Source organism: Enterovibrio gelatinilyticus (genome assembly GCF_028683095.1).
Classification (GTDB): Bacteria; Pseudomonadota; Gammaproteobacteria; order Enterobacterales; family Vibrionaceae; genus Enterovibrio; species Enterovibrio gelatinilyticus.
Genome location: NZ_JAJUBC010000019.1, coordinates 1 through 111,726 on the forward strand (window position 1 = coordinate 1; position 111,726 = coordinate 111,726).

Below are 111,726 nucleotides of genomic sequence, written 5' to 3' on the forward strand. Positions count from 1 at the left end.
CCAATTTTTTCCGTGTTGTATCAGGTGTCGCGTTCAACGTTCTAACAATTCCGCCGCCTGCAGAGAACAGCCCATCGGACACGGCAAGGTAGGAAGAGTCGTGAGAGCCGACGTAGCGAGGAATAAAGGTGATCCCTTGGTTCTTTAAAACGGCTTGTGTTAGCAGCGTGGCGGCAAAAGCGGCGGGAGCGGGAAACGCAACTTCCTTACCTTCCAAATCCTCTAGCGTACTGATGCCATCGCTTTTGCTAACCACCAAAATGCCTTTAATGCGCTTGTCTTTTGCATGCGCAATGGCCTTGTAGCCGGGGGATTGATTAAACACGGTAAAGTGGTAAGGGTTCATATAAGCCAGATCGTAGTCGCCAGCAGCCAATCGTTTTTCAAATTCAGGAATGTTGGGTGCTGTGGCAAAGCGGATTTTTAACCCCGTGAGTTCACTGACTTTCGCCATGACAGGGCTCCAAGTGCGAATGAGCTTAGATGATGACTGTTGAGGAACAATGCCAAAGACGATCGTATCCGAATTCTTTTGGTGATCGTCAGCGTACGTGGGAACCGTTATGGCTGCCCAAATAAGTAGCGCTGATAGAATTCTTCGAGATAGGCTAATTAATGAGGCACTATGACGGTTACTGTTTGATCTCATTGCAAATATCCACAAAAGAAATAATGTCTTAACTATAGTACAGTGTTCTTGTTATGCGATGTGTCAGCCACAGTTATCTTGTATATTTTGATTGCACTGTGAGCACTGAGATGATTATGGCTAACGTCGCCTCGATCCTTTACGTCCACAATATGGATGGTGTCGGGATTGGACGCTGCAAATTTCACTATTCTCATGTACTCTTTGTGGCTTGTTTTTTGAGTGCTGAGACCGTCAATTTGACGACGGACGGGTTTGAAAGGGAGATTTCATGTCATCAGAGAAACTGAACACAAAATTGGTGTCGGTAGGGCGCAATAAGAAATACTGCCAAGGCAGTGTGAATAGCGTGATTCAGCGAGCGTCATCGATTGTTTTTGATTCTGTTCAGCAAAAAAAGCATGCGACGAAACATCGCGGAGAGCGCGAACTATTTTATGGTCGTCGTGGCACGCTCACTCACTTCGCTTTTCAGGATGCGATGGCAGAACTTGAAGGTGGAAAAGGTTGTGTGTTGTATCCGTGCGGCTCGGCAGCCATTGCAAACAGTATTTTGTCGTTTGTTAAAACCGGTGACAATGTCTTAATGACTGGCGGTGCCTACGAGCCAACTCAGGCTTTTTGCAATACGATTCTGGCCGATATGGGTGTTTCGACAACCTATTATGACCCGATGCAAGGCGCAGAAGTTGCCAAGCTAATGACTTCGGACACTGCGGTTGTGTTTCTTGAAACACCGAATTCAATCACCATGGAAGTGCCGGACATTCCAAGTATTGTCAGTGCAGTGCGAGCGGTTAAATCCGATGTGGTGATTATCATTGATAATACATGGACTGCCGGTGTTTTGTTTCATGCGCTGGAGCATGACATTGATATTTCCGTGCAAGCAGGTACCAAATATATTGTTGGTCATTCTGATGCGATGATCGGTACTGCTGTTGCGAATGAACGTTGTTGGGAACGCTTACGCGAACGCTCATATTTGATGGGGCAAATGGTCGACGCGGATACGGCGTATGTGGCTTCTCGTGGCCTTCGTACTTTGGGTGTGCGATTGAAACAACATCACGAAAGCAGTATTGCTGTCGCACAGTGGTTAAGTGCCCGTCCGGAAGTGGCGCGAGTGAATCATCCAGCATTGCCAGAATCCATCGGGCATGAGAATTATCAACGTGATTTTTCTGGAAGTTGCGGACTTTTTTCATTCATATTGAATGAGAAGTTAACTGACGAACAAATTGCGAATTACTTAGATAATTTCACACACTTCAGCATGGCGTATTCTTGGGGCGGCTACGAATCATTGGTATTGGCGAATCAACCCGAGGAGCTCAATGCCATTCGTCCAGTTGGCCCTGTGGATTTTGAAGGTACGTTGGTGAGGGTACACATTGGTTTGGAAGACGTTGACGATCTTATTGCTGATTTAGAAGCAGGCTTTGATCGCATCAAGTAGCCCTTTACGTGTGCGATGAGAGAAAAGAAAACGGCGCGTCGGCGCCGTTTTTTTCGTTTAGAGACTCATGTTCTCAGTTGCATGTTTTCAAGCTAGGCACGGGCTCATAGTGCTCGACTGTGGGAAATGGGTCATAAAAATGATGTAGGAGCGCTTTCCATTCCAAATACCCTTCCGACTGGCGGAACCCTTCAGTGTGATCTTCCAGTGTTTCCCAGTTCACCAACAACACATATCGGCTAGCGTTTTCCATGCAACGGCGTACTTCATGGCTAACATAACCACGTTGTGCCGCGATGATTTTCTGAGCGCAGGAAAATGCAGACTCAAAGTCGGCTTCTTGGCCTGGAACCACGTTCAATATCGCCACTTCTAATATCATTTTCACTCCTTGAAAATAGTTAACTCAGAATCCGCTATTTTGCGTGTTTTTACTTGTCTTTGTTCATCAGCATTTTGAGGGTTACTGCTAGCTCATCGGCACTGTTATGAGCACTGGTATTCACCACATATTTGCCGTTGACAAGGAATGTGGGTACAGACACGATGCCAGATTCTGTGGTTATTTGGTCTGCACGCTCAATGGCTGCAAATAACTTGGCTTGTTGAGCTTCACTTAGCGCGTAAGGACTGGTGAGTCCAAATTGTTCAAATATTTGACTAAGAATGACTTTATTCTGTTCAGCGTCATCGGTTTGTTGTTCTTGAACATATTTGAATAACGCCTCCACCAATGCTTTTGAAGGTTTACCATCGGATTGAGAGATCGCCGCATAGTAAATTAACGCAGAGAAAGTCGCGCTTTCGTTGAAGGTGACATGAGCCTTGCCGATGTTAACCCCCGCGGCAGCTTCAATAGCTGGAATAGCGTCTTCCATTGAGCGGCAGTGACCGCATGATAGGCTAAACACTTCAGTAACCACCGGCAGGTTCTCAATTTGAACAGGGGTCTCAAGTGTCGTGTACTTGTCTGAATTCGATGGTGCATTTTCGCTGCATGCAGTAAGCGCCAATGCGGCAAAAAGGGGTAAAAGCAGTCGTGTCAGTTTCATGTGTTGGTCTTCACTTTCGCTTGGTCTTTAGCAAGCTGATTAAATTTCATGAGCAGAAGATTATACCTGAGTCTGGTAATTATGCATGCGTGAGACATACGAAAAAAAGCCAGTCAGAGGGACTGACTGGCAAACGTGTAGCGCTAGGCTCTTATTATTATCGGTGTAACTAGTCGACGATCATTTTGCTTTGCATAATCATTGCATCGATCACTGAAGAGCTAATTTGTTCTGATGACATACCGACAATATCAACACTGTAGGCGTCTGCCATGTCTTCCACACTCATGTTGTCAAATACCACTTGTTGGTCGACGTTGCCGTCGCCATTTGAGGAAATGTTAAGCATTGCATGACCTTCACCATCGTCAATTAATGATAGGAAGCTATCTAGGGACTCTGATGGTTCTGCTTGCATTAGGTCGGACAAGTTAATGGCATCTTGTGAGGTGTCAAAGTCAGCAATATGATCGACAGTGGGAGCGTTTGCGGTGCCTTGGTCACCGTTAAGGAACGCAAATGTGTCAGAACCTGCGCCACCCGCCATAATATCGTTGCCTTGCCCACCAAAGATAAGGTCGTCACCGAGGCCGCCGTCAATGATGTCATTCCCCAAATTTCCGTGAATGATGTCATTACCATTGTTCCCCAATATAAGGTCATCACCGACTCCTCCTGCAACACGGTCGTTGCCATCACTACCAGAGAAGGTGACATCATCGAGTGAAATGACATCCGCAAGAGATTCGCTAACACCATTTAGTGAGGCGTGTGATATTGCATTTTCAGAACCTCCTATGGTCACACTCACATCGGTTTGAGCACCGTTGGTTGCGGTGAGCGTGATGACTTCTGTAACGGTATCATTGTCGCCCAATGATGGTGTAGAACGTGGGTCAAGTGTGTAAGTCCAGTTGCCATCGACCAATTCCAATGAACCGTACTGTCCCGTAACCGTCGTATTCGCAAAAGATGCTTGGACATCATTGGTGTCTGGGTCAAGAATCGAAAGCGAACCCTGCGCTGCCAGAGAGGCGGTAGCACCGTCAGCAAAGTCGGCATAAGACATGGAGCTTGGCTGATTGGGCGTATCACGAATGTAATCCATGGACGTGCCTGGAGCGATAGTGGGGCCATCAATCTGGATGATTATTTTGCCTTGCTCGTTGGTGTCGTCCATGAAGTTGCTATTGTTGTTGAGATCAACATCCAACACGGCAAAAGAGTAAACGTTACCGCCACTATCTTGGTAATCTAGCTGGTAGTCATAAGTGGCAGTATAAAGAACGCCATTGATCTCCACTTTCTGAGATGAATCGTATACATACTCATTTGAATAGATGTCACCATGCATTTGGCTGTCTGTGTCGAAGATACGGATGGTTGAACCCGAATCATTGAACGTTAGTGTCGGTTCGTTTCCGTAGTACTGCATGTCACCACCGGAAAAGTTATAGCCATCTCCGAGGATAAAGGCGTTGTTGATGTCGACATAATCCTGCGTAGCAGAATCGGGTGCGACAATCGCAGCGCTATTTGTGCCAACGACAAATGGGTTATCATCGGTACCCGAAATGGAAATGTTGATGTTTTGCACCGTACCGTCGGTTGCGGTGAGTGCGATGGTATCGTTGACACTGTCAGTGCTTGATAAGACCTCCGCTTTCACGTCATCCAATTCGTACGTCCAAACGCCATCCACCAATGTTAGAGTGCCGTAGCTACCTTCCACGGTGGTATCGAGAAACTCTGGTGCGTCTTCTGCGTCTACGTCGCTAATGGCAATGCTGCCACTGACTTTGATTTCGTCTCCAAAATCTCCTTCCGTCACTGCACCTGTGAATGCCCCTGTGACTGTAGGGGCGTCATCTGTGCCCTGAATGGTGATGACTACTTCGTGTTGACCGCCTTCAGAATCAGTGATGGTTATGGTGTCTAGTGTTTCATCATCAATCTGATCGGATTTACTCTCATCAAAGGTGTATGTCCAGTTACCATCGGTCAGTACCAAGGTACCGAACTCGCCTTGTACCGTCGTATTGGGCAAGATAGGGTTATCACCAGCATCAACATCGGAAATGGTGAGTGAACCGCTGGTGGTGATGCTTTGCTCGACGCTTTGACTTGCATTGACCGTAAAGGTCACATCATTGAAGTCGCGATCTCCTCCCCCGACGATGTCTTCCCACGAAGAACTACTGCCAGAGTTGGATTCGTAGTCGAAGCCGTTACCATTTTTCGATGACTCCGAGACCAAGGTCGTGCCTGATGCGGAACCCTGATATGCCGTGACGCCGTTGCTGCCGAAGCTCAGTGTGACTTCGCCAGCATCAAAGCCTCTCGTATCACCATCAGGGATAATAAACAGGCCAACTTTCTCTCCGCCTTGGGTGTTGATATCTGCTGTTGCACTGGTGACGCCATGTGCGTTATCAAAGATGACTTCCGCTCTGAGTACATTGCCTTCCGCATCAAGCACGTAGTAACCGACGGCGTTGTCATAAGTTGCGCTGGTTGCTACGTGACTAAAGTCCAGCGTCATTGAATCACCACCGTTGGTTTCCCACATCCCCTCGCTTCCGCGAGTGACAGATGTCTCGACGGTTGTTTGATCAACAATAGAAATGTTGCCTGTCGTGTCACCGCTCACCACCGCGGTTTCGTCAACACCCGACACTGTGATTTCAATGTTTTGTGTGGTGCCATCGGTAGCGGTCAGTGTGATGGTATCTGTCGCAGTTTGATCTTCTCCTAAAGACTGTGCTTTCTCGGTATCGACGGTATATGTCCATTCACCGTCAATCAGTGTCAGGGATCCATATTCGCCTTCAATGGTTGTGTTTTCGAAGGCTGGCGCTTCTGCCGCATCCACATCAGAGATATTCAGCGTACCGGAGACCGTTGCAGCTTCCTCAATGTCTGAATACTCGAGACTGCTAATGTTCTGGTATGAATCAGGCACCAGGCTCAATGACGTTTCCGGTGTGATTTCAGGTCCATCCAATTGAATCAACACTTTTCCGCTTTCTGCACCACTAACGGCATTGCTGCCATCACCGTTCATGTCGACATCGACGACTGCAAAGGTGTAAGTGTTACCCGCTCCATCTTCATAGGTGAGAGAGTAATCTACGTTTACGCTGTAATCTTCACCGTCCAAAATAATGGACTGCGTTTTGTCTTCGCTCGTTTCGTTCTGGCTGTCATCACTGTTGAGTTGACCATCGTTATCAACAATTTGAACGGAGACACCGCTATCACTGAAGTTAAGCTCCGGCGGGAAACTCCATGTGACGAAAGAGCCACTTTCATAATCGACATTTTGATCCGTGACAAACGCATTGCCAATCGTGTGACTCTGCGTGCTGTTGGCTGTGACTGATGCCGAGGTATCACCAGTGACAACAGCAGCATCGTCAGTACCCGTTAGACTAATTTCAATGTCTTGTGAGGTGCCGTCAGACGCCGTGACTGTGATGGTGTCAGTGGCGGCTTCGCCTTCAGCGAGCGACTGAACGGTGTCAGCGTCTACGGTGTAGGTCCACTCGCCATCGACCATGGTCAGTGAGCCGTATTCACCGGCGATGGTTTCGTTTGTGAAGGTTGGCGTTTCGTTCGTGTCTGGGTCAACAATGTTGAGTGAGCCAGAGACGCTTTGTGCGCCCACATCTTCAGTGATGCTACCTGTGGTATCGCCCGTGATTTCAGAGGCATCGTTTGAGCCCGTGACTGAGATAACGATGTCTTGGGTTGTGCCATCAGTCGCTGTCAGTGTGATGGTGTCGGTTTCGACCTGGTCTTCCCCGATAGATTGCGATTTCGCTTCATCTACCGTGTAAGTCCATACACCATCGGTGAGGGTAAGTGTTCCGTATTCTCCTTCGACAGTGGTGTTTTCAAAGGATGGCGAATCATCGCTGTCTGCATCGGAAATACTGAGTGTGCCAGACACCGTAATGTCTGAGTCGTTGCCAAAGTCGAGTTTGACCGTTGTTGATTGACCATCGCCATCGACAAGGTAGTAACTTCCATCGGATGTTTGAACAATAACCGGTGGTGTCTTGTCATTTTCAATGCCAGTGATTGTGGTCTGAAGCACCAAATCGCCCGAGTCATTGATGGTATAGAGATCAACCCCTTCCGTTGCGTTTGGCATCACAAAGACAGGTTCGCCATCGACGTATCCTGCAGATGACATATACGCACCACCACCAGAGACGGTGTCAGTCAGCGTCATTGAACCGTTCGCTCCAACTTCAAATATGGAGGCGTTATCGCTGCCATCGCTTGATGCAATAGCGTATGTCGTGCCATCACCTGTTTGATAGAAGTTAACGGAATTCCCATCGCTTAGATCAAGAGACTGGCTGTCGACGAGCGTCAAGTTCCCTGTGGCACTGTCAACGGAATAGATATTGATGCCGTCATTACTGCTAGAAGCAAGGAAGGTCTGGCCATCAACAGTAATAATATCGACCCCTGACACGATGTCACCAGCCGCGATCGAATTGCCTGTTTCAGCGAATTCGCCCGTTTCAGGGTTATAGGTAAGCGTGTCGACTGAGTCCCCTTGAGGGCGAGCGACGAAGACATACTCTGTGCCATCATCCGCTTCAAAGGTCACGTTTTCACGGACAATGCCTGTCTGTGAGTTACCGAAGGTGAGGCCACCATTGAGTGACAATGTGCCATCACTAGAGATTTCCCATGCTGAGAGAGAGCCGCTGTTCTGTGATGTCAGGAACAATGTGTCTTGGCCATCAATGTTAGACACATTCGATTGTGTCAATCCGTTCCCCATTGCGCCCACAGAAACACCCGCATTTTCAATCACATCTGTGATATCACCACTTGATGTGGATGTGACTGTGCCTGCAGAACTGTCGTAGGAAATACGGTCTGTTTCTGTCAATGAACCATCATCTTCGACACGTGAAATGATGGTGGTGCCGTCGTACCCAAACGACGTCGAGATGACGTAAGGTACACCATCGATGGTGGTTGTGGTTGTCGTCCAAGCGCCATTGCTATCGCCGGTTGCTGCATCACCAGCCTGAATGTTTCCACTTTCAGACGCATTCAAACTGAAGCCATCAGTATCGACACTTGCAGTAAATGTGCCTGATACTTCAGCGGCATCGTTTGTGCCGGTGACGGTGATCGTGATGTCTTGAGTCGAACCATCTGACGCTGTAACAGTAATAGTATCCGTCACTTGTTGGTCTTGGTTGAGTGATTGGGCTGCTTCTTGATCGAGTGTGTATGTCCACGCACCATCTACTAACGACAAGCTACCGTATTCGCCGCTGACATTCGCATCAGGGAAATTCACGGGGTTGCCATCAGGATCGACAATGCTGATTTCGCCCGTGGCGGTGGCAACATCACCGATATCCCCTTCAGTGACAGTCCCTGTCGTTGTGCCGGAAATTTCCGCGGCGTCATCCGAGCCTGTTAGCGTGATGGTTATGTCGTGGGTTGAGCCGTCTGACGCGGTAATAGTGATGACGTCAGTTTCTGTTTCATCCGCCCCGATGGACTTCGCCTTTTCTTGATCCAGGGTATACGTCCACTCGCCGTCGACCAGTGTTAAGGAACCGTATTCACCTTCAACAGTGGTGTTTGGCAAGGTTGGATTGTCGGCTGAGTCAGCATCACTGATTGTGATGGTGCCAGAGGTAGTGACAGGAGCGACCGTAGGCAAATCATCGTAAGACATGTTGCCGTCACGGACTATAGAGTCTGGAACGTAATCCAACTGTGTACCTGGTTGAATTTCAGGGCCTGAAAGCTGAACAATAATATTGCCTTGCTCTTGGCTATCAGACCCATGTCCGCCGTCGCCATCCAAATCAATATCGATAATGGCGAAGGAATACACATTACCGCTGCTGTCTGTGTATTCCATGGTGTAGTCGAAGTTGGCGATATACTGTTGGCCATTCAACTCAATGTATTGGTTTGTGTCATCAGGTGTTTCGTTGACGATGTCATCACCGTGCATGGTGGCATCATCATCAAAGAACTTCACCGTGGTGGCAGATTGTTGGAAATCGAGCGTCGGCGGATGCGCACCAAGATATTGCATGTCACCACTGGTAAAGGAGTAACCTTCATCCATGACGAACACGCCTGACACTGTGTAAAATTCTGGTTCAACATTTTGGGGAGCTACAATCTCACCTGTTGTCGTACCACTCACCTCGGCGGCATCATTAGTACCTGTCACCGCAATGACGATGTCTTGCGTTGTGCCATCCGATGCTGTCACCGTAATGGTGTCACTCACTTCTTGGTCTTGATTGAGCGATTGTGCTGCTTCTTGATCGAGTGTGTATGTCCATGCGCCATCCACTAACGACAAGCTACCGTATTCGCCGTTAACATTTGCATCAGGGAAGTTCACTGGCTCACCATCAGGGTCGACAATATTCAGTTCGCCGGTTGCCGTTGCGACATCACCGATATCCCCTTCAGTGACAGTCCCTGTCGTTGTACCCGAAATTTCCGCCGCATCGTCGGTACCTGTAATGGTGATGACGATGTCTTGCGTTGTGCCATCCGACGCTGTCACCGTGATGGTGTCAGTCGCGGTATCACCGTCAGCCAGCGATTGGATCGACGCGCTGTCAGCGGTGTATGTCCACGCGCCATCGACAAGCGTTAACGACCCGTATTCGCCCGGCAAGGTGCCATTAGGAATAGTTGGTGTTTCACCCGTGTCCGCATCGGTGATGGTGATGGTGCCTGAGGCAGTTTGTGCGCCGGAGTCTTCAGTTATTGCACCTGATGTTTCACCGGAAATGACCGCCGCATCGTCAGTACCAGTGATGGTGATGACAATATCTTGGGTGGTGCCATCCGACGCTGTCACCGTGATGGTGTCGGTTGCGGTATCGCCGTCTGCCAGCGATTGAATGGATGCGCTGTCAGCGGTGTACGTCCATGCGCCATCGACGAGAGTCAACGAGCCGTACTCTCCCGCCAAGGTGCCATTCGGAATGGTCGGTGTTTCACCTGAATCAGCATCGGTAATGGTGATGGTGCCTGAGGCCGTTTGTGCGCCTGAATCTTCAGTGATCGCCCCTGACGTATTGCCTTCAATGACCGCTGCATCGTCAGTACCCGTGATAGTAATTACGATGTCTTGCGTGGTGCCGTCCGACGCTGTCACCGTGATGGTGTCGGTTGCGGTATCGCCATCTGCCAGCGATTGGATCGACGCGCTGTCAGCGGTGTACGTCCATGCGCCATCAATCAAGGATAACGAGCCGTACTCTCCCACTAAGGTGCCATTCGGAATGGTCGGTGTTTCACCCGTGTCCGCATCGGTGATCGTGATGGTGCCCGTCGCGGTTTGTGCGCCCGAATCTTCAGTGATCGTCCCTGACGTATTGCCTTCAATGACAGCGGCATCATTTGTGCCTGTGATAGTAATCACGATGTCTTGGGTGGTGCCGTCTGATGCGGTGACCGTGATGGTGTCCGTCGCGGTATCACCGTCAGCGAGCGATTGGATCGATGCGCTGTCAGCGGTGTATGTCCACGCTCCATCGACAAGCGTTAACGACCCGTATTCACCTGCCAAGGTGCCATTTGGAATGGTTGGCGTGTCGCCAGTGTCTGCATCGGTTATCGTGATGGTGCCAGAGGCTGTTTGTGCGCCCGTATCTTCAGTGATGCTCGCGGTGAAATTACCAGAGACCACTGCCGCATCGTCGGTGCCTGTCACATCCACCGTAATTTGCTGCACCGTGCCGTCCGACGCCGTCAGTGTGAAGGTTTCTTGCTCGGTTTGATTGTCATTCAGTGCATCGGCTTTGGACGGATCGACCGTGTAGGTCCAGTTACCGTCAGTCAGCGTGAAGGTACCGTAATCGCCGTCGAGAGAGACATTGTCGAAGTTTGGTGTGTCGCCGTCATCGACATCAGTGATAGAGAGCGTGCCAGAGACACTGGTTTCTGGCGTGTCTGCGCCTAAATCAATACCGCCCGTTGTTACGCCAGTGACCACAGAGGCATCATCGCTGCCCGTCACCGTGATGGTGATTTGGTACTCAGAGCCGTCAGAAGCCGTCACTGTAATGGTGTCGGTGGCGGAATCGCCGTCACCGAGAGACTGTGCATTGTCAGGGTTAACCGTGTAGGTCCATTCACCGTCCGTCAGTGTCAGGCTGCCGTATTCGCCTTCCACCGTGCCGTTTTCAAGGGTAGGTTGCACTGCCGCATCAGGGTCGCTGATGTTGATTGAGCCAGAAACTGAGGCATCGCCGCCTTCTGCCACACTGGCGCTGAGGTCGCCAGTGACGACCGCTGCATCATCGGTGCCTTCAACGGTTAACGTGATTTGATGAGTTGACCCATCAGATGCTGTGAGGGTGAAGGTGTCGTTTGCTGATTCGCCGTCCGGTAAGGTTTGTGCGTTTTCGGGGTTAACCGTGTACGTCCACTCGCCGTCAGTTAGCGTGAGGCTACCGTATTCGCCTTCAATCGTGGTATTACTGATGGTTGGGTTTTCACCGTTATCCACATCACTGATGCTGATAGAGCCCGACACAGACGTGCCTTGGTCCGTGGTGTTGCCAGCCGTGTCGCCTGTGACGACAGCGGCATCATCCGTACCCGTAATAGTAATCACGATGTCTTGGGTGGTGCCGTCTGATGCGGTGACCGTGATGGTGTCGGTTGCGGTATCACCGTCAGCGAGCGATTGGATCGATGCGCTGTCAGCGGTGTATGTCCAAGCTCCATCGACAAGCGTTAACGACCCGTATTCACCTGCCAAGGTGCCATTTGGAATGGTGGGCGTGTCACCGGTATCAACATCGGTAATGGTGATGGTGCCAGAGGCTGTTTGCGCACCAGTATCTTCAGTGATGCTCGCGGTGAAATTACCAGAGACCACTGCCGCATCGTCGGTGCCTGTCACATCCACTGTGATTTGTTGCACCGTGCCATCCGACGCCGTCAGTGTGAAGGTTTCTTGCTCGGTCTGGTTGTCGTTCAGTGTATCCGCTTTAGACGGATCAACCGTGTAGGTCCAGTTGCCGTCAGTCAGCATGAAGGTACCGTAATCGCCTTCGATCGATACATTGTCAAAGCTTGGTGTGTCGCCGTCATCCACGTCAGTGATAGAGAGCGTGCCAGAGACACTGGTTTGAGGCGTGTCTGCGCCTAAATCAATGCCACCCGAGGTCACACCCGTGACCACAGAGGCATCATCGCTGCCTGTTACCGTGACCGATATCTGATGCTCAGAGCCGTCAGAAGCTGTCACCGTGATGGTGTCTGTGGCTGAATCGCCGTCACCGAGAGACTGTGCATTGTCAGGGTTAACCGTGTAGGTCCATTCACCGTCAGTCAGTGTGAGGCTACCGTATTCACCTTCCACCGTGCCGTTTTCAAGGGTCGGTTGTACTGCCGCATCTGGGTCGCTGATGTTGATTGATCCGGAGACAGACGCATCGCCGCCTTCAGCAACAGACGCGCTCAAGTCGCCCGTGACGACAGCGGCATCGTCGGTGCCTTCCACGGTCACCGTGATCTGATGGGTTGAGCCATCAGATGCTGTGAGGGTGAAGGTGTCGTTTGCCGATTCCCCGTCTGGCAGGGTCTGTGCGTTTTCGGCGTTAACCGTGTACGTCCACTCGCCGTCAGTGAGTGTAAGGCTACCGTATTCCCCTTCGATGGTGATGTTATCGATGGTTGGGTTTTCACCGTTATCCACGTCACTGATGCTGATAGAGCCAGATACCGAGGTGCCTTGATCCGTGGTGTTGCCTGTCGTATCGCCTGTCACCACAGCAGCATCGTCAGTACCCGTGATGGTAATGACGATGTCTTGCGTGGTGCCATCTGATGCAGTCACCGTGATGGTGTCCGTCGCGGTATCGCCGTCAGCCAGTGATTGAATGGATGCGCTGTCAGCGGTGTACGTCCAAGCGCCATCGACGAGCGTTAACGACCCGTATTCACCCGCCAAGGTGCCATTCGGAATAGTGGGCGTGTCACCCGTGTCTGCATCGGTGATCGTAATGGTGCCAGAGGCTGTTTGTGCGCCGGCATCTTCAGTGATGCTCGCGGTGCTATCACCCGTGATAACCGCTGCATCATCTGCACCTGTTACATCCACTGTGATTTGTTGCACCGTGCCATCCGAGGCGGTCAGGGTGAACACTTCTTGCTCGGTCTGGTTGTCGTTCAGTGCGTCGGCTTTAGACGGATCAACCGTGTAGGTCCAGTTACCGTCAGTCAGCGTGAAGGTACCGTAATCGCCGTCGATAGAGACATTGTCAAAGCTTGGTGTGTCGCCGTCATCCACGTCAGTGATAGAGAGCGTGCCAGAGACACTGGTTTCTGGCGTGTCTGCGCCTAAATCAATGCCGCCCGTGGTCACGCCAGTGACCACAGAGGCATCATCGCTGCCTGTCACCGTGACCGATATCTGATGCTCAGATCCGTCAGAGGCCGTCACTGTAATGGTGTCGGTGGCGGCATCGCCGTCACCGAGAGATTGTGCATTGTCAGGGTTGACCGTGTAGGTCCACTCGCCGTCCGTCAGTGTTAGGCTGCCGTATTCACCTTCGACCGTGCCATTTTCAAGGGTGGGTTGCACGGATGCATCAGGGTCACTGATGTTGATAGAGCCGGAGACAGACGCATCGCCGCCTTCAGCAACAGACGCGCTCAAGTCGCCCGTGACGACTGCTGCATCGTCGGTGCCTTCGACTGAAATGGTAATTTGAGCTTGTGTGTTATCCGACGCGGTTAGCGTGAAGTTTTCATTGACGGTTTCGCCGCCTGGAATGCCTTGTGCTTTGCTCGGATCAAGTGTGTAAGTCCATTCGCCATCGACCAAGCTTAATGAACCGTACTCGCCTTCGATGGTTGTATTCGCAAATTCAGGTGAATCGTTAGCATCGGCATCCGAAATAGAAACGGTGCCTGTTGCTGTGATGGCGCCAGTGACATCCAAGTAATTGATGGCATTGACTTCGGAATACGAGTTTTCAACGAGGTTAAGCTCTGTGCCGGGCAGAATGTCTGGGCCGTCGATTTGAACAAGAACAGTTGTGTTACTTCCGTCACCGTTATCGATGGACAACACACCCATCGTGAATACATTGTCATAGGCATCGGTGTATTCAACGGTTGCGGTGACAGACAGCGGATAGGATTGACCATCAATATCAATGGTTTGGTTGGCGGAGTTATTTAGTATTCCATCGCTGTCTGTGACGGTGGCGCTAAAGCCTGCTGAGTCAAAGTGCATGCTATCCGGCTGTGAACCTTGATTGAAGTCCTCGCCATCCACGTCGATATCGTCACCGAGTACAAACACGTTGTTGATCGTGATATCAGAATCAATGGTTGTTGTAACGCTGCCGCTAAAGTCACCACTGACGACAGGCGCATCATCAGTGCCTTCAATCGTGATCACAATACTATGCTCTGTGCCTTTGGAATCAGTGAGCGTAATGGTGTCGGTTGTGCTTTCGTTTTCGCCAAGAGATTGAGCTGCACCCGGATTCAGGGTGTACGTCCATTCGCCGTCTGCCAGCGTAAGCGACCCAAACTGTCCTGACACTGTCGTGTTTTCAATTTCAGTATTGTCGCCCGTATCGGGGTCAACCAATGACACCGTACCTGATGTCGAAATATCAGTGCCTTCAGTCAGTGAACCTGTTGTATCGCCGGTGAGTTCAGCGGCATCATCGGTTCCCGTGACATTTATCAAAAGCTCATGTGTGCCGCCCATCGAATCTGTAATTGTGATGGTGTCGGTGACTTGAACGCCAGCGCCAATTTCTTCTGCGAGCTCAGGGTCGAGGGTATAAGTCCAGTTGCCATCCACCATGCTGAATGAACCGTACTGACCTTGTGTATTGGCATCAGGAAGCGTAGGGGTGTCGTTGGTATCAGGGTCATTAATGGAGAGGCTACCACTTGCTGATAGCGAGCCTGATTCGTCCGTCACATTACCACTCACATTGCCGCTAAGTTCTGCGGCATCTTCGCTTCCCGTAATCGTGATAACGATGTCATGTACTGTGCCGTCTGAAGCAGTGATACTAATGGTGTCAGTGGTGGTTTGCCCTTCATCGAGGTATTGCGCAAGGTCAGGGTCAAGCGTGTATGTCCAGCTACCTTCAATAAGCGTGAGTGAACCGTATTGCCCATCCGTTGTGCCATTAGGCAGCGTTGGGTTTTCGCCAGTGTCGACGTCGACTAAGTCAACCGTTCCCGTCGCAGTGAGCGAGCCATTGCCTTCTGTGATAGCGCCACTTGTGCTGCCAGTGAGCACGGGTTCTTGGTCCGTGCCCGTGATAGTTATTGTGATGTCGTGCGTAGAGCCGTCTGATGCGGTGACGGTGATAGTGTCAGTTGTTGTTCCGCCTTCAGGCAAAGAAGCAACACTGTCGGGATCGAGTGTGTAAGTCCATTCTCCATCGACGAGCTCCAATGAACCGTAACTGCCATCGACGGTGCCATTTTGTAATGTTGGCGAGTCACCAGTATCTGGGTCGATAATTTGGATCGTCCCCGTAGCGGTCAGACCCTCGCCATCGTTCACTGCACCAATGGTATCGCCTTGAAGAACAGGATCTTGGTCAGTGCCTGTAATGCTAATAACAATGTTTTGTTGGGTACCATCGCTGGCGGTGAGCGTGATAACGTCAGTGTCGACTTCGCCAGTGTTGAGAGCACTGGCTGCTTCTTGGTTAAGTGTGTACGTCCAGCTTCCATCTGTGAGAACCAGTTCGCCATAATCGCCTTCGATGCGTGTGTTCTCGAACGTCGGCGTGTCTTCGGCATCGATATCTGAAATGCTGATCGTACCGTCGACCGTAAGCGCTTCTTCAGTGTCGGTTTCGGTTAACGAACCGCTAAACTCTCCACTTACAACGGGTAGGTCATCGGTTCCTATGATGGTGATGGTGATATCTAATGGCGTACCATCTTGCGAATAGACGGTAATAACGTCAGGCATCAGATCGCCTGTATCTAGCGCATCAATGGCGTCATTGTGGGCTGTGTCAGTGGTGTAAGTCCAATTCCCTGCGGTGTCTATGGTGAGGGTGCCAAACTCTCCAGCAATGGTGTCAGCTTGGAACGTCCCTTCGTCTGCATCCACATCGGTGACGTTAACACTGCCTGAAGTCGATAATTGCCCATCTCCCTCGTTGATAGACACGTCTGTCATTGCACCAAAAGTTGGAACATCATTGGTGCCTTCAATGGTGATCGTGAGGCTTTGCACTGTGCCATCTTCTGCGCGGATATTGATGGTATCGGTGAGTTGGTCACCTTGGCCCAGTCGGTCAATTGCGCGCACATCACCAGACGTCGAGTAGGTCCAACTTCCGTCGGCATTGATGGTGACTTCACCCCAGCGCCCTTCGATAGTTTGCGGTGTGAACGTATTGTCATTGCCATCGATATCGGTTGACGTTAATTGACCTGAGGTAGACATTGCACCATCGGCCTCAACCACTGTGCCGACAACGTCTCCCGCAATTTGAGCGGGATCATTAGTGCCGATGATAGTGACGAGAATGTCAGTTTCCGTGCCGTCTAACGATCTCACGGTGATCGTATCGACTCGCTGTTCGCCGCCTTTTAGTGTGTCTAGTGCAGCGCTTTGTGATGGGTCAGAGGTGTAGGTCCAATTACCAGCACGATCAATGCTGACCGAGCCCAAGTCACCCAAGTACGTGCCCGCCAACATGAATGCTTCTTGATAATCAGCGTCGGAGATGTTTATTGACCCATTGACGCTAACGACGTCATTGGTTTCATAAACGTCTTGCGTGGTGGTTGCCGAGAACACGGGGGAATTGTTAATGCCTTCGATGGTGATAACAAGCTGCTGTGAAGTGCCATCTTCAGCACGAACGGTAACAACTTCCGTTAAGGTTTCGCCGTCAGGTAGGCGCTGGATAGCGCCGGTGGGGTCCGTGCTGGTATAGGTCCAATTACCACCTTCATCAATCGTGAGTTGCCCACGTGTTGTGGCAATCGTCTCTGCAATGAAGGTATTGTCGTTACCATCGACATCGGACGAGGTTAGGCTGCCAGACGTGGAAATGGTGCCGCCGTTATCGGAAACTGTCGACGTAATATCACCAGCGATGAGCGCATCATCATTGACACCGTTAATTGTCAGCGTGATTTGTGTTTCGGTGCCATCGACAGAATAGACAGTAATCGTGTCGGTGATTTTTTCGCCGTCAGTCAATCCATTAATCGACGATTGATGGGTATTATCCACTTCATATGACCAGTTACCCGCTCTATCAATGGAGAGTGTCCCCCAATCACCTTCAAACTCTCCTGGTTGCATGAAGGATTCGCCCCAATCTGGGTCAGAGACATTGAGGGAGCCTCGCGCCGTCATGGTGTCATCACTTTCTCGGATGTCAGCGCTGGTCATTGCTGAGAAAACTGCGCTGTCATCTTTGCCTTCAAAGGTGATCGCGATCCGTTGCTCTGTGCCATCTGCAGCACGCACAGTAGCGTATTCCGTTAGCGTATCGCCTTCGTGTAGCCCTTTGATGGCACCAGTGGGATCTGTGCTGGTGTAGTTCCATGTTCCATCACTATCAATGGTAAGTTCACCACGTCTTGTTTGAACCGTTTCCGCGATAAACAGGTTGTCTTGGCCATCAGCATCCGATGAGGTCAGGGTGCCTGACGCTTGCAACACATCGCCATCTTCAATGTTAACGGCTAAATCGCCCGAGATCTCAGCCGCGATGTTAGCGTCACTGTCTGTTTGATCGCTGTTAGGATTACTGTCGTTTTTAGAGGAGCGATCAAGCAAACTGGCGTAACGCGCTGAGGTCAGTTCTTCTGCCTGTGCCGATGTGAGACCAGACTCAACAAGCCCCTTTGTATCAAACATTTCAATGCTGCTGATGCTACCGCGAGAGCTATTTGCTTCAATGATTACTTGAGGGCCAGAAGTTGAACTGCTGAGCTCTTCGCCCGCCGCCGTTTCAGTGCCGTCGATTTGTGTTGGGTCATCGCCTTTTTCTAACGCTTCAATAATGGCATTCACATCAGATGGCAATTCTAAGCTATTGAAACCTTCATCATTTAATAGAAGAGCATCGTCGAGCACATCAACTTGTTCACCATCATCAGTCACCAGCCAAGCATTCTTACCGTTTGGTACAGAAATCACATCGCCACTGTTTATCTGCACACCACGCGCCGCAGGTGTCATCTCACCGCTTGGTTTAACCACAAAAGCTTGCCCAACGACCTGACTGAGAACCAAAGTGATAGCCATTGAAATCTCCCATTAACAGTTAGGTTCAAAATTGAACCATAAGAATCAAAATTGCTTTGCTGGTTAAATTTAGTACACAAACATCGTTGGTGATAAGTCCATGCAAGGAAGAAATTCGGGTTTTCAATAAATTGTGTTTCATATATGAGACGTTTGAATGTAAAGAGTTTTTATAAAAAACGATGGCGAGGAGGAGTGAAAAAAAAATTGGTGCCGTTAAGGCTTGTCTGTCATGAACTTTAGAATCCTGTAGACATCATTTTGGTGTGGTGTCTTGTTGAAGATTGGCAGTTGTATAAAAAAGACACTAGTTTTAAAAGGAAAAAACAAGCCCCTTAGTGAGGCGAAAAAGAGCAACTTTATACGCCTAGTGAAGGTGATAGTTGTCTCTTTTTGATCTGTTGGCATGCGAAATTCGCTGCTTTGACTGAAAGACCGCCATGTGACCTCTAACGACTGAAATGACGAATGTTTCAGTGGTTAGGCGCTGATGTAAACCAATTCTAAAGGAACGGTGTAATGAAAGGTTTGGTGAAAAACGAGCCAATAATAGTACTCGCCGATGAAGATCTCTCGCATGTTGATTTTCACCAGCAGATATTGAGTGAAAATGGTTACTGGCTGCGCTCCGTAGCGACACCTCAAAAACTGACCACTATTCTCGAACAGCACCCCGTCAATATTCTTGTCATCAGCATGGACTTCGCTTTTGAAAGCGGAGAGTCGATTGATGTTGAGATCAAGAAGATCCGTGCTCTGAGCACATGTAAAAACACGCGGATTATTATGACGGCTAACACGTATTGCGGTGATCAGAAGCAGTTGGCTTTCCGTTCGGGAGCCAGTGATTATATGGTTTATCCCATCGCGGCAGACGAGCTTTATTTAAAAATGGGCACACACCTGGTGGCGGGCGCACACAGAGGGGTGACGAGCGCGTTGAGTCGAAGTGCTAATCTATTGACTGAAGTCAATATGACACTATCTCCTCTCATTGCGACATCAGTGAGCTGTGCTCAAATGCTCAACCAAACATCGCTGAGCAACAAACAGTCTGTTTACGTGGACAGTGTGAATAATGCGATGAAACGAGCGTCTGTGATTGGTGACAATCTGCGAGATTTCGAGGAGATGTCGACGAATACTATTTCTCTCGACAACACGCCGTTTGACCTCGGACAGTTACTTGAAAGCTTGAGAGATTATTTAGTCGGTGAAGCGGAGAACCGGTGCGTAGAGTTGTTGTTCAATGTGCCGCTTGATGTGCCACGTTCACTTGTTGGCGACCCAGACCGTTTAAGACGTATTCTACTCAACCTGATCAGCGAAGCATTTATCGTTGGCGGTGGCTGCCCCATTATTTTGAGTATTCAAGCAGGAAAATTGTCTGATTCAAGTGTGGTATTGGAGTTTTCAGTGCACCGGAAAATCACTGATGACGAGCAAGACTCAGACGATTTGGATGAGCTGGCAGAACGAGCGGCTATGGCAATGTCAGAGCTTGATGAATCCTTGAATTTGGTGGTGGCCTGTTGTCTCGTCGAACTGATGGGGGGCGCGTTTCATGAAGAGTCAATCGATAAAGATTCAGGGATTTACTTCAATCTTGAATTACAGGTCGCGAAGGTTAATGCGGATAAGAGCTTTGCCGTCCCCGTTGATCTAAGAGGGTTAAGGGTACTGGTGGTGGACGACAATCCCTCTTCGATCGCGGTGCATTCAGCCATTATTTCGTCTCTGGGTTTCTACTGTGAATCCGCGAGTGATGTTGATAGCGCATTTCATGCAATCGAAGAAGGACATTTAGATCTTGAAGGAGAACCCTTTGATCTTGTATTGCTTGATTGGTCTATGCCCGGCAAAAAAGGCTTTCATTTACTTGAAAAACTCCAAACTGATATGACACCAGAACAACGGCCATTGGTGATAGTGATCAGTGCGTTTGATCGTGCTGTTATTGAAAAAGAACGCAGCAAAGGCCAGGTGGATGGATACCTTCATAAGCCAATTTCTGCGTCCGTTATGTTTGACACCATGATGGAAGTGCTGGGTAAAAATCTACCAAAAACGCACCAACGCATTATTGCAGCGCAAGTGCATTCAAATGGCATCACAATTAATGGTAGCGGCAAGCGCATCCTCGTTGTTGACGATATGCCGATAAACCAGCAGATCGTACAAGAAGTACTAATCAGCAATGACTTTCAAGTTGAGTTGGCGGATTCAGGGCGCAGTGCGGTGGTCAAAGTGTGTCCTGCGCCAGAGCTATATGATGCCGTCTTGATGGATCTAGAAATGCCGGAAATGAATGGCCTCGAAGCAACACGTATTATTCGGGAAACTGCCGATAGAGAGAGTTTGCCGATTTTTGCATTAACGGCCCACACCATGGAACGAGACCGTCAACGGTGTGCGGATGCTGGAATGAACGATCATGTAGCAAAGCCACTTGATGCCGATATTTTGCTGAAAAAACTTGCGAGCCACTTAGGTTTAGCGGTCAATGCAACAGATATTCGTGATGTAAATAAATCGGTTGAAGTCGAAGAGTATGAATACGTCGATGTCGATGACGGTATTAAGCGAGTAATGGGTAATGAGAAGCTGTATTTCAAACTGCTGAGTGATTTTGCCCACCAGGCTCGGGCACAAGAGAGCCAAGTGTGCGTTTTGATTGAATCGGGCAAGTTAACGGAAGCAGCTGAAAGCGCCCATAATATTGCAGGTAGTGCTGGGAATCTTTCGGTTGTTGCACTAAGAAAATCAGCCAAGCAACTCCAAAATGCGTTAATGACATTGGAGGACTATCAATTGTCACTCAGCCAATTTCGGCGCGATATGGATAATGCCATTAAAGAAATCGGCGACATTTTGCTTAAGCGGCATAATGTTACTTCTCTTCATAAAACGACTGAAAACGACGCATCTACAGCGCTGCCCAAAAGTCATTCAGTCAACCAGATGGATAAGGCCTTCATCGACCGCATATTTGTACTGGAATCGCAGATCATGGCGCAAGATATGATGGCCATAGACAACTATTATCAGATGTTGGTCGATTTCTGTGATTTGGCGATTAAGCTCAAACCGGTTGGTGACAAGTTGATTGAACTTGATTACCCCCAAGCTTTAACGGCGTTAAAGCAATTCATTTCTGACAACGGATTCAGCAAAGAACAAACGGAGCAGGGAGGTCAGTCATATGTTGGTTAACCACAGCGCAGCCGATAAAGACACCCTATTAATCATTGACTCTTCACCTAATAGTGTTCGCATATTAAATGCGATATTAGGCGAAGAGTATCGCGTCATTTTCTCTACGACGGGAACAACCGCGAGTGTTCTGATAAAAACTGAGCAGCCGAAACTTGTATTGCTGGATGTTGATCTGCCCGATATGGATGGATTTTCTCTCTGTCAGGCCTTCAAAAATGACGTGGCAACAAAAGATATTCCCATCATTTTGATCAGTGAGAAGCAAGAAGATGAGAGCCGTGAAATGGGGCTGCGTATCGGTTGCGCAGATTACATCAACAAGCCTGTTTCTCCTGCAGAAGTGAAACTTAGAATATACAATCAATTGCGAATTCGTCGTAACGAAGACCTGATTATGCAGCGAGCGCTTTATGATTCACTGACGGGACTGGCGAACCGAAATCTAACATTAGACCGTCTTCGTTATGCGATTACCCATGATCTGAGGCGTGGGCTGCTCACGGGCTTAATGTTGGTGGATATCGATAATTTTAAATTGATTAATGACACTCTTAGCCATGATGTTGGGGATCAAGTCTTAGTAGAGTTGTCTAAGCGCATTCTCCAAGTCGTGCGTGAGGTCGACACGGTAGGTCGAGTGAGTGGCGATGAATTTTTGATTGTGCTTCCGGGTCTGCATCAAACAGAAAATGCATGTCAGATAGCGAGCAAATTACGCAAAGCCATCAACAAGCCTATTTCTGTTTCCAGCGGGGGTGAGGTGCATATCACTGCCAGTATAGGTGTTTCACTGTCACCGCTGGATACAGAAGATTTCAAGCGGTTATTTGCCAATGCTGACGTTGCGAAAGACCAAGCTAAATGCGGCGGAAAAGATTCTTATCGTATGTTCACGTCTGAAATGAATGACAATGTTCACCGCCGTGTTCGAATTGAATACAACCTTGTTCGAGCCCTTTCTCTCGATGAATTTTCGCTTGTTTACCAGCCGTTTATTGACCTGAAGACCAATGAAGTTGTGGGGGCTGAAGCATTGCTACGGTGGAACAATAGTGAGCTTGGAAGCGTACCTCCAGATGAATTTATACCGATCGCTGAACAAACCAATTTGATATATGAAATCGGAAAGTTTGTATTGAAAACGGCTGTGTATGATTTTCTTAGGCTTAGGAATTTTCAAGGTCGACTTCTCAATGTGGCGATCAATATATCACCGCAACAAATTCGTAAATCGGGTTTTGTCGAGGATGTGAAAGCCACTATCGACGAGGCAGGGTTTGATGCAAATCGCCTAGAGTTGGAAGTGACGGAAGGAGTACTTTTGAGTCAACAAATGTATGTGAAAGACGTGATAGAAGAACTCCACAGCATGGGGGCAGTACTATCGATGGATGATTTTGGTTCTGGCTATTCTTCTTTGAGCTATTTGCTGCGTTTTCCATTTGATGCGTTGAAAATCGACCGTGAATTTGTAGATGGTATTACCGACGTTGAAATTAACGAAACGTTGGCAACCGCCGTGATATCCATGGCGCGTGGGCTCAAGATGAGAACAATCGCCGAAGGCGTTGAGACACAAGAGCAATTGGAGATGCTGACGTCGAAAGGCTGTGATCTGGCACAGGGTTATTATCTCGGTCGTCCAATTAGCATTGATGCGTTCCGAGAGTTCTTGGGTTTGTCTAGTCACGAGACAGAGCCTCAAGACAATGATGGTGTGATGGCTCAAAAATAGCGTCGACCAGACTAACCTACAATCTCTAGATTGCGAGTGTACATCGAGTTCTGAGAACCGGGCACTTTTCAGTGGCTTTTGAAGTTGAACGAAAGTCTTACTCATCATGCGCTAGGCTACTATTACTAGCGAGTAAGGACTTAAGGAGATGAAAAATGAAACTAATTACGTTGTTGTTAGTGGTTTTATTTGTGTCGACAGGGTGTCGTTTAACGAGCGTTGAAGGTGAAACCAATGACGTTGAAATTAAAGTAAAGTCAAAAGATCATAACGACGATGACAAGGATTATTCTGGGGATAAATCTGACGGTAAATTTTGTCCGCCTGGACAAGCAAAGAAAGGGCGCTGTTGAGAATTTTATTTCATGTCTCAGCATGCGTTTATAATGTCACCTCCTACAAATTCTTTGCTTCTCTTGCCGTAAAGAGTGAGATTGATATTTATAGATCGAGGTAGAGCCTCAACATATCTTTATGTTGAACACCATTTTCCCAAATGGGTTCATCGTAGTTTTCCAGAAAATGGTTAGTTACCACTTCGGATACGCGAAAACCCATTCGTTGATAAAAAGCCAGTTGGTAGCCGAATGTTCCTGTCCCTATTTCCAACCGTTTGATTTTCTTCTTACGCGTAAATTGTATTGCGTACTTGAGAAGGCCTGTTCCCCATCCATTGCCCTGAAACTCGGGTGATACGGCAATATTAAACACCTCAGCGACGCCAGAGTCTGTTTTTTTGATGACACATGCCGCGATGATTTGTTTGTTTTTCAAAGCGACAAAGCACCAGGAATCAAGTAGATAAGAAGCAATGCTGGTTGCGGAAGGATCTGCTTCTAAAAGTAAAGATGGGGGGACAGCGATAGGGGCGACCTCAGCAAAAGTAACGATATCTTTAATAGAAGCGGTTTCGCCATTTACCATCTGATGGGCCTTCTTAATGAAACGAGATTCTTTTTATACGCTGACGTTGTCGTTCCAGTTTAATGGTACCGAGAGCGCGATTAATTTAGCGTCATAAGGTTGCCAGAGAACGGAAAGAAACGATGGCATCAATGTCACGCATTGCCTAATAAGTTGGCGTTTTTTTATTCACTTAAGGAGAATTATCACTATTGCGTCATTCGGGATGCGATGGCGAATGAGGTTTGGGTGAGAGCAATTTGTCTCTTTTCAACCGATACTTATACAACGCCTCGCATACATACCAGCTGACAAGGCTTATTGTCAGGCTGAAACTTGCGATCTTTAAACAATAGATAGGAAAGGAAAGAAAGAACTGTTCGACGTCATTACCATTGGTAGAGAAGTAAGCCGAGCCAACGAGTCCCATCAATGTGCCAATGGTGAAAACCAAAAATAACGTGATGACATAATTTAACTTACCGTGGCGACGGGTTTGCTTCCAAACATGGAGCGGATGCTCGAGATCCATAGTGACGTCAATATACTGTGTAAAGTGAGGCGGTTAGGATAATTCAACGCGTTGTTTTAGGGGGCAGTTGTTGGTTGTTCTGCGAGCGAATTAGAACTATACCCAAACAACCTGAAGATGCTGGATTCAGCGAGGTTTACCAACGTTATGATCAAGGCGTCCCTTTGCCGAACGATTGTAAAACCGAGGCGCATCTTTTCGAGGGAGGTGTATCAGATTGAGATTCGCCTGAATGGCAGTGTTGACGGCCAATGACGTTGGCGTGCCGAGTGTGATCAATGTCCCGACACCTGCGGTCACCGCTTTTTGTACTAATTCTATACTGCATCGACTTGTCATCAATAGGGCATACGTTGGAGAGAGTGAGCGGTGACGTAGCCCCGCACCAAGGACTTTGTCGAGGGCGTTGTGCCGCCCAATATCTTCTTTACACGTCAGTATCTGTCCGTTGTCATCGACGAGCAGTGCAGCATGAATCGCGCCGCTGATGTGCCCCAATGATTGCCATTCTCGCAGCGTGTCACGCAGTTTGAGAATGCTGGCGTTGCTGATAGGTTCGATGTAATCCAGTGCACTTAAGCTTGGAATAGCATGTGCCAGCGATTCAGCACCACAAATACCACACCCCGTTCGGCCTGCTAAATGACGCTTGGTCAGTGACATTCTTGCGAGTGCTCTATTGGCTAAGGTGACATGGGCGAGTAAAGCGTCGTTTTCTGTCTCTACGACGATGTCATGGATTTCACCACTGTTTCGAATAATTCGTTCACTGAATGAAAATCCATAGATGAAGTCATCTATATCTTGAGGTGTCACCATCATGACTGCGTGACTGACCCCGTTGTAGGAAATCGCAAGAGGTGTTTCCGTGGGTAGCGTCGAAAAACACGTCACGTCATTTTCTTCGTCCATGTAATGGTGAAGAGAATGAGGAGGAAGGGGATGGTCTTCCTTTGACTGGGCGGGTTTGGATTTGGGTTTCGTCATGGATGACTCATCGCTACACAATATTACTCAATATTACTCAATAGACGCAGACATATTCATGCTGCTGTCGCCCTATAAGCTACCGCAGATCTTTGACGCTTAATCGATAGGACAGCGGAGCGCTTCTAGAGGATAGGATAGTGCTATTACGTCTGCTGTGCGTTAAACGAGGGCGAAAAAGTGACGTAACGCATTGTCATTGATCAATGGAGAAAAATGCCCTAATTGTGTTGTCGCAAACACATTGAGGGCAGGCGCAATTGCGCACTCTGAGGTAGCAGAGCAACCTTACCATGGTCGAGATTGCGTGGTAGCTTCGCGACCAACGGCGATGAAATGACTACACTTTTGGTGCAACCTGCCTCCCTTGTAATTGGGGGATCAGAATTTTCCTCGGCACAGGACAAAGGAATGACAAATTACTCAGGATTCGGCCTGTTTAAACACGCCCTGACTTTCCATGAAAACTGGCAGCGTGTTTGGCGCAACCCCACCCCTAAACCCTATTACGACGTGATCATTGTTGGCGGTGGTGGTCATGGGTTGGCAACCGCGTATTACCTTGCTAAAGAGTGTGGGGTGAAAAACGTTGCGGTGATCGAAAAGGGCTGGCTAGGCGGTGGTAACACAGCGCGAAATACCACCATTGTTCGTTCCAATTACCTGTGGGATGAAGCGGCTCACCTCTATGAACACTCATTGAAACTATGGGAAGGCTTGTCTCAGGAGCTAAATTTCAATTTGATGTTCAGTCAACGTGGGGTGCTCAATTTGGGGCATACCCTTCAAGACATGCGAGATATTGAACGACGAGTGAGTGCCAATAGGCTCAATGGTATTGACTGTGAAGTGCTAGATACCCGAGGCGTTCAAGACCTTGTTCCCTTGCTAGATTGTTCGGAAAATACACGTTATCCGGTCATGGGCGCCAGTTGGCAACCAAGAGGCGGTGTGGCGCGTCACGATGCTGTCGCGTGGGGTTTTGCACGGGCGGCTGACCAACTTGGTGTGGATCTGATTCAGCAAACGGAAGTGACAGATTTGCGTATCGAAGAAGGCAAAATCAAAGGTGTAGAAACCTCAAAAGGATTTATCGGCGCTGAGAAAGTCGGTTGCGTTGTTGCAGGTAACTCTGGCGAGCTTGCACGCATGGCAAACATGACACTGCCCATTGAGTCTCATCCATTGCAAGCCATGGTGTCAGAGCCGCTCAAACCTTGTATTGATACAGTGATCATGTCTAACCAAGTTCATGGTTATATCAGCCAATCTGATAAGGGGGACTTGGTGATCGGTGCTGGGATTGATGCGTATAACGGCTTTGGTCAACGTGGCTCTTTTCCGGTTATTGAGCATACCATTGCGGCCATCATTGAAATGTTCCCTTTCCTCAGCCGGGTGCGTATGAACCGCCATTGGGGCGGTATTGTCGACACTTGCCCTGATGCATGCCCGATCATCAGTAAAACTGACATTCAAGGGTTGTACTTCAATTGTGGTTGGGGGACGGGTGGTTTCAAAGCAACACCGGGTTCTGGCCACGTGTTTGCCCATACCCTTGCGAATGACTCGCCGCACCCGTTAGCGGCGCCCTTTAATATCGACCGTTTTGTGTCTGGCTATTTGATTGATGAGCACGGCGCTGCCGGCGTTGCGCATTAACCTCACGCAGTATTGGAAAAGGAACTGACATGCTACGTATTTACTGTCCTTACTGTGAAGAACACAGAGACGAAGACGAATATGCCTATGGTGGCGAGGCGCATATTGTTCGCCCAGAAGACCCTGATGCGCTGAGTGACAAAGAGTGGGGACACTATTTGTTTCATCGTAAAAACATCAAAGGTAGCCATCGAGAAATGTGGTATCACGCTGCGGGGTGTCGAAAATTCTTCAATGTGCAGCGCAATACGGTGACCTATGACATTGAGGCGGTGTACAAGATTGGTGCGTCAGCAGAGGCGGATAAGTCTCATGGCCAATCAAACGGGGAGGCGAATGCATGAGCCAAAAAAATCGTTTGCCGGAAGGCGGTCGCATTGATCGAAACTCTTCATTCACGTTTTCGTTCAACGGTCAGGTTTACCAAGGACATAAAGGGGACACGTTAGCGTCAGCCTTGATTGCTAACGGCGTGAAAGTCGTAGGACGTAGCTTCAAATATCACCGCCCTCGCGGCATCGTCGGTGCGGGAGCGGAAGAGCCGAATGCGATCTTGCAATTAGGTTCTCAACCTTCAACCTCCACCCCCAATCAACGCGCAACGCAAACTGAGCTTTATGATGGCTTGGATGCGCGTGTCGTGAACGCATGGCCGAGCCTAGAGACAGATGCGTTAGCTATGGTCGGCAAAATTGGCGGCGCCATGATGCCGGCAGGCTTCTACTACAAAACCTTCATGTATCCGGAATCATTGTGGCCCACTTACGAAAAACACATTCGTAACGCGGCGGGGCTTGGGGAAATCCCTCGCGCAAATGATCCTGACAAATACGACAAAATGCATCATCACTGTGATGTGTTGATTGTCGGGGCTGGCGCAGCAGGATTAATGGCTGCGAGAACCTTGGTTGGGAAAGGGCTTCGCGTGATGCTTGTGGACGAACAAGCTGAAATGGGAGGCAGTTTGCTGCATTGCCGAGAGGCGATCAACGGTCAACCCGCGGATCGCTGGGTGGCAGAGACACTTGATGTTCTAGCTAAAGACCGCGATTGCACGCTATTGCCACGTAGCACGGCGTTTGGCTACTACGACCATAATTTCGTGGGAGTGGTAGAGAGAAAAACGGATCACCTCGGTGATGAGGTGCATGGCATTCGACAACGTATGCACCATATTCGAGCGGAGCGGGTTTTGCTGGCAACGGGCGCCATTGAACGGCCTTTGGTGTTTGGTAACAACGATTTGCCCGGCAGTATGTTGGCCTCCGCCGTTTCTATCTATCTTCGTCGGTATGGCGTTGCTGCGGGCGAAAAGCTGGTGCTGATGACCACCAATGATGAAGCCTATGACGCGGCGATTGATTGGCATCAAAGCGGAAGAACGGTTGCGGCGATTGTTGATACGCGTCCGTTTTCTGATGGCGATCGGGTCCAGAAGGCGAAAGATCTGGGGATCACGGTTTACCAAGGTCATGCCGTGATGAACCTGAAAGGAAGCCACGAAGTGACGGGTGCTGAAGTGGTGGCTATTGATAAAACGGGCAGCAGTGTCACCGGCACAACATCGGTTATTGCGTGCGACACGGTTGCCAGCAGTGGAGGGTGGAGTCCTGCCTTGCATCTGAGTTGTCATACGGGCGGACGCCCACTCTGGCGTGATGATATTGCCGCGTTTGTTCCATCAAACAGCGTGAAAGGGATGGACTATGCTGGTGCGGTGGCGGGTGTTGGCGAGTTGGCTGACGTGATCAATGAAGGGGCAGAAGCTGCAATGCGCTTGGCGCAGGCACTAGGCGTTTCTGTTGATAAGCCTGATATGCCAGATGTTGATACTCTGACATCAACACCTGCAATGGCATTGTACCTTGCACCGCATCGCCTTCCTAACAGCCGTGCACCTAAGCAGTTTGTCGATTTCCAAAACGATGTAACAGCGGCGGGTATTGAGCTGGCTGTGCGTGAAGGGTACGAATCCATTGAGCACATCAAGCGTTACACAGCGATGGGATTTGGCACCGATCAAGGCAAAACTGGCAACATCAATGGCATGGCGATAGCCGCCAATGCAATGGGAAAAACCATCCCCGAAACGGGCACGACGATTTTCCGCCCTATGTACACGCCTGTTACCTTTGGTGCGTTGGCAGGACGTGATGTGGGGAAAACGTTTGACCCTGCACGCTACACGGCGATGCATGCATGGCATGTTCAACATGGCGCCAAGTTTGAAAATGTGGGGCAATGGAAGCGACCTTGGTATTACCCGAAAGGGAATGAAACCATGGCGCAAGCTTTGGGTCGAGAATGTCGCGCAACACGAGAAAGCGTTGGAATATTGGATGCCTCGACCTTAGGGAAAATCGATATTCAAGGCAAAGATGTCCGAGAATTTCTCAATCGCATCTACACCAACGGGTGGGACAAACTCGCTCCGGGGCGTTGCCGTTATGGTTTGATGTGTCACGAAGACGGCATGGTGTTTGATGATGGCGTGACTTCTTGCATCTCAGATGACCATTTCTTGATGACAACCACTTCTGGTGGAGCCGCAGGTGTATTGCGTTGGTTAGAAGCGTGGCACCAAACAGAATGGCCTGAACTTGACCTTTACTTTACCAGTGTGACCGATCATTGGGCGACCATGACGATTTCTGGGCCTAACTGCCGTAATGTTTTGCAGCAACTGGTCGGTGATGAAGATATCTCAGAAGAAGCAATGCCTTTTATGAGCTGGAAACCGATGACAGTGGCTGGCGTGGAAGGGCGAGTATTTCGCATCAGTTTCACGGGCGAATTGTCTTTTGAAATCAATGTAAATGCCAATGCAGGAATGTATGTGTGGGAACAAGTGATGAAAGCGGGGGCACCGTATAACATCACGCCGTATGGCACAGAAACCATGCACATTTTGCGTGCTGAAAAGGGCTTTATTATTGTTGGTCAAGACACCGATGGTTCGGTCACGCCACAAGATTTGAATATGGGTTGGATAACCGGAAAGCAGAAAACCTTCAGTTTTCTGGGGCGTCGCTCATGGACGCGTGAAGATACCATTCGTACGGACAGAAAACAGCTGGTGGGCCTGAAATGCACTGAACCTAACAAGGTTATTCCGGAAGGTGCGCAAGCGGTGGATAATCCAGAGCAACCGATTCCAATGACCATGGTGGGGCACGTCACTTCTTCGTACTTCAGTGACGTTCTAGGTGAGTCCATTGCTTTTGGGCTAATCAAAAACGGCCTGAACCGAATGGGTGATCATGTCTACTTCCCATTGGCAGACGGTAACGTATTGAAAGCTCAGATATGCAGTTCAGTGTTTTATGACACCAAAAACGAGAAGCCTGCGCAATCAAAAGATGAAGACGTATCACCGCTTGAAGAGGCTTATACTGTTCAGAATGCGCTGCCTTTACATCATTTAGGTCAATCTCAAACCGCGTCTGCGGGTGTGCACTTGCATGAAACGAAGAACATGAGCCAAGTTGTTCTGCGTGGAGCGCCTACCGCGGAGTTTGTTACGAATATCGAGCAAGCACTGGGGATGTCGTTGCCAACCAAGTCGTGTTCATCATCCGAGTCTGATGATTATCAAATTTGGTGGCAATCGCCGGATGAATGGCTCGTGTTGAGTACTGCAAAATCAGCCCAAGAGATTGAAACATCTCTGCGTGCTGTGTTGAGTGGACATTATCAAGTGGTGGATGTGTCGGGTGGTCAGTCGTTGGTGACCTTATCCGGCTCTCACGCGCTAGATGTGCTGAAAAAATCTGTCTCTTACGACGTTGATTCACGCCACTTTGGCGTCGGTAAATGCGTCGGTACGACATTTGCCAAAGCGCAAGTGTTTATGCGCCACCGTAGCGAAAACTGTTACGATCTCGTGGTGAGACGCAGCTTTGCAGACTACATCGCGCTGTGGATCCAAGATGCGGCTGAGGAATATGGCCTGACACTAGATTGCTAAACGATAGCTCACGCCATTGGATGGTTGGCGTGAAAATTCAACGTCTATTAGCCCGCACTTTGTGCGGGCTTCTTATTACTTGGAAAACATGGTTGCCAAGCTGTTTCAATGCCACTCTGTTTGTATGCGGATATCACTTTAGGCACGTTATTCCCGCCAATCAAAGGAGATAAATCGCTATGATCGACATAAACCGATTCAATTGAGAATGCGTACTTGCCAGTCATCACTGACCCTTATTTCTATCTTCTATCCGTTCCCGCGGTGCTGATTTATGGCATTGGTAAAGGGGGGCTGGGTGGCGCGTTGGGGATCATAGCAGTGCCCTTGATGGCCTTTGCCATTGCACCCACGCAAGCTGCGGCGATATTGCTTCCTATCTTACTGGCGATGGATTTCTTCGCAGTACGCTATCACTATAAAAGCGCAGACTACGTCGTAATAAAGCGCATGCTGCCGGGGGCATTGCTCGGTGTTGCTCTTGCTGGCTTTTATATTCATGCCGTACCCCAAGCTGGGCTGAAGTTGACCATTGGTTTTCTTTCGCTGTGGTTTTGTATTCACTATGTTTTGTCTGAATTCGGTCTTATGAAAGCGGCGAAAAAGCAAAAGGGGAAAATGGCAGCCATGATTTGGGGTGGTGTTAGTGGTTTTTCTAGCACAACGATACATGCAGGCGGCGGGCCAGCAAGCATATACCTTTTGCCACAAAAGCTTGAGAAAGTGACGCTGGTAGCCACCATGGCGGTTTTTTTCGCTCTGTTGAATGTGGTGAAGGTGATCCCTTATGCGGCGATTGGCGAATTTGATCAAACGAACTTGTTGACCGCACTGATCTTGATTCCGCTGGCACCGCTTGGCGTAAAAATGGGAGTTTGGATGCTGCATCGTGTCAGCCAAAAACGTATCTATCAACTGTGCTATTTGTTTCTGTTTCTTTCAGGTATCAAGCTGTCTGCGGATGGGATCATCAGCTTGATATAACACGGCATCACAATCTTAGCTGTTAACCTTACTGTCGGCTCAAACGAAACGCGAGCGACACTGCCAAAGACTGCGCCAAGCATAAGGTAGCGGTTTGTGAACGAAATGACTCCACGGCGGCTTCTTTTATCACAAAGCACACATCACTGTTCGCGGCTAAAGGGCTTACTTGACTGTCTGTGAAGACGATCTTTTTCGCTTTAGATTGGGTGGCGTGATCACAAAGCTCAATGGTCTCAGGTGAATATGGCGAAAAACTCGCACCAATCACCACATCCTTTTCACCGACTAGCGCCAACTGCTCCGAAGCCATGCAACCAAAGCCATCTACCAAAACCACTCGTCGTTCAAGATGACGAAGAGCATAAGAAAGGTAAGACGCGATACTAAATGCGCGGCGCATGGCGACCACGTAGATAGTGTCCGCATGTTCGAGTAGGTCTACCGCGGCATCAAGCTGCTCAGGACTGACGGAACTGGTCAGTTCCTGCAAGGCGACGGTATTCGCCAGTGTAAACTGTTGAAGAATGTCGCTAGGTGTCTCTAGTGAAGCATCTGATTGGTTATTTTTGAGGAGCTTAGCGCGCTCAGTGTAACTGCTCGTTTCTTCGACTAAATTCTTGCGAAAAAGCTGCTTCATTTCATTGAAGCCACTAAAGTCGAACGCGTTGGCAAAGCGAATTAGGGTAGAAGGTGGCACATTGGCGTGCGTGGCGATCACGGCGACCGTATCAAAGGCAATACTGTTTGGGTTGTCGAGAACATAGTGGGCGACTTGTTGCAATCGCTTACTCAAGTCGTGATAGCGTTGTCGGATTTGTTGCTGTAATTCAGCGAGGTGAGTTGCCGTAGCCATAGAGTGCTCGATTCAGTTCCATCTATGGCAAGTGTAATGTTTCGAAATGAAATTTAAAATGGAATTTTTATTTCACTATCAATTTATCTGCTTGATGATCGCTCCGCTTACTTCAGGCCAAAGCTGAATTGCTTAAAATGCGGGTTGTCGACCAACACCTCTAATGAAGCAACATCATCGAGCACCACAAGTTCTGTGGCACGCTGTTGGTTGCGGTCTGTATCTAGTGAAATACATTCCTCACGGTCAGCGTTTCGCGTCGTGTCTTTAGCAATGCCCTCTATGGTTTCACCCGAGCGTAAAACGAGTTTGATGGGGTAGCGAAACAAGCAGACAATTTCCACGCAATCATAGTCATCGCATTTGATCATTGAACAATCTCCCTCAATTTATGCTTTTGTACTCAAGCCACCTCAACAACGGCGAGATAACTTGAGAACATGACAAGGCTAAGTGTCGCCTAGGATGCGATTACTTGCTAGTGGTGCCATTAGGGATGATCAATGAACGTACTTCTACTCGACGGTTCTGCGCTTTTCCTGCTGCGGTTGTATTGTTAGCAATAGGGGCGGTTTCACCACGGGAAAGCGTTTTAAGTGCAGCCGTGTTGCCCGCTGATGTGGTGAGGTAGCCTTTCACAGAATCAGCACGTTGAAGCCCAAGCTTCAGGTTGTAGGCGTGGCTACCAACACTGTCGGTGTGCCCTTCAATGGATAACGCGGTTTGGCTGCGTTTGATTGTATCGACCACACTTGCAAGGATTTTTTTGCCAGTTGATGTGAGAGATGACTTATCAAAACCAAAGTGCACCATGGCAACAAGTTGATTGTGATGTGATGAAACACGGGGTGTCTCGCGAACTAAAAGCTCAGCACATTCTTTGTTGAGGCCGGCGTTCACCAAGGCGTCAATGAACAACGGGGTGGTGGGATGTGTTGTCATCGGTGCTTCTAATTGAACATACTGTGATTTATGAAAAAACACTTCAGTGGATTGGCCCACATCAATGCGAAAGGCGACCTCTGTGTTTTTATCCGAACAGATATCTTCAAATACAGTTGTTGAAATATTTTCAGCAAAAGAAATAGAACTAACAGCACTCAAGGTAATTGCCAGTGCTGTTATTGAAAATGCTGACTTCATAATGTCTCCATAAGCGTTCTTAACTGCCAACGTACAAGCGCCCAACTTCTTCACTGATAAGCTCAAGAACCGTTTCATAGATATCCTTGTATGAGCTCGCTGATTGAATGTTTTCAGCACCAGCACAAGTCTGCAATCCTGGGTTTAGCGAAATGTCGTAGTCAAAACCAATCACAAATATTCGAGCTTCGACAGCCCGACCATTGATTTGCCTTTGTTCTAACTTCGTTATGATGTTGTCGCATAGCCCAGCGTTATAGAGTCGTAGTGCGGCATAGCTGGGAAAGCGATTGTCATGGGCGTAGTCGGGGTGCCAATCTGCGCCATCAGAGAGAACAATGATGAGTTTTCGAACGTTTTCTCCGCCGTTAATAATCTTCGCTGCCTCGAGAATACCTTCGAAAGAAGCGGTCCCATGGCTGGGGATAAAATGATCGATCGTTGTTCTGAAATTAGCAAAATTATCAGTTAACCCCAGCGTCCTGAAGGACGAACTATCATTAGGATCTCTGCCGATGATGGATGTTCTCGGTGTTGTGAGAGGGGCTGCGACGGTAGCTGCATAGTTGATATTGGGAATGTTATTCCACCACTGGTATGATCTAGAACCATTGCCGTAGTACTGAACATTGCTGTAGTAGGAACCGAGATCATGGGGATACATGTTGTATCCAATAAACGCCGCACGGTTTGCGAGTTGCTCGTCGCCAATCTCTTGCTCAGTGGAATCATTGTATGACTCCAGCCTTTCAGTAATGCGTTTTATGACCTCAACAACTCCCTCATATTTTGAGTTGATATGACTGAATTCATCGTCGTCGTCATTATTGTTATCGTTTTCTTCCCATGCGCTCGCCATTGATCCAGAGAAATCCGCGACGAAGGCGACATCAATGGTAAAGCCCTGATATTTACGTGCCGTTGCTTCTCCGCCCATGGTGATCTTTTCTTCATACCCTTGATGATAATCGCTCTTCGGATACCAACTGGTGAAATCTGATTCGACGCTGACTCGATACTGGGTAAAAATTAAGCCATCACGGTCATAAACCCCCGCTTTCCCGCATTGTTCTCCATAGATCTCATCGCAACTCGTTCTTTGGACATTGATGTCAGAAGCGTTGATGTCGCCGTCTGGTGCGTAATTGTCGACAAAGCCTTTGGCCAATATTTGATTTTCATGGACGACGGTTGAAGCATTAGCAGCGACGGCAAGAGAGGCCATTTCAACGCCATCATTGACCCGAGCATGGGTTTGTAAATAGCGCGTCGATTCAATGGCGAGAACAAATACGCTGAACAATAGTGGAAAAGCGATAATGTAGAAGATGGTCGCTACGCCACGTTGTTTTGAAGAACTTGATTTCATCGCACTCAATCCTATCGACCTACTGATATTGAGGTTGAGCGAGCCAACTCCCAAGTTTCGCCCATGAGTTTTCCGAACATATTGTCCGTTTTATAACAAAGAGTGATTTGATACAGCGTTAGTCGATTACCGAAGTTGGTCACTGGCGCGAGTTCTGACTTTAAGCTGAGCCTTTTAACAGGCGCGCATCCATAATCACCAACATCAAAGATATTAACCCCAGTCTGAGCGGAAATAGGTTGTTGCTCACTGTTGAATCGCTGTTGTTCGATCACCATGCCGAGACGACTCGGTTCGAAGCCGTTCATTGTTGCATCTAAGGATGTCGACACTAAACGAAACAATGTGGATGTTTGCGCAATTGTCATTTTGTCTTCTCCATCAAAGAGTTGAGTCCGCTCTTTAACTAGGCTTACCGTTGAATAGGAAAGACGATCCAGCTTTCCGACAACGGCTTGTTTTGAAACAACATCCATAGTGAAAACACAAATAAAACTGAATGCGATCAGAATGACGACAAGTTCAATGGTGAATGTGCCACGTTGTTTATTGGCTAAATTGGTCACGTTCAAATTCCTGAATAGCAATGACTTCACGAGATAAATTCAATGTCTCTGCATCATACAAATACGAGAACATGGGTTCGTATTCGTAGCTCACTTGGTAAAGGGCAATGGGTTTGTCCGAGCCCAATACGGTGCCAGCCCTTGACGCCGCGCTGTCTAATGAGTCATAAAATTCAACAGAGATACTGAATTTGGTAGGGTCAACAACCTTTGTCCAAAAGTCATTACTGTTGCTGATCGCCGTTCGGAATATGGACTCATAATTCGCATTTGCAGAGGATCTAGCAGTGCGAGAAGATTCTGAAATGGCGTAATCAACCACTGACGATAAATAGCCAATGACACATATTTCGACCCAAAACATGAGAAAGAAAAACAGGAGCGGAAAGCCGATGGCAAACTCGAGGGTAATAACACCTGATTGTTGGTTCTTTCTTCGTGTGTGTTTTCGCCTTAACGATCTCATGTCAAGAATCCCAACGAATGGTTAGAGTGTTTCCTTCAACTTTGATATCGGGTTTTTCCTGGGTTTTTTCGTGCATTTCAAGCACGATACGAACAAAGCTCTCATGCTCTCCCAGTTCAATGGCCTTCGCAGGGCCTTCTTTCAAATAGCGCTTACGCTTGGTGGTGAAATTCTTAGCGCCTTCAATATCAAATACCCATTTTCTGCGTTTCTCGAGATACTGAGAGTGGATCTTTCCCAATTCAAAATCTGAAGTTGCGACGTATTCGCTTACGCCGTTAGCCTGCAAAAAAGTAATGTCCGTAACTAAATAGCGAGAGCGTTTCTTTTTCGTCTTTTTGACGAGAGACGGTGTTTGTTTTGCCTCTTTTCTAGCAGGTTTTAGTGTCTTCTCTTGTTGAGCTTTTTCTGCTTTGGCTTTGTTGGCTTCTGCTACTCGTTGACGTGCAAGTTCTAGCGGTCCCACTTTTTCTTTTTTAGGTGGGCTGATGTCGGGCTTTGTTGTTGGGGCGACGGAGGCTTTTGATGTTAAGGCGACGGCAGCAGATACCGTCGACGGAGCGCTGATTGCACGGTGCGTTTTTTTGGTAGAAGTGTTCTTTGCCGTTGAAACCGCGTCATCTTTGGTTTCGTCTTTCGCTTTAGCTACGGCTCCAATGTTATCAATCGGAGCATTCTGAGCGAGTACTAATTTAGGTTTGTCTCTTTGTTTGTTGGTCGCCAAAATGGAGTCAATTTTTTTTATGCTATCCGTCGCTGAAGCCGGTGTTGTCAATGGTGCACTAACGCTGGCTTGAGCATTTTTTTGAGCGCTAGTTTGCGAGTTGGTTTGAGAGAAGCGACTCAATGCCTCAACATTATTGAAGCTGGTATATCTTTCATTGATGGTTTCTCTGCTTTCTTGGCTTGCTAGGAGTTGACTGAATTCGCGGGAACGGCCAGATTTAGCAAGTGCAAGCAATAGGTTAGCCTCAACGATACTGTCTGAACGACCATTTTTCACTAGCGGTAACAAAATGTCGGCTGCCCAGTTAAAATCACCTTTTAACATGGCGACCATCGCGAGGTTGTTCTTCACAATGTCATCATCGAAGCCATAAAGGCGCGCTCGATCAAACGCCTGTTTGGCTTTATTGAGTTCACCACGTTGGGCGAGGAGCAGTCCCTTTAGGTTGTACGCTTCTGCATTGTTATCATAGATACGTAATGCCGTGTTTACGTGTTGCTCGGCGGCATTGAGTCTATCGAGGTCATAGAGCACGTTTGCTCTGAGCATTTCTAGCTCTGTATCCTTAATGGCATCATAGGGGATCAGCGCTAACTGAAACTGTGCGGCTTCTGGATCGCCTGACAAATAGAGTGCGTTCGCCAATTTATATCGCAGTGTTGGTGACGGGCTTTTCTTCAGTTGCTCTTGGTAGCGTTTAACCAAGGAGGTGTAGTTACCGGTTTGGAGTAAAAGCTGATCTCCTTTCTCCCCGGCATACTCTTCGAGCACATTAGAGGAACTACACGCAGAAAGCGCAAGAATGATGGTGGCAATGAGTAACGGTTTCATAGTTTCTCCAACATTCTCATCACACCAGGACTGACAATCAGCACAACGACGGGCATCATGACAAAAATGATCATTGGAATGGACATTTTGGAAGAGAGCTTTCCGGCTTTTTCTTCGAGAGAAAGAAGCTGAATCTTTCGAATATCGTTGGAAAGCGTGGTTAGGATTTCGTAAACCGACGTACCGTGCTGCATGCTCTGGGTGAGAGTCATAACGAAGCTGTGCATTTCTGGAGACGGAACCCGTTCGTAAAGATCTTGGAGCGATTTGTCTAGACCAACGGTTCTAGCTCTGTCACTGAGGCGTTTCAACATGTAAGCGATATCGCGGTCGAATGATGCCATTTCAGACGTTAGGTAGAATAGGGTCGACTCGATAGTCATACCCGTTTGAACGCAAGTGGCCATCAAATCTAATAAGAAAGGCAGTTTTCGGGTGATTTTTAGTGCGAGTGCGCGACGGCGCATTTCTAGGTATAAGTCAGGCCCAATAACCACAACTAGGGTTAATCCTGCTAACCATGTGATTTTATCTGCGATTCCTTCATAGATGGGCGCATCGCCAGTCAAAATGACAATAGCGGAAGCAACCCCGAAAACCGTGTACTTAATAAGGAAAAAGTAAGGTGCCAGCGCGGTGTTATAGATACCAGCACCAATAAATTTCTCAGTGATTTCGTTGTTACTGGCAGCGAAAAATGACGAAATCAATCGAGATGCATTCGCGAGCGAAGAGACTTTGTCCATCTGATTAATATCTAATGCTTGTTCAATGCTGCTCTTGCGTTTTACGTTGCCGAGCAGAATCGTCAGGGCTGTCGCTGCGCCAAGCGCTATCAATACAATGAAAATGAGCGTGTAGAAATTGTTCATTACTTCACACTCTTCATCAACCAAGTGATGATACCAATGCCAATCGATTCACTGACTAGGGTGTAATAAAGCAGAAACCTTCCGCTTGGGTCATGCATCACATAGTCATAGTTTTCAGGTGACAAAAAACGCAGAACAACAAACAGGAAGAAAAAAGGAATAGCGCAGATGATGTATGAAGACATACGTGCTTCTGCCGTTAATGCCTTTTTCTTCATATCCACACTTTTGGCATCGAAAAGCACACGGTTGAGGTTGGTAATCACACGGCGTAGTTGACCACCGCGATTTACGTTCACCCTCATGGCGATTACAAAGAACTGGAACGTGGGTGTTGGGAATCGTTGACATGCTCGAGCAAAAACAGATTCGGTTGTCTCACCTAAATTTAATCGCTCACCCATCGTCTTAAATTCGCGTCCAACAATATTGTCGAGTGACTTTCCGACGTATTGAATTGCGTGGAGCAAACTTTCACCAGCGGAAACCGAACTGGCGATCATATTGAGCGCATCTGGGAAGTTATCTTCGAACTCTTTTTGTGTTCGAAACTCTAAATACCGAATGCCTAGATAGGTGAAAATAGGGTAAGAAAGTAAAAGCGATACTTGAGTTGTGAATCCAAATACGGTTACAAAAACAAACTCACCAACAAAGGTGGCGGCGACGTAATACCCCAACACCTTAATAATGGCGTACTCGCCAATGTCGTAATAGATGTTTCTAAGAGATCGAGATAGACGTTGAGAAAATGTGGTGTTGGACAGTGCTTCCATATCAACAGCGCGGTTTTCGAGCAGCTTGGTTTCAGGTAGCGTGTTGTTTTCACGAAGCATACTTTCTCGGCGTTCACTGAGCTGAGCCTGTTTCCTCATAATGTAGAGGCCAACCCCAATTAAGCCGATGAAAAACAGATTCGCAATCATGCTTGCATCTCACTGAAGATACTTTTGAGTTCTTTGTCTAAGCCGAAGTAACGCGCTTTTTCATAGAGCGCCGAGCGCTCCATCAGTCCAGACGTAATGAACCGGCCTAGAATTCGTCCTTGGCTTGAGAAGCCTTGGTGTTCAAAACGGAATATCTCTTCCATCACCACACCGTCGCCTTCCATACCGACGACCTCGCAGATACTCATGACCTTGCGGCTACCATCGTGAAGGCGACTAATCTGAATGATAATGTCGACTGCGCTTACGATAGTGCGTCGGATGGCCTCCAGAGGCAAAGAAGCCGTCGCCATCATGACCATACTCTCGATACGAGAAATGGCGTCTCGAGGACTATTGGCGTGGAGGGTAGTCATTGAACCATCGTGGCCTGTATTCATCGCTTGAAGCATCTCAAACGTTTCAGCTCCGCGGCACTCACCAATAATGATCCTATCAGGGCGCATACGGAGCGCATTGATAACCAATTGGCGCTGGTTGATCTCGCCATTACCTTCAATACCTGCGGTACGTGTTTCCAGACGTACCACATGAGGTTGTTGCAAACGAAGTTCAGCTGCATCTTCAATTGTCACAATACGTTCACTCTCAGAGATATACTGCGAGAGTGCATTCATCATTGTGGTTTTGCCAGAGCCTGTACCGCCAGAGATCACCACATTGAGACGACAGCGTGATGTGATGATCATGAGCTTGGCGACCTCCGGACTGACAGCGCCAAATTCAATCAAATCACCGAAACTGATGCTTTGCTTTTTAAACTTACGGATAGATACGGATGCCCCATCAATGGCAATGGGCGGGAGAACTATGTTCACGCGGCTTCCGTCTTCAAGTCGAGCATCACACAGCGGTGTGGAGTCATCAACGCGTCGACCGACTCTTGAGGCTATGCGTTTGGCGACGTTTGTAAGCTGTGTGTTATCCATGAAGGTGATTCGAGATTTTTCAACAAGTCCCTGCCTTTCAATAAAGACGTTGTCAGGGCCATTGATCATGATGTCCGAAATGGAATCATCCTCCATCAATGCCTGAATAGGGCCAAGCCCTCGAAGTTCGTCGTAAAGCATGGTGACGAATTCATTGCGAAGCGTGGTAGATACTGGTGACTTATCTTGTTCTATGAGCAGCAAAATGGCTTGAAGTAACTGGCTTTTCAGTTCGTCCTTGCTAAGTGTCGAAACGGCTTCTGGGTCAAGAGCATCAAAGATGCGCGTGCGCAAGGAAATGTAAAGTTCACGAGAAGGATTCATATATTAGTTACCCTTCTTACGGAAAAAGGGAAACAGCCCTTTCCCACGACTTGGCAGTGCGACTTCACCGACTACCAAAGAACATAAAGCGCGGAGCTGGCTTCCAAATTTGGTTTTGCCACTGCTTAGCATGGTTCCGCTGACCAATGCTTCTTCCACAGAAACTTCATATGGAAGGACAACATCAATGGGCACACTTAGATACTTAACAATTTCGGATTCAGTGACGCTATGGAAGCGAGATGCTCGATGCTTATTGAGAACAAGCATGATTCGGACAGTTTTCCTTAGGTCATTTTCTTCTATATGCTTTTTAATGTTATGCAAAAGCGCCGCGGTTTCGCGAAGACAGGAAATGGTCGGGTCCATCACTATTACAGCCACATCAAGTTGCTTGATTAATGAACTCGGCTTTAAATCGAAGCTGACAGAGGCAGAGAGATCATCAATGATGAAATTGGTTTCGCTGCTTAAATTGCTGATGACAGTGGCAGTGACCTCGTGGAAGTCCGCTGACGTTTCACTATCTAAGCCCAAAGCGAGGTAATCGAGTCGATGGTTCACTCGTGTGACGAGCGATTTCGCGATCGACTCATCAACATTACCACTGGACTCAACAGCATTAAGTTTTCGTTTTTCACGGTTTTTCACGCCAAGGTAGATATCGAGATTGCCGGAAAGATAGTTGTTATCTACGACAACGCAGGAAGCCTGCTTTTCATTAGAAAGCTGCCAGCCAAGCTCTGCTGTGATGAGTGAGGTACCGATACCACCGCGAGTGCCGATGATTCCAATACGCTTTGCCCGTCGACGATGCTTAAAGTTTGCTGATTCATGTTGGGCTAAGACACTCTCGACAAATTCAGCAAGCTCGATCTTCGATATCGGCCAAAGCAGGTAATAAAAGCCGAACGCTTTTAGCTCTCGCACCACAGAAATAGAGTCTTCGCCACCGATGATTAAGACAGAAAGAGAGGTGGGAAGGCGCTCTGATAATTGGCGGCACTCTTTTAATATGTCCTCACATTTCACCAAATCGACAATGGCAACTTGGGCATTTAGCTCTTCCACTTGCCCTGCGACGTCATCAAACTTGTATTGATATGCGGTTGGCAGCGTTTCGCCAATAAAGCGGAAAGTCTCTTCGACTAGAGACTTTGATGCATCCGTTCTATGAAATTGAATAACCTTAATGCCAGACTGATTGCCAAGGTTAGAGAGAGAGCTCGTTGACTCTTTCTTGAGTAGTTCGTCAAAGATCATGATGTCTCTCTTACTGGCTGTCTTGAGGTAAAACGGTGGTACGATTTTGGCCTGCTAACTTTCTGTCAGGATGGAGCATCGACTGCCATCTTAAATTATCTGAGTAGCAGCCATCATCACCAGAGTGATACTTGCCAATCACGCGCTCGTTACAGGTGTGCGTTTGCACCTGATAGATAGTTGTTGATAGCGAAATGATATCGACGGCCTGCGAACTGTCTGACTGTAAAGTCACTAATTCTCTCGGTGTTCCCGCACTGATCAGCCACCTAGATGCTTCCATGGCGAGCCTTTTTGCGCTATGACCTTTCCAAGAGATCTCCGCGCCATAGACAAGCAGGTCGTCTTTGTTGTTTTTGAGGTAAGTGAATAGCTCTTTTTTGGCGAGCTTTGATTTCTTGTTTTTCAAACTCACAGCATAGGTATATGTCACCGGAGTGACGGTAACGTCTCCACCTTGCACTGCTGTTCGATGCGGTAAACTTGAGCAAGCGAATAGAAAAGAGGTGCTCAGAACAAAAGTGACGAGATATCTTTTGGTACCAATCATTTCTTGAACCCTCCCGTCGCTAGAATTTCAGTCTGCCATTTAGCCGTGTCTGACGATGAATCAAAATCAACCCCGAAGAATCGAGAGAGAGTGCTGGTCTGCTTGATTTGTGGCAGTGTGATGTTTGCGGAGGTTATTGGCGTCACCAAAGATACAGTGGCAACAATAACCAACTCGGTTTTTCGCCGAGTGGTCGTAGAGTGACGGAACAATGCCCCTAAAATTGGAACATCAGCGATAAATGGTATTTTTGCTAGTGACTCTTGGTCTTCCGTACTGAGTAATCCAGCTAGAACAAAACTGTCACCATCGCCAAGTTCAATCGTTGTTTGGGCTCGACGAACACGAAATGCAGGTATATCCAAGGCGGTTTCACCAAATTGCTCGTCGACCGAGCTCACAGATGGCAGGAGGGTCAACATGATCTTGTCATCGCGTTGAACTTCAGCAGCAAGCTCTAGACCAATACCAAACGATCGATAGCTGATGACATAACCGTCAGGTGAGAGGTAGGAAATTGGCACTTCACCACCGACAAGAAAGCTTGCCGTCTCTCCTGAAATAACCGAGAGGTTGGGTTCGGAGAGTACTTGTCCAATTCTGTCATCGTTGATGGCTGAAATGTAAGAGCCGACGTTGCTACCTGAACCGCCCGTTCCCGTAATGGCACGAAAGAATTGTCCATTGTTGAACGTGTTTTCAAATACGGTACCCCACTGGATGCCGAGTTCGTTCACAATTGAACTGTTAACTTCCGCAATGGTGAGTTTGACGTTGACTTGTTTAGTGACAGTGACTTCCAAGTTGTTGACCACACCCTCATAGATTTTATGCGCAAGGTAGTCGATATCTTTATCGGGTGTATCGGTGTTAATGGATACCAGCGTTTTGACTTTCTCTGTGGGATCTTTGGTTAGGAGTTCACCAACCATGGCATAAATTTCATCTTTTTCTTTTTGCGTTGGAACAGTGCCTCCCAAAACAACGCGATCACCCAAGTTTAAAACGGACACTTCGGCGTTTGGGTATTGTGATGAGAGCATTTGCTCAATGCTTATTAAACTTTTATTAACGACAATCCGTTTTTCTGTCAGTGTGGAACTGTTTTCACCAAAAACGATTAACGTTGTGGTACCAATGTTTCTTCCAAATACGACCAAGCGGTTGTTATCAATGACTTGGTAATCCGCCACTTCTGGGTTAGCGATAAAAATAGTACCGATTGTGGTATCAAAATGCATAGAACGGGCATCGCCAGTACCAAGATTGATGATTCCTGCCGCCTTCACTGTCAGGGAGGCTGACGCCAAAAAGACGACGAGTAAGATGTGATGAAAACGCAAAGTAAGCATTCCTTGCTCTCTAGTTAAAAGCCTTATCTTGGCCACGAATCTCAATAACCGATTTAAAATTTGGTAACACGTCGTGCGTGTCCGCATTCATGCCCAATGTTGTTTGATTTAAAGACTTAATAACTTCAATGACACCAATGCGCCTCGCTATGACCATTTTCCCTATTTGCTCTCTTGCGAGCTCAATGGTGATAGGTAAGTCCTCAGTTTTAGAATCATTCTCTCCCTCAATAGCGAGGATTTTGACGTTTTGGAGCAATGGAGAAACAGATAGCGTGCGGAATGATTGAATAGCATTGCTTCTGCCTGACTCGCCAATATTTTGCTCGTCTGATGTCAGCACTAGGACGTCAATATGGTCACCGACAGAAATACCTGAACCTAAAAAGTCTCGGCTTGTTAAACCAAACGAGTAAGGTGTCATGCCAGGCTCTATCGCGGCTTCGATGTAGCCTTTGTCTCCGGGTGAAATAAAGTCGCTTTGAGTGATGAAGGTAGAGTTAGATATGTCTTTAGCGGCAATCATGCCGGGAACAATTTCTAATGAAGTATCTTGTGCAATCCCTTTCGTCATGGCCTCCTGCTCACGCACGCGGAAATATCGGACATTTGTTCGTTTTAAAAGATCGCCTTTCTCAAGTGATGCCTCAAGTTGCGCGACTTGAAATGTTGGGATAGATGTATCGACGACTGCTGTTTGATTGAACCTAAACATTCCGGTCAAACCTAACAGGCCAATAATGATTGTCAGTACTGCAATAACAAAAAATACTCTTTGGCTCATTTGTCTACTCGGTATGTCCTACACATAGGATGGCTGGTTTAACTAAGTGCACTCAGGTGAATAAAAAAAAGACTGGAAAAAACGATAGGAACTCCGTATGGGACGCCTTTATTTTTACCGTTTTTCACAATTTTCGATTTAATGAGGATGATTAATGCTGTGATGCCACCAATAAAACCGATTGTTACTAAAGACAGTGTCCAATATTGGCTGTCGATTATTAGCGCATAGATAGAAAGAAGCTTTATATCGCCAGCCCCAATTATACCCAAGCTAAAAATAACCAACCCAACGGTTAAGACTAGAGTGCTTCTTAGAATATGCAACTCTATGTTTTCGTATTCATAGGCAATTAATAAACAGCAGACCAAAACGACTAAATTTAACCTGTTGCTTATCTTTCGCTCTTTGATGTCCGAAACAATAATAACCGTTGAGATGGCTATAAGGACTAGACCAATGAGATTCATTGACAATGGTCTTAGGCCCACATTACTGAGTAGTAACGGTTTCGGCTTTACCGATGTTGGTATCAATTACCGTCATTGCGTCACCTAGTGCTTTACCCAGCCCACCGTCTGCAACAACTGCAAGCACGATTGCAGAAATAGCCACACCGATGATTGCATATTCGATAGCGGTTACGCCACGTTCGTCTTTTGTAAAACGCTTAGCGATTTTAAGTAGAGACATGAAAAACTCCATTTATGTTTTAAGGGTGATCTTATTTTAATGATTCGCTTGAAATTAAATGTAAGGATTTCTGGCCAGTGCCGAATCTCATGTTTATTCTCAAGTTAGGAAATAAGATATAACTGATATTTAAATATATCCACCAACTAATTCAAGGGTTTATTTTTCACTTTTAATACCAATTCTTATTGTTGAGCTATCTCTTGTATGGTTACTGGTGTTTTTATAGCTAACTTGTTGAGTATTAATGGTTGTGTAATGTGATAAATGTAACTAAATAATATATGCAACAAGGCCCAAAGTCTAAATATGCGATCAGCTGAGACAGTGATGAATATTTTTATAAACAAGACTTCTATCACACAAAAACGGAGATGTTTATCTAACCCAATAATAGTTTTTATTGGTTTATCTTTAATTAATCACCAAGTTTCCATTAACAATTACTCCTGGTGACAGATAATCCAGTCATTTATGGTGAATGTTTGTACAGCGAATTCACATTTGGAATATACGCTAAGTGTCCATTGCCTCATGCTTATTGTCTAAAATGTCGGCTTTTAGATATTTTTCTTTACACGAAAATAAGATGGTCATATGAAATCAATGACTTATATGTTCAGGCGAGATTATCAAAATTATACGAGCAATAGCCATCTTTCTATACGCGTTATAGGGTAACTTTTCTGATTATTTATTCATTGGGTGCGAAGGTGCCAAACAACCTGAAGAAGTATGGTCAGGCTGTTTGGATTGTTGCTTGCACGTGCTGGATATCAGTGATGTGCTGGGAGCGAGGAAGGAGAAGGTTTTGTGGTGATTACATTGACAAAGTACATCCCAATCACCGCACTTAATACAAACAAGAACACGATGCTTGATCCAGAGCCTAATGCAGTGATGGCAGGTCCTGGGCAAATTCCCACCAGCCCCCACCCCACACCAAATAGCGCAGCACCAGAAATTAACTTTGCGTCCAGCGCAGTACTCTCATTGACGCAGAAGGTGTCAGCCAACAATGGCTTGGCTTGTTTACGAACTAAGAAGAAATAACCTGGCATAAAGACCAATAAAGCGCCACCCATTACAAAAGCCAAGTTGGGATTCCATTGTCCGAATATATCGAGAAAGCCAATGACATTGGCAGGGTTAACCATGCCAGAAATCATCATACCTAGGCCAAACAGCAAGCCTGAAAATAGCGCAATAGCGTGATTAAACATCCTTATCTCCTTAGGCGTGAAGACGCACAAATACTGTTAAAAAGGCTGTACCCATGAAAATGAGCGTGGCGACGATTGAGCGTTTAGACAAGCGGCCCATACCGCAAATTCCGTGACCGCTGGTACACCCATTTGCTAGACGAGTACCAATACCGACCAGTAGTCCCGCTGCAACGGCAAGAAGCGGGGAGGTACCTCCTGAAACAGAGGAAAAATCTGGGTAGGTAAACCCAACAAGAGGTGAAATAACGCCCGCAATGATCATGCCGCCGAGAAAGAGTAGACGCCAAGCAACGTCAGATTGACGAGGTTTAAGTAGCCCGCCAACAATGCCGCTGATGCCAGCGATACGACCGTTGAAGGCCAATAGTGTTAGCCCCGATACGCCGAGCAACATACCCCCAAGCAATGCTTCCCAAGGGATTCCAAATGACATAGATACTCCTGTTATTTCCGTCTTCAAGGCTGAGCGAGTCTCATCAACAGCACTTCCATGGAAACCAATCTTATAGAACACCAAATTTAAGTCAATGCTAATTTAGTGTTTATTAAATTAATAATATCTAATATATGACAGGGTATGCGATCTCGCCACTCGATTGCGCTGAGATATTGGGCCTTGTTAATCGAGTATTTTCAGGTTGGTTGGGGGCTATCGCACATGGAAAAGGGCTGAGGGCTGAGGGTTAGCTGACAACGGATAACCATCCACTGACAATAACTATAGGGGCAGAATAGAAAATACCACTCTCTAAAGGAGTGGTATTTTCTTGTCAAAGTCCCATTTCCTGACACTTATCCCCGTCAAACATCAGTCATGCTGATGTAAGCCAGAAAGCTTTCTAATGGGGACACTATGAAATACACAATCCTATCTGCATTTTTGCTAGTAACCGCTACTTTATTGCCTTCATCGTTACTTGCAGCCACCCCATCGGCTGCTGATGCGGAGGTTTATTTTGTAACGCCTAAAGATGGTGAAACCGTACCGGAGACATTCAAAGTGGTATTCGGTTTGAAAGGCATGGATGTTTCGCCTGCGGGTAATAATCAGCCCAACTCAGGGCACCATCACTTGTTGATTGATGTCGACTCACTAGCGGATTTCTCGTTGCCTTTGCCAGCGAATGACAATGTTAGGCACTTTGGTGGTGGGCAAACTGAAACCATGATGACCTTGCCAAAAGGCAAGCACACACTGCAATTGTTGCTGGGAGATTACTTACATATTCCCCATCACAAACCCGTGATTTCAGAAAAAATCACCATCACGGTTCAGTGATAGACAAAGAAAAACCGCTGCACTCTCAGCAGAGTACAGCGGTTTGATAACATGCGAAATGGCGCTCTTATAACAATCGCATTGGTGCTCATAAAGCAATTGTATTGGTGCTCTTAAAACAAGAGTGGAGCCACATGGCGTTTTGTGGCTCAGTGTTGAAGAGCCGCTATTGGCCGCGACCGCAGACCATAACGACAATGGTGCGAATCATAATGTGCAGGTCCATTTTCAGCCAGCTTGTTGGTGAGGTTAAAGAAAGCGCATATGAGTGGTCAAACCCCACTTTAGAACGCACATCATCAATGCAGGTATCATAACCTTGATTGACTTGAGCCAGTCCAGTGATCCCCGGCGTCACGCCATAAGTACGCTCGGCAAAGTATGGGATCGCGTTTTCCAATTTTTGGTAGAAGCCAGGACGTTCTGGACGAGGGCCAATAATAGACATATCACCGACTAAAACGTTAATAAACTGAGGGATCTCGTCCAAGCGGGTTTTTCTTAGGAAACGCCCAACACGGGTCACTCGTGGGTCAGTTTTTGTTGCCCACGTTGCACCTGTTACGCTTTCGGCGTCGGTACGCATAGTGCGAAATTTGATCATCGGGAACAGCAAGCTTTTATCCGGTAGTGCGCGACCAATTCGCATTTGGCTGAAGAACACGGGTCCACGGCTGTCGAGTTTGATGGCGAGGGCTATCAAAGGGAACAGTGGCAGAGTTAGGGCTAAGCCAATCAGAGAAAACAGAATATCAAAACCACGCTTTGCTTTTGCCGTTACTGGGCTGATATCGCTATTTACGTTCAAGTTCATGCTGATATTCATAGTGATTTATCCTTATTAGAAGTCTTTGAATCCTCAGAAACACGAGTCCATCGTCCTGTCTCTAAACCTGTGATGTAACGCAATGTACCAATTAGGTTCGCAGTGTGACCTGTCACTAAGTATTGCAGAGCTTTTGCAATACTGCCTTTGGGTTGATAGCCAGCGACGCGGCATAAGCCAACCGCAAGGTAAATGGTTATTTGTCCTGTCATTGCTAGAGCAAAGAAGTTGTTTGATGGTGCGAGCAGTGCGCTACCCAATAAAGCGGTAACCATGAAAAACGGCATGAGCACTCGCAGGCCTTTACCTGATGCAAACGTAAAGGCTATGCCGCCACGCAGGGGGTTGAGCAGTGGCAGCAAACGCATCAGTTGTTGGCAGTTACCCGCGCCGATACGAAGGCGGCGACGAAAATCTTGATGCGCATTTGTTGGCTCAAGTTCGACAGCTTGAATCGTTTCGTTAATATCGGCACGAAAGCCTTTCTTGACGATTTGCATCGGTAGAACGAAATCATCATTGATGGTGTCGGGAGCTAAAGGCGTGAACAGTTCGCGGCGAATGAAATATAGTGCGCCATGTGCGCCCAGTGATGAGCCTAATTGCGCTTCATTGCGTTGAATTGTGCTTTGGTAGTCCCAGTATTTTTGTTCGCCATCGGCAGCGTTGATTAAGCAGTAACGACTGTTCAGTACGCCAACATTTGCGTCACTAAAGTGATGTGCTGCGATGTAGAAGGCATCGATTGAAACCAGAGCTGAAATGTCACTCAGAGCGACAATATCGCCTTGAATGAGTGGCATGGTGTTATTGATAACAGCCACCTTGCCCGCGTTGTGTTCATATTCAATCACAGTGACGTTAAGATGTTTGCACAGTGCTTCTTCAGCAGTTTGACGTGCAATGTCAGCGGTCTTGTCTGTGCAGCCGTCACATGCGAGTACCACATGTACTTTATTGCTCGGGTAGTCCAATGCGGCGAGGTTTCGGATCTTGTCGGCAATCCATTTTTCTTCATTATAAGCGGGCATTAGGACACTGATCGTTGGTAAGTCGATGTCGTTTGCACTGCTGCGATAGCCGCGAACAGGCGTTGTTTGTGTTGTAGCGCCCTTTTCTGCTGACGTTAAAGGCTTACGCACTAAGATTTTCAGCAGTAGCGGATAACCCACGTGGTGGTAGATCACTAAAATGATACTGGCTGTGGTTAGCCAAAAAGTGATTTCATGCGCCATGACAAAGCCCCTCAGTCAAAGAATCGTAAGCACTTGCCATTGTGCGAATATCCGCGTGATTAGTGACAAATGTTCGAGGGTTTGATGACACAGCGTTGTGGAGGCAGTGAGTGATTTTTTCAGCCATGTCGCTTGCATCACCTGCTGTCATGAGGCATCCCGACTCTGGACATAGTGTTTCGCTTGCGCCGCCGACATTGGTTACTGCCGTAGGGATGCCACATGCTTGTGCTTCCAATGGTGCGAGAGGGAAACCTTCGTTGAAGGATGGTAGGCAGAACAGGTCGAGTGACTGATAGAACTTCGGCATGTTTTCAACATGACCGAGAAAATGAACGCGGTCGCTGAGGTTGAGTGTTTTAGCTTTGTCTTTCAACATGACTTCCATCGAACCTGAGCCAGCAATGGCAAGGTGAATGTGGTTAGGTAACTCCGTCATGGCTGAGATAAGTACAGCATGGCCTTTGACTTCTTCAAGGCGCCCACTTGCGCCAATGAGCTTGATGGCATTGGGCAGTTTCATCGCAGCGCGGGCTGTTGGTTTGTGACCGGGAATATATTTTGACGTATCAACACCATTCTTGATGACGCGCACATCTTGCATGCCTGACAGGGAAGAGAGTGAATGAGCCACGATATCGGCATCTGCCACGCAAACTGGTGTTCCAAACAAAGACACAATACGATGTAAAACTTGGTGACGTTTGTTGCTGTAGTGCCATGCATCGTGTTCTGTGTGTACATGGGGGATGCGGTTAAGAAAGGCGGCAAGACCACCATAAAAGTACGGACCAATATGGTGGGTATGAATGAGGTCAGCGTCCAGCGACGATAAAACTCTTTTCAACGTCATAATGGTTGAAAGCGAGAGCCCTGGCGCCTTGTTTAAGAACACTAGCTGATCTTTGAACTCTCGAAGTCTTGGCCATGCGGCAATCGCGGTTTCAGCATCTCCTTCGAGGCTGACAATTTTCATTGCATCACCGTGGTGCGAGAATTTCATCAATTCCAAGGCCATGACTTCGAGTCCGCCTGGTTTGAGATGTTGCACGACTTGAACAATGGTCTTCATGACAACCTCGTTGAGAATGACTGAGTATTGCTATGAATAAAGCAGAAGGCGTGCCAGTTTTTATGTTTAATCTAACGCTTTGTTTTTATATGAAAAAAATAAAATAGGGTATTGTGCCTCTCGTATTCTTCTCATAATGAGAGTCGCTTTGACCGTTAACGCGTTAACGCGTTAACGCGATAATCTTCTGTCGCCACGTTTCCAGTTGCTTTGAGGGGACAGCCAGCATGGCATTCCATGTGGTTGGGACTTCTCGCTGAAGCTCAGTCAGTAGGCGTTTTGCATCAGGATTTGACGGCGCTTGGCGCTCTAGCCACAGTATCCAGCGGTAATCAGTAATACCCTGCATGATGTCGTAAAGGGCAATGTTAATGTCAGGCTCTTCTGGGCAAGGATCGTTGGACGGGTAAAGGAACTGGACATCATATTCGCGTCCATCAGTGGGATCAAAAGGGTCTGCGGTTGGCATTCGACCGTGCCATTTCAAAAAACCATCAGCGTCTGATTGCCAAAGATAGAAGCCCGCGGCGGCGCGTGGGCTGGGTAAATTGTACAACCAGACTTCACGATCATCTTCTTGTGTTTTTTGAATCTCGTCTTTGTCGATACCAAAACCGTCGTTGATCAGCACCAGATCGAACATTGATAGGTATTCTCTGTCTTCATCATGATTGAGGTGTCCGGCCAGTTTGGCTGACGGCGCAAACATGGAAAACTGACGATGCATGTCTTTAAACATATCAAGATTGCCGGGGTTGCTCGGTTCATCGGCAATGGACCAGTAGGGGGTGTGTTGAAGTCGACGTTTGTACTGAGACTCAATTTGCGAAATCACGTTGGCAGCACCGCCTGTGCCTAAAGATTGAGTAAGCCGCTTGGCGGAAGTATACGACATGGTCGCATTGAACCCCATTTCGTTGAGCTTGTTAGATAACGAATCGAATTCAGCCTGCGCCTCTTCATTGCTGGGGGTAGGGTAAGGCGGAGAAATACCCGTTAAGCCGAGTTTTCTTAGGAAGGTGAGATCACACAGCATGGCTTGTTGACCTAGTGGGGCTATCTCTTTGAACCAACCAAAATGTACGGGTTGCTCAAGATAGATGCCGACAGGTTTTTCCATATCAGGGAGAGCAACGTTGATAACGTCGATAGAAAACGTCTTATTGAGCGTCTTTCCTTGCAACATGACCGACAGTTCGCCTTGGTAGATGCCGGGCGGCGTACCTTCAGGGACATCCACACGCACTACCATTTTTCTTGGCATCGCGACGCCATGATTTTCTGGCATTAACCCGTGGCGCAAAAAATCATCATTGGCTTCGAGTAAGGTTGAGGACAAATGTGTGCGCGTTAGTTGCCATTGGCTCCAATGCCAAATAGACGGAATTGCCAAGCCGTTCAACGACGGGTGGCGTAGCATGACCATTGGCGCACCTTTAAGGTTGCCTTGCTCGAAATCAAACTGAACAACGGCAGAGGTCCCCGGTGCCGCCGAGCTTGTTTGGTTGGCGGTGTTCAGGCGAGGTTGCCCACTCGGCCATTTCTTCCAATTGGCGATAGGCCAATTTTTTTCCCACCATGCTTTTCGTTGACGGGTGAGCATGCTCAATATCAAAGGATTACTTTGAGGAACCGCAAGAATGCCGCTCAAAAACTGCGCATCGGTTGAGTCGCCACTTAACTTTAAGATAACGGGGCTACCATCGCTGGCAATATTAAAAGTGACGCGGTCACTTTTTCTTTCGCCATAATGATGCCAACTGCTGCTGTTTGGTGATATCTCGGTATTTTGTCGACCGAGATACACAGAATCAATCCATTCAGTGGGTGATAAACGTTGCGTAAATACTGACGTGCCATTTGCTGAAATGCGTCGTTCAAGAGGATGAGGCAAGTACTCCCATTCGCCTGCATCGCGAAGCCAAAGGGTGATTTGCCAATTTCCAGCGGGCAAAGGTAAAGCTGCGGTTTCAATACCACGGATACCGTCAACGGTTAAAGCATCAACGGCTTGTGCGCGTGCACCACGATCAATGGCATTCAACCCCCGCCCTGTGAGGAGGCCGGAAGTCATGGTGAGTGGCTGAAACCCTGGCCAAATGGCGCTACCTTCTGGGCCAAGATCCCACGCATATACGTTTTTACCAAGTGGTTTGGGTGTTTCAACTCGCGCTTGCGATAACGCAAAGCCGCGGGGGGCGTCACCCGTGAATACAATGATTTGCTCTAAGGCACTGAGGTCAAGTTGTTTACCACTGGGGGTACGAAGGCTTGCAAATGGGATCTGCAATTCAAATGCGCCTTTTGGGATCACGCGTTCTATGTTGGCGCGATCGGAGTAGCCAGGGTTAATGCTATCGTCAGCACGGACCACCACGATGACCTCATCTGAGGAGAGGTTATTACCGGACACCATCAATATGCTGGTTTGCGTGATGTTCGACAAATCCATTTTGTCGAGCCTTAGTTCTGCAAGCACGGGTGCGCAGAGTATAAGTGTGAGTGAAAGTAGCCAATATCTCATCGTCTCGCCTCATTCATACTTGTGTGTTTACGTGGATTTAATTGATGTCGATGATTTTTCCGCTCGATGGCGGTGTGCCAGTGTTGCTAGCTAACGGAGGAAACTCAGCCGCGATTCTGGGTACACGAGTGAGTACAGGGGTTCCTGTTATTGCTTCTAAGGTGGCGACTCGGCGAATGGTGGTATCTGTGAGCTCAAGTATCAACGCCATGCCACATCCCAAGAACACGCCCCCAATAAGGCCTGCAATGGTAAAGATAATAAGAGGAAGGTTACTGGGTACACCCGGTGAATAGGGGCGGTCGATAATCTTGATACGTTTGTCTTGTTCGAATACGCCAAGTGAGCTGGTAAGGCGTGCCATTTCATGGCGTTCCAGCAATTCTTGGAATAGCTGTCGCTTCACCTCCAGGTCGCGTTCTAACTTACGGATTTTTTGCTCCTTGCCACCGGACTGGCTGGTTTTTTCTTCTAAGGTGGCAATCATTGCACGGAGGCTGACCGTCTCTTCATCCAGTGTTTCTACTTTGCTTCGGGCAAGTTGGAGGTTCTCCAACTGAGAGATCAAAAGGGGTTGGGTCTCTTGGCTAGAATCAATGGTGGTGCTGCTTGCAATGTCCCATAGTTTGTCAGTATCTACAGGTTGTTGTGTCGAAGAAAGAAGCTGAGTGCGTTGCTCTTCTAGGCGGCGTAAATTTCTCAAAGCACCTTGCACCAAACTGTGTTGGTCGGTATAGCGCGCTTTAAGCATGGCGAGTTCACTGCGATGCTTAACGATCTGATCTTCAATTTTGCCGATAACGGGGTTGGTACTCGATAACTGTTCATCAAGACCACCTAGGCTTCTGCGTGCGCCTGCCATCTCGGCTTGTTTCTCAGATAAGCGTTGTTTGAGTTGCTCTATACGCGCGTAGTTAGCGATTTGAAGCTCTGGTAAGCCATCTGCATGTTTGCTGCGAAAATCAGAAAGTGCGGCTTCTGCTTTGTCGAGCTCCTCACGACGATAAGTAATGTGTTCGGCAAGGAATTCGCTCGAATCCTTCATGGAAGAACGTTCAGGGGCAAGCAATTCTTCAATCACATGGTCACTGACTATCTGCAGGGTTTCTTTCATACCTTTCGGCGTTGATGAGCGGTATTCAATACGGATCACATCTTTGCCAATCGTCGACATGGTTAGCCCGTAAGACAATTTCGCGATGGTTTCATCAACCGTAACTGGGTCAGAATCGGCATCGATCATGCCTTGATCGAGCGCCACTTTACCGAGTATGTGTCGGCTATGTAGCAGCGTTTGTAGGCCACTAAAACGCTCTTTCATTTGTGATGAAACGGATAAGTCTTCAAGAAATGGATTCATTTTTGAGGTTTCTTGGATCAACATGGTTGTATGCGAGTTGTACTTTTTCGGTGTGATCAGCCCAATTGCCGTGCCCATTAACGGAAAAATGATGATAGGCATCATGATCACGTAGCGTCGTCTCCACGCACCATCTAATAGAATCAGCAACTTATACGTTAGTGTGTTCATAGTACGTCCAACCAAGCATTGAGTGTTTGTGCACGTGCATCCCATGTATGCATGCTGACGGCGGATTGCTGTCGAGAATTTGGTGTTTGGTTGGCAGCACTGTTAAGTGCGGCTGCCATTTCATTGGCTGAATGGACAACCGACACATAATTTCGATATTCATTGATGGCGGGAAATGGCGTGCTAACCACTGGCCTACCTGCAGCGAGGTATTCGCGAAGCTTTAATGGGTTGCAGGCTCTAATTTGGGCATTATCAACGAAGGGTAATAGGCTTGCAGACCAATGCTGGCTATAGCCGGGAAGTTCATGATGGGACTTTGGTCCTAGCAGGGTGACGTTGTTGTGTTGTGCGAGTGACAACGCCGCATCACATGGTTTTCCAATGAACACGAAGTCCCATTCGGGCATCAAATGAATGGTTTGGTTCAGCAAGTCATAGTCAAGCCAGTCGGATAGAGATCCATAAAAACCTGCGGTTGGTTTTCCATTGTTGGGAAGGTCTTCTGCTCGTTGGGCGGGTATTGAGAACAAATCATAGTCGACACCGTGTGGAAGTAATTTGGTGCGCTTGTTTGAAAAGCGTGTAAAGAGCGCTTCGCTTGCAGCTAGAATAAGGTCCGCTTTTTGAACAAGATCTTCCTCTCGTTGTGCCACTGTCATGTGGTCTACGCCCGCGAGAGAGGAAAAATCGTCACCGCAATAGTAAACCAGTGAAGACGCACCCAGTTGGTCGAACATATCGACAGCTGTGGGCAGCGATGTCCACAGGATAGGGTCATGCAGTTGAGCGCGTTCAATAATTGGAGTGAGCTGTTTTCGCAGCATACGGGTGGCGAGTTTGCGTCCTAGCGTGCTTCTCGGTGCCGGCAGTGTCGAGGGATTGACCACGATTAAGTTATCGGGTGTTTCAGTAGAACTCGTTAGGCTTAAAGGACTGTCTTTGCGCGTTTTTGCGGTTGTGCGACTAGCCGTCAGTTTACGCCATGCTCGTTTGCAATCATGGAGTGTGAAAGTAGGACGACGTAAACCGATGGAGTTGACCCACACGACTTTGCGGTCCTGCGAAAGACGACGAATTAAATGTTGAGTGCTAGATGGCAAACCGCCCCAATCTTCGCCGAAAACAATCAGATCCCGTTTCATCTTGCCATCTCCTCGTCGGTCAACGCACGTAGCACTTTTGCGGGTACACCACCCGCGACCACATTGGGTGGTAAATCTGACGTCACAACGCTGCCTGCTGCGACAATGGTGCCGTGACCAATTGTCACGCCAGCCATAACGGACACACCCGTAGCGAGCCAGACGTCAGGCTCTAGGATAATGTCGCCCACTTGGCTGTCGAGTTCAGGCAACCCAGCTGCGCGTGCTTCTGCATTCATAGGATGTCCAGGGTATCCAGCCAAAAAGGCACGGCCTGCAATGCGAACATTGTCACCAATCACCACTTTCCGTCCGACAGCGATGGTTGTCTGCCAGCCGATATCAATATTGTTGCCTATGAGTAATTGTGGTTGATCGTGTCCAGAAACGCGACCTGAGAACGTCGTTTGACCCGACACTCGGCAATTGTCACCCAAAGAAATGGCGAGAGGGCCGCTAACAAAAGGCATGCCGCCATAGAGATAGAGATTCTTACCCACATGTTGGAGACGTCCTTTGAATATCGGTGTCCACCATAGAGAGCGAGTGGCACTTTCCCACACATTCTGAAGCAAACGGGTGAGGTGATAGAGCGGCACAACCAGTAATCTGGGGGCTGGAATACTGAAGTGAATGCAGGCTTTGATGGCTCGGAATAAGCCGCGAGCGAGTGGGCTTGGGTTGTGCTTTAACCAATGTCGGGTTGCTTGCATATTCATTGTCATGCTCCTTGCCAATTCCGGTATCGAGAACGGTTTGACTATAGATAAAGCACGAAATGAGCCAGTTTATTTATGTTTTATTTATCAATGAATTATGTGTTGGTTGTTGTGGTGTGAATGACTTTTTGTCATTTTGAATGTCAAAAAGAAAGAAGACATATCCACAAACAACCTGACGGCCTCTGAAATTGAGCATCTTCAGGTTGATTGGGTATAATTGTCTGCTTTCTTGTCCCCTTCAGCTACGCACATCTATTGTCTTGCTGAAGGTGATAAAAATGCATTGGCATAGAAAGTGAGCTTTCAGTGTTTGCTAAGCGGTTTGACCCGCCACTCGTTTTAATGACCCTTTTGGCAATAGCCCTATTTTTTGGCTGATGAGGGTTAAGCTTAACGGTGCGATAAATAGAAGAATAATTCTCGCGGTTTCCGACCAATCGTAGTGCGCGACTGCCAACCAGATAAAACATAAAGAGCCAAGAAATAGCAGCGAATAGACAGGGTATGGCAAATGATATAGCGATTGGCTGACCACGTAAAAAAGCACGAAGCGAAGGCATTGCGTAAACACCAGTGCCATCAACACACCAAACACACCATATTCATGACCCCACCACCACAATGTGGTGATCGCAATGACAGCGGCAACGGCATTGATACCCATTTGTGCGTAGGTCGTGTCGCCCGCAAAGCTGCCGAGATTGACCAGCTCCGCCATTTCTTTAAACAACGCTGCAGCCACAAGAAAGGCGATAAATTGTGCCGCAAGTAAGTAGCTTTCTGGCAGCAGCCATGCGATAGCAAGTGGTGCGGCGAATGCCACACTGACGGCAATGAGCATCACAGCGACTAATCCGTACCCTGTAAACCGAGTGGCTTTTTCTCTGCCATCTGGGCCATAAAGCACGTCAAAACGTTTTGGCATCCACCACATGCCAAACGGTTGCAGCAGCAATACAACGGCAAGACCAAACTTCGCAGCGACACCGAACTGGGCGAGCTCTTCTAATGAACTCACGTCAGCAAGTACCCAGCGGTCAAGGCCATTGAGGGTAAAGGCCATGATGCCGCTTGCCATAATTGGCATGCTATAAACCAAGGCTTGTGTGGTAACGGTTCGGGAAAACGATAAGCCCGTTTCTTTGATTTGTACCACTGTCAGGATCAATGCTTGTGCAATAGCAGCGATACAACCAGCCTCCAAAACTCCGTCGATACCTCGGCCGTTGAGCAGCATGATGATAGTGAGCGCAGCGTGAAATACTGCACGACCAACTGCAGCTGAAAAGAAAGCCATCGCGCGGTTTTGCATTCTAAGCCAACCCAGCGGAACGGCAATACAGCCTTCCAACGCCAACATTAGAAGCACTAAACGCAATTGATAAGTGGTGAGTCCACCGGGGACATAGCTATCTAATAGCGATGCACCTATCCACCCCAATGGAATAATTACCGCACAGGTTATCAACGTGAGCGTAAATATTCTGGCGGCCATGGTTAAGCGCTCACGTTGGGTTTTACTTCCCCCTACAAAGCGATATAACGCATCTTCTAACCCCAATCCCACAAGAATACTGCCCAGCGCAGCGATACTGCTGATGATTTCCAATAGCCCGAATTCAGCTTGAGGCAGTTGATGCGTGATGAACGGTAGCATCAACAGTGAGATGCCTTTCATCAAAGCCATGCTGCTGCCATAAAGCAGAGTCTGTTTCATGACGGGCGTAAGTGGTTTCATCCTTGTACCTCTCGACGTGTCAGTGCAGAAGTCTTTGATTCTGCATTGGTGGCCAATGCCTCACAGATGTCCCCAAAGCAAATTTCAGCGCGATACTGTTGAGCAATCACACTGGCAGCTTTACCCAAACGCTTAAGTGAACGCATATCACTTTGTGCGGATTGCAGGGACATTGCCAATGCCGTGATATCACCAGCTTGGTACTTTAGACAGTTCACACCGTGAGTGAGTTGGCTGTCCCAATAAGCACCGTCTTTAGGGATAATGACGCACATGCCAGCCGCCATCGCTTCAAGTATGGACAACCCAAAGGGTTCTTTCACGCTAGTAGAGACGAAGATATTGGATTGAGAGCGAATTTCATCCAAATTGTCTGGGGTTTCGTGCCAAGACACGTTCATCACATCTTGAGGCGCTTCGCTGGTAGGTAACGTGGTTTGTTCAGGACGAATAAAGCACACATGTGTGTCGATATGTTGTGATGAGTGAATGTGTTTGAGAGCTTCAATTAACGTGTCTAGACCTTTCCACTTCAGCAATGAGGCCGCCCAAAATACAACGGCGTTATCGTATTGGCACTGGGTTGGCCATGTGTTTTTCGGCAGGCCATTATTGAAGGTTTGAAAATGCGTTAGTTCTGACAATGCTTGGTGGCAGCCTGCGGCACTGAGCGCTGTGCAAAGAGAATCGCTGGTGGACTCGAGGTAAAACACATTATCGGCATGCAGTAAGCAACGACCGATGGTTCGAGACTTGGCAACAGGGCCATGAATCATCTGCACCAAGCGATAGCCTAGGATGAGCTTTGCGATATATAAACCCAGGTCGACCCCCGGACCTGAGGCAGCAAGGGCGGTATCAATTCGGCCGATATAAAGTCTAAACCAGACCAACTGTAATGCGATTAACAAATGGCGAGCAAAATAGGCTAAGCCTTGTTCCGCTTTCTCAAGCGCGACCGGCATCCATAATGCCTTGGTATAAGCTTGGGTATGACGCCATGTTTTGGTGTCTGCCGTTAACACAGACACGCGCACGTTTTTATCTTCAAGCTGGGTAAGAACGTGCTTGGTTGATACCTTTGACCCGCCAGAGAATGCGATAGGGTCAAGCACGAGAATGTGTTTGAGCTTACTCATACTGTGGCCTCCTGAGTATGGGGTTTACGGAAGTTTTTCATAAAGCGAAACGACGCTTTTACTGGCGGTACAAACTGCCAATGGCTGATCCAGTTCGTGGTCATCGCTGGGTTATCGAGCAGCCCTTGATAAAGTGCTTCAAAGGCGCGAGTGTGTGTAGCGATAGTGAAATGCTCTTTGACGTGTTGTTGACCTTGCTGGCCAAGCTGCAAGCGCTGGTCTTGGTTCACGAACAAGTGGTAAATGGCTTGCGCCATGGCGTGCGCATTTTCAGTTGGTACAAGTAGGCCCGTTTTTAAGTGGCTAATCACGCTAGGAATGCCGCCGACTCGCGGTGCGATAACGGGAAGGCCAGCTAACCCCGCTTCTGCCAATGTCAGCCCAAAAACTTCTTCACGTGCGCCGGAAACACATAAGTCGCCACCACCACGCATCATACCCACCACATTGTGCTTCTCCCCAACCAAATGGACGAAGTCACTGAGATGTGCATCGTCAATCTGGGTTTGCAATGCTTCACGATCTGGGCCTTCGCCAATCACGACCAGGTGAATGGGCAAGCGAAGTTCACGTAATTGCTTGCATGCTTCAATCAACAAGTCGACGCCTTTGCGGTGGATAAGCGAGCACACACTAATGGCAACGAATGCATCACTTGGTAGCCCGAGTGATTTGCGAATGTCTTCAACGGGCTGGTTGAGCAGTGCTTCTGTGTCGATACCGTTAGGGATCACTTTGCAACGATTTGGTGCGGCACCGTCAGTCAATAGTTGATCAACAACGGGCTGGCTGACACCAACGGCCATGCTGGCATGATGGAGCCCAAGCGTAATGCGATCACGAAGTGGGTAACGAGAGTGAAGGTGCAAAACAAGCGGTAATTTACGAGCCCGTGATACGAGGTTTAGCCATTGAGAAGGTGCACCACTGTTGGAATGGATAAGGGTAATGTCGTGCTTATCAACAATGTTCAACCCCGTGTTCACTAATTTGCTGTACCCGATAACATCCCATTTAGGTGAACGCTCACCGAGCAATAGAGTGAAGTTGCTGACATACACGGGTATCGCCAGTTGGCGAATTTCGTTAGCAAGCACTTCGCTATTACACCAAAGTACTGGTTCGAATTTTGTTTTATCGAGATGCGTCAGTAAGTCAATCAGACAACGCTCACTTCCGCGGATCCAGTCATCGCCATAGTGCACAAACAGTACTTTTTGAGGAGTAGGTAGAACCTGAGGTTTGATGTTCATTGTTATTTCCTCTCGAGCGTTGGGTTAATCCTCGGAAGCATGTTTTAGTGAACCGAGAAGATAAAGACCATTTACTCGTGTCTGTTGCAAAGACTGATCCAACTTTCTAATTGTTTGATTTAATGCCTTTTAAACGAAATCCGCGATGCTGAGCATCGCGGATAGGTAGATTTCTCTCATTTTGAGAGTCACACAGACGGTCACTTGGCGGCAGTGGCATAAGCCTTGAGTAATTGAGGGACAACAGCTTCGGCAGAGTAGTCTTTCTTAATGGTACTGATCGCACGCATACGCCATTCTGCTCGCTGCACAACATCGCTATTGCGCCACTGATGGATGACCTCAACCAATCCGTTCATGTCGCCTTGCTCCAATAACCATCCGTTGTGGTTGTGCTCAATCAGCTGGCCTAGTGCTCCTACATTAAATGCCGCGACGGGGATCCCTCTAGCCATTGCTTCCAATGAAGACATAGGCAACCCTTCGGCACGCGAAGGGATCACTAACAAGCCAATTAGGTTCCATACTTTCCGCATATCACTTTGTGCACCGTGAAAAGTGAGATTTTGGGGCGCGGATTTTTCAAGGGATTTCAGCATCGGTCCGTCGCCATAAACATGGAATTCGAGGTGTGGGAAACGCTTGGCGAGGTGCACAAAACGCTCAGGGGCTTTTTCTTTACTTAATCGTCCGACAAAAGCAATTTGATCGCCATTTGAAGCCTCGGAATCCTCCACGTTAACAAAGTTATTAGCGAGTTTTGCTGGACAAGGTATGGACTCAAGTACAGGTGTGCTAACAGCATAAACTTGGTTGGCAAGAAAGGCTGTGTGGCGGTCAACCCAGTCATAAAATTTCATTTTCCCTTCCTTTACCTCACCGCTGTGGAAAGTACTGGCACAAGTGATACCCATCATTTTTGCAATAGGGCGTGCAAGAATGCCGGCTTTATAACCATGAGTATGAATAACGTCTGGCATGTCTTTGCGAATAGCCTGCCAAAGGGAAACAATTCGCCCATCAAGAATTTGGCAATCTAGCCCATGATACAAAAGACGTTTTTGGATAGGGTGCTCGCCATATTGATTGAGAAAGACCACGGTCACATCTGTTCGTGCGCTACTTAAACCAAGCGCAAGTTGTTCGACATGTGACTCGATGCCACCAAACCCACGGCTATCCAATACTATCCAGATCTTCTTCTTTAGCGTTGCCATGCCGTCACCTTTGTTTGAATTGGGACTTTAGAGTTAAGACAGAAGCAAAGTTAGTGCCATATCATTAACCTTCTTATTTTTTAGCTTGTTAACTGGGTTTTTCATGAAAAGCCCGAATTGAAACTCATCAAAATGACAACGGTTATCGCTTGTTCTTTCAAAGCGCATGTCAAATTGACGAAGTGAGTGAGGAGCGCTTGAAGATGTCGCCGATTTTCGAACCATCAACCTAAATAGAGATAAACAGAAATCTTGCTTAAAGGTTTTTTTCGATATTAGAAAGTGAGTACACCCCTGACTTTCAAAGGGCTGAGCGTGAAAAGAACAAAAAACTGGGATGATAACGGATGACGTCGAAATAAAACTTGGCAAACACTTTGCAGTAGGCCTGATAGTTATCTCAATAATTGATAGAGGCTAGTATGGCGAGTTATTTAGTTACTGGAGGCTGTGGTTTTATTGGTTCACACCTCGTTGAATCTCTCTTGGCTGATGGTCACCATGTCCGAGTGGTGGACGATCTCTCTACTGGGTCTCGTGACAATGTGCCCCGCCATTGTGAGTTGCGTGTGGCCGACATCTGTCAGCCCGGAGTACTTGAAGACGCAATGAAAGAAGTCGACGGTTGTTTTCATTTAGCGGCAATAGCATCTGTTGAGTGTTCGAATCAACGATGGGTAGAAACCCACGAAGTGAACCTGACGGGCAGCATTCGTACCTTCGAAGCCGCTAGGGTCGCCAAAACGCCTGTTGTTTATGCTTCGTCTGCTGCTGTGTATGGAGACAATGCGGATATGCCGTTGGCTGAGCGCGCAGTGCTCCGCCCACTCACTGCTTATGGCGCTGATAAGCTCGGCTCAGAACTACACGCTCGTGTTGCATCTGTGGTGCATGGCGTGCCGACTACGGGCCTGCGTTTCTTCAATGTCTTTGGCCCTCGCCAAGACCCTAAATCACCATATTCTGGCGTGATTTCGATATTCGCCGATAAAGTGCTGGAGCAACAGCCTCTCACTATTTACGGTGATGGTGAGCAAACCCGTGACTTTATTTATGTGGCTGACGTTGTTCGTTTCTTACGGGCAGCCATGAAAGATGTCTCTGTGACGCCAGAGGTCTTTAATGTTTGTCGTGGTGATGCGCTTTCTGTGAATCAATTGGCCACTATATTGATGTCTCTAACGGGTTCACCGGTAGAGGTCAATTACTCACCCGCTCGCCGCGGAGATATTCGCACGTCGATAGGTAGCCCAGCTCGCGGGGCAAAGGATCTTAGCATTGTCGCACAAACGTCAGTGACCCAAGGGCTTCGAGAGTTGCTTACCTTCCTTGCTAATGGAAGCAATTCGCAACGTTCAGCAGGCTAGTCTCGATTCTCTATAGAACCAGACGTATAACGCTATGATCGAAAAAACGCCGCAAAATTAGCGGCGTTTTTTTCGGCCCCTGACATAGTCTGGCTACTGTTTGCTAGCACTTAAGCCTCATCGGTTTCCCATGCTTGTTTCTTACGATAAAGCGTTGATGGGCTGATTTGTAGCAGGACGGCCGCTTTCAATACATTGCCATCGCAATGCGCAATGGCACGTTGAATGGCTTCACGTTCAAGGTCGCACAAGGGGCGAATTTCGTCATTCAATGGTGACATTTCGTTGGGCTCGTCTGTCGCATTGCTATAGGTTGTTTCGGGCTTTGATATCTGCGCTAAGGATAGTATCTCTTGATCGCTAAGCGTGTCGTTGAGCGGCGGGGGAAGCTGTTTAATGCTGACGGCATCCCCATCATTGAGTACCACGACATTACGAATGACATTCTGCAACTGACGCACGTTTCCAGGCCAAGGGTAGTGTCGCAGCACCACGTCGGCCTCAGGGGTAAAACGTGAAAATGCTTTTCCTTCCTCTTGCGCATAGGTTTTGAGGAAGTGAGTGGCAATAGCCAAAATGTCATCACCACGATCGCGCAGCGGTGGCATGCTTAAGGGAACAACATGCAGCCTGTAATAGAGATCTTCTCGAAAGCGTCCTGCGGAGACTTCTTGGAGTGGGTCTCTGTTTGTTGCACACAAAAAACGAATATCAACGCTTTCTTCTTTGCTAGCGCCCACTTTCTGGAAGCGGCCTGTTTGAATGAAACGCAGCAATTTCTTTTGAAGTTCGAGGTCCATTTCGCAGATTTCATCAAGGAATAAGGTGCCGCCATCAGCTTGCGAAGCGGCACCTTTTCGCTCGTTACTGGCACCGGTGAATGCACCTTTAACGTGACCGAAAATTTCGCTTTCCATTAAATCATGCGGGATAGCACCACAGTTCAGTGCAATGAAAGGGGCTTTGGTTCGCGGGCTTTGATGGTGAATGGCTTCCGCGCAGACTTCTTTCCCTGTGCCACTTTCGCCAGTGATAAACACGGTGGCTTTGCTAGGCGCTGCTGCGTCGATAATGCGATAAACGTTCTGCATTGGGAGGCTGGAACCAATGAAACCTTGATACGTATTTCGCTCAAAACTGCTTTGAATATCATCAACCAGACCTTTCAATCGATTTCGTTCAAGTTGATTGCGTATTGTGGTTTTTAGACGTTCGGCGCTGACAGGCTTTTCGAGGAAGTCTTCCGCCCCCTGGCGCATGAGATCTACCGCCTTATTCACCGAGCCATGACTGGTTACCACAATAACGGAACAAGGCAGACCTTGTTCATTAATCCATTGAAGGATCTTTTCACCAGACATGTCAGGCAGCTTCAAGTCCAGCAAAATAAGGTGCGGCGTAACGCTTTGAAGGTAGTCGAGTGCTGCTTGCCCCGTTTCTAGGCACGTCAGTTCGATCGGCTCATCGGATAGGTACTGCATGTACAAATTCGCAAGTGGTTCTGAATCCTCGATGATTAGCACGCGATACGTTTGCTTCATGTGGAATAATCCCTTTAACTGTCTGCCTGCGTCATTCCATTTATCGGGTAAAGGAGACGTAACGTTCTGTTAATTAGTGATTTAAGTGTATGACAGATTCCTTCTGCCATCGGACTATTTCTTGGCTTTGGTATTGGCGTCAGCTGAAAACCCTTGTTGTACTCGCTTCTCCAGTTCGGTCAGCGATGCCGTTGCTTCTGTTGTCAGTAACGAAGCCGCTTCCAGCGCTGTTTCGTAATGTTGATTTAGGCAGTGCTGTTCGATATTTCGGCAAAGGTTACTCAACAAACTGTTGCCATGGGAGGCGGCGCTACTGCCTAATGTATGCGCTTCAAACTCAAGCGTGTAGTAGTCTTGAATGGCAGCCGAATCCTCGATTTTTTTAACACGTAGCTGGGCATCACTGATATAAAAAGAAATGAGCTGAGGAGTGACTTCAGCAGAAGTGTCTGTGACGAGTTGAGTCAGTGTTACTTCGTCGACTCTGTCGTGGCTTGAGCTGGTTGATGGTGTTTCTGATGAATGAGGTTGATTTTCCTGACGAGAAACATCGCTGACTGTTTGTGTTACGTGGACATCATTCACCAAAGTGTCTCGAGCTTCTTTGATGTGCCCTTTTGGTTGCCAACGCGAGAGACAATCTAAGATGGATTGGCGTGTGAACGGCTTAGAGACGAAGTCGTCCATGCCAACGGCCATGAAGTTTTCTTTGTCGCCTCGGATCGCATGGGCGGTGAGAGCGACGATCACCACATTTCTAGCGTCGCTGTCGAGGGCGCGAATGCGTCGAGTGGCTTCCATTCCGTCCATTTCAGGCATGGATATGTCCATTAATACAATGTCATACGGAATGCTAGAGACCGCTTCCACCGCTTCTTGACCATTGCTTACAATATCGACAGACAAGCCAGAGAATTCAAGCATGGTACGCAATACGACTTGGTTGGCGGGGTTGTCCTCAGCCATAAGAATTCGAATGTCTGTCGCGATATCGACATGGGTCGCGGAAGGCTCGGGCGTATGAACAATACTATCGTCCTGAGACGCTGTATCCACGTCGATCACGACGCTAAACACTGACCCTTTGCCAACTTCGCTCACGACAGAGATTTCACCATCCATCAAGTTGACGATTTGCTTGCAGATAGCTAAACCTAAACCGCTGCCTTCATGACCGCGATTGTAGCTGTCTTCAGCCATAGTAAATTCGTTGAAGAGTATTGGTATATGGCTGTTATCTATACCGACACCCGTGTCGACCACATCGATTTGCAATTGGTGATATCTGGAACTTTGGTGGTTGCTTGTCAGTGAAACAGTCACAGAGCCTTTTTTCGTGTATTTGACGGCGTTGGACAGCAAATTAAGTAACAATTGGCGTATTCTGTCGCCATCGCCATTCAAGAACTTTGGCACATTGTCAGAGATCTTCGCCGTCAAGCGTAGGTTCTTTTTTTGTGCCTGAGGACGCATGATATCCACTGTTTGATTGAAGAGGTCGTACATATCAAAGGGATGTTTTTCTAACGATAACTTGCCGGCCTCCATCTTCGAAAAGTCGAGAATGTCATTGATGATGGCAAGGAGCAGCTCACCCGACTCCCGCGCCGTTTTCACCAATTTCTGTTGCTGGTCGGTGAGTGGTGTCTCTTTTAACAAACCAAGTACACCAAGAACCCCATTCATTGGCGTGCGAATTTCATGGCTCATTGCAGCCAAAAATTGGCTTTTGGCTTTGTTAGCACTCTCTGCGCTCTGTTGGGACTCTAAGATGATCTGCTCGGTGTTTTTCTGTTCGGTTAAGTCAAAGAAATGCGCCACATAATGAGTCAATTTTTCGCTTTCGTCTTTCACTGCGGTAATGCTTATTCGAACAGGGATCGAACGGCCTTCTTTGTGTCGAAAGTTGAGCTCTCCTTGCCAATAACCACTTGCCAACAGCTTGCGCCATATATCTTTATGAAACGCTGCATCTTGTGGGTTCGTGGTCAGTGAGCGAGGCTTTTCACCCTGAACCTCAATGTCAGAGAAGCCTGTGACGTGAGTAAAAGCAGGGTTGGTTTGAATAATGTGACCGTGGTTGTCTGAAATAAACATCGCTTCTGACGATTCAAAGGCGTGAGCCGCTATCTTTAGCTCTGTCTGGTCTTTAAGTTGTTGAGTAATATCGCGAATATAAGAGACAAAAATATGCCCTTGGGCGGTTTTGGCCGGTGAAATTGAAATTTCGATAGGAAACTCTCTACCGCTTCTTCGAATGGCTGTTAACTCTATTCGTTGATTAAGAACGGGGCCTTCGCCAGTGGAGAGAAAGTGACGCATTCCTTTTATGTGTGCTTCACGAAGGCGAGCAGGAACAATCGTATCTGCCATGGCTTTTCCGACCACTTCGTGGCGCTCCCAGCCAAAGATTTGCTCGGCAACTGGGCTGAATTCGATGATGATGTCATTGTCATTCGCAACGATGATGGCATCGTGTGAGGCATTATATATTGCTGCGTTTTTTTCTTCGATCTGTCGTGCTTCACTGTACGAGTGCTTTTGATGCTTGAGTGAATCGTTCAGTTGGTTGTAGCTGTTATCTAACTTATTCCGCATGGCATTGACCATTTGGACCGTCGCTTCAATGTCATCTTGAAAGAATAACTTTAACCGAGACGTATGCCTGCTAGGCGAATTCACGCTTTGCAATTGACGAAGGGGCTTAGTGACGCCCAGCATCATAATGTAAATCGTGGCAATGGACAGAACACCTACAGCAATGATGCCCCAAACTAGCATATGCTCAGCGAGCTCTTCACTTGTGCTAGCCGAGTTGTCATCATACCCAATCACAACCCAGCCAGAGGGGTCGTTAACACCACCGATAGGGGCACTTTTGGTGGAGAGCTCGCCCGATGTATCTTGCGATAACTGGCTATGAACGAGTACGCTGCCGCTTTTTTCTATACTTAAGAACGCGTACTTTTCTTGCTCAATGATCTTGTCTGTCAGGTTTTTTAACTCGCCAATGTCATTGTTTGATATGTATTCCAATGAAATCTCGGCAGTGATATTGGCGATGCGTTGGATATGCTCACTGGGAAGGTTAACGTTGGTCTTATGATGATGGAAAAAAGACAAGACAATGAGTGCCATGAGCGTCAGGGTTAGCGCTAATACGGTGATAAATACCGTTTTAATATTAATGTTCAGAGCGCCCCCCTTTGTTTTGTGTAATTGTTGAAACTAAAGTGTCAATATTAATAATATGCGTTTTTGAGTTTAGTACAGTTTGCTGGCTTATTCTCTTTCCCGAGCACAGAGTTCAAGCAGAATTAGTGTCGCGTCATCTTTGTGTCGCTCTCCATAATGTTCAAATGATGACATGATGGTTTCGGTGGCTTCTTGCAAGGGCAATTCACGTGTATCACTTAAGGCTTCCATCACTTTGTCAGTGAGAAGTTGGCGGGCTTCATTGTCTTCCGCCGCTTCGAATAAGCCATCGGTATATATCGCGATTCGTTCTCCAAGCTTGAGTGTTGTGGTGAGTACGTCATATTCCGCGCCGTAAAGCACGCCCGGCAAGATGCCACCAATATTAAGCGGCTCTACGAGATTTTCTGAGACTTTAAAGGGGGCGGGGTGGCCTGCACTCGCGATTTGAATGGTGCCATCATCAAACAAAGCCATGGAGCAGCAAGTCAGGATGACTTGTGACAGTAAATTGTCTTCCAGTGCGCAATCAGACAAGCGATTGAGTAGCGTAGCGCAGGGATTTTTCTCCGCTTCAACTTGGTACATAAGGCCGCGTAGATAACCGCCATAGGCGTACGAGAAAAATTTGGCAGCGACATCATGTCCCATGACGTCAGCAAGATTGACCATCAAAAAATCGGGGGTATCGCGGTGTAGAACCAAATCTCCACCGCCAATGCCGGTGTTACGGCTCGCGATTGACATGTTCCACCCATGGGATGTGCTGGGTAAAGAAGGCGTTAGTGCGCTGGTAATACGTTGATTGATTTTGTCTGTTAACTGGCGATAGATTTGGTCTGAACGGTTTAAAACACGTTGTACGCTTTGAGTCAGAGCGGATTTTGAAACAGGTTTTACTATGTAATCATCAATGCCAAGACCCAGTGCATTGCTTCTTGTTTCAGGGTTATCTGAATACGTTAAAAAGATGAATGGAGTCAGTAGTGTGTTGGTTTCATTGTGAAGCGCTTTTTTTAGGCTTAAGCCATCCATCCCGGGCATTCGGATGTCCGAAATCACCAGATCGACAGTGTTATGCAGCAGAAACTCGAGAGCTTTCTCGCCATTCTCTGCTTCAAAAACACGATAATGTTCGGATAGATATGCACTAAACAAACGTCGTTGGCTGTCATCATCTTCAACGATGAGCACGCTAGGTTTGGTGGAAATTTGTTGAATTTTCCACTTTAGGGTGAGCTTATTGGCACCGAAGGTTGTGCGTTTTGTGTATTCCATGTCATCGGTAAGGCTCTGAATGAGCGCCAACCCTCGTCCACCCTCTTTTTCCTCGAATGTATCCAAGGTTTGAACGCGATTTGGCAGTGCTGGATTCCAGCTTTGTCCGTCATCTGATAGGTGCAATAACCAATATCCATCTTGGCATTCTAATTCCACGTTTATATAGGTAGGTTTTGGATTTGTATGGTTCACCAAATTCGCTGCAGCCTCAGAGAAGCACAGTTGAATATTGTTCGAAAGATGGTCGCTAACTCCCCGTACTTTTAGCGTTGCGCTGATTTCCTTTCTGGCTTCGCTTGCGGTTTTTAATGTAGCAGGACGATATTGGAGATTGATTACCATCACCATAATTAGATCTCCAATGACAATAAATGGCTTTTTAAAATGGCTTTTCTGAGTCGGCCTGCGAGCCATGGCATACGTTTCGAAATACGGCCTATTTCGCGCAAAATTTCGACTTTTAGTGAAGGGTTGTTTTTATCATTTAGTACACAGCCAAGGATGTGTGCACCCGCATCGTTGAGCTTTTTAACAGATTCTGATGCTTGCGCTTCGGTGGTTTGCCCTGTCATAACGACCATGATCGTTCCATCCGCAGCCGCGGCAACACGCTCAGGCGGTATGTTGTTCGCATTGAGTCGTGAGATGGGTGACGTGTCAAAAATGATCAGATCAAAGTCCTCGTGCCATTGTTTCACATATTCTTCCAATGAGCCTGGACGGCGCAACTCCATGATGGTCTCTCGCTTCGAAGGGGCAATGATTCCTGTGAAGTATGTGTTGTCGCCTGTGACACCGACGAGTTCAGGGCTTGGAAGTTGGTGATTGTCATAGGTCGTGACAGTCATCCCCTGACTTTCAAGGCTCGGATGATAGAGGTTCAAGTCCACGACCAAGGTGGACTTACCGGCCAGCAAAGAGCGGTGTGCGATGGCGCTCGCGAGTGATGTGACACCTTCCCCTGACTCTGTCGCTGTCAACGCTAGGGTTTTGTAATTGTTGCGGACAACCTGAAAGTAAATCCGCTCTACTTCTACGTTCCACGGAGGAATATTCATTAGAGTAATCCTATCAGTGCGGCAATCCCTGCCAGTTGGAAGATATCAGTGATCCCTTGACGAATTTTTTCTGCAGTACTTTCTTCTTTCGTGGGCACGTAAACCGTGTCACCCACACGCAATACAGGAAGGTCTTGGAATCGCGCAGTGCGGCTAAATTCAGATAAGTTGAAGGTTTTTGCTTGATCTCGGCAGCAGGACACATTGACTACGGTAATTCGCTCGATATAGGCGTTGTTACTTGGGCCGCCAGCCTCTGCGAGAAGATCGAGAATTGTCATGTGATCATCAAAAGTGTAGCGCCCAGGTTTATTCACAGCTCCTAGCACGCGAATGGTGTTTTCTTTTGACAGATCGAGCCAATTTCGGTCTTTTTCTGGTATGTAGATGGTGTCGCCAATATTGACCTCAGGCAAGAGGGTTGAATCGCCAGTTTCAAAGAAGAGTGCCAAATTCAGTTTACTGACTCGAGCAACATTGCCATCAAGGTGTGTGATGCGAATATTGTGTAAATCTGCCTGAGCGGTTGGACCATCAGCGGCAGAAAGAATATCGAGAAAGTGCATTTCTTCGGTAAATTTGTAACGACCCGGAGCGCCGACTTGGCCAAAAACATAAATCGATGTGTCTGAACTTTGTCGAATCCATTTGGCTTTGTTATCAACTGGATCATCAGGTAAGTCATGAACGCGAACGGTTGAACCCGCTTTAATCGGGGGTAATTCTGTGTCAGCCAAGCCATCACGAATGAAGGTGTCGAGGTTGAATGTATAGACTTTTGATCTATTGGCAGTTACTGGCGTCACGATTTCGATTTTACTGGTGTCTGCGCGAGAGGTTGGCCCGCCAACGTGAGCCAGCAAATCAAGGAGTGACATTTCAGAAGACCACTCAATACGGCTGGGTCTTACGACTTCGCCGAACACGCGAACGGCTCTGTCTGGTGAAACTTTTAGCCATGACTTCTCGTTGAGGTCGAGTTTTTCGGGAACAAAAATCGCATCTCCGGGAGCGACGAGTGGCAGAGGTCCTGATAGTTTGCCTTCTGAGAAGAGGGTCAGGTCAAACCCTACGGTGTCTCCATTGGCTCTGATAATTCGGATCTGGCGACTTTCCGCAAAACGGGTTGGCCCGCCTGCATTGGCAAGAATATCAATAAATGTAGCTTCTTCTTTACTTTCATAAGCGCCAGGTTTGGCGACTTCCCCCATCACATAGACAGTGTTAGAACCGGTTTTAATTTCTTCCTCTTGCTTAGGAACAAAAATGGTTGAACCTTCAACAATGTTTGGCAATAGGCCTTCATCGCCTGAGTCCAAATATTGCTTGAGGTTAAAGATACGTGGCTCGCTCTTAGAAATAACGCGGATCTGTTCGACGGCTGCGAAGCGTGTCACTCCCCCAGACCGCATGAGCAAGTCGACCAAGTTGTTCTCTTCCTTGGCGGAGAAACTGCCTGGACGTATTACCTCGCCAAATACTTTGATGGCTTTTCTGTCTTCAGCGGCATCCCCAGAATCGGCGAGTTTTGAAGGGTCGAAGCTCTGTTCAACGTTGCCAATCATGGGCGACGCTGGGATAAATAAGGTATCTAATGAGTTCAAGGTCGGTAACAGGCTGTCATTCCCTGAGTCGAGAAATTTTTTGTAGTCAAAGGTGCGTACTTCGTCGCCCCGTCGTAACTGAAACTTATCGAGTTGAGCGCCTGGACGGAGCCCACCCGCCGCATAGAGTGCCATTTGAATGGACGCTTCGTTGGGCAGGGTAAACTCACCAGGTTCCGCTACGTAACCTTGGATGGTAACGATGAGTTGGCGTTTACTAACATAAACTTGTAGCGATGAGAGGTCGCGGATGACTTCACTGAGGGTATCTTTAACAGCGCTAGCCAGTACTTCTTCTGTCATCCCTGCGGCTTGAACCATGCCCACTTCGGGGAGGGACAAACGTCCTTGGCGGTCAATTTGGAATTCTTTGTTCAGCATGACCTCACCAGGTAACATAATTGCTACCAAATCGCCGATTTGTACGCGATATTCTTCCGACTGCGCTTTTACCGCATTGGCAAAAATTAACGCCGAAAGCAGGATGAGAGTCAGTGCATGCTTCATTTGACGGCTCCTTGCGAGAGAGGGCGCGTCGGTACTTCAATCAATTCAATGGATACGCGCCGATTCACCAAGCGCTCTTGTGGTTCACTGCCGTCAAAAAGAGGGTCAGTTGAACCGACAGCAGCGACAGTGAGGCGAGAAGGAGCAATGCCGAATATCTGTAAATATCGTTTTACTTGGTTTGCTCGCGCAAGGGAAAGCGCCTTGTTGGCTCTCTGATTGCCAATTGAGTCTGTGTGTCCAGTGATGTGCAGGGAATATTGGGGTAAGTCGCGTAACAAGTGAGCGGCTTCCGCTAAGTGGCCCATGTATTTGGGGTTAACTTCGGGGGAGTTGAATGCGAATTGGTTGTCGATATTCAGTAGGGCATAGATCTCTTCAGCAAGTTGCGAGGCAGAGGCATATTGGCCCGTACCATTTGGCGTGCAAGCCCCACTTTTAACGACGGCATCTAACTGTTTTTCCAATCTTTCGAGTGCTGCACGTTGAATAATCAGGTCGTTAGCTGCATCAAACTCTAGTCCGCCATGCAACTCTCGTACAATGCGAGCCTGCATACGGCGTGCTTGATAGACAGTGGCTGGAAAACACAGTTCAGCACCTTCTAACACCAAAACATCTAAGTGACGTGCTGATAACTCCCATTCAAACCGTAAGCCATGTTCTGGACCGATAGGTTGATCGGCTAATACAGGAGAGAGTGCAGAATAATGGTGCTCAGCCATACCGCCCTGGCCGTCATCGGGAAACATCGAACAGCCTGAACTCAGTGCAGTGATGACGATGAGCGTTGAGAGTTTTCTCATGACAATTCCCCTACTGGGTAGAATTCCGTTTAACTCGCGTTTGGTGCAGTCTCTACAGATATCGCACTGTTGATACGTAATAAGTTGATGATTTCAAGAGGTTGGCCATGTACATGGGTGAGTGCTAACGTTTTGCCATTTGCTTTGAGTCTTTTGAAGAGAAATACGATGGCGCCGATGCCCGAGCTGTCGAGGAAGTCTACTTGACCAAGGTTGAGGGTAATGTCTGTGAGCGATTCTACGTTCACCAGTTCATCTAATTCAGGTTGAAGCTCACTGCATCCTTGTGCATCCATATCGCCATGGATGAGGATGAGCAGAGAATCGTTAGATTGTTCAATGCGTTCGATTTGCATGATGTAGTGCCTCTCCTGTATGACTATCTGTACCAAGCGAAATCTATGCCAAGTAAATATATTCATATAAAACAATGAAATATGGTTTTATCTTCATGAGTGGACAGGCAGTTTCTCATTCTGACAATGAATATGAGAAACACCTCAGCAGTGTTTCTCGTATATTCACTTTCGCGCTATCTAATGGTAAGAGATTGATTTCGCTTGTATCAATAATGAACCACTCGTCCACTATTAAAGATAGTGGGGTTTCTTCAAAAAGCGACTTGGGCTTGAGGCAAAAATCTGCGTTATGCGTTGAAACTGATATGTTTTCGTCCCATCCAGTTAGTTATCGCTTCGATCATTGTGTGTTTGTTGACGGGCTTGGCCAGAAAATCGTCCATACCAACCTGCCTACATTTATTTCTATCGTGAGCGGTTACGTTTGCAGTCATGGCGAGTATGGGCATAGTTCGCCCTTGTTCGTTGAGATGACGAATCGTCTCACACGCGGTAAAACCATCCATTTCAGGCATCTGTAGGTCCATCAGAATCAGCTCATAATGTGAATTCTCGATAGCATCGATGGCTTCTTGTCCATTACACGCCGTGGAGACGATAAATCCGGCACTCTCCAGCATGGTACGAGCAACGAGTTGATTGGCGGGGTTGTCTTCAACCAACAGAATATTGCCGGGCTTTTCTGTCTTGAACACTTTCTTCGGTATCTCTTTGATAGAAGACTGCTCTGGGTATTGCATGTCACAAGGCAAAGTAATAGTGAATTCACTGCCAACATTTACCCGACTTTCAAGCACCAACTCGCCACCAAGCAATTCTACAAGACGCTTAGAGATGGCAAGTCCCATTCCTACCCCCCCATAGGTTCGAGAGAATGTGGGGTCTTTCTGGGTGAAAGGTTCGAATATGGCTTCTTGGTCGATGGGTGCGATACCTATTCCTGAATCACAAATTTGCAGTTTTAAGCCTGAAGGGTAGGCATGGCTCATGGTTAATTCTATTTCGCCTTCTTGCGTGAACTTGAGGGCATTTCCGATAATATTGGTGAGTACTTGAGAGAGCTTGCCTTTGTCAGTATCTGCGATGATGCGATGGTTTAATCGTTCATCAAAAATTAACGAAATGTTTTTTGCCGCGGCATTTTTCTCAAACATTGAAAGTACATGCTCGCCCAATTCAGCCACATCAAATTCTTCGCGTCTTACATCGAGTGAACCAATATCCAATTTGGAGTAATCCAAAATATCGTTTAGTTGGTTTAGCAGCAGGTTAGCTGAATCATCCGCCATAGTGGTTAGTACCTTGCAATGTGGCGGCAATGTTTCTTCTTTTAGTATGTCTACTGCGCCCAGAATCGCATTCATCGGGGTTCTAATTTCATGGCTCATGGTGGCAATAAACTGGGATTTGGCAATATTGGCAGCCTCAGCGGCTTCTCTGGCCTCACTAAGCTCAAGCTCTCGCTGTTGTTGCTCTTGAATATGTTTGTCCAACTCGTCGACACAGAGATGTAAACGCGTCATCTCGTTGTAAGTAGAGGCTTGATGATCATGACTGTTTGACAGGCTTTGCAATCGGCGGGAAACACGCGCTAATGGCCTGAACACGAGGAAATGAGAGACAACGACAACCAGTGTGCTGAGAATTAAAACCGCCGCGGCTGAAAAGTAACGAATTTGCTGACCATGCAGTGCGATATCTTGAAGCATTTGTTTTTTGCTCATAGATATTTGCATGAGTCCTATGTGCTTATCGTCGATGCTGACGGGATTGACGAAGTTCAATGCCATTGGGTTGTTGTCGTGTGGCTTGTCACCCCATTGCCCTATTTCTAAACCGTCGTTGGTGACGATGGAGACGTAGCAAAGGTCGGGATAGTGTTTAGCCATTAACTGTAACTTCTGATTCAAGATCCCTGATTCTTGCGTTGTTATATCTTCTGACAATGCAGAGATTAACGCAGAGAAGTTCGCACGAATTTGCATGTCCATCCGGCTTTCAAGATAGTTGCGCTCTATCTGCCTGGCGGCATTTCCTGCGAGGTAGCTGATCCCTGCGGTAAGCACGATGACAGACACAATGTATTTCACCCAAAGTGATACGTTCTTCATGCCATTTCCTCCTTTGGCGTGATGGTTTAGTTTCATTTTCGCTCTCAATATGACGGTGAAGATGAATGTCATAATGAGAATTTCAGCTAGCTGAAAGACTTTTTAGTGCGTTACAGCCGTTGTTTGTTATCTATGCACTTAGCTTGCCAACCTGCCAGAAACTGACGCTTATAGTTCAACACGGCTGATGGAGCGAGTTGTGTAGCACGAGGTAAGGAACAGGGGGATGTTTTATCTGATGTTGGCTAGCGGGAACTGGCGTTACTATTAGGGCTGGGCTCAGGCGCTTTGTCACTGTTAGCGTCACCTTCTGATTGTTCGTCAGAATTGCAGTGGTTCTTCGCCGCCAATGCCGCTTCGTTCACTTTGACGTAATGGGCGACGGAAGCGGTCAATGAAAGCAAAATATAGATAGGCCAAGTGAAACCTTGTGTAAGGAAGGTGCCTGACACACAAAACGCAATCATGCCTGAGAACAAACCTTCTGAAATACAGCGCACTACTGGGGGATATGCTTGGGGATTACTCGTTACTATTTGGACGGTTTTTTGCGCTGACCGGAACACAATGAACGTCATGGTTAAGAAAGCGGCAAGACCCAAGAAACCTGTTTCACCCAGTACGCCAAACCATGTACTGTGAACCGCATGGTTTAGTCCATCCCAATGTGGCGAGTAATAGAAGTAATTAAAGTAAAAATTATTTAGCCCAACGCCCGAGAAAGGGTTGTCGACAGCCATGAAAAAGGCCGCTTCCCAAGCATATAAGCGCCCTTTTGCTGACTCATCCAACCCATCTTCTGCGGCACCACCAGACTTACGTCCACTGATACCCGCGACCATAAACAATATTAAGCACAATAGGCCGCCGACGCCGAACAACAAGGCTTTGGACTTAACGCGACGCCAACCAATTGTGCCTAACGCTGAGAGTATGCCGAGTATGCCACCTCGGCTTTGTGTGCCAATAATGGCAACGAACAGCGCAATGGCAGTCACTAAGCCAATAAAGCGGGCTTTTTTGGGCAAACCTGACGTGATGGTGATACTCACTGCAAATGAAAAAGGGAACAAAAGCACAAGCGCCAAATCATTAGGATCGCCCAATACCGAACCCAATTCTCGACCCACGGTGACGCGCGTTTCTTCCACCATGCCAATGCCATTCACCTTGTTGAAAATGGTCACCATGGCAACGGATAAGCCAGATGCGACAATCATAATCAACGCATTTCGATAGTGTCTTTCATGGCACAATAACCAAGCAAGTGCTGGCGTCATGATGCCGATTTTGATGTAGATGTTCTTGTAGTAAGCAAACGCTTCACCCGTATTACCTGAAAGAGGAATGCCGATGGTGACGAGTGCCAAGAAGACATAAAAACTGTTGAGCTCTTTGCTGTGGAACATTTTGATTTTGCCGCTCAGTCCAATATGCCACGCTAACGTTGTAAGAGTGCCTAAAGACAACATGAGAGGAATCTTCAAGGAATACAAAGGGGCAAAGGCTTCGTGAAGGCGAAAAAACGAGAAAGCGATAAATAGGAGTCCAAGCAGGACAGGTTGTGAAAGGGTGATCAGCAGTGCTAAGGGAAGTAGACCGACAACTAACGGGATAATGGGGTGCGGAATGATCAGCCATACCACACACGTCAGCGCGACAAATAACGCAGTCGCGTGAACGAAATGGGTTCTGAGCCGCACTAGCAGCATGTTTTGCTGATCGCTTATCCAGCGAAGTAGTTGCATTAACAGCACTCTTATACTCTGATTACTTTATGGTAGAGCAAAGTGCGTGCCATGAGCTGTCTAGAAAATTAACGCTAATTTATCAATATATTAGTGGCTTTTTTTAAGATGGATAAAAGAAAACCGCGCATGTCCATACACGGTTTTCCTAATTTGCATGTCAATTCGACAAAAGAGCAGCAAACTGTCTTCCGTCACTTATCATGCGCTATTCGGGATGAATCAATCGAATGGTCATGGAGCCTGCCGCACGCATGGATTCCACATTAATGCTCAATACCACCGCTGACTCAGGTGCTCGGTAGTGATGCACTTCTTCACCGAAGCTATCGTATTGAATCGCTAAGAGTTGGTCTGTTTCTACATGTTGTAACAGTGAAACTTGCGGTAAAATGAAACCACCTTGAACGGCTTTTAGTGTGGTGACACGAGCGCTTTCAATGGCTTTTTCGATAGGTTCAGGCATCCCATCGATCACGTCATAGTGTTTGAAAATGTTCATCGCGCCAGTGACTGTACGCGCAATCATCGCTGTGTCGGTGTAACGCCCTACTCCAATTTCAACAGTAATGCTTGGGATGTGGTTTTGATTCCACACCGTTTCAAGTATCCCAGGATCGCCGGGGTCATCCAAAATCGCATCAGGGTTCATCAAACGTGCCATTTGAAGGGCATCATCAAGGCGATAATCTGCAAACGCATATAAGGGATATGCCGTGCCTGATGTTTGGGTATGAAGATCTATGGCTAACTCTGCATTGGGCATGAGTAGCTTGTGCCATATCGTGTACAAATACCGCTGAGGTTCGTTGCCGTTGGCGTTACCAGGGAAGTGACGGTTGAGGTTGCCACAAGACACATCAGGGTCGGCAGAAAAGAAGTCACGACTGTGGTTAAGCATGCCTGTAAGGTTCACCGTTGGGATGATGGTTATACACCCTGCGATATCTTGATCTTGTAGCGAGCGTGCTATGGCTTGTGCTGTTAATACGCCGTTGTACTCATCGCCATGCACGCCAGCGGTGATAACGATTTTCTTACCGGCTTTTTGACCTTTGAATACCCAAACTGGCAGGTGTTGCGATTGCGCCAGCGCATTCGTAGCAGCGCGAAACCAGAACTTGTGTTGCCCAGCTTCCAGTGTGGTCACATCCAATGCGCTGATCACCGCCAGCCCGTCGATTTGATTACCTTCAATGATTGTTGTCATACTGCGTGTCGCCATACTTCTATGTGGTTCGAGATAACATTCGATTTGAAAAAAGGCGAGATAATCATCTCGCCTTTTTAGTGTGCTCATTTTACTTCAGTGCGGTGCTGACTTAGGCAAAGCCCATCATGTGCGCGCCTACTACCGTGACACTTGCAATGACAAAAAGCAACAGCATAAAGCGCCACACGAACTTGGCCCAGTTGCCCCAATCAATGCGACAAACACCCAATGTTGCCATCAAAGATGCCGACGTCGGTACGATGATGTTGGTGAAGCCATCGCCCAATTGGAACGCCAATACGGCCACTTGGCGAGACACGCCTGCAATATCAGAAAGCGGAGCCAACAACGGCATGGTGAGAGCCGCCTGACCTGATCCCGAAGTCACGAAGAAGTTAAACACAGATTGGAATACGTACATCAACCAAGCTGCAGCAGCAGAAGGAAGCTCACTAATAGCACTGCCTGCATTGTGCAAGATTGTGTTTAGCACGCTTGGGTCTTCAGAGCCGCCACCCAGTAACAGCAATACGCCTTTCGCGAAACCGACCAATAGGGCAGGCGCCAGCATGATGCCCGCACCTTCTTTAAAGGCATCGGCGACATCATTTGCTGTCATATTGTTGAGTTTGAACAGCATGGCGATAATTGCCACCACAAAGCCCATGGTAAAGAACTGAGAAGCAATCTCTGGAATGTACCAAGCATGAGCGACCACACCCCACACTACCCAAATGGTAGTGGCCAGCACGGTTAGAATGACCAGCGTGTCACCAAACCCCCAGCGTGCTTCATTCTCTTCTTGCGCTTTGTCTTTCAGGTAAGCATCAGAGGCAAAGCTGTAAGATGCTTGCGGATTGGCTTTGATTTTGGAGGCGTACATCATGGTAAAGCCGATACCAATGAGGGTAAATGCTGCCCACATCACCATGCGGAATGTCATGCCAGATAGAACAGGAACCCCAGCAATACCTTGTGCAATTGCCACTGAAAATGGGTTCATCCATGAGGTGGCGAAACCGACTTGTGTCGCTACGTAGGTCACCATCACTGTGGTAATACCGTCGTAGCCAAGGCGAACCATCAAAGGCGCGATAATAATGGCAAACGCAACCGCTTCTTCACCCATACCGAACACGGCGCCGCCGAGTGAGAACAGTGAAAACAACACTGGAATAAACAGCGCTTCACTGCCTTTGGTCTTGTCGATAAGCTTCAAAATGCCGTTATCAATGGTACCTGTGCGCATCACCACGCCAAACGCACCACCGATGATCAGCATGAACATGATCACGCCAATCGCCGAACCCCATTTGGAACCTGATACCAGACCTTCAAATGGGAAGTTCATCAAGCCAATGCCGCCGCCAGACGCGAAAAACTGGACTTGGTTGTAAACCACGTCGCCGTTTTCATCAGTGACTAAACGGAAAGATTCAGGGTTGATGACGGTGCGGCTTTTTTCAGCGCCATCGACCATGAAAGAAACTTGTTGGCTATCGAATTGACCAACAGGGATCAAGTAAGTCATAGCGGCAGCGAGAAGGCCCACAATGAAAATCAAAATCAGGGTGTCAGGCATTTGCCATTTCTTTTGGCCTGCCACCTCATCTTGGGTTTGAACGTGTGTTTGAGACATTCCATCATTCTCAATATGAAAGGGGCATAAAATGTCGTTAAAAACGAATAAAAAGTCAATTAATTTAATGTGGTGAGGGTAGGTAATTGATGAATACTTATTATTGCTCAAATACCAGACGAAATGACTGACTACAAATTAAGCAGGAAATGGGTGTGGCATTGAAGGAAGAGGAGGTGAATCCAAATGGGAAAATGAAGTGCTATGGAGCTTGCAACAAGGCGATGGGTAGGTGAAATCAAAAAGGCTGCGATTGAATAGATACGCAGCCTTTGTTTGTAGAATGATAATCTCAGCTTGATGAGAGATTAGCGTAGCGATAATTTCGGCGCTTTCATCACCAAATACACCGCCATCGCGCAACATGCGAAGCCAATTAATGTGGCACCAGAAAAAGCTTCGTCGAAAAACAGCCAACCTTGCAATGCGGCTAATGGCGGAACCAGATAAATGTAAGACGTAACCTTTGACGCTGCACCTTGATCAACCATGTAGAGATACAACAAAACCGCCACTACCGACAGCACAAGTACTGACCATAGCATGGTGAGGGAAAAGGTCAGTGTCCATGTCACTTGCACACCCACAATCAGCCAAACAATCGGTAAGAACACCATGGTTGCCGCAACATATTGCCACATGGCAGAGGCCACCAAATTCATCCCCTGACAGAAGTGTTTTTGATAAAGAGTCCCGAATGTAATACCAAGGAGGGCTGAGCCAACAAACAAGTAAGCATAAAGTGGTTGTGCATCGATTCCCCAACTCATTTTTCCTTGAACCACAAAAGCAATACCGATAATCCCGGCAGCGAGTCCTAGCCATTGCGCGGTATTGAGCCTCTCTGAAGAAGTGTTCACGACGATCACCGCAGTGAGAATGGGTTGAAGCCCAACTAACAAAGATGAAAGGCCAGCTGGCATGCCATGGTCAATGGCGGCAAATACACCTCCTAGATAAAATCCGTGGATTAATATCCCTGATGCGAGTGCATGAACAATTTGCATGCCTTTTGGCATCACCGGTTTCATTACCAGCAGAATTGCGATGAATACCAAAACATTCAGTGCCATGCGGATCAGCAGAAACGTGGCGGCATTAGAATCAATAAGTCCGAATTTTGCCCCGACAAAGCCCGTACTCCAGAGCAGAACGAAAATAAAGGGTATGGCTTTTTTTAGCATGGGGGAGCAATCCTTGGCGATAAAATGTGTGCTTTTGCGTAGTGGGGAATTAGAGCGCAACTCGGTGAGCACCACAACCTAAGTTTGGTCAAGGTTATTGAACGGATTCATCGGGCTAGATGAAGAATGGGAATAGTATCGAGCAGGATTGTAGATATAAAAACGTTAGGTGTGGCTTTGAGTCTGACTCAGAGGCGGGCTGGATAGCCCGCTTTTCGCACAAAATGAAGGTCAGCGTGGGATCTAAAACGCTAGTAATGTTATTTACGCCGCGTTCTGAGCGTTTTTCGCTATCGTTCTTTTTAAGCTGCGATTTTTGTTGAGCTCAATTTTATAAGCGGTGAGCAGTGTTGAAAGATCGCTCACTTTGATCTTGCAGTCGCCATCGCTATCGATAGAAGCAATAGCGTCTTGATTTAAGCGAGACAATGTTTCTCGCATTTGAGGGGTATCAGTTGTTATTGGCATATTATTGATTATTTTGTTAATTCGAAGGCATTAAAGCAAAAACCCACGACAAAGTTTAGTGGTTTATTTTAAGGCAGCAGTGTTTGCGGGAAAATTAAGCAAAATTCGGGACTTGCGTTCAATATGTGCCCAAACAACCTGAATTAATCATAATCAGGCTATTTAGACAAAAGTGAAAGCGCGCTGAATGCACGCAAAAATCATTGTTGGACGGGGAAAATTATTTCGTTGAAGTTAAAGCCTTTTTCTTCTGCCAAGGCTAAGAAATCAGCCATCACTTGATCAGAGACCGTGGGCGTGCGTGCGAGCAGCCATAAATAGTCTGTGTTGTAACCAGAAACGAACGCATAGTCGTATTCCTCGCCCAATTCAAAAACCACATACGACGAAAAGAAAGGGCCAAAGAAGGAGACTTCAAGGTGCGCAGTGTCGCGAGTACCCACAAAATAGGCACGGCCTTCGGCCTCAGACCATTCTTTATCTTCTGCTTTATAGCCGCGGTTCAGTACGCGAATACCGCCATCTTCGCGCAGAGAATACTCTGCTGTGACATTGCTTAAATCGCGCTCAAAGCTGTGGTCTAGGCGGGCGATTTCGTACCATTTTCCAAGATAGCGTTGCTCATCGAATTCTGTCACCGGTGTGACGCCTTCAGGAATTGATTGGCACGCTGTTAACAGCAACAAAGAAAGTGCAATGAATATACGACGAATCATCCGGGTTCTGCTTATTGTTATCGATAATGTAAGTCGTTACGCGTCAGCAAGCGACGACGATCAGACGCTAGCACACTATTTTGCTTAACCTTGCAGGCTCCGCAGCGTTTGGTTGAGCAAAATGGCAAGAGCTGAGTGACCTTGCTCATCCATGTGTAAACCATCAATGGGAGAGGCTTCGCAGGCTTCTGCTGCATCGACAAAGTGACAACCTTCCTCTTTCGCGACAGCGGAAAAGAAACTCGCCAGTTGCAGAGACTTTTGGCGACCATTGGTAAATCCGGTTTTCCATTTATTGTCGTCATGCATTGGTGCGGGAGAGACAACGAGAATACGAGGTGACCTGTGTCCTGCGTTGTCACACGCACGAACTTGACCAATCAGTTTTCGAATACCTTCCGCAATCCATGCGGGTTCTGATGGGTAGAGCGATTTGAGATCGTTTGTTCCGAGTGTGATAACCACCCAATCAAGAGGACGATGAGTGAGTAATAACATGGGTAACGCAGCGCTACCGTCTCGATAAGGCTTTAAAGGATCTTTCCACATGGTGGTGCGTCCATTTAGCCCTTCCTCCATCACTTCCCAAGCAACCGAGTCTGCAACTGGATCATTCAAATGTGTTTTAAGGCGAGATGTCCAGCGAACACCTTCTGGCCAGCGTTCGCCATTTGAAGGGTTGTATCCCCATGTGTTTGAATCACCAAAGCATAAAATCCGCGGCATTGTGTGTCCTCCGTGTTGGTCGATGGGTATTGCTCTTTCTCTTGAGTAGATATCTTCGAGGGAAAATATTCAACTCCTAACGTTCAACCCAAGGGAATTGTTGAATAAATGACATTGTCCTTGGTGCTTCATTGACCCGTATCAAGCCATTTTGCTGCCGCTTAAGGTCTACTTGAGCCCTCAAAAAATACTGCCAGAGAAATACCTGCTTTCGTTGATATTGGATGGCGGGAACTTTCGAAATCCTAGCGAAGAGTGAGTAAAAAGAATAAAAAGTGTCGCAAATGAAGAATATCAAGTCGAGGCAAACAGCCCATACTCACAAGAAGTTCGAGTACAGATTCGAGTATAAATGACCAATAATGACAATAACGAAGTACTGGCAGAATCAACTATGACAGTGTTACCTCCTCCGGGCTCGCCGGACATTGAAATCGCGCGTGCCGTCAAACCTTGGCCGATTTTTGAAGTCGCTCAGCGCAAACTTGGTGTGGCTGCGCACGCACTGATCCCTTATGGACACTACAAAGCTAAGCTCGATTTGGCGCAGCTTGACGCGAGTAAACCGCAAGGCAAACTGGTACTGGTTACCGCGATCACACCGACTCCTGCGGGAGAAGGCAAGACGACCACCAGTATTGGCTTGACCGATGCACTGAATGCCATTGGTATCAGTACAAGTGTGTGTCTGCGTGAGCCATCTCTTGGTCCGTGTTTTGGTGTGAAAGGTGGGGCTGCGGGTGGTGGTCGCGCACAAGCGATCCCGATGGAAGATTTGAACCTGCACTTTACAGGGGATTTTCATGCCATTACTTCTGCACACAATTTGCTTGCCGCGTTGATAGACAATCACATTCACTGGGGTAACGAGCTGAATTTGGATTCTCGTCGTATTTCATGGCGTCGCGTAATGGACATGAACGATCGCGCGCTTCGTAACACCTTGATTGGATTAGGCGGTCCAGCGCATGGTCAGCCGCGTGAATCAGGTTTTGATATTACCGTGGCCTCAGAAATCATGGCGATCCTTTGTTTGGCGGATGATCGAAAAGATCTCCAGCGCCGCCTAGGCAATATCATAATTGGACGCGATCGCGACAATAAAACTGTCACCGCTCGTGAACTCGGTGCGGATGGCGCAATGACAGTTCTGTTGAAAGAAGCGATTCAACCGAACTTAATCCAAACACTGGAACACAACCCAGCGTTGATCCATGGCGGCCCATTTGCCAACATTGCCCACGGCTGTAACTCTGTGATGGCAACGCGCACGGCATTGGGCTTAACCGATGTGGTCGTGACAGAGGCAGGCTTTGGTGCTGATCTTGGCGCAGAGAAATTTATCGACATTAAGTGTCGCCTGTCAGGCTTAAAACCAGATGCTGCGGTGCTGGTATGTACTGTTAGAGCGTTGAAAATGCAGGGTGGAGTGGCGAAAAATGATCTCGATGCTGCCAATGTCGATGCCGTAAAAGCGGGCTCGGACAATCTTAAACGCCACATTCAAAACATGCAGCAGTTTGGGCTAAACCCATTGGTAGCCATTAATCGATTCCCAACCGATACACCGGAAGAGTTGGCAGCGATCAAAGAAGTTTGTTTGTCATTGGGCGCTGGCGTTGAAGAAGCCAATCATTGGGCAGAAGGTGGTGAAGGGGCGAAGGCCTTGGCGGAAGGTGTAAAAGCCATCTTGGATGCAGGCTCGCCAGAGGTGACGCATCTGTATGACGATGCGATGCCTATCGACGAAAAAATCCGGACTATCGCAACGCGCTTGTATGGCGCGAGCGATGTGCAATTTAACATTGCCGCGCAAAAACAATTGGATGAAATCCATCAGTTAGGATTTGGTGAACTACCGGTTTGTATTGCGAAGACGCCTTATAGTTTTTCATCTGATCCTCACTTACTTGGTGCGCCAACAGATCATATATTGCCAGTGCGTGAGCTTCGTTTAATGGCAGGTGCAGGTTTTGTTGTGGCGATTTGTGGTGATGTGATGACCATGCCGGGTTTGCCTAGAAAGCCAGCGGCACTCAGTATTTCCTTGGATGACCAAGGAGATATTGTTGGGCTCTTTTAACTGCATACTGAAAGCAGCGATTGAAAAGATCGATTGAAAAGATCGAAGAGAAAAGAAGAGAAAATGAGTGCTATATAGCGCCACCTTAGGTGGCGCTTTTTGTTACTTCGCAATATTGGCTTAACGTCCATCTGTGAGTGCCGTAGTCTCTGTACATCAACTGTATGATCAACGAACGGCAATACAATACTCAAGGACGGTCACATGGCAAAGCAAGATCCTTCATATCCTTATCAGAAACGTCAGGTCGAGTTAGACACTCAGCGCCAGTTTCGCGTTGGTGACGGAAAAATTAGTGGTTACCTTTCGGTGATGCTGGGGGCCTTGTCACTGCTTGCTGTGTTAGCGTATTTGTTTCCTTCTTACCTCACGACCACTGAACTGCGTAAAACCTACGATGCGGAAAGCTTGCAACATGTGTTGAAGTACGGCATGTATTTCTCCTTGTTTTTCGGTGCGATGACTCACCTATTGAAAAAGTGCCGCCGCTTAGGCTGCGTAGGAATTTCTCTTACTTTGATCGCTTTTGCGTTAGGCGGATACACAGTGCCGGTGGGGCCAGTTGAACCCGTGGCGTTGTCATTGGGTGTAGACTGGCTGATTTTGGCGTTTCTGGGTTCTGCTGCCATTTTTGTCACGCTAGAAAAGCTGTTACCCAAGTACAAAAATCAGGTGATTTTGCGCAAAGAGTGGGAGACGGATTTCCTGTATTTCTGCTTCAACCACCTCGCCATTTCAGCGATTCTGATTTACGCCAACTACCATGTCAGCCACTTTAGCTGGGCGGTCAGTCCTTCGTTTCAGGAAACCATTCAATCGCTACCTGTGATTGTCCAGTTTACGTTGATTCTTATCGCCGCTGATTTCGTGTTGTACTGGGAGCATCGTTTATTCCATGAAGTGAAAGCGTTGTGGCCTGTGCATGCGGTGCATCATTCGGTGGAAAACTTGGATTGGTTGGCAGGGTCTCGTGGTCATTTTCTGCAAATCTTTTCTGAGCGAGCCATGGTCATGGTACCGCTGTATCTGCTTGGCCCTTCAGAGGCGGCGCTGAATGCTTACGTGGCTTTTGCTGCCTTGCAAGCGGTGCTGATTCACTGCAATACTCGTCTTCACTTTGGCGTATTGAAATATATCTTCGTGACACCGCAATTCCACCATTGGCATCACAGCTCGGAAAAACCGGCGATTGATACCAACTACAGCGCGCATTTGGTGGTGTTTGATTGGCTGTTCGGCACCATGCACATGCCGGGTAAACATTGGCCCGCGGAGTACGGCACGACCAAGCCGCTGCCAAAGAGCATTTTGGGGCAAATCATGTACCCGATTACGGTATGGAAAAAGCGTAAGCCTCAAGAGTAAACCTCGTGAGTGAACCGTCAATACAGGTCAACCAAACCGAAAGAGCGTGACCCATAAAAAAGCCCAAACCATTTGGTTTGGGCTTTTTGCGTCATATGCGTAACGCGTATAGCGTAATTACAGCTTGCTGTGCGTTGCCAAAATGGCCGCAAGCATGTCATGACCAAATGCCGCACTACGCGCTGGAGACCAGCCATACAGCGCATCAGCATGGCTGATGTGATCTTTAAACGGCATCTCGACGGTGTAAGACAGGCATTTAAACTGCTCTGCTACCCAGTTCGAACCCACGGTCAGGTTAGCTTTGCCTGGCTCGTCTTTCGGGTAACCAAACTCATCTTGGAATTCAGGGGTGATGGTTAGCAGTGCTTGTTTGAAGTGATTCTCAAGCGCTGCCATCTCTTCGTTGTAAGAAGGAATACCTTCGCTGCCCGCAACAAAGTTGTATGGAATGGCTTCGTCACCGTGAATGTCTAAGAACATGTCAACGCCAGTCTCTAGCATGCGTTCACGCACGTAGAAAACTTCAGGGCTGCGTTCGACTGATGGGGTTTGCCATTCACGGTTTAGGTTCACGCCAATGGCGTTGTGGCGAAGATGCCCACGAATGCTGCCATCTGGGTTCATGTTTGGCACAACGCGGATCACGGCGTTGTCGATCAGCGTTTTGCCCACGGTATCGGTTTCATCCAGCAGACGAAGCAGTAGGCCTTCAATCAGCCATTCAGCCATGGTTTCGCCAGGGTGCTGACGACCAATGATCCAAATGTTCTTTTTACCTTCCGCTGGCTCACCAATGGTCAACAAGCTGATGTCATTGCCATCCAAGGTTGCGCCTAGCGTTTCAAGCTGACACGCGTAATGCGTTTGTGCGCTGTGCAGAAGGTCTTGGTGACGGTCGTAAGAGTAAGGCGCGAAGTAGGCGAAATACATTGAACCGCTTTCAGGGATCACGGAGAAACGTAGGTTATCACCATCGAACTCTGCTGGAATGCGGAACCACTCGTTGCGGTCGTAAGACGCGACCACATCGTAGTCTTTCCACCCTGCGGTGTAGGCAGATTTTGCCAAGTTAGAAATCGTAAATTGGTGCAGCTCAGGCGATGTGCTTTCCAAACGGAAATGAAACCACTGTGAGCAGTCAGTTTGGTTATCCGCAGGGATAGTGAGCTGAATATCGCTAGGCGTTTTCGCGCTAACGACGTGGATGTTACCGCTTTCGAAATTGCTGAATATTTTCATGTTTAATGTGGTGTTTTTGAGAAAACAGTCATTAAGACTATCACAAATTTCAATGGGCTAAACCTGCAATCAGATGCGGACTTTTCGGAGTCTATTTTACCCCTGACGCAAACCCGTTATAGGTTGTCGCATTCGCATCGCCGAATTTGAAGCTTGTTGGTTAACGTGAAAGACATACAAAAGGAAAAAGACCCACAAGGAAACCTACATGTCTGACAACAATCCTGCCGCAGCATTGCACCGCGATTCCATCATCATTGACGGGCTTATTATTGCCAAGTGGGATAGGGCACTCTTTGAGGACATGGCAAAAGGCGGGTTAACCGCCGCGAACTGCACCGTGTCGGTTTGGGAAGATTTCCAATCTACCATTGATAATATTGTCGAATTCAACCAACTGATGAGTGAGAACAGCGACCTCATTCGTCCCGTTCATTCCACCCAAGATATTCTGCGCGCTAAGCAAGAAGGCAAAACTGGCATCATGCTCGGTTTTCAAAATGTTCACGCGTTTGAAGATCAGCTTGGCTATATCGAGATTTTCAAAAAGCTCGGTGTTGGGATTGCTCAAATGGCATACAACACCCAAAACCTGGTGGGAACGGGTTGTTATGAACGTGACGGCGGACTATCAGGCTACGGGCGTGAAGTGGTTGCGGAGATGAACCGTGTCGGCATGATGTGCGATCTTTCCCACGTCGGGCCAAAAACCTCCGAAGAAGTCATTTTAGAATCCAAAAAGCCTGTCTGCTACTCCCACTGTCTGCCGCTTGGATTGAAAGATCACCCTCGAAACAAATCTGATGAAGAGCTGAAATTCATTGCTGACCACGGCGGTTTCGTGGGCGTCACCATGTTCGCTCCATTTTTGAAAAATGGCATCAACTCCACCATTGAAGATTACGTCGAAGCCATCGATTACATCGTCAATATCGTGGGTGAAGATTGTGTGGGCATCGGTACGGACTTTACACAAGGTCACGATCAAGCCTTCTTCGAGTGGATCACTCACGATAAAGGGTATGCCCGACGACTCACACGATTTGGAGAAATCATCAACCCGAAAGGTATGCGCACCGTCGGTGATTTTCCAAACCTGACAGCAGCGTTACTTGATAACGGTTGGTCGCCTGAGAAAGTGCAGAAAATCATGGGTGGAAACTGGGTCAACGTATTGAAGGATGTGTGGGGCGAGTAGCTTGCGCATTCTATGTATTTATCGCGCTTATATCGACATTACGAAAAAATTTTAAGGAAGCATGCATGAGCCACCATCCACCAGAGTTACCGATACAGGTTGATGATGAAACCGGCGTTTGGAGTACAGATGGTTTACCCATGCTGTACGTACCGCGCCATTTTTTCATTAACAACCATGCGGCAGTTGAAGACGCGCTAGGTGCGGATGTCTATGCTGATTTGCTTTACAAAGCAGGCTATAAATCGGCCTACTTTTGGTGCGAACAAGAAGGCGAAACTCACGGTATTTCGGGCGCTGAAGTGTTCGATCATTACATGAAGCGACTTTCACAACGTGGCTGGGGACAGTTCTTTATTGAGCATCTTGATGTGTCCCAAGGCACAGCACGAGTGCGCTTAGAGAACTCCGCATTCGTGTATTACTACGGAAAAAATGACCGCAAGGTGGATTACATGTTCACGGGGTGGTTTGCAGGCGCGATGGACCAAGTGTCTGAAAGCGTTGGGTTCCCATTGAAAACGCAAGCAGTCCAATTGCAAAGCGGCTCTGAAGAAGGCTGTGATTTTGGGGTGTTTGAGGTGAAGCCTATTTAGAAATAGGGGCTAGAGATAGGCTCTAGGAAGAGCAGGTTCTAGATCCTAGGAAGAGCAAAAAGCCTGACTGCATCGGATTCTTTTAGAAATCCGGCAGGACCCAGAAAAATATAATAAGGAAGTGCAATGTCTCAGTTCGATGCCATTTTTCAACCGCTTGCGATCAACAAGCTGATGATCAGAAATCGCGTGATCAGTACGGCCCACGCCGAGGTGTATTCGACGGAAAATGGCATGCCGACTGAGCGCTATATCCAGTATTACGAAGAGAAAGCCAAAGGCGGCATTGGGTTGTGTGTCTGTGGTGGCTCAAGCCCTGTGTCGATTGATAGCCCGCAAGGTTGGTGGAAATCCGTCAACATGGCATCAGACGACGTGGTTCCTCATCTGCAAAATCTTGCTGATGCCATGCACAAGCATGGCGCGCATATCATGATCCAAATTACCCACATGGGGCGTCGATCCCGTTGGGATGGTGGCGAATGGCCGTCATTGATGAGCCCGAGCGGCATTCGAGAACCTGTTCACCGCGCCACCTGTAAAACCATTGAACCTGAAGAGATTTGGCGCATCATTGGTGATTTCGCGAAAGCGACCAAACGCGCAAAAGACGGCGGTTTAGACGGCGTCGAGCTTTCTTTCGCGCACCAACATCTTGTCGATCAGTTTTGGAGCCCTCGCGTCAATAAACGCACCGATGAATGGGGTGGAAGCTTTGAAAACCGCATGCGCTTTGGGGTAGAAATTCTGAAAGCGGTTCGCGAGGAAGTCGGGCCTGACTATGCGGTTGGTATCCGTATGACAGGTGATGAGTTTCATCCCGATGGTCTGAATCAAGACGACATGAAAGAAATCGCTACTTACTACGATAGCCTCGGTATGATTGATTTCTTCAGCATCGTGGGTTCTGGATGTGATACCCACAACACGCTCGCGAACGTGATTCCGAACATGACTTATCCGCCGGAGCCATTTATTCATTTAGCGGCAGGCATTCGTAGCGTGGTCAATGTACCTGTGATGCATGCGCAGAATATCAAAGATCCTGTTCAAGCGGCGCGCGCACTAGAAAGTGGCTTGATCGACTTTGTGGGCATGACTCGGGCGCACCTTGCTGACCCGCACCTCATCGCCAAGGTGAAACTGGGACAGACAGATCAAATTCGCCAATGTGTTGGCGCGAACTACTGCATTGACCGCCAGTATCAAGGTATTGACGTATTGTGCATTCAAAACGCTGCGACCTCTCGCGAACAAACCATGCCGCATATCATCCAAAAAACAGACGGCCCCATTCGTAAAGTGGTGATCGTTGGTGGTGGCCCTGCGGGCATGGAAGCCGCACGTGTTTGTGCAGAGCGCGGACACCAAGTGACGCTGTTCGAGAAAAACAGCGAACTGGGCGGGCAGATAACCATTGCATCGCAAGCGCCACAGCGCGAACAAATTGCGGGTATTACTCGCTGGTTTGATTTGGAACTTCGTCGTCTTGGCGTGAATCTGGTATTCGATGTGACTGCAGATGAAACCATGATTGCAGCAGAAAATGCTGACGTTGTGTTACTTGCTGTGGGCGGTAAACCATTTGTGAATCAGATGGCTGAATGGGGCGCAGAAGACGGTTTGGTCGTCAGCAGTTGGGATCTACTAAGCGGCGCGGTTGAACCGGGCAAAAATGTTGTGGTGTATGACACCATTTGCGAATTCAGTGGCATGTCCGTGGCAGATTTTCTCGCCGCCAAAGGGGCGCGCGTTGAACTTGTTACTGATGACATCAAGCCAGGTGTCGCGGTGGGGGGCACCAGTTTCCCTACTTACTACCGAAGCCTGTATACCCGAGATGTGGTGATGACCTCCGATCTGGTGTTAGAGAAGGTTTATAAAGAAGGTGAAGCTATCATCGCGCACTTTGAAAATGAATACACGGGTGTGAAAGAAGAACGCGTTGTAGACCAAGTGGTGATTGAAAACGGCGTTAGGCCGGATGAAGCGCTTTACTATGCGTTCAAAGACGGTTCGCGCAATAAAGGGCAAATCGACATCGAAGCGCTCTTTGCCGCACAGCCTCAGCCTATTTTCTCCGAACAAGGGGACGGATACTTGCTGTATCGCCTAGGTGATTGCAACGCGCCGAGGAATATTCACGCAGCGATTTACGACGCCCTGCGTTTGTGTAAAGACCTGTAGTATTTGGCGAGGTGAGCGATATGTCCACAGCGCTAATTGGCCCTCTTCTTCTCCTTGTGATCGTGCTTGCTGCGATAGGCGCAGGGAGGAGAGTTAAAATGTGGCGTCAGGGTAAGCCTGACCATGTGCCCTTTTTTAAAGCCATTGTTTCTATTCTTCCTCGCTACCTTCATGACTTGCATGATGTGGTGGCGCGCGACAAAAAATTTGCCAATACCCACGTAGCAACGGCGGGCGGCTTTGTAGCTTCCATGCTCGCTATGATCGTGGTGTATGTGTTGGGCGGCGATTCACCGTTGACTTACGGCTTGTTAACGGTGACCTTCTCTGTGATGAGTGTTGGCGCGTATCAGGTGAAAAAGCGCCGCGAAAATCCGCCAGCCAACTTGTCTAAAGGGGCGTGGCAACGCCTCCCGTATAGCTTGTTAGTTTTTTCGATCTCAGGCTTGTGTATCTCCCTCATCCAGCTTCTTGGCATCGCCAATATCTCGATCCTTGTTACCTTCATTTTAATTGGTGGAGTGCTGCTCGGTTTAACAGAACTGATATTTGGCATGACATGGGGTGGCCCGATGAAGCATGCCTTCGCGGGTGCGCTGCATCTTGGTTTCCATCGCCGTCAAGAACGCTTTGCTGGTGGGCGCTCGACAGGGCTTAAACCCATAGATTTGAATGAAAGCAAACTCGGCGTTGAAATGGCGACGGATTTCCACTGGAATCAACTGTTAGGGTTTGATGCCTGTGTGCAGTGCGGGCGCTGTGAAAAAGTCTGCCCTGCCTTTGCTGCGGGTCAACCGTTGAATCCCAAAAAACTGATTCAAGATCTTGTGGTCGGCATGGCGGGTGGTGATACCTCAAGCTATGCGGGCAGCGGTTATCCTGGAGAAGAAACAGGGAAATCTGACGAAGCGAAATGTGGTGCGCCGGATAAGCCTTTGTTCGAAAGCCTGTTGGAGACGGACACTGTGTGGTCGTGCACGACATGCCGCGCGTGCGTGGAAGAGTGCCCAATGATGATTGAGCACGTCGATGCCATCGTGGATATGCGCCGTCATCTCACGTTAGCCAAGGGGGAAACCGCAGGGAAAGGCTCGGACTCGCTCGATAATTTGATAGCGACGGACAACCCTAACGGTTTTTCTCCATCGAATCGCGCCAATTGGTCGATTGATTTGAAGCTCGATGCCATGTCAGACGTGGGTCGTGCTGATGTACTGCTTTGGGCGGGAGACGGTGCGTTTGATTTGGCGTATCAGAGAACGCTTCGCGCTGTGGTGGCATTGCTTCGTCAAGCCAATGTGAACTTTGCCATCTTGGGCAACGAAGAGCTCGATAGCGGTGATTTAGCGCGCCGATTAGGCGACGAAGCAACGTTTCAGCGCCTCGCCAACGCCAATGTGAAGACCCTCAATAAATACAGCTTCGACACCATAGTCACACCTGACCCTCATGCCTTTCATGTCCTGAAAAACGAGTATGGCGATTTTGGCGGCGACTATCAGGTCATGCACCATACCGAGTTTCTTGCGGGATTGGTGAAAGCCAACAAACTGACACTCTCTGAAGCCAAGCCTCAAGACGTGACGTATCACGATCCTTGTTATCTCGGACGTTACAACGGGGGTTACGACGCACCCAGATATCTGCTTCAGGCGATGGGTTTTACCCTCAATGAAATGGAGCGCTCTGGTTTCCGCTCTCGTTGTTGCGGCGGCGGGGGCGGTGCGCCAATCACGGATATTCCCGGTGAACACCGCATTGCCGATATGCGCATGGACGATGCTCGAGAGACAGGCGCGGATCTGGTAGCTGTCGCATGCCCACAGTGTGCGGTGATGTTAGAGGGTGTGGTGATGCCACGACCCGATGTGAAAGACGTGGCAGTGATGCTGTTGGATCGCATTGAGAAGGCGGGGTGACACCATGACAGATGAAGCAAAACAAGACACATTGCTGCGTCGAGATCGGAGAAAAGAGCTAATTATTCGAAATCGCCTGCACCCAGAGCATGCAGCGTTAATGGCGTCTCAAAACATCATGCTGGGCGGCACAAATCGAAAAGACCCGCACCATGTTGGCTTTCTAACCCCAGAAGGCATTAAGCGGATAGACCGTTCAGGAGAGATGTCAGCAGCGGCAGGAGGTGCAGCAAAAGCTGTAGAGCAAACCTTGCCAAGAAAACACATCGCGACGCCTTCGGGTTATGTGGTGGTAGTGTCTGATGGTGACAGCGAAAAACTGTCAACGCTCGACAAAGACATGTTGGGTTTGGCGCAGCAATTGGCAGCACGGCATAGTGAAGATACGGCAGTCTTGCTGGTTACTGTTTTCGCGCGACACGATGATTTTGCCGCAGCGGGTGCTGATCGCGTATTGGCGCTCAATGCATCGGCTACTTATTCCCCTGAGCAATGGCTTTCTGCGTTGCTTTCGCTGGAGTCGTCCCTTGAGCCTGTTCACTGGATTTTCCCCGATTCAGGCTTAGTGGGCGGTGATTTAGGCAGAAAGCTAAGTGTCGACATCAATGAAAGACCCGCTGCGCGGGTAAGAAGTGTCGTTGATCTTAACGCAGATGATGTTCAAATTGAGTGCAGCAGCGGCGATGCAAGCCGAACCGTGACACGGCAACTAACTCGCGTGTTGCTGGTGGAAGAGCAAGTCGCTGACCCTATTTCTGGTTATCTTACTGATGCCTCGCCATTAGACGAATCATTAATCGATGCTTCACTCAATACCAACCCGACATGTGCCATTGAAGATGCGGGCAGCGTGGCGGTCGACCCTAAAAACATCCCATTACCGGAAACTGGCTTTATTCTTTCTGGTGGCAATGGTGTGCGAAATTGGTCTTTATTCCATCAATGTGCAGACGCACTAGGCGCGACAGAAGGTGCAAGCCGCGTTGCGGTGGACAACGGACACATGCCGAGAACAACACAAGTCGGTGCATCAGGCACTTACGTTAATGCCAAGGTGTATATCGCCGTTGGCATTTCTGGTGCGATCCAGCACCTTCAAGGGATGACGCAGTGCGATACGGTCATCGCGATAAACGCAGACCCTGCCTGTGACATGGTGAAACGCGCTGATCTCAGCATCATTGCGGACAGCTCTGAAGTGATGCAAGCCCTCGTGGATGCAACTCAAGGTGCGACAACCAGCAAGGAGCTCAGTGATGCAAGTTAATGATGACATCATGGTGTTAGTCTCTTGCGGACACCATCCACTTTCTGGCAGAGAGCGCCGCGCAGAACGAGATGCAAAAGCGCTCGAAATCGCGCTGCAACATACGGCTTCGCCACGTGTGGTGTTTGCGGGTGCTCCTGAATGCTCGGCATTGCGCGACTATTTGGGCATGGGCGTGCCTGAAATAGACGTACTGACGCAAACATCAGAAGCGGATGTGAGTGTGGCGCTTGCCAGTTACGTACATCAAAAGTCACCGCGCTTAGTACTATGCGGACATCGCGCAGAACAAGGTGAATCGTCAGGCATGGTGCCGTATTTGGTGGGGAAACGTTTGAACGCGGCAGTCGTGCCCGATGTGGTAGATATTCTTGCCCAAGATGCGGAGTCGGTTGAGGTGCTTCAAGCATTGGCGGGAGGGCAGCGCCGTCGGTTACACGTAAAACTCCCCGCCGTGTTAGTTGCTAGTGCCTCCGCCGCTGTAGCCAGACAAAGCGCTTTTACCAAGGCAAGAGATGGCGTGATTCATTCACTGAGTGTGGCTGAAACTGAGGACAAGGAGTTGAGCGGTTGGCACTGGCAGGTGGCGAAAAAACGCGCCAAACGTGTAAAAACCGTCGCGGCAGCTTCATCGAGCCGAGATCGATTCCGTGCGGCAACCGCAGCGCCTGCTTCAACGGGCGGCCAGATTCTTCACAATCCATCCGCAGAAGAGGCTGCTAACGCGATTATTCAATTGCTCAAAGAGAAGGGAGTTTAGAATAAACCGTCGTGTTCTCCGCTGAAATTCATTAAACTTTGTGCTCCGAAGTCCAGCACCTTCATGGGTGCTTGGCTGCATGATTGAAGGAGGCAGCGTGAAGCGCATTACCATCTATACCAGCCGACAATGTGCGCATTGCAACGCGGCAAAGCAGTTTTTTGATAGTAAAAAAATCACATACAGAGAGTGTGATATAGGCACTCCTCGTGGAAAGAAAGAGCATGCAGCCTTGGGCGCGCGTGGTGTTCCTGTGCTCAAAATCGGCGACAAAGTGCTGCATGGGTTTACCCCAAAAGCTGTCGAACAAGCCCTCAAATCGTAAACCCATTTTGAACGCAATGACCCACCGCAATGCAATCGTCACTTTACATATGGAAATTCATATATAAAGTACTCTTAATGATATGCACTTTCGCCCTTCTATTCGGATACCTATGGCCTCGGAATCTTCGTTCTTAAACACAGCTCACTCTCAATCAAAGCCTTCAGAATGTCTGCCAGAAATATCAATTTCTCCGGTGACTTTCTATAAATGCTTGGCGGATGAGACGCGTCTGAAAACCTTGTTGTTACTCCAGCAAGAAGGTGAACTGTGTGTGTGCGAATTAATGACAGCACTGGATGAGAGTCAGCCAAAGGTCTCTCGGCATCTTGCGCAGTTGCGAAAATGCGGATTGCTGAGTGATCGCAGGCAAGGGCATTGGGTTTTCTATCGTATTCGCCCTGAATTACCAGAATGGATAAAAAGCGTATTGGTATTAACTTTAGCGTCCCATGCTGCGTTTATTCAAGGCAACATGAACAAGCTTTGTGGGATGGGAGATCGCCCAGAGCGTGCGTCAACCTGCTGCTAGTTGCTAGTTATCGGATAGACCGCTAGGGACTTATCAATGTAAACCGCAATACAAATGTCATTCCGCCTTTTTGATTGGTATTGGCCTGAACATCCCCACCCATGTCTCTCATGTTGTTGGCAACAATCGATAGCCCCAATCCTAAGCCTTTCCCTATTCTCTTGTTGGTTGTAAAAGGCTCAAAGATGGTAGAAAGCGCATCATTATCAATGCCACACCCATTATCAGATATTTTAACCTCCAACGAGGATTCTGTCGGTGTGACGGAGATGGTGAGTCGTGGCTGCGGAGTATGCTCTAGGGCATCAACGGCATTAGAAATGAGGTTGCCCAATACCTGACGTAATCTTTGTTCTTCCGCCTCTATCTTTGGTAATCCTGACGGAAGACGCACTCTGACGTCGATCTCTAATAATTGCTGTTGATAGATCCGCAAGACTTCCTGCAACCCTTCTGTAAAAGAGACGGCCTGTAACCTTTCGGGTTTGCTGTAAGCGAAAGTTTTGAGTTGTGTCGCCATGTCGACCATTCTATCGATCAAGGTTTCGATCAGCTCGTTATTGGCTGACACCATCGCCATTTCCCCTCGTTCAGAGAGCAGGGCATTGGATGTAGTGAGTGTTCTTAGGCCAGTTAGTGGTTGATTGAGTTCATGGACAATAGCGCTCGACATTCTGCCGAGTGCTGCCATTTTGCTCGACTCAATAAGACGGGCTTGCGCCTCACGTAATTCTGACGTCCGCTCTTCAACACGCTGTGCAAGCTGCATGTTGGCTTCGTAGAGCGCGTGTTCCGCTTTCTTACGTTTACTAATGTCTAGCACGGTAGCGAGATAATACTGCGTACCGTGAAAAGGGAATGATGTGAGTGAAAACAAAACAGGAAAGGCTGAATGATCTCGACGAATGGCCACTTTTTCAACGGCGCTCATTTCCACGATAGTTTTTTCGGCTTTGACTGGTGATTCGAGAAACAGGGGTGATTGCGCATCCTTGTCCTGCTCGAGTAACTGGTGCAGGCTGATGTCTGCAAAAGAACCTTCTTCAATCGCGAATTGCTCAATCGCCATGGCATTAATGTCAACAATGCCTCCTTGTTGATCGAACAATATCAAACCCACTTGCGTCTTATTAATCATTTGGTTGAGCTTCTGCTCTGACTCTTTGATTAAGGCTTGTATACGTTGTTGAGAAAGAAGTTTTTGATGACGTTGATACCCAATGACGCCCGTCAGAAACAGCAGCAAGAAAACCATGGAGGCACTTAATCCAATCGTTGCAGACGTTCTATCAACGGGCGTGGTGGGAGAAAGGTAGGTGAGTAACCATTTGACATCATCAAGTCGGATTGTCTGAGAAAAGTAGTGTTTATTGTCCATGTTCCAAAGGGTGAGTGACTCGCCCTGTAGGAGTGTTTTGTTGGTGATTTTAACCGGATTGTCAGCGTCATTTAGCCAATCTGCGCTGTATGTATCGCTGCTTGAGAGGAAGAATTTCCCATTGGGATCACGTAGTAGGATGAGGTCCGAACTGGTGAGCCATTGATCGGTTAATAGGCGAAGATCCAGTTGAACCACCACAATACCGACGATGGCTAAATGCTCAAATATCGGCGCGGAGAGATAGTAAAAAGGGCGCTCACCTTTGGTTTTAAGTACGAGGGATGTGCCTTCGCCAAGTCGGTGGATATCAGCAACAATGGTTTGTAAGTCGGCGTTACTAATGTGGTCGCCGGCAATGCTGGACGCCACCAATCTCCCTTTGTCTGATAACAGGTACCACCCTTCGGTATTGGCAGCTTTATCCAGTTGACTAAGGGATTGCTCAACGTCATCCGATTGCTCTAATCGTCCGACAACCAGAGACACGGCATCAGGATTGTTATTGATGAGATACGGCAAATGATAGAAGCGACGCAGGGCGTGCCGCATTTCACCTATCGAGTTAAGTAAGCTTTGTTGCGCGTTGACCTGTGCTTGTTGGGTGAGCCATTGGTGGGCTATTTCTTTGCTTCCCCAATAGAATGCAAAGACGAGTAATGTGGCTACAGAAACCAAAATCCATTTACGATCCATATGTCGTTTCCCGCCTCCCATCTTCTGACTACTTAATCGCTCTTTGAATGTCTCAGGTTCCGCTGACTTATCCCTTTGCGAGCATTACAGTATATATTTAAGCCATCTTAAGACAGCATTGCTTGCCAAAAGATAATGAAAGCGTGATGGTTACTTATCGATATACACGGTTTTCCTCCCATGTTTAACGTGAGGTTTGATGGGGCGAGACAAAGATATTTCAGTAGTGGTTAATACATGGAAAACACACAAGACGCACGGATAGCGCTAATCGAAGACGATGAAATTGTGCGACAAGCAACGTCACAGTGGCTTCAGTTAGCCGGTTTTATGGTTGAAGAATTTGCTACTGGGTATACCGCTCTCGCTAAAATTCGCGCGGGTGCGTTTGATGCGATCATCAGTGACGTGAGATTGCCCGACATTGATGGAATTTCATTGCTAGAACAATTTAAGTCGAACCAAATTGATGCGCCTGTGCTGATTATTACCGGTCACGGTGATGTGGATATGGCGGTCAAAGCGTTGCATTTAGGCGCGTTTGATTTTATTGAAAAACCCTTTAAACCTGATCGATTGTCTAAGCGGGTTGAGCAAGCGGTTGAGCATTTTAGGGCGCAAACATCCACCCACTTGAGAGGGGAATATCTGGCTCGTATTTCTGGGTTGGAAAAGGTGTTGATTGGACAAAGTGATGTTATGTGCCACTTGCGTGAGCAAATTGCACACGTCGCGAAAATCGATACCAATGTCATTATTTATGGCGAAACAGGGTGCGGGAAAGAGTTGGTTGCAAATAGTCTGCACAACGAAAGTGAACGCCGACAACGCCGATTTGTTCCTATCAACTGTGGTGCCGTGCCTGAGAACCTTTTTGAAAGTGAGCTGTTTGGGCATGAAGTTGGGGCGTTTACAGGCGCGTCTAAACGTCGCATAGGTAAACTCGAATATGCTGACAAAGGCACGCTTTTCCTTGATGAGATTGAAAGCATGCCAGCAGCGATGCAAGTCAAAGTATTGCGGAGCTTGCAGGAAAACACGGTGGAGCGTGTCGGAGGAAATCAACCTATACACATCGATCTGCGTGTGATCGCTGCGGCGAAGGAAGATTTGCTGGCCCATCCATCATTTCGGCAAGATCTTTTCTATCGGTTGAATGTGGCGCAAATCTCTATTCCTCCACTTCGCGATCGAAGCGAAGATATCCTGATGTTGTTTGAGCATTTCTCTCAACAAGCGAATGCCAATACGCGCATGCTAAGTGACGCTGATCGAAAAGGCATGTTGTCATACTCATGGCCAGGGAATGTCAGGGAGCTTCGCAATATTGCTGTTCGCTATGCGTTAGACAGTTCAGTTTCCGCGATCGAGATTTTATCCATGCGGCCAACTTCGACGATCGAACTGAGTACGAAAGGGGTGCCTCTCGCAGTGCAGTTGGATAACTTTGAACGAAAAGTCCTGAGTGAAGCCTTGAAGCGACACCAAGGGCGTATTCATGAGGTGATGGAAGAACTCGATCTTCCGCGTCGCACGTTGAACCAAAAAATGCAGAAATTTGGCCTAAATAGAGCGGATTTCAAAGATTAAGTTATCGGCAGATTTTTGCTCATTCCGTAATGTATGAGTGCTATGCACTCATGATAACCCCGCTATCCATCAGGCTCCTTTCCCAAAACCATGAGCAATATTTTGCCGATAGTAATTCGTACGAATCAGCATGATTTTGCTCATCCCACAATGATAAAAATATAATTTTGTTTTAAAACAAAGCATTAAGTATTGGCACTGTGCTTGCTATTAGTTTGCGTGATTAACATTTCGTTAACAGCATCAAAAGCAGTAGGAGTACAGGGATGACAATTAAGACGATAGCAACCACCGTGACGCTGGTTATGGCGACATTAGGCAGTGTATCACTCGCGTCTGCGGCGGAAGAGCGCAGCTACATTTTGGCGACGGCATCCACCGGAGGAACGTATTACCCTGTTGGCGTCGCGTTGGCCACACTAAGCAAAGTGAAGTTGGGCCCGAAATATCACTTTTCTTTATCTGCGATTAGCTCTGCCGGTTCGGGCGAGAACGTAAAACTCTTGAACGAAAACGAAGCGCAATTTGCCATTTTACAGGGGCTTTATGGCGCATGGGCGTGGGGGGGCGGTGGTCCTTACAAGGGCGTAAAACAACAGGATTTACGCGCGGTTTCGATGCTTTGGCAAAACGTAGAGCATTTTATTGTACGTTCTGATCTGGCTGAAACGGGCACAGTGTCAGATCTCGCTAACCTTGTTGATAAAAAGTTTTCGATTGGTAAAAAGAACTCAGGCACAGAGAATTCTGGTCGCCAAATCATGAAGGGGGTATCTGTTGATCCAAACGATTTTAACCTCGCTTACATGGGTTACGGCGCCAGTGCTAATGCCCTTCAAAATGGGACCATTGATGGCATGAATACCCCTGCGGGTGTGCCTGTTGGGGCGGTGACACAAGCATTTGCCGCCATGGGTGATGACATCAAAATCCTGTCGTTTACCGATGAGCAAATCAAACAAGCGAATGGGGAATACAATCTTTGGACCAGCTATGAGATCCCAGCGAACACGTATCCAGGGCTTGATAAACCTGTGACGACGATTGCTCAGCCCAATTTCCTTGCTGTACGCAGCGATGTGACAGAGGAAGATGTGTATCAGCTAACCAAAGCTATCTATGAAAACCTCCCTTTTCTTCAAGGTATTCACAAAGCGACGAAAGCCATGGCGATTGAAAAAGCGATTGCTGGGCTACCTGTACCGTTGCACTCCGGTGCTGCGCGTTTCTACCAAGAAGTCGGTGTGACTATCCCAGATTCACTGCTCATCAACTAACGCATCTTGCCCCTAAAAATGGGGCATTTTTCTCGCGATAAAACGCATTGTTAATTGTTACACGCCTGTTTCGCCGTTTCTTTGAGGTTGCGGTCTATGGGCGGTCATCAAAAATGTCTCTCTAAATGGAGGGATAGGAGCGACTCATGAGCGAATCAGTAAAAAAGGACTTGGAAAAGTTCGAATTACCGACGCGCACCAGTTTTCCCTGGGTGAATACATTGATCACCGTGTTAGCGGTGCTCATGTCAACGGTACACATTTGGTTTAATACATTATCGACGTGGTCTGAACTTTGGGTTTCCGCCACCCATTTTGCGGGTTTTGCGGTGATCTGTTTTCTTTGGTATCCCGCGCATGCCTCTTTGAAGCGAAATAAGATTGCGTTGGTGGTGGACATTTGGCTCGCCTTGGCGGCGGTCGCCTGCCTTATCTATATTCCATTCGCTGAGGATGCGCTCTATGAGCGTGGCGTGAAATTCATCGCCAGTGATTGGTTCTTCGCGGTTGTCGCCATCGTCATTGCGATGGAATTGGTCAGACGCACCATGGGCTGGTTTATCCCCGTGTTGATTGTTATCTGCCTGAGCTATGTGGTTTTTTGGGGCAAGTGGATGACGGGGATCTTTCACTTTCCGGGCTTGAGCATGGAAACCTTGCTTTACCGAAGCTTCTATTCGTCGGAAGGGATGTTTGGTCCTATCTCTCGAATTAGCTGGAGTTATGTGTTCATGTTCATCTTGTTTGGGGCATTCTTAGTGCGCTCTGGCGTGGGCGACTTCATTGTTAACATTGCGCGGGCAGCGGCAGGAAAAGTGATTGGCGGGCCAGGTTTCATCGCAGTATTAGGATCAGGGTTGATGGGCTCTGTGTCCGGATCAAGTGTGGCGAATACGGTTTCAACAGGGGTGATTACCATCCCGTTGATGCAAAAAGCAGGCTTCCCCTCGCGTTTCGCGGCCGGTGTCGAAGCGGCAGCGTCAACTGGGGGGCAATTAATGCCACCTGTCATGGGCGCAGGGGCGTTCATCATGGCCTCTTATACCCAAATTCCTTACGTTGATATTATCGCCGTCTCGCTTGTTCCTGCTTTGATTTATTTTCTCTCAGTCGGCTTTTTTGTGCGGATTGAAGCGAAACGTAGCAAGGTGCAAAAGGTGGTGTCTGGCGAAGATTCCATCATGAAAGTACTCATCTCAGGTTGGCACAACTTGATCCCGATTGCGGTGCTGGTGACCCTGTTGATTGAGGGTTTCACTCCCACTTATGCCGCGGGAATTTCAATACTTTCGGTGATTGCCGCTAGTTGGCTGTCGAAAGACCACAAGATGGGACCTAAAGCCGTGTTGGAAGCCTTAGCACTTGGCGCCAGGAACATGGCTCCAACAGCGGTACTGTTGGTGGGGATTGGGCTGGTTGTGAATGTGATCAGCACGACGGGCATTGGTAACACCTTCTCCCTCATGATTGATGGCTGGGCAAACGGTGATCTGCTGATCATGCTGGTTCTTATTGCACTGGCGTCGCTAATCTTGGGTATGGGTTTGCCAGTCACGGCGGCGTACATTGTGTTAGGGACGTTGTCAGCCCCTGCGCTCTTTACCTTGCTGGCAGAAAATCAGTTGCTGGACTTAATGGTGGCAGGCCAGTTACCTGAGCAAGCAAAGGCGATTTTCATGCTCGCTGCACCTGAAAAACTGTCGTTACTCAACGCACCAATGACGCTGGAAATGGCGAAAGAGATGTTGTCGCTCGTCCCTGCGGATTTTAAAGAAACCTTACTTGAACAAAGTTTGGGTGTGGAAACCGTGGGTCTCGCGCTGCTTTCGGCCCATTTGATCATTTTCTGGTTGTCGCAAGACAGTAATGTCACGCCGCCTGTTTGTTTAACGGCCTTTGCTGCCGCGACAATTGCACGAACGCCGCCCATGTTGACGGGCATGACCGCGTGGAAAATCGCAAAAGGCTTGTATCTGGTACCGATACTCATTGCGTACACCCAATTGATCAGCTGGAACATCAGCGATGTGTTGTTGGTGGGGGTGTTCGCCATCGTCGGCACGTACGCAATGATTGGGGCAATGGAAGGCTATCTTGAAGGTCAACTTAACGTCGTTTTGCGATTGGTTCTTCTTGGCACCTGTGTGCTTTTGTTGTGGCCAAGCCTGCCCATCGGACTTCGGTTGCTTGCATGTGGGATCTTTGCGGCGATTTTTGCGTATAGCCGTGCGGTAGATAAAGCAGACAGTAAAGGGGAGGTATCAACACATGCTGTTCAGGATGAAAAATAGCAACAAGCTCTTTTTTGTGTAAGGGGTAGATTTGTCCCGCGGGCGCTGTTTTGGCAGCGCCAGCGGGGATAGAACGTATTTAACCCGCATAGTGACTAAATATGAAGATACAGTATTTCGCCGGATCGTGGTCAAAATGGATGTGACAAGGATGAGGGGCAGCCAAAAGTTTCTCGTGATTTTGCTTCGTCGCTAATGCGCAGCTTCTTGCGCTTCTCATCAAACCATTGCTTCTCATCAAACTATTGGTTCAGCGCTTGTTACTCTTCTTCATGCACGCTCGGGTCGATGAATGAACCATCGCCCCGAGCGTGAATGATCATGTTACCACCACATTTCGATCATTGATTAAAAGCCAAACTTACCGTTGTCGTTTTTCCATTCACTACGGGGTGGAATGTTTTCAATTACATCCCAATGTTCCACGATTTTGCCGTTGTCTAAGCGGAAAAGATCATAAAAAGCGACATCTTGTTTCAGGAAAATCCCTTCGCTAATCGCCAGCACGAAGTTGCCTTCGCCTAAGATTTTATGATTGGTGCTGTACACCATTGGCATGCCTTGTTCGGCCAATTGCTTTAATGCTACGCCTAGGCCGCTAAGACCGTCTGCCACCATCGGATTGTGTTGCAAGTACGCAGAGTCTTCGTTGTCGATAAAATCATTGATTCGGGCCATATTGCCTTCCATCAAAATGGTTTTCACAAAGTCAGCGACAATCGCTTTGTTTGCATCTGTTTTGTCGAGGTCCGTGACTTGCGTAGGGCCATCTAATTGCGTGCGTCCACTTGGATTAGCAGGCGCAATGGCTTGAAGGTTATCCCAATGTTCGACGATTTGACCGTTTTCGAAGCGGAATACATCAAAGCCAACTTTTGGGCCAAAGAAATCATATTCTGTGTGTGTGACGGTAAAGTCTCCATCTTGAAATGCGCGCTTAACGTCAGCTTTAGCGCTGCCCTCCGGTAACATCGCCATTAACTCACCAAACCCTTCAAGACCATCGGCAGCCGCTAAATTGTGCTGGATGTATTTATCTGAATTGATATATGCGATTGGGCCATGGTCACCCGTTTCGATGCTACTGATGAGTGCAACAGCTTTATCTTTGTTTGAAAGCGTCACTTCTGATGTCGTCGCGCTGCATGCTGCCATGCTCATGACACCCGCTGCAGCTGCCATGCGAATTGTGTTGTTGTTTTGGTTGTTCATTGTCTCGTCCTTTAATGAATCGTGGCGTTGAGGCAAGAATAGGGTTTTAACGCTAGTGCGGGCAGAGTGGATCTAGGCAGAAAAATGGTGAATATCGAACCCGATGCGCGAGAGGATGCGGATTGTTCATTGCCGTCTGCGAAAGCAGTATCAGGGATTAGTTAAATTAAATTAGGACTGAATGTGTATATAGGGGCGTTGTGAAGCAGAGTGACTAGCTCATTTGACTATGGTGATTTCTGAATAAGCTAGGGGTCATGTTGGTTTCTTTCTTGAAGTATTTAACGAAGTTACTTGGGTCTTCAAAACCAAAATCGAGGGCGATTTGTTGGGTAGTGACTTTACTGACGACCAGTCGACGCTTGATCTCGATGATGGTGTAACTATCAATCATTTGTTTGGCTGTCAGAGATGTGGCAATTTTGGTCACGCGATTGAGGGTCTTGTATGTCGTGGCGAGTTGACTGGCGTACCAATTTGCATCACGCACGCGTTCAAAGTTTACTTGAAGCAATGCCATGAACTTCGACAACATACGGCTTTGCGAGGGAGAAAGATTGTCGACTTCGGCAACACGCTTTAATCGGCGGTGCAGCAAACTAAGCGCAGAGAACAAGTACATGACAATCAAAGGGTCAGCATCGTGACACTGAAGCTCAGTTTGCATTTCATTGAGTAAAGACCGGGTGCGAGACTGGTTATTGACATCAAGCGTCAATAGCGGTGAGTAGTGGTTGTTGAGGTGTGTGGGCGTGTAGCTGGGCAATCGCATATTGTCATGCACTTTGTCCAAGAATGCTTGGGTGAACATCAGTATCTTGCCTTGCGGGTTATTGGAAAAGTCAAAGGCGTGGACTTGTTCTCGTTGCACGAAAATAACGGAACCTGCCTGAAATGAATGCTGCTTGAAATCGACCCAATGATATCCGCTGCCTTGCTCAATGAATATCAGCATAAAGAAAGTGACGCGATGTGGCTGGCTTGGAGAGTGTGTGGTGTGATTTCGGCGGTTAACCTCAGAAAGATCGATGATTTCAAGCTCTGCTTGGTGGGTCTTTTTAAGGTTAAAGTGGATATATGGGATGTGCATAAGGCGTGTTCGTTTTATTGAATTTTCTTTGTGAGTGTAGCGGATTATCAATGACGAGAGTAATTCATCGGTGTGCACAGCCTGAGAGGGCATAGGGCGCGAGTGCGCCCAAGTGTATTTTTAATTAGCGTTTTTTCGCACCAGATTTTTTTAGCAATTGATGTTTGAGTCGACGCTTATCGCCCCCTCTGCCACCACGCTTCTCGCGGTGCTCAATTTCCGCATTCAAATCGGGCTCAAACCCTGCTAGCCACTCTTGCGGCAAGCGTTGGTCAATCAAGGTTTCAATAGCGGTGAGCATGCCTTCTTCTTCACGACTTACCAGTGAAATGGCGTTGCCGCTTTTCCCGGCACGACCTGTTCGTCCAATACGATGGATGTAGTCTTCAGGTGCGTGTGGCAGTTCATAGTTAAACACGGTATCAAGGGAAGGAATATCCAAACCACGTGCCGCCACATCGGTGGCAACCAGCACGCGTATTTTACCTTCTTTAAAGCCTTCTAAGGCGCGGTTTCTTGCACCTTGGGTTTTCTCGCCATGAATAGCTTCAGCGGCTAATCCATCAAGCTTTAGCTCGTTAGCTAAGGCTTCTGTGGTTTGGCGAGTTTTGGCAAACACTAAAACCTGCTGCAGGTTTCGGCTACCAATCAAATAAGACAGTAATTCTCGTTTACGTTTCTTATCGACGGGGTGAACCAATTGGTTCACGGTATCCGCAGTGCTATTTGAGGTAGACACTTCGATACGCACGGGTTCATTCAACAAGCGGTAAGCCAAATCCATGACTTGTTTAGGGTACGTCGCAGAGAAGAAAAGGGTTTGTCGCTCTTTGGGCATTTTCTTCATCAAGCGTTTGATGTCTGAAATGAACCCCATGTCGAGCATGCGGTCTGCTTCGTCTAACACCAAGGTGTCGAGGTTTGAAAGGTTCAGCGTGCCAATATGTAGGTGGTCTAAAAGACGACCAGGCGTACCTACGACGATCTCTGGGCCTTTTTGAAGCTGACTTTTCTGTGGGTTGATATTGGCACCACCATATAGTGCGACACATTTGAGCGACGTATCTTGGCTGTATTCGACGACCTTGTCATAGACCTGCTGGGCCAGTTCTCGCGTTGGAGTCACCACCAATACTCGGGTTGCTCCTTTTATACCTTGCTCAAGCAATTGATGGATAAGCGGCAAAGTAAACGCGGCGGTTTTTCCTGTGCCTGTTTGCGCTGCACCCATGACATCAAACCCCGCCAACACCTTTGGGATGGCTTGCTGCTGGATCTCTGTCGGCTCAGTGTAACCAAGACGGACGAGTGTTTGCTGCAATGTAGGGTGAAGTTGTGAAAACACGGTGTTAGACATGATTTTGCATTCGGCCAAGAAAAAGGAGCGTGAGTGTACCAGATTGCCTTGAAATGTGCAGCGCGGAGAAATGCTTCAAAGTCGCGAATGATTTGCCTCACCCAAGACAGGGAGTTGCTATGTGTTTTTAGGCATTTTGGGATAGCTTCGGAATTGGTTTTTTATTGGGAAGTGAGGTTTTTTTTAAGAGGCCAATAAAGTTACAAGATGCTGGAAAGTACAAAAATTGAGCAGTGTAGAATATAAGAAGATACTAAATGAACTGTAAGTGAGTTTATTTATTCTACGATCTCGTGTCTTAAAAGGGAGGCATTTTTGTTGTTTAAATATTTAATTTATAGAAATCCACTTGCGAGTTTTGTCAATTTATTGTCAGAACTTCGTGAGCGAGAGGTGTGGTTTAGATTTGTTGTTAACTTGATATGATTTACTATGTTTTTTCGTCAAACATGATTGCCAATATTGGCGTTATTCATTGTTTTTAAGCCAATTAATTGATTCATTATAGTGGTGGAGGATTGATTTCATATTGGATGGTGGAATCTATAATTAGAATATTTTCTGGTCTATAAGTCTTAATTTTTCATTAAATTCATTTGACCAATGGATTGTTGGAATTTATGTGTATATGGTTGTTCCGTTATATTGGTTCGATATTTCTGATGAGGAATGTTTTTGTCGCATCCTTTACAAGAAATTAAATGTCGATTAGATGATGTTAAGGCTACGGTGAGATAAGCAATGTTACTCGATCGAAAAGACGTTTCTGCTTTGTTGCGTTGTAAGCACGGCGACGGTGATTCTGATAGTGTTGACTTTGAAATCAATCCATTGAAGCCTAATAGTCGTTCAATTCAGAGAACGCCTGAGCACTCTCATTCTGCTCTTGTATTTAATCAATGCTCAAAAGGGATGGCGTCGCAAAATTGGTCTCTACCAATGGTTCAAAGGCGGGCATATGGTGGAGTGATGAAAGCTATTAAGTGGCTGGTGTCACCATCAGATCGTGTCACTCGCGAAAATGTCGCGCTGATCCTTGCTCGTTTGTTCAATGAACATGAAAAGCCTCGAGTACTCATCATAGGGGGAGGAACGATCGGTCAAGGTATGACTCCTTTCTATGAAGACCAAAACATTGAGTTGGTTTCGTTCGACATATACGCCTCCAAACATGTTCAATTTATTGCCGATGCGCATAGTGTCCCGCTGGAAGACAACTGCTTCGATGCGGTGATCGTTCAGGCGGTGCTTGAGCACGTACTGGATCCTAAAGGCGTAGTTGATGAAGTGCATCGGCTACTTAAACCTGATGGTTTAGTGTATGCAGAAACCCCGTTTCTTCAACATGTACACGAAGGTGCGTATGATTTCACACGCTTTACTGAAAGTGGACATCGACTGTTATTCAAACAATTTGGCTTGGTGAAATCTGGCGTGAACTCTGGAGCTGGAACCCAATTACTATGGGCGTTTGAAGGCTTTTTTCGAGGGTTATTTCGTTCGCGTTTGGTAGGGAAGGTTGTAAAACTTTGCTTGTGTTGGTTGATGCTACTTGATCGACTGATCCCCGAAAGTTATAACATTGATGCTGCCAATGGCGTGTTTTTTCTTGGGTCTAAGGCAAATGCCGCTGTGGGTGATGAAGAAATCATTACGCATTATAAAGGCGCGCAGAAACACGCTAAATTTTGACAAGAAACCGTTTTCTCTACTAGGCGGTTAGCTCGTGTTTAGGCGGTTAGTGCGCTCACTTCGTCGTTAAATTCCTCTGAAATTGAATGATTCTTCCTACAAGAATTGGCCTTGAATTGAACACATTGATGGCTTCTGAAATCGAGCATCTGCAGATTGTTTGGGTATAGTTACGAATGATAACTATCTTCATTTCTCGAATCCTCTAGCATTTTTCCATACCCCCTTACATGCATATGCATTGCTTATGTATTTTTGCTCTCTCGTCTCGTTTTCAGATCAACATCCTTTATACCTGAACGATAGACTCCGCATAAATTGAAGACTTTCAATTTTGAACGATGGCAAACACGCTGATTGTTAAATAGCGGCAAAGTGAACAATGATAGATATAAGTTGGAGAGGGAAGTATGAAGTTGTATTTATTAGGCGTGAGTATTGCGCTAGTTCTTTCAGGTTGTGGCGGAGGAGGTGGTTCTGACTCGGGCAGTGGTACAAATACTGAAGATACCCCAACCGGGCAAGTTTCAAATTCGTCTGCTTGCTTCAACAAAGATTTGTATGCCGTTGGAACAAAGGTAACCGAAGAGTATTCAGCGGTTGTAGGCAACTCTCAACCAGTGACGGAATCGAGCACCACTGAAATCACTCAGATAACAACCTATCGTGGCTACGCCAATGCCATTGAAGAAACGACTCAAGACGGTGAAAGTACTGATAACCGAACCTATATTGTTGTAGACACCAGTGCCGGCACGATCACCACGATTGGGCAGGTGGAGGACAATGAGGAATACACTTATCGTCCTAGCGGCTTGATGATCGATTACGCCTTGGATAGGGGTGAGAAGAAAACCTATTCAACGGTGACGCAATTTGTGAATAATGTGCAAACCGACACGATGGATTACAGCATGGAATTTCTGCGTAGCGAAGAGGTTACTGTGCCCGCGGGAACGTTCGAAGCGTGCGTGATGTTACTGACCTTCGATGTGACTAGCTCGGAAGGTGTTCAGTCTACCACTGTGTTTACACAGCATCTGGGTGTTGGAAATGGCATCACGCTTAAAGAGACGTTTGAAACAACACAATTAAATGGCACGAAAACTACGGGATCGGAAGAACT

Annotated in this window: 81 protein-coding genes; 25 read left to right on the forward strand and 56 right to left on the reverse strand. The window is 47.8% G+C overall.

Annotated elements, in window-relative coordinates; all coding sequences use genetic code 11:
* Positions 1 to 649: phosphate/phosphite/phosphonate ABC transporter substrate-binding protein (locus LRP50_RS15935; RefSeq protein ID WP_274165453.1), on the reverse strand; the 649-nt coding region annotated here is incomplete at its 3' end.
* Positions 650 to 920: 271 nt separating this feature from the next.
* Here LRP50_RS15935 and metC point away from each other — a divergent pair.
* Complete coding sequence (gene metC / locus LRP50_RS15940) at positions 921 to 2,108, forward strand: cystathionine beta-lyase (protein WP_274165454.1); 1,188 nt, start codon at positions 921 to 923, stop codon at positions 2,106 to 2,108.
* 73 nt (positions 2,109 to 2,181) lie between these two features.
* Here the strand turns inward: metC and LRP50_RS15945 are convergent, their stop codons facing one another.
* The 3 genes from LRP50_RS15945 to LRP50_RS15955 form a co-directional block, all read right to left on the reverse strand.
* Positions 2,182 to 2,490: an antibiotic biosynthesis monooxygenase family protein gene (locus LRP50_RS15945; RefSeq protein WP_274165455.1), complete on the reverse strand. Its 309-nt coding sequence runs from the start codon at positions 2,488 to 2,490 to the stop codon at positions 2,182 to 2,184.
* A 49-nt stretch (positions 2,491 to 2,539) separates the two neighbouring features.
* A complete protein-coding gene (locus tag LRP50_RS15950; RefSeq protein WP_274165456.1) occupies positions 2,540 to 3,160 on the reverse strand; it encodes a thiol:disulfide interchange protein DsbA/DsbL in 621 nt (206 codons plus the stop codon).
* Positions 3,161 to 3,329: 169 nt separating this feature from the next.
* Entirely contained in the window at positions 3,330 to 18,455 is a 15,126-nt protein-coding gene (locus tag LRP50_RS15955; protein ID WP_274165457.1) for a VCBS domain-containing protein, read from the reverse strand.
* A 519-nt stretch (positions 18,456 to 18,974) separates the two neighbouring features.
* Between LRP50_RS15955 and LRP50_RS15960 the strand changes: the two genes are divergently transcribed.
* The 3 genes from LRP50_RS15960 to LRP50_RS15970 all read left to right on the forward strand — a co-directional run bounded on the left by LRP50_RS15960 (position 18,975) and on the right by LRP50_RS15970 (position 23,759).
* Positions 18,975 to 21,668, forward strand: coding sequence for a response regulator (locus tag LRP50_RS15960; RefSeq protein WP_274165458.1), 2,694 nt, complete (start codon positions 18,975 to 18,977; stop codon positions 21,666 to 21,668).
* The gene (locus tag LRP50_RS15965) at positions 21,658 to 23,406 is read left to right on the forward strand and encodes a two-component system response regulator (protein ID WP_274165459.1); all 1,749 of its coding nucleotides are present in this window, start codon (positions 21,658 to 21,660) and stop codon (positions 23,404 to 23,406) included. The genes LRP50_RS15960 and LRP50_RS15965 overlap by 11 nt, the downstream gene beginning before the upstream one ends.
* Before the next feature lie 155 nt (positions 23,407 to 23,561).
* On the forward strand, positions 23,562 to 23,759 hold the full coding sequence (locus tag LRP50_RS15970; RefSeq protein WP_274165460.1) for a hypothetical protein: 198 nt from the start codon (positions 23,562 to 23,564) through the stop codon (positions 23,757 to 23,759).
* An 88-nt stretch (positions 23,760 to 23,847) separates the two neighbouring features.
* Here the strand turns inward: LRP50_RS15970 and LRP50_RS15975 are convergent, their stop codons facing one another.
* On the reverse strand, positions 23,848 to 24,330 hold the full coding sequence (locus LRP50_RS15975) for a GNAT family N-acetyltransferase (RefSeq protein WP_274165461.1): 483 nt from the start codon (positions 24,328 to 24,330) through the stop codon (positions 23,848 to 23,850).
* 637 nt (positions 24,331 to 24,967) lie between these two features.
* Positions 24,968 to 25,828 (reverse strand): formate dehydrogenase accessory sulfurtransferase FdhD, encoded by an 861-nt coding sequence (gene fdhD, locus LRP50_RS15980; RefSeq protein WP_274165462.1) that lies wholly within the window; start codon positions 25,826 to 25,828, stop codon positions 24,968 to 24,970.
* Between the two features lie 411 nt (positions 25,829 to 26,239).
* Here fdhD and LRP50_RS15985 point away from each other — a divergent pair, with 411 nt between their 5' ends.
* Genes LRP50_RS15985 through LRP50_RS15995 form a run of 3 tightly spaced genes read left to right on the forward strand, consistent with a single transcriptional unit; the run spans position 26,240 to position 31,457 of the window.
* Positions 26,240 to 27,490, forward strand: coding sequence for a sarcosine oxidase subunit beta family protein (locus LRP50_RS15985; protein ID WP_274165463.1), 1,251 nt, complete (start codon positions 26,240 to 26,242; stop codon positions 27,488 to 27,490).
* Between the two features lie 29 nt (positions 27,491 to 27,519).
* Positions 27,520 to 27,834: a sarcosine oxidase subunit delta gene (locus LRP50_RS15990; RefSeq protein WP_274165464.1), complete on the forward strand. Its 315-nt coding sequence runs from the start codon at positions 27,520 to 27,522 to the stop codon at positions 27,832 to 27,834.
* The gene (locus LRP50_RS15995) at positions 27,831 to 31,457 is read left to right on the forward strand and encodes a sarcosine oxidase subunit alpha family protein (protein WP_274165465.1); all 3,627 of its coding nucleotides are present in this window, start codon (positions 27,831 to 27,833) and stop codon (positions 31,455 to 31,457) included. Before LRP50_RS15990 ends, LRP50_RS15995 begins: the two co-directional genes overlap by 4 nt.
* A gap of 47 nt (positions 31,458 to 31,504) precedes the next feature.
* Here the strand turns inward: LRP50_RS15995 and LRP50_RS16000 are convergent, their stop codons facing one another.
* Positions 31,505 to 31,684: a hypothetical protein gene (locus tag LRP50_RS16000; protein WP_274165466.1), complete on the reverse strand. Its 180-nt coding sequence runs from the start codon at positions 31,682 to 31,684 to the stop codon at positions 31,505 to 31,507.
* On the opposite strand from LRP50_RS16000, the gene LRP50_RS16005 reads away from it, so the two are divergent.
* Positions 31,674 to 32,441 (forward strand): sulfite exporter TauE/SafE family protein, encoded by a 768-nt coding sequence (locus tag LRP50_RS16005; protein ID WP_274165467.1) that lies wholly within the window; start codon positions 31,674 to 31,676, stop codon positions 32,439 to 32,441. The two genes, LRP50_RS16000 and LRP50_RS16005, sit on opposite strands and share 11 nt — an antisense overlap.
* A gap of 28 nt (positions 32,442 to 32,469) precedes the next feature.
* Here LRP50_RS16005 and LRP50_RS16010 read toward each other — a convergent pair whose 3' ends face one another.
* The 18 genes from LRP50_RS16010 to LRP50_RS16095 form a co-directional block, all read right to left on the reverse strand.
* Positions 32,470 to 33,297 (reverse strand): MurR/RpiR family transcriptional regulator, encoded by an 828-nt coding sequence (locus LRP50_RS16010; RefSeq protein ID WP_274165468.1) that lies wholly within the window; start codon positions 33,295 to 33,297, stop codon positions 32,470 to 32,472.
* A gap of 107 nt (positions 33,298 to 33,404) precedes the next feature.
* The gene (locus LRP50_RS16015; protein ID WP_274165469.1) at positions 33,405 to 33,668 is read right to left on the reverse strand and encodes a Rho-binding antiterminator; all 264 of its coding nucleotides are present in this window, start codon (positions 33,666 to 33,668) and stop codon (positions 33,405 to 33,407) included.
* A gap of 100 nt (positions 33,669 to 33,768) precedes the next feature.
* Positions 33,769 to 34,440 carry an OmpA family protein gene (locus tag LRP50_RS16020; RefSeq protein WP_274165470.1) on the reverse strand — a complete coding sequence of 224 codons (672 nt, stop codon included), beginning with the start codon at positions 34,438 to 34,440 and terminating at the stop codon, positions 33,769 to 33,771.
* Between the two features lie 19 nt (positions 34,441 to 34,459).
* On the reverse strand, positions 34,460 to 35,809 hold the full coding sequence (locus LRP50_RS16025; RefSeq protein ID WP_274165471.1) for a TadE/TadG family type IV pilus assembly protein: 1,350 nt from the start codon (positions 35,807 to 35,809) through the stop codon (positions 34,460 to 34,462).
* Between the two features lie 11 nt (positions 35,810 to 35,820).
* Complete coding sequence (gene tadF, locus LRP50_RS16030) at positions 35,821 to 36,375, reverse strand: tight adherence pilus pseudopilin TadF (protein ID WP_274165472.1); 555 nt, start codon at positions 36,373 to 36,375, stop codon at positions 35,821 to 35,823.
* Positions 36,356 to 36,841, reverse strand: a complete 486-nt coding sequence (locus tag LRP50_RS16035; protein ID WP_274165473.1) for a TadE/TadG family type IV pilus assembly protein — start codon at positions 36,839 to 36,841, stop codon at positions 36,356 to 36,358. Before LRP50_RS16035 ends, tadF begins: the two co-directional genes overlap by 20 nt.
* Before the next feature lies 1 nt (position 36,842).
* Entirely contained in the window at positions 36,843 to 38,399 is a 1,557-nt protein-coding gene (locus LRP50_RS16040) for an AMIN domain-containing protein (protein WP_274165474.1), read from the reverse strand.
* Entirely contained in the window at positions 38,396 to 39,271 is an 876-nt protein-coding gene (locus LRP50_RS16045; RefSeq protein WP_274165475.1) for a type II secretion system F family protein, read from the reverse strand. Before LRP50_RS16045 ends, LRP50_RS16040 begins: the two co-directional genes overlap by 4 nt.
* The gene (locus tag LRP50_RS16050) at positions 39,271 to 40,197 is read right to left on the reverse strand and encodes a type II secretion system F family protein (RefSeq protein ID WP_274165476.1); all 927 of its coding nucleotides are present in this window, start codon (positions 40,195 to 40,197) and stop codon (positions 39,271 to 39,273) included. Before LRP50_RS16050 ends, LRP50_RS16045 begins: the two co-directional genes overlap by 1 nt.
* Positions 40,194 to 41,471 (reverse strand): TadA family conjugal transfer-associated ATPase, encoded by a 1,278-nt coding sequence (locus tag LRP50_RS16055; protein WP_274165477.1) that lies wholly within the window; start codon positions 41,469 to 41,471, stop codon positions 40,194 to 40,196. Before LRP50_RS16055 ends, LRP50_RS16050 begins: the two co-directional genes overlap by 4 nt.
* 3 nt (positions 41,472 to 41,474) lie before the next feature.
* Positions 41,475 to 42,734, reverse strand: coding sequence for a CpaE/TadZ family protein (locus LRP50_RS16060; RefSeq protein WP_274165478.1), 1,260 nt, complete (start codon positions 42,732 to 42,734; stop codon positions 41,475 to 41,477).
* A 10-nt stretch (positions 42,735 to 42,744) separates the two neighbouring features.
* Positions 42,745 to 43,284 carry a hypothetical protein gene (locus LRP50_RS16065; protein WP_274165479.1) on the reverse strand — a complete coding sequence of 180 codons (540 nt, stop codon included), beginning with the start codon at positions 43,282 to 43,284 and terminating at the stop codon, positions 42,745 to 42,747.
* Positions 43,281 to 44,636, reverse strand: coding sequence for a type II and III secretion system protein family protein (locus tag LRP50_RS16070; protein ID WP_274165480.1), 1,356 nt, complete (start codon positions 44,634 to 44,636; stop codon positions 43,281 to 43,283). Before LRP50_RS16070 ends, LRP50_RS16065 begins: the two co-directional genes overlap by 4 nt.
* A gap of 10 nt (positions 44,637 to 44,646) precedes the next feature.
* Entirely contained in the window at positions 44,647 to 45,420 is a 774-nt protein-coding gene (gene cpaB / locus LRP50_RS16075; protein ID WP_274165481.1) for a Flp pilus assembly protein CpaB, read from the reverse strand.
* Between the two features lie 38 nt (positions 45,421 to 45,458).
* Positions 45,459 to 45,890 (reverse strand): A24 family peptidase, encoded by a 432-nt coding sequence (locus LRP50_RS16080; RefSeq protein WP_274165482.1) that lies wholly within the window; start codon positions 45,888 to 45,890, stop codon positions 45,459 to 45,461.
* A gap of 22 nt (positions 45,891 to 45,912) precedes the next feature.
* Positions 45,913 to 46,113 carry a Flp family type IVb pilin gene (locus LRP50_RS16085; protein WP_028021815.1) on the reverse strand — a complete coding sequence of 67 codons (201 nt, stop codon included), beginning with the start codon at positions 46,111 to 46,113 and terminating at the stop codon, positions 45,913 to 45,915.
* Between the two features lie 776 nt (positions 46,114 to 46,889).
* Positions 46,890 to 47,336: a YeeE/YedE family protein gene (locus LRP50_RS16090; protein ID WP_274165483.1), complete on the reverse strand. Its 447-nt coding sequence runs from the start codon at positions 47,334 to 47,336 to the stop codon at positions 46,890 to 46,892.
* 10 nt (positions 47,337 to 47,346) lie between these two features.
* Positions 47,347 to 47,787 (reverse strand): YeeE/YedE family protein, encoded by a 441-nt coding sequence (locus LRP50_RS16095; RefSeq protein ID WP_274165528.1) that lies wholly within the window; start codon positions 47,785 to 47,787, stop codon positions 47,347 to 47,349.
* Between the two features lie 405 nt (positions 47,788 to 48,192).
* Here LRP50_RS16095 and LRP50_RS16100 point away from each other — a divergent pair, with 405 nt between their 5' ends.
* Positions 48,193 to 48,618, forward strand: a complete 426-nt coding sequence (locus LRP50_RS16100) for a DUF4399 domain-containing protein (protein ID WP_274165484.1) — start codon at positions 48,193 to 48,195, stop codon at positions 48,616 to 48,618.
* Positions 48,619 to 48,784: 166 nt separating this feature from the next.
* Here LRP50_RS16100 and LRP50_RS16105 read toward each other — a convergent pair whose 3' ends face one another.
* The 11 genes from LRP50_RS16105 to LRP50_RS16155 all read right to left on the reverse strand — a co-directional run bounded on the left by LRP50_RS16105 (position 48,785) and on the right by LRP50_RS16155 (position 63,020).
* Complete coding sequence (locus LRP50_RS16105; protein ID WP_274165485.1) at positions 48,785 to 49,444, reverse strand: sugar transferase; 660 nt, start codon at positions 49,442 to 49,444, stop codon at positions 48,785 to 48,787.
* Positions 49,441 to 50,679 carry a glycosyltransferase family 2 protein gene (locus LRP50_RS16110; protein WP_274165486.1) on the reverse strand — a complete coding sequence of 413 codons (1,239 nt, stop codon included), beginning with the start codon at positions 50,677 to 50,679 and terminating at the stop codon, positions 49,441 to 49,443. Before LRP50_RS16110 ends, LRP50_RS16105 begins: the two co-directional genes overlap by 4 nt.
* On the reverse strand, positions 50,669 to 51,751 hold the full coding sequence (locus LRP50_RS16115; protein WP_274165487.1) for a glycosyltransferase: 1,083 nt from the start codon (positions 51,749 to 51,751) through the stop codon (positions 50,669 to 50,671). Before LRP50_RS16115 ends, LRP50_RS16110 begins: the two co-directional genes overlap by 11 nt.
* Positions 51,752 to 51,914: 163 nt before the next feature.
* Positions 51,915 to 54,275, reverse strand: coding sequence for a glycoside hydrolase domain-containing protein (locus LRP50_RS16120; RefSeq protein ID WP_274165488.1), 2,361 nt, complete (start codon positions 54,273 to 54,275; stop codon positions 51,915 to 51,917).
* 37 nt (positions 54,276 to 54,312) lie between these two features.
* Positions 54,313 to 55,806 (reverse strand): GumC family protein, encoded by a 1,494-nt coding sequence (locus LRP50_RS16125; RefSeq protein ID WP_274165489.1) that lies wholly within the window; start codon positions 55,804 to 55,806, stop codon positions 54,313 to 54,315.
* The gene (locus LRP50_RS16130) at positions 55,803 to 56,951 is read right to left on the reverse strand and encodes a glycosyltransferase (RefSeq protein WP_274165490.1); all 1,149 of its coding nucleotides are present in this window, start codon (positions 56,949 to 56,951) and stop codon (positions 55,803 to 55,805) included. The genes LRP50_RS16125 and LRP50_RS16130 overlap by 4 nt, the downstream gene beginning before the upstream one ends.
* A complete protein-coding gene (locus LRP50_RS16135; RefSeq protein WP_274165491.1) occupies positions 56,948 to 57,670 on the reverse strand; it encodes an acyltransferase in 723 nt (240 codons plus the stop codon). Before LRP50_RS16135 ends, LRP50_RS16130 begins: the two co-directional genes overlap by 4 nt.
* Before the next feature lie 316 nt (positions 57,671 to 57,986).
* Positions 57,987 to 59,411 (reverse strand): lipopolysaccharide biosynthesis protein, encoded by a 1,425-nt coding sequence (locus tag LRP50_RS16140; RefSeq protein ID WP_274165492.1) that lies wholly within the window; start codon positions 59,409 to 59,411, stop codon positions 57,987 to 57,989.
* The gene (locus tag LRP50_RS16145) at positions 59,408 to 60,550 is read right to left on the reverse strand and encodes a glycosyltransferase family 4 protein (RefSeq protein ID WP_274165493.1); all 1,143 of its coding nucleotides are present in this window, start codon (positions 60,548 to 60,550) and stop codon (positions 59,408 to 59,410) included. Before LRP50_RS16145 ends, LRP50_RS16140 begins: the two co-directional genes overlap by 4 nt.
* Positions 60,547 to 61,803: a glycosyltransferase gene (locus tag LRP50_RS16150; protein WP_274165494.1), complete on the reverse strand. Its 1,257-nt coding sequence runs from the start codon at positions 61,801 to 61,803 to the stop codon at positions 60,547 to 60,549. The genes LRP50_RS16145 and LRP50_RS16150 overlap by 4 nt, the downstream gene beginning before the upstream one ends.
* Positions 61,804 to 62,003: 200 nt before the next feature.
* Positions 62,004 to 63,020 carry a glycosyltransferase family 4 protein gene (locus tag LRP50_RS16155; RefSeq protein ID WP_274165495.1) on the reverse strand — a complete coding sequence of 339 codons (1,017 nt, stop codon included), beginning with the start codon at positions 63,018 to 63,020 and terminating at the stop codon, positions 62,004 to 62,006.
* Positions 63,021 to 63,442: 422 nt separating this feature from the next.
* On the opposite strand from LRP50_RS16155, the gene LRP50_RS16160 reads away from it, so the two are divergent.
* Complete coding sequence (locus LRP50_RS16160; protein ID WP_274165496.1) at positions 63,443 to 64,387, forward strand: NAD-dependent epimerase/dehydratase family protein; 945 nt, start codon at positions 63,443 to 63,445, stop codon at positions 64,385 to 64,387.
* A 110-nt stretch (positions 64,388 to 64,497) separates the two neighbouring features.
* On the opposite strand, the gene LRP50_RS16165 is transcribed toward LRP50_RS16160, so the two are convergent.
* The 15 genes from LRP50_RS16165 to LRP50_RS16235 all read right to left on the reverse strand — a co-directional run bounded on the left by LRP50_RS16165 (position 64,498) and on the right by LRP50_RS16235 (position 84,543).
* Positions 64,498 to 65,928 (reverse strand): sigma-54-dependent transcriptional regulator, encoded by a 1,431-nt coding sequence (locus tag LRP50_RS16165; RefSeq protein ID WP_274165497.1) that lies wholly within the window; start codon positions 65,926 to 65,928, stop codon positions 64,498 to 64,500.
* Positions 65,929 to 66,042: 114 nt separating this feature from the next.
* Positions 66,043 to 69,066, reverse strand: coding sequence for a PAS domain-containing hybrid sensor histidine kinase/response regulator (locus tag LRP50_RS16170; RefSeq protein ID WP_274165498.1), 3,024 nt, complete (start codon positions 69,064 to 69,066; stop codon positions 66,043 to 66,045).
* A 144-nt stretch (positions 69,067 to 69,210) separates the two neighbouring features.
* Complete coding sequence (locus LRP50_RS16175; RefSeq protein ID WP_274165499.1) at positions 69,211 to 70,752, reverse strand: SpoIIE family protein phosphatase; 1,542 nt, start codon at positions 70,750 to 70,752, stop codon at positions 69,211 to 69,213.
* Positions 70,753 to 70,754: 2 nt separating this feature from the next.
* The gene (locus LRP50_RS16180; protein WP_274165500.1) at positions 70,755 to 71,462 is read right to left on the reverse strand and encodes a CpsD/CapB family tyrosine-protein kinase; all 708 of its coding nucleotides are present in this window, start codon (positions 71,460 to 71,462) and stop codon (positions 70,755 to 70,757) included.
* Positions 71,462 to 73,573, reverse strand: coding sequence for an SLBB domain-containing protein (locus tag LRP50_RS16185; protein WP_274165501.1), 2,112 nt, complete (start codon positions 73,571 to 73,573; stop codon positions 71,462 to 71,464). The genes LRP50_RS16180 and LRP50_RS16185 overlap by 1 nt, the downstream gene beginning before the upstream one ends.
* On the reverse strand, positions 73,570 to 74,379 hold the full coding sequence (locus tag LRP50_RS16190) for an OmpA family protein (RefSeq protein ID WP_274165502.1): 810 nt from the start codon (positions 74,377 to 74,379) through the stop codon (positions 73,570 to 73,572). The genes LRP50_RS16185 and LRP50_RS16190 overlap by 4 nt, the downstream gene beginning before the upstream one ends.
* A gap of 29 nt (positions 74,380 to 74,408) precedes the next feature.
* The gene (locus tag LRP50_RS16195; RefSeq protein ID WP_274165503.1) at positions 74,409 to 74,735 is read right to left on the reverse strand and encodes an STAS domain-containing protein; all 327 of its coding nucleotides are present in this window, start codon (positions 74,733 to 74,735) and stop codon (positions 74,409 to 74,411) included.
* Positions 74,736 to 75,025: 290 nt separating this feature from the next.
* Positions 75,026 to 76,849 carry a hybrid sensor histidine kinase/response regulator gene (locus tag LRP50_RS16200; RefSeq protein ID WP_274165504.1) on the reverse strand — a complete coding sequence of 608 codons (1,824 nt, stop codon included), beginning with the start codon at positions 76,847 to 76,849 and terminating at the stop codon, positions 75,026 to 75,028.
* Positions 76,850 to 77,094: 245 nt separating this feature from the next.
* Entirely contained in the window at positions 77,095 to 78,597 is a 1,503-nt protein-coding gene (locus LRP50_RS16205) for an O-antigen ligase family protein (RefSeq protein WP_274165505.1), read from the reverse strand.
* Positions 78,598 to 78,805: 208 nt separating this feature from the next.
* Entirely contained in the window at positions 78,806 to 79,822 is a 1,017-nt protein-coding gene (locus LRP50_RS16210) for a succinylglutamate desuccinylase/aspartoacylase family protein (protein WP_274165529.1), read from the reverse strand.
* 97 nt (positions 79,823 to 79,919) lie between these two features.
* Positions 79,920 to 81,449 (reverse strand): putative basic amino acid antiporter YfcC, encoded by a 1,530-nt coding sequence (yfcC, locus tag LRP50_RS16215; RefSeq protein ID WP_274165506.1) that lies wholly within the window; start codon positions 81,447 to 81,449, stop codon positions 79,920 to 79,922.
* A 308-nt stretch (positions 81,450 to 81,757) separates the two neighbouring features.
* Positions 81,758 to 82,633 (reverse strand): DMT family transporter, encoded by an 876-nt coding sequence (locus LRP50_RS16220; RefSeq protein ID WP_274165507.1) that lies wholly within the window; start codon positions 82,631 to 82,633, stop codon positions 81,758 to 81,760.
* Between the two features lie 264 nt (positions 82,634 to 82,897).
* On the reverse strand, positions 82,898 to 83,101 hold the full coding sequence (locus LRP50_RS16225; RefSeq protein ID WP_274165508.1) for a hypothetical protein: 204 nt from the start codon (positions 83,099 to 83,101) through the stop codon (positions 82,898 to 82,900).
* Between the two features lie 200 nt (positions 83,102 to 83,301).
* Positions 83,302 to 83,817 carry a lipocalin family protein gene (locus LRP50_RS16230; protein ID WP_274165509.1) on the reverse strand — a complete coding sequence of 172 codons (516 nt, stop codon included), beginning with the start codon at positions 83,815 to 83,817 and terminating at the stop codon, positions 83,302 to 83,304.
* An 84-nt stretch (positions 83,818 to 83,901) separates the two neighbouring features.
* Positions 83,902 to 84,543 (reverse strand): SGNH/GDSL hydrolase family protein, encoded by a 642-nt coding sequence (locus LRP50_RS16235; RefSeq protein ID WP_274165510.1) that lies wholly within the window; start codon positions 84,541 to 84,543, stop codon positions 83,902 to 83,904.
* Between the two features lie 394 nt (positions 84,544 to 84,937).
* Here LRP50_RS16235 and LRP50_RS16240 point away from each other — a divergent pair, with 394 nt between their 5' ends.
* A complete protein-coding gene (locus LRP50_RS16240; RefSeq protein WP_274165530.1) occupies positions 84,938 to 86,626 on the forward strand; it encodes a formate--tetrahydrofolate ligase in 1,689 nt (562 codons plus the stop codon).
* A gap of 204 nt (positions 86,627 to 86,830) precedes the next feature.
* On the forward strand, positions 86,831 to 87,991 hold the full coding sequence (locus LRP50_RS16245; RefSeq protein WP_274165511.1) for a sterol desaturase family protein: 1,161 nt from the start codon (positions 86,831 to 86,833) through the stop codon (positions 87,989 to 87,991).
* Between the two features lie 117 nt (positions 87,992 to 88,108).
* Here the strand turns inward: LRP50_RS16245 and LRP50_RS16250 are convergent, their stop codons facing one another.
* On the reverse strand, positions 88,109 to 89,233 hold the full coding sequence (locus tag LRP50_RS16250) for a M14 family metallopeptidase (RefSeq protein WP_274165512.1): 1,125 nt from the start codon (positions 89,231 to 89,233) through the stop codon (positions 88,109 to 88,111).
* Between the two features lie 208 nt (positions 89,234 to 89,441).
* On the opposite strand from LRP50_RS16250, the gene LRP50_RS16255 reads away from it, so the two are divergent.
* From LRP50_RS16255 to LRP50_RS16290, 8 genes are all read left to right on the forward strand, one after another.
* On the forward strand, positions 89,442 to 90,431 hold the full coding sequence (locus LRP50_RS16255; RefSeq protein ID WP_274165513.1) for a dipeptidase: 990 nt from the start codon (positions 89,442 to 89,444) through the stop codon (positions 90,429 to 90,431).
* Positions 90,432 to 90,496: 65 nt separating this feature from the next.
* Complete coding sequence (locus LRP50_RS16260) at positions 90,497 to 91,027, forward strand: DUF5943 domain-containing protein (protein WP_274165514.1); 531 nt, start codon at positions 90,497 to 90,499, stop codon at positions 91,025 to 91,027.
* A 126-nt stretch (positions 91,028 to 91,153) separates the two neighbouring features.
* Complete coding sequence (locus tag LRP50_RS16265; RefSeq protein WP_274165515.1) at positions 91,154 to 93,214, forward strand: NADH:flavin oxidoreductase; 2,061 nt, start codon at positions 91,154 to 91,156, stop codon at positions 93,212 to 93,214.
* Positions 93,215 to 93,234: 20 nt separating this feature from the next.
* Positions 93,235 to 95,133: a (Fe-S)-binding protein gene (locus LRP50_RS16270; protein ID WP_274165516.1), complete on the forward strand. Its 1,899-nt coding sequence runs from the start codon at positions 93,235 to 93,237 to the stop codon at positions 95,131 to 95,133.
* Positions 95,134 to 95,137: 4 nt separating this feature from the next.
* Positions 95,138 to 96,400, forward strand: a complete 1,263-nt coding sequence (locus LRP50_RS16275) for an electron transfer flavoprotein subunit alpha/FixB family protein (protein ID WP_274165517.1) — start codon at positions 95,138 to 95,140, stop codon at positions 96,398 to 96,400.
* Positions 96,390 to 97,160 (forward strand): adenine nucleotide alpha hydrolase family protein, encoded by a 771-nt coding sequence (locus LRP50_RS16280; RefSeq protein WP_274165518.1) that lies wholly within the window; start codon positions 96,390 to 96,392, stop codon positions 97,158 to 97,160. Before LRP50_RS16275 ends, LRP50_RS16280 begins: the two co-directional genes overlap by 11 nt.
* A 97-nt stretch (positions 97,161 to 97,257) precedes the next feature.
* On the forward strand, positions 97,258 to 97,485 hold the full coding sequence (locus LRP50_RS16285) for a glutaredoxin family protein (RefSeq protein ID WP_420791231.1): 228 nt from the start codon (positions 97,258 to 97,260) through the stop codon (positions 97,483 to 97,485).
* A gap of 187 nt (positions 97,486 to 97,672) precedes the next feature.
* Complete coding sequence (locus tag LRP50_RS16290; RefSeq protein ID WP_274165531.1) at positions 97,673 to 98,017, forward strand: metalloregulator ArsR/SmtB family transcription factor; 345 nt, start codon at positions 97,673 to 97,675, stop codon at positions 98,015 to 98,017.
* 22 nt (positions 98,018 to 98,039) lie between these two features.
* Here the strand turns inward: LRP50_RS16290 and LRP50_RS16295 are convergent, their stop codons facing one another.
* Positions 98,040 to 100,091, reverse strand: a complete 2,052-nt coding sequence (locus tag LRP50_RS16295) for a sensor histidine kinase (RefSeq protein WP_274165520.1) — start codon at positions 100,089 to 100,091, stop codon at positions 98,040 to 98,042.
* A 237-nt stretch (positions 100,092 to 100,328) separates the two neighbouring features.
* On the opposite strand from LRP50_RS16295, the gene LRP50_RS16300 reads away from it, so the two are divergent.
* The 3 genes from LRP50_RS16300 (at position 100,329) to LRP50_RS16310 (ending at position 105,249) form a co-directional block, all read left to right on the forward strand.
* Entirely contained in the window at positions 100,329 to 101,681 is a 1,353-nt protein-coding gene (locus tag LRP50_RS16300) for a sigma-54-dependent transcriptional regulator (protein WP_274165521.1), read from the forward strand.
* 266 nt (positions 101,682 to 101,947) lie between these two features.
* On the forward strand, positions 101,948 to 102,958 hold the full coding sequence (locus LRP50_RS16305; RefSeq protein ID WP_274165522.1) for a TAXI family TRAP transporter solute-binding subunit: 1,011 nt from the start codon (positions 101,948 to 101,950) through the stop codon (positions 102,956 to 102,958).
* A 146-nt stretch (positions 102,959 to 103,104) separates the two neighbouring features.
* Complete coding sequence (locus tag LRP50_RS16310) at positions 103,105 to 105,249, forward strand: TRAP transporter permease (RefSeq protein ID WP_274165523.1); 2,145 nt, start codon at positions 103,105 to 103,107, stop codon at positions 105,247 to 105,249.
* 348 nt (positions 105,250 to 105,597) lie between these two features.
* On the opposite strand, the gene LRP50_RS16315 is transcribed toward LRP50_RS16310, so the two are convergent.
* The 3 genes from LRP50_RS16315 to LRP50_RS16325 all read right to left on the reverse strand — a co-directional run bounded on the left by LRP50_RS16315 (position 105,598) and on the right by LRP50_RS16325 (position 108,908).
* Positions 105,598 to 106,410, reverse strand: a complete 813-nt coding sequence (locus tag LRP50_RS16315) for a nuclear transport factor 2 family protein (protein WP_274165532.1) — start codon at positions 106,408 to 106,410, stop codon at positions 105,598 to 105,600.
* Positions 106,411 to 106,675: 265 nt separating this feature from the next.
* Positions 106,676 to 107,551 carry an AraC family transcriptional regulator gene (locus LRP50_RS16320; protein ID WP_274165524.1) on the reverse strand — a complete coding sequence of 292 codons (876 nt, stop codon included), beginning with the start codon at positions 107,549 to 107,551 and terminating at the stop codon, positions 106,676 to 106,678.
* A 124-nt stretch (positions 107,552 to 107,675) separates the two neighbouring features.
* Positions 107,676 to 108,908, reverse strand: a complete 1,233-nt coding sequence (locus LRP50_RS16325; protein ID WP_274165525.1) for a DEAD/DEAH box helicase — start codon at positions 108,906 to 108,908, stop codon at positions 107,676 to 107,678.
* Between the two features lie 969 nt (positions 108,909 to 109,877).
* Here LRP50_RS16325 and LRP50_RS16330 point away from each other — a divergent pair.
* Positions 109,878 to 110,600, forward strand: a complete 723-nt coding sequence (locus LRP50_RS16330) for a class I SAM-dependent methyltransferase (protein ID WP_274165526.1) — start codon at positions 109,878 to 109,880, stop codon at positions 110,598 to 110,600.
* A gap of 410 nt (positions 110,601 to 111,010) precedes the next feature.
* On the forward strand, positions 111,011 to 111,726 hold a 716-nt coding region (locus LRP50_RS16335), incomplete at its 3' end, for a hypothetical protein (RefSeq protein ID WP_274165527.1).

Coding starts and splice junctions, on each gene's coding strand:
- metC (WP_274165454.1), top strand. CDS start 921: ATGTCATCAGAGAAACTGAACACAAAATTGGTGTCGGTAGGGCGCAAT.
- LRP50_RS15945 (WP_274165455.1), bottom strand. CDS start 2,490: ATGATATTAGAAGTGGCGATATTGAACGTGGTTCCAGGCCAAGAAGCC.
- LRP50_RS15950 (WP_274165456.1), bottom strand. CDS start 3,160: ATGAAACTGACACGACTGCTTTTACCCCTTTTTGCCGCATTGGCGCTT.
- LRP50_RS15955 (WP_274165457.1), bottom strand. CDS start 18,455: ATGGCTATCACTTTGGTTCTCAGTCAGGTCGTTGGGCAAGCTTTTGTG.
- LRP50_RS15960 (WP_274165458.1), top strand. CDS start 18,975: ATGAAAGGTTTGGTGAAAAACGAGCCAATAATAGTACTCGCCGATGAA.
- LRP50_RS15965 (WP_274165459.1), top strand. CDS start 21,658: ATGTTGGTTAACCACAGCGCAGCCGATAAAGACACCCTATTAATCATT.
- LRP50_RS15970 (WP_274165460.1), top strand. CDS start 23,562: ATGAAACTAATTACGTTGTTGTTAGTGGTTTTATTTGTGTCGACAGGG.
- LRP50_RS15975 (WP_274165461.1), bottom strand. CDS start 24,330: ATGGTAAATGGCGAAACCGCTTCTATTAAAGATATCGTTACTTTTGCT.
- fdhD (WP_274165462.1), bottom strand. CDS start 25,828: ATGACGAAACCCAAATCCAAACCCGCCCAGTCAAAGGAAGACCATCCC.
- LRP50_RS15985 (WP_274165463.1), top strand. CDS start 26,240: ATGACAAATTACTCAGGATTCGGCCTGTTTAAACACGCCCTGACTTTC.
- LRP50_RS15990 (WP_274165464.1), top strand. CDS start 27,520: ATGCTACGTATTTACTGTCCTTACTGTGAAGAACACAGAGACGAAGAC.
- LRP50_RS15995 (WP_274165465.1), top strand. CDS start 27,831: ATGAGCCAAAAAAATCGTTTGCCGGAAGGCGGTCGCATTGATCGAAAC.
- LRP50_RS16000 (WP_274165466.1), bottom strand. CDS start 31,684: ATGACTGGCAAGTACGCATTCTCAATTGAATCGGTTTATGTCGATCAT.
- LRP50_RS16010 (WP_274165468.1), bottom strand. CDS start 33,297: ATGGCTACGGCAACTCACCTCGCTGAATTACAGCAACAAATCCGACAA.
- LRP50_RS16015 (WP_274165469.1), bottom strand. CDS start 33,668: ATGATCAAATGCGATGACTATGATTGCGTGGAAATTGTCTGCTTGTTT.
- LRP50_RS16020 (WP_274165470.1), bottom strand. CDS start 34,440: ATGAAGTCAGCATTTTCAATAACAGCACTGGCAATTACCTTGAGTGCT.
- LRP50_RS16025 (WP_274165471.1), bottom strand. CDS start 35,809: ATGAAATCAAGTTCTTCAAAACAACGTGGCGTAGCGACCATCTTCTAC.
- LRP50_RS16035 (WP_274165473.1), bottom strand. CDS start 36,841: ATGAGATCGTTAAGGCGAAAACACACACGAAGAAAGAACCAACAATCA.
- LRP50_RS16040 (WP_274165474.1), bottom strand. CDS start 38,399: ATGAAACCGTTACTCATTGCCACCATCATTCTTGCGCTTTCTGCGTGT.
- LRP50_RS16045 (WP_274165475.1), bottom strand. CDS start 39,271: ATGAACAATTTCTACACGCTCATTTTCATTGTATTGATAGCGCTTGGC.
- LRP50_RS16050 (WP_274165476.1), bottom strand. CDS start 40,197: ATGATTGCGAATCTGTTTTTCATCGGCTTAATTGGGGTTGGCCTCTAC.
- LRP50_RS16055 (WP_274165477.1), bottom strand. CDS start 41,471: ATGAATCCTTCTCGTGAACTTTACATTTCCTTGCGCACGCGCATCTTT.
- LRP50_RS16060 (WP_274165478.1), bottom strand. CDS start 42,734: ATGATCTTTGACGAACTACTCAAGAAAGAGTCAACGAGCTCTCTCTCT.
- LRP50_RS16065 (WP_274165479.1), bottom strand. CDS start 43,284: ATGATTGGTACCAAAAGATATCTCGTCACTTTTGTTCTGAGCACCTCT.
- LRP50_RS16070 (WP_274165480.1), bottom strand. CDS start 44,636: ATGCTTACTTTGCGTTTTCATCACATCTTACTCGTCGTCTTTTTGGCG.
- cpaB (WP_274165481.1), bottom strand. CDS start 45,420: ATGAGCCAAAGAGTATTTTTTGTTATTGCAGTACTGACAATCATTATT.
- LRP50_RS16080 (WP_274165482.1), bottom strand. CDS start 45,890: ATGAATCTCATTGGTCTAGTCCTTATAGCCATCTCAACGGTTATTATT.
- LRP50_RS16085 (WP_028021815.1), bottom strand. CDS start 46,113: ATGTCTCTACTTAAAATCGCTAAGCGTTTTACAAAAGACGAACGTGGC.
- LRP50_RS16090 (WP_274165483.1), bottom strand. CDS start 47,336: ATGTTTAATCACGCTATTGCGCTATTTTCAGGCTTGCTGTTTGGCCTA.
- LRP50_RS16100 (WP_274165484.1), top strand. CDS start 48,193: ATGAAATACACAATCCTATCTGCATTTTTGCTAGTAACCGCTACTTTA.
- LRP50_RS16105 (WP_274165485.1), bottom strand. CDS start 49,444: ATGAATATCAGCATGAACTTGAACGTAAATAGCGATATCAGCCCAGTA.
- LRP50_RS16110 (WP_274165486.1), bottom strand. CDS start 50,679: ATGGCGCATGAAATCACTTTTTGGCTAACCACAGCCAGTATCATTTTA.
- LRP50_RS16115 (WP_274165487.1), bottom strand. CDS start 51,751: ATGAAGACCATTGTTCAAGTCGTGCAACATCTCAAACCAGGCGGACTC.
- LRP50_RS16120 (WP_274165488.1), bottom strand. CDS start 54,275: ATGAGATATTGGCTACTTTCACTCACACTTATACTCTGCGCACCCGTG.
- LRP50_RS16125 (WP_274165489.1), bottom strand. CDS start 55,806: ATGAACACACTAACGTATAAGTTGCTGATTCTATTAGATGGTGCGTGG.
- LRP50_RS16130 (WP_274165490.1), bottom strand. CDS start 56,951: ATGAAACGGGATCTGATTGTTTTCGGCGAAGATTGGGGCGGTTTGCCA.
- LRP50_RS16135 (WP_274165491.1), bottom strand. CDS start 57,670: ATGAATATGCAAGCAACCCGACATTGGTTAAAGCACAACCCAAGCCCA.
- LRP50_RS16140 (WP_274165492.1), bottom strand. CDS start 59,411: ATGAAACCACTTACGCCCGTCATGAAACAGACTCTGCTTTATGGCAGC.
- LRP50_RS16145 (WP_274165493.1), bottom strand. CDS start 60,550: ATGAGTAAGCTCAAACACATTCTCGTGCTTGACCCTATCGCATTCTCT.
- LRP50_RS16150 (WP_274165494.1), bottom strand. CDS start 61,803: ATGAACATCAAACCTCAGGTTCTACCTACTCCTCAAAAAGTACTGTTT.
- LRP50_RS16155 (WP_274165495.1), bottom strand. CDS start 63,020: ATGGCAACGCTAAAGAAGAAGATCTGGATAGTATTGGATAGCCGTGGG.
- LRP50_RS16160 (WP_274165496.1), top strand. CDS start 63,443: ATGGCGAGTTATTTAGTTACTGGAGGCTGTGGTTTTATTGGTTCACAC.
- LRP50_RS16165 (WP_274165497.1), bottom strand. CDS start 65,928: ATGAAGCAAACGTATCGCGTGCTAATCATCGAGGATTCAGAACCACTT.
- LRP50_RS16170 (WP_274165498.1), bottom strand. CDS start 69,066: ATGGCACTCATTGTCTTGTCTTTTTTCCATCATCATAAGACCAACGTT.
- LRP50_RS16175 (WP_274165499.1), bottom strand. CDS start 70,752: ATGGTGATGGTAATCAATCTCCAATATCGTCCTGCTACATTAAAAACC.
- LRP50_RS16180 (WP_274165500.1), bottom strand. CDS start 71,462: ATGAATATTCCTCCGTGGAACGTAGAAGTAGAGCGGATTTACTTTCAG.
- LRP50_RS16185 (WP_274165501.1), bottom strand. CDS start 73,573: ATGAAGCATGCACTGACTCTCATCCTGCTTTCGGCGTTAATTTTTGCC.
- LRP50_RS16190 (WP_274165502.1), bottom strand. CDS start 74,379: ATGAGAAAACTCTCAACGCTCATCGTCATCACTGCACTGAGTTCAGGC.
- LRP50_RS16195 (WP_274165503.1), bottom strand. CDS start 74,735: ATGCAAATCGAACGCATTGAACAATCTAACGATTCTCTGCTCATCCTC.
- LRP50_RS16200 (WP_274165504.1), bottom strand. CDS start 76,849: ATGAAGAACGTATCACTTTGGGTGAAATACATTGTGTCTGTCATCGTG.
- LRP50_RS16205 (WP_274165505.1), bottom strand. CDS start 78,597: ATGCAACTACTTCGCTGGATAAGCGATCAGCAAAACATGCTGCTAGTG.
- LRP50_RS16210 (WP_274165529.1), bottom strand. CDS start 79,822: ATGGCGACACGCAGTATGACAACAATCATTGAAGGTAATCAAATCGAC.
- yfcC (WP_274165506.1), bottom strand. CDS start 81,449: ATGTCTCAAACACACGTTCAAACCCAAGATGAGGTGGCAGGCCAAAAG.
- LRP50_RS16220 (WP_274165507.1), bottom strand. CDS start 82,633: ATGCTAAAAAAAGCCATACCCTTTATTTTCGTTCTGCTCTGGAGTACG.
- LRP50_RS16225 (WP_274165508.1), bottom strand. CDS start 83,101: ATGCCAATAACAACTGATACCCCTCAAATGCGAGAAACATTGTCTCGC.
- LRP50_RS16230 (WP_274165509.1), bottom strand. CDS start 83,817: ATGATTCGTCGTATATTCATTGCACTTTCTTTGTTGCTGTTAACAGCG.
- LRP50_RS16235 (WP_274165510.1), bottom strand. CDS start 84,543: ATGCCGCGGATTTTATGCTTTGGTGATTCAAACACATGGGGATACAAC.
- LRP50_RS16240 (WP_274165530.1), top strand. CDS start 84,938: ATGACAGTGTTACCTCCTCCGGGCTCGCCGGACATTGAAATCGCGCGT.
- LRP50_RS16245 (WP_274165511.1), top strand. CDS start 86,831: ATGGCAAAGCAAGATCCTTCATATCCTTATCAGAAACGTCAGGTCGAG.
- LRP50_RS16250 (WP_274165512.1), bottom strand. CDS start 89,233: ATGAAAATATTCAGCAATTTCGAAAGCGGTAACATCCACGTCGTTAGC.
- LRP50_RS16255 (WP_274165513.1), top strand. CDS start 89,442: ATGTCTGACAACAATCCTGCCGCAGCATTGCACCGCGATTCCATCATC.
- LRP50_RS16260 (WP_274165514.1), top strand. CDS start 90,497: ATGAGCCACCATCCACCAGAGTTACCGATACAGGTTGATGATGAAACC.
- LRP50_RS16265 (WP_274165515.1), top strand. CDS start 91,154: ATGTCTCAGTTCGATGCCATTTTTCAACCGCTTGCGATCAACAAGCTG.
- LRP50_RS16270 (WP_274165516.1), top strand. CDS start 93,235: ATGTCCACAGCGCTAATTGGCCCTCTTCTTCTCCTTGTGATCGTGCTT.
- LRP50_RS16275 (WP_274165517.1), top strand. CDS start 95,138: ATGACAGATGAAGCAAAACAAGACACATTGCTGCGTCGAGATCGGAGA.
- LRP50_RS16280 (WP_274165518.1), top strand. CDS start 96,390: ATGCAAGTTAATGATGACATCATGGTGTTAGTCTCTTGCGGACACCAT.
- LRP50_RS16295 (WP_274165520.1), bottom strand. CDS start 100,091: ATGGATCGTAAATGGATTTTGGTTTCTGTAGCCACATTACTCGTCTTT.
- LRP50_RS16300 (WP_274165521.1), top strand. CDS start 100,329: ATGGAAAACACACAAGACGCACGGATAGCGCTAATCGAAGACGATGAA.
- LRP50_RS16305 (WP_274165522.1), top strand. CDS start 101,948: ATGACAATTAAGACGATAGCAACCACCGTGACGCTGGTTATGGCGACA.
- LRP50_RS16310 (WP_274165523.1), top strand. CDS start 103,105: ATGAGCGAATCAGTAAAAAAGGACTTGGAAAAGTTCGAATTACCGACG.
- LRP50_RS16315 (WP_274165532.1), bottom strand. CDS start 106,410: ATGAGCATGGCAGCATGCAGCGCGACGACATCAGAAGTGACGCTTTCA.
- LRP50_RS16320 (WP_274165524.1), bottom strand. CDS start 107,551: ATGCACATCCCATATATCCACTTTAACCTTAAAAAGACCCACCAAGCA.
- LRP50_RS16325 (WP_274165525.1), bottom strand. CDS start 108,908: ATGTCTAACACCGTGTTTTCACAACTTCACCCTACATTGCAGCAAACA.
- LRP50_RS16330 (WP_274165526.1), top strand. CDS start 109,878: ATGAAAGCTATTAAGTGGCTGGTGTCACCATCAGATCGTGTCACTCGC.